Genomic DNA, 114,501 nt, shown 5'->3' on the forward strand with positions numbered 1-114,501 from the left:
CAGCCCCTGCATCACTGCGCCACATAGCCCGAGGATCCCCCCCACTGCGATGCAGAGCAGGGTACGCGGCAGGCGAATTTCCTGCACGATCAGCAGCTTGTGTGACTCAATCCCGCTCTCCTGCCCGGCAAACAGCGCCCGCAGACTCTCGCCCAGGGTGAGGGTCATGGGGCCGGTTGCCAGCGAACCGAGCAGCAACAGTGCCAGTGCGGCCGTGGTGAAGGCCAGCAGCCAGGAGAGGGGTAACCGCATCATGACCCCTGCTTGATCCACTGGGCGATCTGGTTCGCCTGTTGCAGGGAGTTGAGGCTCAGGCCCCCTTGCAGGGCGTGGCCGTCGATGGCGTGAATGGCGTTACGCTTGCCAGCCGGGGTGGCGGCCAGGGCGGGCACTTCTGCCAGCACCTTGGCCGGATCGGCATATTGCTGCCAGTCACGACCGCTGACCAGTACCAGATCGGGCTGCATCTCGATGAGGGATTCTGCGGATACCGGCTTGTAGTTGCGCAATTCGGCGACCGGATTGATGCCGCCCGCCAGCGAGATCAGCGCGCTGGCGGTGGTGTCCCCCCCGGCGATGCTGGTGGGTTGCCCCTTGTGCAGCAGCAGGAAGGCGACCTTGAGCGGTTTGTTCTGTTTGGCTTGCGCCGCCAGCTGATCGGTCTGAGCCTGGATCTCTGCCTTCAGGCGATCGCCAGCGGCTTTATCGCCCAGCAGGCTGGAGAGGGTGTCGATACGCTGGTTGAGGTTGGCGAGGGTCGGCGCGGTATCCAGCACCTCTACCTTGACTCCGGCACGGCGCAGCTGATCCAGGGTCGGGGCCGGGCCCATCTCGTCGCTGCCCACCAGTCGGGTGGGGGAGAGGCTCAGGATCCCTTCGGCGGCCAGTGCCCGGTGATAACCCACCTTGGGCAACCCTTTTGGCAAGGGGCTGCTGACATCGGTGGCGATCAGGCTCGATTCACCGCCAAGGGCCAGAATGAGTTCTGTGGTGGCTGGGCCGATACTGACGATACGCTCTTTCTGTCCGTCGGCGGCAACGGCAGAGAAGGGAGAGAGTGAACTGCAGAGCAGGGTGATGGCGAGGGCAAGACGACGGCCCATGCTAACCTCCGAAGGGGTGAATGAAACGGGTGTGCCGCCGAGAATATCAAGGCTTTGGAAAAAATGCACTGATAATGATAGCAATTATCAATTGCATTGGTTTCGGTGCTTTATTAGAGTAGCCGCCATGATAAACAGCGGGACAATATGGTCCCGCAGAGGGAGAAAATATGAGCATTGCACAACGCATTCACGCGCTGCTGGAGCAGGATCCCGGCGCTCATCCGTCCACCCTGGCGGCCCAGCTTGCCATCAGCGAATGGGAGGTGGTTCGCCATCTGCCCGCCGAGCTGGTGACCCTGCTACCCGCCGATCGTGCGCAAGGTCTGCTGGAAGATCTGGCCGACTGGGGCCCGGTGACCACCATCGTCGAATCAGAAGGTTCCATCTTCGAGGTAAAAGCCCCCTTCCCGAAAGGCAAGGACGCACGCGGCTACTACAACCTGATGGGCCGCGACGGTGAGCTGCATGGTCACCTCAAGCTCGACAACGTGGCGGGGATTGCGCTGGTCAGCAAGCTGTTCATGGGCAAGGAGGGGCACTCCTTCCAGTTCTTCGGTCACTCCGGCCGCTGCATTTTCAAGGTCTATCTGGGTCGCGACGAGAAACGCCAGCTGCTGGCCGATCAGGTCACCCGTTTCATGGCGCTGCGCCACAACTCTCAAGAGGAAGTCAAAGCATGAGTGAACGTCAGGAGCGTCTGCAGAACCGCCTGCAACCGGAGATCCGCGAGTTTCGCGACAGCTGCCGTACCCTGCAGCTCGCCACCGTCGATGGCGAAGGCAATCCCAACGCCAGCTATGCCCCGTTCGTGCTGCAGGAAGATGGCTACTATGTGCTGATCTCCGAGATCGCCCGCCACGCCCGCAACCTGCAACAGGTGCCGCGAGTATCCCTGATGCTGATCGAGGATGAGAGCGGTGCCCGCGAGCTGTTTGCCCGCAAGCGCTTGACCTTCGATGCGGTAGCCGAAGTGGTGGCCCGTGACGACGCTCGCTGGAGCAAGGCGGTCGCAGCGCTGGAGGGGCGTTTTGGCGAGATCATCAAGGGTCTCTCCAACCTCAAGGATTTCAAACTGTTCCGCCTCAAGCCGGAGCAGGGGCTGTTCGTCAAGGGCTTCGGCCAGGCGTTCGCGGTCTCCGGTGACGAGCTGGTGGATTTCGTCCATCTGGTGGAGGGGCACAAGCGCATCGACAACGGTGCCGAGCTCACCAGCCCGGCCGATGCGCCTGTCTGATAATCTCTGTCAACCACGACAGCCGTCATAACAAAACGGGCAGCCAATTGGCTGCCCGTTTTTATTGCGTTATCTCATCCGGCCTGATCAATCCTGCCAGCTGGCCTTGTTGGGAAAAGCGCGACGATCGGCGTCGGTGGCCGTTTCGTTGCACTCTCCCCGCACCTTCCAGGAGGTCTGGCTCAGTACGATGTAGCCCTGGCGGCAATACTGCTTGGTCGCCAGGGTCTCGGTCAGCAGGTTCTCCTGTAACGCCTCCCGCTGCTCCAGCAGCCGCTGGCTCTGGGCCGCCGAGAGGCCGCGCGGCAAGGTGTCGTTGGGCGCGGCTTCAAAGGTGAACCGCTTGCTCCCCTCTTCGTTGATGTGGGTTAGAAACAGGGGTTCCGGCCCGTCATACTTCTGTCCGGGCAAGCTGGAGCAGGCCGACAGCAGGGGAACAATCAACAACAGGGTGGCAGACAACAGGCGCACGACAGACTCCAGTGAGAAACGAGGCGAGGCTCGCAGATTAGCACGGCTGCAGGGCGGGTGTTACTGCCAGCAGCTCGTCGGTGGTGAGCAAGGTGACACTGCGCCCCTCCGGCAGGCTGAGGTGGCGCCACATCCAGTGATGGTGCTCGGTGATCTGGGCTGCGCTCAGATGGGGGCGATCGGCGGTGGTGTGACCATCGCTCAACACCAGCACCTCGTACCCATGGGAGGCGGCACTGCGCACCGTGGTATCGACGCAAAAATCGGTGGCGCAGCCACAGAGAATGAGTCGATCGACCGGCTGCTCGGCCAGCAGGAAGGCGAGCTCGGTATCGAGAAAGCTGTCACATGCTGTCTTGCGCACCCGGCTATCTCCTTTGGCCGGTTGCAGCGCACTGTGCAACTGCCAACCCGGGGTGCCCGGTTCCAGTTCGGTGCCGGGGGGCGAGTCATGCTGGATATAGATGACCCGTCCCTGTTGCTGCCTGACATGGGCCGCAGCCCGATTGATATTGGCCAGCACTTGCTCCTGGCGGTAACGGGGCTCGTTGAACAAGCCTTGCTGCACATCGATGATCAGTAACACATCCATTTTCTTACCCGCCGTTTCCTTGAAGATTAGGGTTGCAGCCACTGGCTGCAGTCACGACTGCGGGATTGATGCAGCGCGCCCATATCTTGCTTCATCTCGTCACTGTTTTGCCAGCGCTTAGGCAGCGGCATGATGGTTACCTGCACATCGGCTGCGGGATCTGCAACAGAGGTCTCATCTGTGCGGGGAACCACCAGCGCCACCTTGAGGGCAGGATTGCGGCTGGCGATGCGACTGGCGAGTCCAAGCCCCCCCTCGACGTGGAAATTGCCAGCGATATGCATGATCTGCTGGCCCGGGTGCTTGGCGAGATAATCCACCATGCTCTCGGCCATGGTGTCATCCCAACTGGTCTGGGCGGCGAAGCGGCGGGCGTTGCTGTCGGCATCGCCGTGGTGCATGGAGGCCATAAATTTCTGGCGATAGGGGTCATCCCCCAGCGTCAGCTGGCGGGCCAGCTGGCTGCGACGTGCGGCTGGCAGTTTGTCGAGCCACTCAGCCCCCTCCTGACCGACACAGCTCACCAGTGGCTTGGGGGCGTTGGCGGCGATCACCGGCATCCGGTGAGCCTTGGCAAACTCCACCAGCGGGCGGTAGTCGCTTGGATAGTTGGGCCAGGCGTTGCCTTCGCGGATCAAGGCCGCTTCACCAATCTGGTTCGCCAGATAGGCATCCAGCGTCTTCTGATCGGCGCGGCTGAACTGCTCCATGGAGAGGGCCAATGGCCGCCCGTGCTGCTGGCCAGCGGTGTAAAGTCCGCTCAGCAGGCGCGATTGCAACAGATGCACGGCGGGATGGCTGTGCAGCTCACCCACCAGAATGATGTCGGCGTTGGCAATGTACGCGATCGCCTGCTCCAGCGTCAGGTCTGCGTCTCCCTCGCTGCTTAGCCGGTAGTCATAGAGCGTTTGCAACTGTGATGACACGGTTGGCTGGGTGGGGGTGGCACAGGCTGCCAGTAGCAGCGGCAGGGCGAGCAGGGGAAGTCGTCTAATCATGGGATCTCACGGCTGATATGCCCGGATGCCGGTGCATCTCGGGGGGCTAATAGAGAATAAGGGCAACACAGGGCGACAGTGTAAAACCAATTTGGTTCAAAACAAATGAGAATGATTTCGTTTCTTGTTGATCTTTGTCGAGAGCCGGGTAATATGCGGCCTGTTTGATAACAGTTCTCAATAAGGATTCGCTGTGACCCATCATAACGCACTCTCTCTGGTTGCCCTCGCCGTGGCCGCCGGTCTCTCTTCCCAGGTCTTTGCTGCCACCCAGAAGGCGGATGAAGTCGTGGTCGTCAGCGGCTCACGGATGGAGCAAAAACTGGAAGATGTCTCTGGCCCCATCTCGGTGATCACCGCCAAGCAGATTGAAGAGCAGGTCGTCACCAACGTCGCCGACCTGTTCCGCTACGAACCCGGTGTGACCGTGCTCGGCGGTCAGGGTGATGCGCAGACCTTCATCATCCGCGGCATGGGGGAAAACCGGGTCAAGGTGGTGCGCGACGGTGTGCGCCAGAACGATGCCTACAGCAAGGGCGGTGTCGGTCAGAGCTACTTTGATACCGACATGATCAAGCAGATAGAAGTGGCCAAGGGGCCCGCTTCTGCCGCCTACGGCTCCGATGCGCTGGGTGGCGTGATTGCCATCACCACCAAGGATGCCAGCGACTTCCTCAAGGGCAAGGATAGTTATCTGGATGTGACCAGCGGTTACGCCTCCAGCAGCCACCAGAAGATGGCGGGCTTTACCGGCGCCCTGCGCACTGGTGAAGTGGAGAACCTGCTGCGCTACACCTGGCGCGATGGCGGTGTGACCCAGAATTTCGACTCCACCAAGAACGACTTCGATATCGGTACCCACGCCCTGCTGCTCAAGAGCAAGTGGAACCTCTCCGATGAGCAGTTCCTCAAGCTGACCGTTGACTACCTGACCGATGGCGAGGAGCCGGATGCGGTCAAGCTCAACAAGGTCGGTACCGGTACTGCCCGTGTCTTTGATCAGCCCATCACCGACAAGCAGACCGACAACCTCTCTGTGGTGCTGGATCACGGCATCGCGTTGAATCAAGGCTGGGCTGATCGGATGGATAGCAAGGTCTACTTCGCCCGCACCAAGCAGACACTGGATCAGTACGCCTCATCCAAGTATCCGGTCAGCCCCGGCAATCCCTATGTGACCAAAAACTCGCTTGATCACAACGTGTTCGATCAGAAGAACATCGGCGCCCAGCTGCAGTTCCACAAGGCGGTCGCCAACCACCGTCTGGCTTGGGGGGCTGAATACGAGCACACCGACAACGAACGTACTCGTTACAAGGGGCCGACGACTCCCGGTGATTTTGTCGGCTACAACGAGCTGAGCTTCCCGGCGACCACCAGCGAGCGCAGCGCCCTGTGGGCCTTTGACGAGATCAAGTTTGGCGAGCGCTGGGTACTGACCCCGGGTGCCCGTTATGACTACTACCGGATGACCCCGGACAACGATCCGGCCTACACAGGCGACAAGCTGCACAAGTTCTCCGAAGGGGAGTTGTCACCCAAGCTGGGTCTGGTGTTCAAGGCCCACGAGGCGGCCAACCTGTTCGCCCAGTACAGCCACGGTTTCAAGGCTCCCATGTATGACAGCGCCTTCTCCACCCTGAACCATCAGGCGTACGGCTATCGCATCGAGCCCAACCCGAACCTCAATCCGGAGAGCAGCGACGGCATCGATCTTGGCGTGCGTGGCAGCAGCAACGGCTTCAGCTATGAAGTAGCCAGCTTCTACAACAAGTTTGAAGACTTCATCGAGATGGTGGAAGTGGGCAAAGAGGGGCGCACCGCCGTCTACCAGTACCAGAACCTGAGCAAGGCGACCACCAAAGGGGTCGAAGCCAAGGCGGATTACTGGCTCAACGACATCGTCAATGTCTGGGGCAACCTCGCCTACATCGAAGGCAAGGATGGGGATGGCAACTATATCAACAGCCTGAGCCCGCTCAACGGCTCCATCGGTGTGCGTCTGGAACAGTCCCAATGGAACTTCAACACCGCGCTGCGCTTTGCTGACGACATGGACAAAGTCCGTAAAGACAGCAAAGGCAAGGATTACGTGAAGAGCGCCGGTTGGGGGGTGGTAGATATGTACGCCCAGTTCAACCCGATGACCGACCTGCAGCTCAACGTCGGGGTCTTCAACCTGTTTGACAAGGAGTACACCAGCTATGAGCGCATCGCCGGTCGTGCCGAGGGCTCCGATAACAGCATGATGACCGAACCGGGCCGCAACCTGAGTGCACGGGTCAAATACGTATTCTAAAGAGCAAACAACAGACGCAGATGATCAAAGGGGCTTCGGCCCCTTTTTTGTCGCCGCCATGTTGTGACGATGGAGCAGAGCAAATGTTTGCCTAAAAAAGAAATCCGCCATGGGCGGGTGGAAGGATTGCAACACTAACCAGGAGGAGGTGTTACCAAGTAGACCCCGCCTCTTCGGTAATAGTTCAATTTTATTGAATTTTTTTCGTTTTCTGCGCAGGGTTTCCATCGGGATCTGCGGGGGCGGATGGGTTATCATTCTGCTCCCGTCATCCGGTTGCAGAGGATCTATGCCCGCGTTCTCCTGGTTAGCGCTCTTTTTCGGCGCCTTCTATTTTGTCTACGGTGCTTACTTGCCGTTCTGGTCGCTCTGGCTGGAGGGGGTGGGCGTCAGCGCCGAGATGATTGGTCTCCTGCTGGGGGCGGGGATGGCGATCCGCTTTGCCGGCAACCTGATGGTGATGGGGCAGATCAAGGGGGCGGGCCATCTGCTGCCGATTACCCGGTTGCTCTCCCTGCTCAGTCTGCTGGCGTTTCTCGGCTTCTATCTCAGTCATAACCTCTGGTGGCTGGTGGGCTTGACCCTGCTGGCGAACTTTATCTATCCGACCCTGATGCCGGTGGGGGAGGCGCTGGCGACCCGCATGGTGGTGCAGGCGCACCTCGATTACGGCAAGGTGCGGCTGTGCGGTTCGTTTGCCTTTATTGTCGCCTCTACCCTGGTGGGGGCGCTGGTGGGCAACTTCGGTAGTGACTGGATTTTGCACACCATGGTGGCGGGGCTGGTGCTGATGCTGCTGCTCAGCTGGTTGCCGCTCTATCCCGCACCACAGGATAGTCAGGGCGAGCGGGCCAAAGCCTCCCTGCTGGCAACCCTGCGCAGCGCGCCGGTGCGCCGTTTCCTGCTGCTGACCGCTCTGCTGCAGGGGAGCCACGCCGCCTATTACGGTTTCAGCGCCATCTACTGGAAGGCGCAAGGATATAGCGGCACCATCATCGGCTATCTCTGGGCGCTCGGGGTGGTGGCCGAGATCTGCATGTTTGCCGCCGACAAGCGTTTCTTGCAGCGCTTTGGCGCCCAGAGTCTCTTTATCGCCGGTGCCATCGGTTGTGTGGTGCGCTGGGTATTGCTGGGGGCCTCGACCGAGTTGTGGGTGCTGGTGCTGGGGCAATTGCTCCACTCGGTGACGTTCGGCATGAGTCATCTCGGGGCGGTGCGTTTTATGACTCGCCAGCTGCCCGCCGAGCAGTTGATCCCGACTCAGGCGCTCTATGCGGCCCTTGGCCTCGGCATGACGGTGGCGGCCCTGATGGCGCTCTGCGGCGTGCTGTTCGAGCCTCTCGGCGGTGGCATCTTCTTCCTGATGGTGCTGGTGGTCTTGCCGGTGTTCTTCCTGCGGCTGCGCCCCTTTGCGCCGTCTGCGCAGGAGAGTGCTCCAGCCTGATATTTGTCTATTTCACCTAACAAAAGGGAGAGCCACGGCTCTCCCTTTTTCGTTGCTGCGGTTTGCGGCGTTACTGCTGCTCGCCAAGATAGAGGCGGCTGAGACGGCGCCAGGTATCCGAGCCGATGGTGCCGGCAAGCAGCTCATTGGATGCAGCATCAAAGCGGCCATCCGGCAGCCAGCCCAGTTGGGGCAGCAGTTGCGCCAGCGTCACGTCATTATGTTGCAGCTCCCGCTCCAGCGCTTCCCAGAAGGCGCTCCCCTTGACGTAAAAGAGCGGGTAGTAGGAACGATCGCCAGCCATCACCTCGCGAGCCGCCCGATAGAGGCCACTCTCGCTATGGGGCAGCTGTTTGCCCCGCTCGGCCAGCTCGTTGACCGCCGTGACCTGATGCAGCCGAAAGCGGCGCAACGCCTTGATGGCGAGGTACTCGGCGAGGCTCTCGTTGACCCAGGTGGGTTGTGGAGCCGAGTGGCGAGCGCTGAGGATATGCACCGCCTCGTGGGCCGAGGTGCGCAGCAGGCGCAAGGGGGCCTGTGGCTTCGGTTTGCCAGCCTCGGTGGGGTAGTTGGCGACAAACACCTGATCTCCGGTGGCACCGCCGAGGGAACGGGTCGCCACATCCCGCCCCAGCCACACCAGTTGCCATGGATGAGTGGGCGGATCCACATCAAGCTGGAAGGCCAGATAGTCGATGATCTCATTCAGTTGCTGCTGCAAGGCCGGCAGATCGAGCTGATTGGCGGTCTCGTCATGGCTCAGCACCAGCCGCGGATCCGGCTTGGTGACGGGCACTGTGTCCAGACCAAACGGCAGGATCAGCGGCGGCTGGTTGACATCCGGCAGTGGTTGGCAGCTGCCATCCGGCAGACAAACCTTTCCTTGGCGACTCCCCATCTGGCGCACAAAGTTACCCCACTCGGTCAATAGCCACTGATTGGGAGCAAACAGCAGCGACTGTTGGGCCGAGGCATCAGCACCCTCTGCCGGAGCCGGTGTGAGCGTTATCTGCCAGCCGATCTCCTTGCAGGAGAAGGGCTGGTTGAGGGCAACCGGCTCGTTGTTTGCAAGGCAGACCAGCGCGGGGGAAGCCGGTGTGGCACTGCCCGGCAACTGGCGGGCGGGGTGCAGGGTAAAAGGGGGCTTGCCCTGCATGGTGAGGCGCACTTGCAGCACATTGGCGCTGGCGCCCTGCTCGATAAGATAGCGGGGGCCGCTCGCGTCATTGCCAGCGCAGGCCCACAGCGGCAGCAGCCACAGGGCAAACAGGGTGATATGACGACTCATAAGAGGGTTAGCGCTCCTGCTCGTAGCCCAGCAGATCGCCGGGCTGGCAATTGAGTTCACGGCAGATGGCCTCCAGAGTGGAGAAGCGCACCGCCTTGGCGTGGCCATTCTTGAGGATCGAGAGGTTGGCCTCGGTGATGTCGATGCGCTGGGCCAGCTCGCGGGCGGTCATTTTGCGGTCGGCCAGCAGGGCATCGAGTCGGATGATAATGGGCATAGGATCCTCACACCGTCAGTTGCTGTTCATCGGCCAGCAGTTTTGCTTCGCGAATGACCAGTGCCAGCGCCAGCACGATCAGTCCCGCCAGCAGTACCCGAAAATCGGAGGTACTCAGTGCTATGGTACCGAGTACTTCCGGACCTCTCATGGTGAGCACCGTATCCAGCAAGGGGGTCAGGATCAATTCGACCAGGAAGGTTGCACAGAGCAGCACTCCGATCTGCCGGTAGCGGCGGATCTGCTCGAAGGTGAAGAGCAGACCGGCGCGGTAGCCGCGAAACAGCTGACGCAGTTGCCACAGCATCATCATAAAGACCAGATCCGGCAACAGCTGTACCAGGGTGCCGAGCAGCCGGGTGGAGAAGTGAAGGGGATAGTCGGCAGGATTGATGCCGGGGCGGCTCAAGATGGTGTTGAGCTTCTCCTGCAGAAAATCGGCACCACCGAAGGGGGTCCACACCTCCAGCAAGGTGATCAAAGGGGTCGCCAGCAGTGCCAGCAGCAGCAGCCATTCGATCAGCATGCTCGAGCGTTCGAGTTTGTTGGAGATCATCTCATTCCTCACTGTGATGGTTTTATCTGAAAGGTAAAGTTTATCGTTTATCAATATTCGCATCGGCAGTGTTTATTGTTTTACGATATACAGTCAAGATAAAACTTATTGAAAAACGATAATTTCAATCTGTCCGAAGGGGATGACTTTTGGCTGCAGCCTCTCTAGACTGGCGAGGTTGTATACAAAAACTCAACATGGACAAGGAGTTATCGATGCACCAGGGATGGCTGCTGATCGGATTGTCGCTCACCTATCTGGGGCTGCTGTTTCTGATCGCCTTCGTGGCAGACAAGCACAAACGGCACCGTCTCAAGGGACAACCGCTGCTCTACAGCCTGTCGCTGGCTGTCTACTGCACCTCCTGGACCTTCTTTGGCACAGTGGGGCAGGCGAGTGAATCCCCCTGGTCGCCGGTGCCCATCTACCTTGGCCCCATGCTGGTCTTTCTGTTTGGCTGGCGGCTGCTGGCCCGCCTTATTCTGGTGGCCAAGCGCGAGCACATCACCTCCATCGCCGACTTTATCGCCGCCCGTTACGGCAAATCCCAGCGGCTCGCCATGGTGATCTCCCTCATCGCCATCATGGGGATCCTCCCCTATCTGGTGTTGCAGCTCAAAGCCATCGTCACCGGGCTGGATCTGCTGATGGTCAACAGCGGCGGCATCAGCCCGACCAGCAACACCAGCGAGTTGGCGCTCGGGGTTACTCTGCTGCTGGCGCTGTTCAGCATCCTGTTCGGCACCCGCCATCTCGATGCCACCGAGCACCACAGGGGGATGGTGGTGGCCATTGCTTTCGAGTCGGTGGTCAAATTGCTGGCCTTTATCGCGGTGGGGGGCTTCGCCCTCTGGCTGATCCTGAGCAAACCCGGCGAGGCTCACGAGCAGGTGACCCGCGACTTCTTTGCACAGGTGGTGGCAGTGAGCCCCGGCAACCTGCTGGAGCTTACCATCTATACGGTGCTGGCGATGTGCGCCGTCATCTGCCTGCCGCGCCAGTTTCATGTGACTGTGGTGGAGAACAATCAGGGGCAGGATCTGCACTGGGCGCGCTGGATCTTCCCGCTCTACCTGTTCGTGATGGGGCTCTTTATCTGGCCGCTGGCACTGGCGGGCAAGCAGTGGGTCGGGGCCGACATGGCCTCCGACACCTATGTGATCAGTCTGCCGATGGCCCTCGGGTTCGATGGCATGGCGATGCTGGCGTTTCTCGGCGGCACCTCGGCGGCCACCGGCATGGTAATCGTCTGCACCATCGCACTGGCGATCATGGTGAGCAACGATCTGGTACTGCCGGTGCTGCTGCGCCGCTTCTGGCGGCAGGGGCGCGACGAGCGGCTGGTGCGGCTGCTGTTGCAGGTGCGCCGTGGCGCCATCCTGCTGATCTTGCTGGCGGCCTGGGGGCTCTATCTGTGGCTCGGGGATCTCACCAGCTTGTCGCGCATCGGCTATCTCTCCTTTGGCGCGGTGGCCCAGTTTGCGCCGGCCCTGCTGCTCGGCCTCTACTGGCGTCATGGCAATCGCAAGGGGGTTTATCTTGGGTTGAGCCTCGGAGTGAGCCTCTGGTTCGTTACCCTGCTGGTGGAGAGTGGCTTGCTGGCCGGTTCACCGCTGGCCGAACTGCTGGCGCCGCCGGACTGGCCTGCGTTTCGCGAGCTGAGTCTCGGAGCCTGGTGCATCTTCCTGAGCCTGCTCTTCAACTTGCTAGGTTATGTGGCCGGTTCCTTGTTGTCGCGCCCTGCGGTGAGCGAGCGGCTGCAGGCGGCCAACTTTGTCGGCAAGCCGAGCCGCGATACCGCTGCCCTCTATCAGGCGCGGGTCTCGGTCAAGGAGCTGGAGATGCTGGCGGCCCGCTTTGTCGGTTCAAGCCGGGTCAAACGCGCCTTTGGTCGTTTCGCCGGTGAGCGGGGCGGCACCCTGGCGCCCCAGATGCAGGCTTCGGCCGAGCTGATTGCCCACACCGAGCGGCTGCTGGCGGGGGTGTTTGGTACCTCGTCGGCACGGCTGGTGCTCGCCTCGGCCCTGCAGGGGCGCAACATGCAGCTCGAGGAGATCGCCACCATAGTCGATGAGGCCTCCGACGTGTTTCGCTTCAACCGCGGCCTGCTGCAGGGGGCGATTGAGCATATCGGGCAGGGGATCTCGGTGGTGGACAGGGAACTTCGGCTGGTGGCATGGAACCGCCGCTACATCGAGCTGTTCCACTATCCGCCGGGGCTTATTCAGGCAGGGCGCCCCATCGAGGAGATCATCCGTTACAACGCCCAGCAGGGACTCTGTGGCCCCGGTGATATCGAGGATCACGTGGCGCGGCGGGTTGCCTTTATGAAGCGCGGTAGCGCCCATATCTCGGCGCGGGAGCGCCCGGACGGGCGGGTGATCGAGATGCAGGGCAACCCCATGCCCGCCGGCGGTTTTGTCATGACCTTTACCGACATCACGCCGTTTCGCGATGCGGAGCGGGTGCTGCGCGAAGCGAACGAACATCTGGAGGCGCGGGTGGCCGAGCGCACCCGTGAGCTCTCCGAACTCAACCGCCAACTATTGCTGGTGAACCAGCAGGTGGAGCGGGCCAATCAATCCAAGAGCCGTTTTCTGGCGGCGGTCAGCCATGATCTGACCCAGCCCCTCAACGCAGCCAAGCTCTTTACCTCCTCCCTGCTGGAGATGTTGCCCGATGCTGGCGAGCAGGCCCGCATCGCCCGCCATATCGACGATGCGCTGGGGGCGACCGAGGATCTCATCACCGATCTGCTCGATATCTCGCGGCTCGAAGCGGGCAAGTTCAAGGCCAAGAAGCTCGACTTTGCCCTGCGCGATCTGCTCGACAACCTCAAGGCGGAGTTTGGCGTGCTGGCCCAGGCGGGGGGGATCCACTTCTCGGTGGTGGAGAGCAAGCACGCGGTGCACAGCGATGTGCGGCTACTGCGCCGGGTGCTGCAGAACTTCCTGACCAATGCGTTTCGCTACAACCCGGGGGGCAGGGTGCTGCTTGGTTGCCGCCGGATGGGGGAGAAGATCCGCATCGAGGTGTGGGATAACGGCCCCGGCATTCCGCAGGACAAGCAGGAGGCTATTTTTGACGAGTTCTCCCGTCTCGATCACTCCCGTACCGCCAAGGAGCAGGGGCTGGGTCTGGGGCTTGCCATCGCCCGCGGCATCTCGCAGGTGCTCGGTCATCAGCTCACATTGCAGAGCTGGCCGGGCAAGGGATCGGTCTTTGCGGTGACCCTCAATCTGGCGACCCGGCCGGTCACGGCCCATCAGCTGGCGGCGCCGGTGGTGCGTGACAGCCAGCTGGAGGGGGTAGCCGTGCTCTGTATCGACAACGAGCGGGACATTCTGACCGCCATGAGCACCCTGCTCGGCCGTTGGGGCTGCGAGGTGCGCTGCGCCGTCGATCTGGCCGAAGCCGAGGAGCTGGTGGCACAAGGGTTTGTGCCGAGACTGGTGCTCTCTGACTACCACCTCGACGACGGCAAGACCGGGTTGGAGGCGCTCGCTGCCCTGCAACGAGTGTGTGGCGACGAGCTGGGAGGGATCATCATCAGCGCCGATCGCAAGAGCGAGCTGCAGGCGCAGATCCGCGAGCGGGGGTATGGCTACATCAGCAAACCGGTCAAACCGCTCAAACTGCGAGCCCTGATGAACAGTCTGCTGCTGCGCTAGCCGCAGCCGGGGCGGCTAGCCGTGAACCGGCTCACAAAACCGCGCAATGATCCTGTGGCCCGTGGTCATGGATAAATGCCGAAAACAGAGATTTATTGGCGAAGATCTCTTCATCTTCCTGCGTAATGGCTGCCAGTTAGTGCATTGGCTTGCCACTGTCGGTGAACGCCGACAGTGGCAGACCGGATTGGCTCACTCTATAGTCGGGATGCGATTTTTTGCATCGCAAATGAAGTAACCGAAGGGCAAACCGGTCGAAAGGCCGGGACGCAAAGCTTCCGGTCCAGGGATGAGCCGTACTTGAGATAGCGGGGCCACCACAGGTTGTTGTGCACCTTTGCCAAGAGGCCGCACTGCCGTCTGCGTTACCTGTCAGGGCGTAGCCCTTTTCGTTGCCAACATAACGAAATAGGGAAATATAAAAATGCTAAGTCCAAAGCCTACCATGCTGGCCCTCGCGGTCGGTCTGTGCTGCGCCTCGTCCGCTTATGCTGCGGCGCCCGGCAAGCCCACCATCGGATGGGGCCCCACCAAGTTTTCCATCGTTGAAGTCGATCAGGCGGCCACTGCCTACAACAATCTGGTCAAGGTAAAGGATGCCGCCGATGTGGAGGTGAACTGGAACCTCTGGAGCGGCGATCTGGGGCAGAGTGCCAAGGTGCTGCTCAATGGTCAGGAGGTGTGGTCCGGCCCCTCGGCCGCGGCGGGCAGCGCCAAATTCAAGGTGAAGAAAGGGGGGCGCTACCAGATGCAGGTGGCGCTGTGCAACGCCGATGGCTGTACCCTCTCTGATGCCAAGGAGATCGTGGTTGCCGATACCGATGGCAGCCATCTGGCGCCACTCAAGGCGCCGCTGCAGGAGAACAACAAGCCCTACGCCAACAAGTCCGGCAAGGTGGTGGGGACTTACTATGTGGAGTGGGGGGTCTATGGTCGCAAGTTTACGGTGGACAAGATCCCGGCCCAGAACCTGACCCATATCCTCTATGGCTTCACCCCCATCTGCGGCGGGGATGGCCTCAATGACAGCCTCAAGGAGATCGAAGGGAGCTTCCAGGCGCTGCAGCGGGCGTGTGCCGGCCGGGCCGACTTCAAGGTGGCGATGCACGATCCCTGGGCCGCCATCCAGATGCCGCAAGGCAGCCTCACCGCCCATGACGAGCCCTACAAGGGCAACTTTGGCGCCCTGATGGCGCTCAAGCAGGCCTATCCGAACCTCAAGATCCTCCCCTCGGTCGGCGGCTGGACCCTCTCCGACCCCTTCTATTTCCTCGGTGACAAAACCAAGCGCGATGTGTTTGTCGGCTCGGTGAAAGAGTTCCTGCAGACCTGGAAGTTCTTCGACGGTGTGGATATCGACTGGGAGTACCCGGGCGGACAGGGGGCCAACCCGAAACTGGGCAGCCCGAGTGATGGTGCGACCTATGTGGTGCTGATGAAGGAGCTGCGCGCCATGCTCGACGAGCTGGAGGCAGAGACCGGTCGCCAGTATGAGCTCACCTCGGCCATCGGGGCGGGGGGCGACAAGATCCAGGATGTGGACTACAAGGCGGCCCAGCCCTACATGAACCACATCTTCATGATGACCTACGACTACAACGGCGCATGGAGCAACACCGAGCTGGGCCACCAGACCAACCTCTATGCGGCGAGTTGGGACCCCGCTACCAAGTACACCACCGATAAGGCGGTGAATCAGCTGCTGGCGCAGGGGGTTGAACCGGGCAAGCTGGTGGTCGGTGCCGCCATGTATGGCCGTGGCTGGACCGGGGTGAGCGGTTATCAGGGCAATAACCCCTTCACCGGCAAGGCGACCGGCAAGGTGAAAGGCACCTGGGAGGACGGAGTGGTGGATTACCGCGACATCGTCAACAACCGGATGGGGGCGGGCTGGGAGAAGGGCTATGACGAAGTGGCCGAGGCGCCCTATCTGTTCAAGGCGGCGACCGGCGACCTCATCACCTATGACAACGAGCGCTCGGTCAAGGCCAAGGGGCAGTATGTGCTGGCCAACAAGCTCGGTGGCCTCTTCTCCTGGGAGATCGACGCCGACAACGGCGACATCCTCAACGCCATGCACGAGGGGTTGGGCCACGGCGAGGGGACGACTCCACCAGCCAACAAGCCGCCGCTGGCCAACGCGGGCAGTGATCTGAGTGTCACCGGCCCGACCGAGGTGACGCTGGATGGGTCGGCCTCACACGATCCGGAAAACAGCGTGCTCAGCTACAGCTGGAAGCAGATCTCCGGCCCGCAGGCCGCTCTGCTTGATGCCACTCAGGCCAAGGCCCGGGTTGTACTCGATGCCGTGTCCGCCGACATCAATCTGGTGTTCGAGCTGACAGTGACCGATGACCAGCAGTTGAGTGCCAAGGATCAGGTTGTTGTCACCAACAAGGCGCCGCAGGCCAATCTGGCGCCGGTGGTGAGTGTACCTGCCACGGCCTCTGTGGAGGCGGGCAAGCAGGTGACCATCAAGGCGACCGCCTCTGATCCGAACGGTGATCCGTTGACCTATCAGTGGAGCGTACCGGCCGGCATCACCGCAACGGGTCAGAACAGCGCCACCCTGGTGGTGACTGGCCCGAGTGTCACCAGCGACACTGGCTATGACCTGAGCGTCACCGTCTCCGACGGCGGGCTGGATGCCAGTGCGGCAACCCGTCTGACGGTCAAACCGGCCAGCAGCGGCGGTGGTTGCACGGCGACCGATCCGGATGCGGTCAATTGGCCAGTCTGGAAAGCGGCCAGCACCTATAACAGCGGCGACAAGGTGAGCCACAACCAGCTGGTGTGGCAGGCCAAGTACTGGACCCAGGGCAACGAGCCGAGCCGCACCGCGGATCAGTGGTTGCTGGTGAGCAAGGTGCAACTGGGTTGGGATGCCAATGTGGCCTACAACGGTGGCGAGCTCACCACCCATAACGGCCGTCAGTGGAAGGCGCAGTACTGGACCAAGGGTAATGAGCCCGGCAAACACGACGTCTGGCAGGATGTGGGAGCCGCCAGCTGTAAATAAGCATTGAATGGTGGCGGGGCATGCCGGTCATGCCCCGTTTTTTCTCCCCGCACAGCCACATCCTGGCGGGTCTGCCAATCGGTTTCCCCACCCAGCTTCTCTTTTGTGCCTGCAAAGCAGCCCTTCCGGGCTAGTGATTAATGCTCTCCCCGATAGCTGGCATCTGTGCCGCACGCTGCTCTTTGTGGTGCCGCTTGTGTTGGTACATGTCGGTATCGGCCCTGGCAAACGCGGCGGCAAAGTCGCCGCGATAGGGGGCCATCCCCATGCTGCACGAGATAGTGGGGGAGGCGCTGGCCAGCATGGCCGTCAGCTTGGCCATCGTCTGTTGCAGCTCGGTCGGTGTCAGAGTGGTGAGCAGCACAAACTCATCCCCGCCGAAGCGGGCGGCAATCACCCCCTGACCGAAGTGCTGGCGTATGCCATCAGCGATAAGGCGCAGGGCCTGATCACCCGCCAAATGGCCACTGCTGTCATTGAGCTGCTTGAGATTATCCATGTCGATCAGCAGCAGGGTGCCTTCCGGCTGCCCCTGCAGAGCGAGTTCGAATTGCTGTCGATTGGCGAGCCCGGTCAGCTGGTCGGTATTGGCCAGCTGATAGATGCGGCGGGACTGCTGATAGATGGTGATGGCGTGGCGAATATCCCGCGCCAGGATCGCCATCAGGTGGCTGTCGTAGCGGGTAAAGGCATTACGTTTGCTGCTGTCCATATTGATCATGCCGTAGAGCTGACCATCGATATGGATCGGGGTCGCCAGCGTGGCCTGGATGGGCAGGTCGGTGCAGTTGACCAGCAGCTCTCTGTCCTGTTCGGATAGGGGCATGGTGGCATTTATCTTCGAAAGGTCGTTGATCAGCAGTGTTTTGTTGCAGCGCCCCTGAGTCAGCTTGTACTGAAAGGTGTGCTCCAGCGGCAGATTGATCCGCCGCAGTTTCACCAGATCCATGCCGATGGCTGCTTCATACCTCAACATGCCTGTGCCCGGCAGCAGCTTGATCAGGCAGCCCATCTCGGCCCCCGGGATCAACATCACGGCTCGTCTGAGCAGGTCCTCCAGAAAGGCCTCTTCGGTCTGGTATTGCGCCGAGTTGCGGGCCAGTTCGGCGGTGGTTTCGTTGATCTTGAGCGCCTCACTCAGATGCTGCCACTGGCGGTGCAGATGGTAGCGGTAGTGGCGATAGAGCCAGAAGGTGCAGATAAGGTAGCTCTGGACTAGCAAGGTGCTGGCAAGCGGCGCCCTTTGCCAGCCATTGAGGCTGTTGATAAGCCAGATCATCCCGGCCAGTGGCAAGGCATAAATCGTCAAACGAACAAATTTGTCGTATCTGGATAACCGGGTGCGTGAGGGCAATTCGCTGGGCATGAAGACACCTGCTGGCCATGCAAAGCGGCGATTATAAATTCATTAGTTGCGATACAGATGGGTCTTTTGTCGCATATTGTTCTTACTCATTGATTTTTCTCAATTTGGTGTGATGCAGATCAAAAAAATGGTGTGAGGTATCTGGTTGGAGGTGATTAGATTATGTCTGCATATCCGGCTGTTTTTTAAACATTAATTTCTTGAAAGTGGGTAATTGTCGGGGTTGGTAACCGGTGGGCGGACAATGGTCCGATTTGCTTACTTATCAGAATTACCCTACAGTCAATCGGCGATTATTTATCGCCAGAAATAACGTTGTGACAAGGGCAAACCGATTGAAAAGTCGGGACGCAAAGCTTCCGGTCTAAGGGTCAAGACGACCTAGGATAGCGGGGCCACCACAGTAGAATGCAGGCTGCCTTTGCCAAGGGGTGGCCGTTTTTGTGTCACCTGTCGTGTTGCGTTGCCCTTTCGTTTTTCCAATAACGAAAAGGAAAGCAATATGCTAAGTCCAAAACCCGCACTGCTGGCCATGATGGTCGGTACCCTGCTCGCCTCCTCCTCCTCCGCTTATGCGGCAGCTCCCGGCAAACCCGCCATCGGTTGGGGTCCCACCAAGTTTGCCATCGTCGAAGTCAGCCAGTCCGCGACCGCTTATAACGAGCTGGTCAAGGTGAAGGATGGCGCCGATGTGACCGTCACCTGGAATCTCTGGAACGGCGATATTGGCCAGAGTGCCAAGGTGCTGCTGGATGGCAAGGAGGTGTGGTCCGGACCCTCTTCCGCCGCGGGTACCGCCACCTTCAAGGTGCACAAGGGGGGCCGCTATCAGATGCAGGTCGCGCTGTGCAACGGCGATGGCTGTACCCTGTCTGATGCCAAGGAGATCGTGGTCGCCGATACCGATGGCAGTCACCTTGCGCCGCTCAAGCCTGCCCTGCAGGAGAATAACAAACCCTATGTCAACAAGTCCGGCAAGGTGGTCGGTACCTACTATGTGGAGTGGGGGGTCTATGATCGCAACTTCACCGTGGACAAGCTGCCGGCCCAGAACCTGACCCATATCCTCTATGGCTTCACCCCGATCTGTGGCGGTGATGGCCTCAACGACAGCCTCAAAGAGATTGCCGGCAGCTTCCAGGCGCTGCAACGTGCCTGTGCCGGGCGCAAGGATTTCCAGGTCGCCATTCACGATCCCTGGGCCGCGCTGCAAAAAGGGCAGGGGTCACTGGTCGCCTGGGATGAGCCCTACAAGGGCAACTTCGGCAATCTGATGGCCCTCAAACAGGCCTATCCGGACCTGAAGATCCTCCCCTCCGTCGGTGGCTGGACCCTCTCCGACCCCTTCTTCTTCATGCATGACAAGGCCAAGCGCGACGTGTTCGTCGCCTCGGTCAAGGAGTTCTTGCAGACCTGGAAGTTCTTCGACGGCGTCGATATCGACTATGAGTTCCCGGGTGGCGATGGCGCCAACCCCAATCTGGGGGACAAGACCAAAGATGGTGAAACCTATGTGCTGATCATGAAGGATCTGCGCGCCATGCTCGACGAGCTGGAGGCCGAGACCGGTCGCACCTATCAGCTCACCTCCGCCATCGGTGCCGGTTACGACAAGATTGAGGATGTGGATTACAAGGCTGCCCAGCAGTACATGGACCACCTCTTCGTGATGAGTTACGACTACAACGGTGCCTGGAGCAATACCTCCCTGGGTCATCAGGCCAACCTCTATCAGGCTACCAACGGCTCGGCCAACAAGCGCTACAACACTGATGCAGCGGTGCAGCAACTGCTGGCGCAGGGGGTCGACTCCGAGAAGCTGGTGATCGGTGCCGCCGCCTACGGTCGCGGCTGGAAAGGGGTGAGCGGTTATCAGGGCAATGACCCCTTCACCGGCACCGCCACCGGCAAGATCAAGGGCACCTGGGAAGATGGCGTGCTGGATTATCGCCACATCGTCAACAGCCATATGGGCGCAGGCTGGGAGTACAACTACGACGAGACTGCCGAAGCGGCCACCCTGTTCAATCCCTCCACCGGCGAGCTGATCACCTATGACGATGAGCGCTCGGTCAAGGCGAAAGGCCAATACGTGCTGGCCAACAAGCTGGGCGGGCTCTTCTCCTGGGAGATCGATGCCGACAACGGCGACATCCTTAACGCCATGCATGAAGGTCTCGGTCACGGTGAAGGGGTCACTCCGCCAGCCAACAAGCCGCCGGTAGCCAACGCGGGCAGCGATCTGAGTGTCACCGGCCCGACCGAGGTGACGCTGAACGGCTCCGCCTCCCATGACCCGGAAAATGGCACCCTCACCTATAGCTGGAAGCAGGTCTCCGGCCCGCAGGCCGCTCTGCTTGATGCCACTCAGGCCAAGGCCCGGGTTGTACTCGATGCAGTGTCCGCCGACATCAATCTGGTGTTCGAGCTGGCAGTGACCGACGACCACAACCTCACCGCCCGCGATCAGGTGGTGGTGACCAACAAGGCGCCGCAGCCCAACCTGCCTCCGGTGGTGACTTTGCCCGCCAGCGTCAAGGTGGAAGAGGGCAAGCAAGTGACCATCACCGCCAAGGCATCCGACCCCAACGACGACGAGCTGATCTACCAGTGGCAAGTGCCTGCCGGTATCACGGCGACCGGCCAGAACAGCGCCACTCTGGTGGTCACCGGCCCGGCGGTGGATGTCGAAACCGGTTATGACCTCTCAGTGACCGTCTCTGACGGTGCGCTCGACGCCAACGCGGCAACCCGCCTCACCGTTACCCCGATCAACGAAGGCGGTGAGGGTGGCTCTTGCAACACCACAGATCCGGAAGCAGCCAACGTTCCCGCATGGCAGGCCAGCAAGGTCTACAACGGCGGTGACAAGGTGAGCCATAACCAGCTGGTATGGCGTGCCAAGTACTGGACTCAGGGCAATGAACCGAGCCGCGCCGCCGATCAGTGGGCGCTGGTGAGTCAGGTTGATCTGGGTTGGAACGCAGCCGTTGCCTACAACGGCGGGGATCTCACCAACCACAACGGCCGTCAGTGGAAGGCCAAGTGGTGGACTCAAGGCAATGAGCCGGGCAAGCACGATGTCTGGCTGGATATCGGGGCAGCAAGCTGTAACTGAGGCCTCCTCACCGATGACGGGGCATGGCGACATGCCCCTCATTCCCGGTAGCAATATGAACGAGAACCCGACAATGACCACAAATGTGACCCGCATCGCAGCCCTCATCATGGCAACTCTGGCGGCTGGCCCCCTGTCTGCCGCCACCTCGCCCCTGATATTCAATGACACGACACCGCAAAGCGATCTGACCGGCAGTCTGGCTGCCAGCGTGCAGTTTGCCCAGAGCCAGATCCTGCCGTCCCATCCCCAAGAGGGGGATCGCCAACCCATCCTGACCAGCCTGCGCAAGAGCCTGCTGCTGGTGAAACCGCTCCAGGCCGATGGGGTGACCCCCATAACTGTGGAGGCCCGTGACGGCAGCGGCAAGCTGCTGGGCACCCTGACCTTGTCGCCGCCATCGGCGCTGCCAGAGACTGTCTACCACCTCGCGGGGGCTCCCGAAGGCGGAGTGAGTTTCATCCCGGAGAGCGGCACCACTGCCATCATCAGCAGCAGTGCTGATTTGGCCAAACTGAGCGACAAGAGCGGCGCCTTCCTCAAGGATCGGCTGACCGGGCGTGCGCTGGTGGAGATCCAGACCGCCGACGGCCGCTGGGTTCGGGATATTTACCTGCCCGTGAGCCCGGAGCTGGAGGGCAAGATGGTGCGGGTCCGCTCCAGCGCCGGTTATAACTCGACGGCCTTCTATGGCGAGCGACAGGTGACCGTCTCCCGTGGCCAGACCCTGCAGTTCAAGTTTGCCAATGGGCAGTGGTTCCGCGAGGGGGAGCTGGAGAACAACCGCATCACCTATGCAGCGGATACCTGGAGCGGCGAGCTGCCTGCCGAGTGGATCCAGCCCGGACTGAACCTCTCCGTTCGTCAGGGCAATCTCAGTGGTGAACTGCGTGACATCAAGGTCGGCGCCCCCGGCGAGCTGCTGCTGCACACCATCGACATCGGCATGCTCACCACACCACGGGATCGCTTTGCCTTTGCCAATGACATGGAGGCCCATCGTGAATACTTCCAGACCATCCCGGCCAGCCGGTTGATCGTCAGTCAGTATGCACCGCTCTCCCTGCCTGAGGTGATGTTGCCCAATGGCACCCTGCTGACCGATTTTGACCCGAGCGAGGGGGGTTGGCATGGCGGCACCATGCGCCAGCGCATCGGCAAGGAGCTTATCTCCCACGGCATCGACAATGCCAACTACGGCATCAACAGCAGCGCCGGTGAAGGGGAGGGAAGCCATCCCTTTGTGGTGGCCCAGCTGACGGCGCACAACAGCCGCGGCAAATATGCCAATGGGGTTCAGGTGCACGGTGGCTCCGGCGGCGGTGGTATCGTTACGCTGGATGATTCGCTGGGCAACGAGTTCAGCCACGAAGTAGGCCATAACCTTGGCCTTGGCCACTATGTGGATGGTTTCCGCGGCTCGGTTCATCGCAGTGCCGATCAGCTCAACTCCAGCTGGGGATGGGACAGTGACAAACACCGTTTCATCCCCAACTTCTCGCCGACCCGCACCAATGAGGATGCCTGTCTGGATGGCCAGTGCCAGCCACCGTTCGATGGCCGCAAGTTTGGGCACGATGCGATGGCGGGCGGCCGCCCTCTCTCCGGCGCCAACCGTTTCACCCTCTATACCCCCAATTCGGCCGCCATCATCCAGCGTTTTCTGGAGAGCAAGGCGGTGTTCGATGCCAACTCGGCCACCGGCTTTAGCAAGTGGAGCAGTGCGACGGCCATGATGGAGCCCTATCAGCACACAATCGAGGGGATCGAGAAGGTCGATGCCCCCATGGATGCCCTGAGCGAGGCCGGACTGAGTGCCCTGCTGGCGGATTACGGCTTGGTCAGGGTCGCCATGTGGGATGGTCGCTGGACCCGTGATATCCGGGTGCCGATTGCCTCTGCGGACAACCGTGGGCGCAGTCTGACCATCGATCACGGGGCCGGTTACAACAGTCGTCTCTTTATCAACGGCAAGGAAATTGTGGTGAACCGGGGCTTCAAGAAGAGCTTCACCTCGGATGGCCAGAGCTGGGTGGAGGTCTCCCCCATCGATACCAAGGTTGCGCGCAAGCCCGAGCAGTTCGGCGTGCCGGTGACCACCCTGGTGGGCTATTACGACCCGCAGGGGAGTCTGCCCAGTTACATCTATCCGGCGCTGCATGGCGCCTACGGTTTCACCTATCCGGATGACAGCAACACCCTGTCCGGCAATGACTGCCAGTTGCAGGTAGAGACCCGCGATGGTCTACAGCGCTTCAGGCTGGCCAATCACAGAGCGGCCAGCAGCGTCATGAACAAGTTCCACATCAACCTGCCCACCGCCAGCGAGCCCGGTCGCGCCGCTATCCAGTGCCGTGGCCAGACGCTGGTACAACAGAGCTTGTTGCCACCGCAGCAGACCCTCTCCTTTACCGTCAACGGGCGGCCGCTGGAGCAGGGCGTGGTTGAGAACCAGCCTCCGGTAGTGACCGTACCGGCGCAGCTCGGCGGCATCGGCGGTGAGCGGCTGACCATCACCGCCGAGGCGAGGGATCCCGAGGGCGACGCGCTCAGCTACCGCTGGCACTTTCCGGCGGGCTGGCAGGCGGAAGGCGAGACCAGCGCCAACCTGCGTCTGCTGCCGCCGGCAGTCACCACCAGCGAGCAGCATGAGCTGAGTGTGAGCGTCTCGGACGGGGTACACCAGAGCGAAGGGCGCGTCGTGCTGACGCTGGAGCCCGTGGTCGACGGCTCTTGCAACACCACAGATCCGGAAGCGGCCAGCTTTCCCGCATGGCAGGCCAGCAAGGTCTACAACGGCGGCGACAAGGTGAGCCACAACCAGCTGGTATGGCGTGCCAAATACTGGACTCAGGGCAATGAACCGAGCCGCGCCGCCGATCAGTGGGCGCTGGCGAGTCAGGTTGAGCTGGGCTGGAGCACGACCGTTGCCTACAACGGCGGTGAGCTGACCAACCACAACGGCCGTCGGTGGCAGGCCAAGTGGTGGACTCAAGGCAATGAGCCGGGCAAGCACGATGTCTGGCTGGATGTCGGGGCGGCAAGCTGCCCCTAGGTTGAGTCCATGATGAAGATGGCGGAGCCTGTTCAGGCGGGTTCTGCCTTTTGCCACAAAACCATAGAGAGCAACAATAATGAAAAAAAACCGCATCACCCTTCTGCTTGCCGGCATGATGCTGAGCGGCCACCTGTGGGCGGCCGAGGCATACGACATCAACAAATCCTATCCGGGCGGCAGCCAGGTCAATTACAACGGCCAGGTTTTCGAGGCCAAGTGGTGGGTCAACCCGGGTCAGACTCCCGGAATGGCGGCCGCCAATGAGTGGGATACCCCGTGGAAGCTTGTCGGCGAAGGGGAAGTGACCCCGCCGGACACTGGCGGCGATGACAAGCCCAATCCGCCGACGCCAACCCCGCCGGATGGCAGCACCACCCCCGTCTATATAAGCCAGGCCGAGCTGGATGCCAAAGAGAAGGCGCTGACCGACTTCCCGGCGATGGAAGCGGTCAAGGCCTCCATCGCTACCCGGGACAATCTGGTGGTCGAGGCGGTGCAGCCGGGTCGTGCCGACAACCCGGGCAACGTCAAGCGGGTCGAAAGCCTGCTGAGCGAGGGTCAGTTCAACTACCTGTTCCCGCTGCGCGCCCCCGAGTACACCTATCGCGGCCTGTTGCAGGCGGCGGCCAAGTTCCCGGCCCTGTGCAGCGACTACAGCGACGGCCGCGATGCTGACGCCATCTGCCGCAAGACTCTGGCGACCATGTTCGCTCACTTCGCTCAAGAGACCGGCGGCCATGAAAACTGGCGCCCGGAAGCCGAGTGGCGTCAGGCGCTGGTCTACGTGCGCGAGATGGGATGGAATGAGACCATGCGCGGCGGTTACAACGCCGAGTGCCGTCCCGATGTGTGGCAGGGTCAGCAGTGGCCGTGCGGTACGTTCGACAATGGCGAGTTCAAGAGCTACTTTGGCCGCGGTGCCAAGCAGCTCTCCTACAACTACAACTATGGCCCCTTCTCCGAGGCGATGTTCGGCACGGTGCGCACCCTGCTCGACCGCCCCGATCTGGTGGCCGACACCTGGCTGAACCTCGCCAGTGCGGTGTTCTTCTATACCTATCCGCAGCCGCCCAAGCCTTCCATGCTCCATGTCATCGATGGCACCTGGCAGCCGAATGACCATGACAAGCAGAACGGTCTGGTGCCGGGCTTCGGGGTCACTACCCAGATCATCAACGGCGGGGTGGAGTGCGGCGGTCCGGTCGAGCACGCCCAGTCCCAGAATCGCATCAACTACTACCGCGAGTTTGCCAACTACCTCGGGGTGGCGGTGCCATCCGACGAGGTGCTGGGTTGCAAGAACATGAAGGTGTTTGATGACAATGGCGCCGGTGCCTTGCCCATCTATTGGGAGCAGGACTGGAGCTATGTGGCAGAGAACCCCAACGGCGGCAAGAGTTACGCTTGCAAGCTGGTGGGCTACCAGACCCGCTTCAGCGCCTTCAAGGAGGGGGATTACAGCCGCTGCGTTCAGCACTTCTATCCGGAGGTGGTGATCGAGGATAACGGCGGTGGCACCAACCTGCCACCGGTGGCCAATATCACCGGCCCGGCACAGGCCGAAGGCGGCAGCAAGGTGACCCTCTCTGGCCAGCACTCTAGCGATCCGGAAGGCAAGCCGCTCTCCTATGCCTGGACTATCCCGGCTGGAGCCTCTGCCCCGGCACTGGATCAGGTCACTCTGGAGTTGACTCTGCCCACGCCGGCCAGCGATACCAAACTGGATATCAAACTGACGGTCACAGATGAAGGTAATCTGAGCCGCAGCACCACCCATAGCCTGCTGGTGAAAGGGGAGGAGGGGGGCGTAACGCCGCCTGACTATCCGGTCTATAAAGAGGGGACTCCCTACAAGGCGGGCGAGCGGGTCAGCAACGGCGGTGCCAGCTACGAGTGCAAACCGCACCCCTACACCGGCTGGTGTGCAGGTGCTGCCTGGGCTTATGAGCCAGGCAAGGGTACGGCCTGGGCCGATGCCTGGATCAAGCTCTGAGCCGTTTCAGGGTTACAAGGCTTACCGATTAGCCAGCGCACTATCCAGTGCAATGACAATCCGGAGCAATAAAAGATGGGGCCTGCGGGCCCCATTCTTGTTTGGTGGAGTTCAGGTTTGGCCGTGGAACATCTGGCCCGGACAGGACAGCGCCTCGAAAGGGCTGTGTGATGATGTGTGTTGTTTTTTTATTACATTTTCCATGAAAGGCTTTCAGCAATTACTTGCCGTAGCGGAAGTAGTATTCACGGGTGGAGGGGGCATAGGCATCTTTCTCTACAACGCCGTTCTTGGTGGTTGCACCGCGCAGGTGGAACAGGACTGCCAGATTCTCAAACATGGTTTACCTCATCGCTCTGTCATTTATGGTTATGGTGTGTGACCTGGGTCACGGTTTGATCCTATGGTCATTTGTGAGCTAGATCAACTTCCTGTGTTGTAAATTTACATAAATCATGGAAAGGGTTTTCAAATGCAATGCCCTTTATGGAAATGCTTTCCCGAGGTGACGGGGGAGAAGCTGATGATCAGCCAGCAAAAGAAGCTTGAGAGCGGGGGCGTTGCACGGGGAAAGAGGCTTGCTGCACGGCCTCTCCTGTATAGGTGCTTGAGCCGATTTGTGACATAAAACAGAGAGATAGCACGCGCCTTGCTGGTAAAAACAGCGAACTGCTGCAATTTTGACTAAACGAATCAGTCGCGGTTATTTTAGGGTTGACAGCAAAGCGGGTGATGCCTATCATGCGCCTCCGTTGCCGGAGATAACTTCGTCAGCGCCGAGGTGAGTTGGGGTTATAGCTCAGCTGGGAGAGCGCTTGCATGGCATGCAAGAGGTCCGCGGTTCGATCCCGCGTAGCTCCACCAAATTCTCCTCGAACAATCTGGAATCAAAGGGGTTATAGCTCAGCTGGGAGAGCGCTTGCATGGCATGCAAGAGGTCCGCGGTTCGATCCCGCGTAGCTCCACCAGATTCTTGATTGACATGAAGTACCCAGGGCAGTGTGGTGTGTATCACCCAGGCCGACCTTTGTGGGGTTATAGCTCAGCTGGGAGAGCGCTTGCATGGCATGCAAGAGGTCCGCGGTTCGATCCCGCGTAGCTCCACCATTATTTAGGATGAATGGCCGCCAGAACCATTCATTCAGTACCGAATTTGGGGTTATAGCTCAGCTGGGAGAGCGCTTGCATGGCATGCAAGAGGTCCGCGGTTCGATCCCGCGTAGCTCCACCAAATTCAGAGTGACTGCCGGTCATTCACACAAATTGGGGTTATAGCTCAGCTGGGAGAGCGCTTGCATGGCATGCAAGAGGTCCGCGGTTCGATCCCGCGTAGCTCCACCAAATTCTTGTTACAAGAAGCAAAAAGGCCACCGCATCGCGGTGGCCTTTTTGTTTTCTCCATCATTTATTTTCTCCATACGTCCGCGCCTTTCATTTGTACATCCAATGACCTGAATGAAAAAGCCCGCGAGACTCGCGGGCTTTGCTTGCACTATTCAGATGCGCTTGTGATTAACGGCGACGTCGCCAGGCCAGTGGCAACAGTGCCAGCAGGCCGAGTCCCAGTGCACCACCGCCTGAGGAGGTGTCCGGTTTGGTGGCATCGCTCTCCAGTCTCAGGTCGACGATGATGGGATCATGGTCGGAGGCACTGAAGGGGTTGTCAGACTTGAGCAGGGCGCCGGTGTACTGGCTGCCGTATTCGAACAGGGAGCTCTCGAAGGAGTTGATGTGCCAGTCGGCGACACCTGCCACCTTGCTGGCCAGCGCCGGGTTGGCGAGGGCATAGTCCAGGGTGCCCAGCTCCCCGTCGTAGCTGTAGGAGATGGCTTTCTCCTTGTTGAATTTGACGTTGAGATCGAGCAGGCCGTAGCTGCGAGTCACTTCGCGACCGAGCTGTTCATAGGACTGATCACCGATAAAGGTGTGAGAGGCCGATACGATCTTCCGCTCGCTAGTGGCAGGGTTGTAGTCGGTCAGCACCCGGATCGGATCTTCCTTGGCGTAGGAGTTGAAGTCGCCTACCAGCAACACCTGGCCCGGCAGTTTACTGACCGCCTCACCCAGCACCTTGGCGGCAGAGACCCGGAACTCGGTGCACTTGCCTTGCAGGTCGGCCGGTTCTGTCTTGCCATCGCCATTTTCGTAGCAGCCTGACCCCTTGGATTTGAGATGGTTGACAACCAGTGTCAGCGGCTCCTTGCTCTTGGCGAGGGTGAAGGTCTGAACCAGCGAGTCGCGCTGACCGGCTGTCTTGGCCACACCACCAGTGGTGTAGCGCTGCTCCGGCAGCTTGATGACGCTGGCATCTCCGCTGGGGGTGAGCAGGGCAGGACGGTAGAGCATCGCCACCATGATGGCGTCGCCGCCGAAGAACTTGCCATCGGTAAGGGCAGTGACCGGCAGACGCACATAGGCGTAGTGTTTGCTCGCATCCTTCTGCTGTTCGTTGAGGCGGGTCACCAGATTGTGGAGGGCCGAGTTATCCTCGAAGCCGTTGTTCTCCATCTCCATCAGGCCGAGCAGATCGGCATCCATTGCGGTAATGGCATTGACGATCTTGGTGCGCTGTTTCTCGAACTCGGGCTGGCTCTTGGCACCCCGGTTGCAACCTTTGGCGTTGTCGGCATCCGCCTGATCCTTGCACAGGATATTGAGTGCGCCGCCAATGCTGGAGTGGCTGGTGAAGTAGTTGAGCACGTTGAAGCTGCCGATCCGCAGATCGCTGCCAGCGAGGCGAGCCGGCGCGTCTTGACGATCCTCTTCAGGGCTGCGCAGCAGGGCGCCGGCAGTCAGGGTGACATCGCTCGGTACCACCAGACGGAAGGCATCCTTGTTGTAGACGATCACTCCCTCCAATCCATTTAGCTGATCACCAATGCGCAGATATCCCTGATCGGCATCCCAGCTTGGGAACCAGGGCAGTACGCCATCCGGTGCTTTGTAATCAGACTCAACTACCAGACGGTTGCTGCCATTTTTGGTGGCCAGCGCGACAGCGTCCGCACTGTTGGCAACATGAAGTTGGGTCGGTTTGATCAGCGGGGTTTTGTGGGCCAACTCTACGTTGTTGCGATAGACCTTGTAGTCGAAGCCGTAGTTGCGGGTCAGGTGCAGGTCACTGCTGCTGTCGAGACGTACCCGCATCCCTTCGTGGCGATTGAGCGCTTGCGCCAGTGTCTCCCCTTCATTGACCTGCAATACGCTGGTCGGCACATTCAGCCCTTGTGCGGTGACTTGCAGGCGGGCTTTGCTGGATTCGAAGGTGGGTTTGAGCTGGGTGCCGCCGTAATACTCCTCGACCTTGGCTTCGAGGCAGAGTTCAGCCCCCGGTTTGACGTCTTTATATTTGGTCGCGAAGTCCTTGTCGTTCAGATAGACAAAGATGCCATCAGAGGTGGCCGGATTGCCATCGCCCACCGGGTCAGTCAGATAGAAACCCTTGGTCAGACTTTGGCCAAGCGTCGTCACGATACCGCGAACGTTGAAGGTGCCCGGGCTGATTTTGCCGGTCACCTTGCCGTTATTGTCGGTCACGGTCTGGGTGGCCAGCGCGCTGGCGGAGCCTGTGCCCTGAATGGTCGGGATGGGGGTGAGTTGAGCCGGATCGGACGGGCAGACAAATGCCGCATGGGCGCCTGAGGATGCAAGTGCCAGCCCCACGGCCAGCGACAGCAGGGTACGAGTACCTTTCATAGGTGTTCCTTTTTTATTTTTGCCAGTGATTCCATAGCCTTGGCTCGTTGACCAAGGGCGCGCATTGTCACATTTCTGGCATGTCATACCAGTGAGCCAACGCACATTAAATGAATCTGGGAAGGTGCGGGAAAGCGTTTTTATGATCCCAATAACGATATGATTTTTTTGATAATTCAATCAATTTTAACCCTGTGATCATGACGCTTTCGTGGCAGGGGATAATTCTCTTTGAGAATAAAGATTGAGGGGATCTTGTCGCCTTCCTATACTGGGTTCGTTCCTCACGGAACCCAGGTAAAGGGCAAACCGGCAGTGATGCCGGGGCGCAATGCTTCCGGTCTCGATCGTGGATCCAGATAGCGGGGTTTCCCTGGGTGAGGGGTGGTTTTTGTGGCAGGTCCATTGCCAGTTGTCTGCGCCCATCATGCAGGTTGCGATTGTTCTTTGCCTTGGTGACCAATGCCAAGACAAAACAAGGAAGATAACAATATGCAACAGCTCTTCAGACCCAGCAGGCTTGCCATGCTGGTCGCCCTTGCGGCTGCGCCCGCCTGGGCTCAGGCCGCTTATCCCGCCTATAAATCCGGTACTGCCTACAAGGCTGGCGATATCGTCAGCAACGTCGGTGCCCTCTACGAGTGCAAAGAATTTCCCTATTCAGGCTGGTGCGGGGCATCCCCCTATCACTATGAGCCGGGGGTAGGTGTAGTCTGGGCCGATGCCTGGAAGCCCTATGGTGGCGAGGTGCCTCCTCCTGCACTCGGTGTGGCAGTCAGCTCACCGGCTGCCGGTTCCAGCTTCAACGAAGGAGCCAGCGTGGCGCTGGCAGTGACCCTGAGTGGCCCGGTAACGGCCTTGGCCAAGGTGGAATATCTTGTCGACGGCAAGCTGGTCGCCACGGCGAGCGCCTCGCCCTGGAGTGCCAGCTGGAGCGCCGCCGGAGTGGGAGGCCATACCCTCAAAGCTCGCGCGCTGGATAAAGATGGCAAAGTGCTGAGCGAGGCGGATTCGAGCTTCAACGTCGCCGCCGTGGTGGCGCCAGAGGCGCCCAAGGCGAGCATCAGCAGCCCGGCCAATGGAGCCAAGGTGACCCTGGGTCGCAGTGTGGCGGTGAGCGGCAACGTCACAGATGCCAACAACGATGTGGCCAAAGTCGAACTCTATGTCGACGGCAAGAAGGTGGGCGAAGATACCACTGCCCCCTGGCAGGTGAACTGGACGCCGGATGCCAAAGGGAGTGCCGCCCTCAAGCTGGTGGCCACTGACAAGACCAACCTGAGCGGCGAGTCGGCGGCGGTGACCGTCAATGTCGAGGAGGCCGCGCTGCCGCCCACCGGTGGCAACCTCTCTTGCGACATTCGCCAGATCTATCGTCCGGATGGTTACGAGTGCATGGGGGATGACCATGCCCGCCGGGTCATCGGCTACTTCACATCCTGGCGCACCGGCAAGAACGGCCTGCCCGCCTATCTGGTGAGCGATATTCCATGGAACAAGATCACCCACATCAACTACGCCTTCGCGGCGGTGGATGAGCAGAGCCACACCATCAAGGTGGATGACTCGGCGACCAAGATGACCTGGGATGGCGTGCCGGGTGCCGAGATGGATCCTGAATTCGCCTACAAGGGCCACTTCAACCTGCTGTCGAAGTACAAGAAGCAGTATCCGGACGTGAAGACCCTCATCTCGGTCGGCGGCTGGGCCGATACCCGCGGCTTCTACACCGCCACTACCAAGGGTGACTGCTCGGTCAATACTGCCGGTATCAACATCCTGGCTGACTCGGCGGTGAGTTTTATCCGCCAGTACGGTTTTGACGGGGTCGATATCGACTACGAATACCCCACCTCGATGAAGGATGCGGGCAATCCCAACGACTTCCCGCTCTCCAACCAGTGCCGGGCCAAGCTGTTTGCCAATTACGAGGTGCTGATGAAGACCTTGCGGGCGCGGCTCGACAACGCCGGTAACGAAGATGGCCGCAAGTATATGCTGACCATCGCCTCACCGGCTTCTGCTTATCTGCTGCGCGGGATGGAGAACTTCCAGGTCACCCAGTACCTCGATTACGTCAACCTGATGACCTATGACTTCCACGGTGCCTGGAACCACTTTGTCGGTCACAACGCTGCCCTGTTCGACAACAATGCCGACCCCGAGCTCTCCCATTGGGGCGTCTATACCCAGGCCCAGTTTGGCGGTATCGGTTACCTCAACGCCGCCTGGTCTGCCCACTACTTCCGCGGTGCGCTGGCGGCTGGCAAGATCAACGTCGGTGTGCCCTATTACACCCGCGGTTGGCAGGGGGTGAGCGGTGGCAGTCATGGGTTGGGTGGCAAGGCAGCCCTGCCGAGCCAGAACGAGTGCCAGCCGGGCACAGGTGGCAGCACCATTCCGTGCGGCAACGGGGCGGTCGGCATCGACAACATCTGGCATGATCTCGACAAGAACGGCAAAGAGATCGGCGGTGGCGCCGTGCCCATGTGGCATGCCAAGAACCTGGAGAATGCGGCCAGCCTCGGCATCACGACTCTGCCCAGCTACGGCACGGCCTGGGGTCTGGATCCCAACAATCCGGCTCACGTGATGCAAGGCAAGTATGTACGTTACTACGATGACAAGGCCCACGCGCCCTGGTTGTGGAATGAAGAGAAGAAGGTGTTCCTCTCAACCGAAGATGAAGAGTCCATGGGCCACAAGCTCGACTACATCATCAAGCGCGGTCTGGGTGGCGTGATGTTCTGGGAGATGGCGGGTGATTACGCCTTCGATCCGGCCAAGAACGAGTACGGCATGGGCAGTACCCTGACCACCCTGGCTTATGAGAAGTTTGCCAAGGCAACTCCGTACAACACCAAGCAAAACGATCTGGCCGCGCCGAGCGCCCAGCTCGATATCCAGGTCAGCCTCTCCGGCTTCAAGGAAGGGGACTCCAACTACCCGATCAACCCGAAACTCAAGCTGATCAACAAGTCGACCCAGACCATTCCGGGCGGCGCGCGCATCGAGTTTCTGGTGCCCACTTCCACCTCTGACACCATCACGGATCAGAGTGGCATGGGCCTGAAAGTGGTGGAGAGCGGTGGTAACGACAATTCGGAAGGCATTGCCAATGAGAAGGACTTCCACAAGGTCGCCATGAACCTGCCGGGCTGGCAGACCCTGGCACCGGGGGCCGAGATTGAAGTCGCCATGACCTACTACCTGCCCGCCGCTGGCGTGCCGAGCGGTATGCGCATCATCAGCGGCAGCCAGACCATTGGTCTCAAGGCCGAGTTCCCGACCCTGCCGGAGGCCATGCTGGGCTCGGGTGGCGGTGAGAATCCGGGCACCAGTTGCAGCAGCCAGAACGTCAATCCGGCAGCCTACAAGGCCTATCCGAGCTGGCCACAGGGGGATCATGCCAATGGCGGCGATCGCATCACCCATAACAAGGTAGTGTGGCAGGCGAACTGGTGGACCAGCAGCGAGCCCAAGGCAACCGATGGCAGCTGGAAGTCTGTCTGTAGCTATTGATTTTAAAATCAATGAGATAAGTGAGGCTTCGGCCTCACTTTTTTTGTCTGGTTGGTCGCTCTGGTTGAAAATGCGCCTGCCTTTCCTGGCGGGCAGCCTCTATAATAGAGTCGATTAATAATCAGATGGATATCAGCGTATGGCGAGTATATTGGATTCCGTTGATCAACGAACTCAACTGGTGGGTGAAAACCGCCTCGAGTTGTTGATGTTTCGTCTCGGCACCCGTCAGATGTTCGCCATCAACGTCTTCAAGGTACGGGAAGTGGTCAAGTTGCCCCATCTGAGCAAGATGCCGGGCTCCCATCACAATATCAGCGGGGTAGCCAATATCCGCGGTACCTCGATCCCGGTGATCAACCTGCGTAGCGCCATCGGCATGCGTCCCATGCCCATCGACAATGAATCCAACCTCATCATCACCGAGTACAACCGTACCATTCAGGGCTTTCTGGTGGGGCAGGTGGCCAATATCGTCAACATGACCTGGAAGGATATCCTGCCGCCGCCGCGCTCCGCCGGGCGCGCCAACTACCTCACTGCCATCACCCGCATTCCCGAAGATGGAGTGGAGCAGATCGTCGAGATCATCGATGTGGAGAAGGTGCTGGCGGAGATCATCACCTATGACATCCGCATCTCCGAAGAGGTGCTGGATCGGGAGATCCTGCCCGAGATGCATGGACGCAAGGTGCTGATCGTCGATGATTCCAGCACCGCCCGCAATCTGGTGCGCGAGACCCTGGGCCAGCTTGGGCTTGAGGTGATCGAGTGTCAGGATGGTTTGCAGGCGCTGACCCTGCTCAAGGGGTGGTGCGATGCAGGCAAGAAGGTGACCGACGAGATCCTGCTGATGATCACTGATGCCGAAATGCCGGAGATGGATGGCTACCGCCTGACCCACGAGGTGCGCAGCGATCCGCGTATGTCCGATCTCTTTATCACCCTCAACACCTCCCTGAGCGGCAACTTCAACGAAGCCATGGTCAAGAAGGTGGGGTGCGACCGCTTTATCTCCAAATTCCAGCCCGACTTGCTGGTCGGCGTGGCCCAGGAGCGGCTGCGTCAGGTGCTGGAAAGCTGAGAAGTTGCCTGCCGGTTATGCTAAATCAATAACAACACATCCCGCTTCGGCGGGATGTGTTGTTATTGGGTATTGGCGATGAATTGGTTGAATCAAGGTGCCACGCAGAGATCGTCGACCATTCAAAACATCCAAGTTCGGCGGGATATTTTGTTATGGAATATTGGTGATAGACGGCGGGCTTATTGGCTGAGCAGCGGCTCCATAAAGCGGGCGACTTTATCGCGGATTTGGGGCTGGGCCGCCGGGGTGGGATGAATGCCATCGTTCATCATAAGTTCAGGGCGCAGCGCAATATCATCCATAAAGAAGGGCAGCAGGGGCAGATCGTTAGCCTGGGCCAACTCGGGAAAGATCTGTTCGAACTGGCGCAGATAGCGGGCACCGTAGTTGCGGGGCAGCTGGATTTGGGTCAACACCACACGGGTCTGCTGCTCCTTGGCGAGCGCGATCATGCTGGCCAGATTTTGGCGGGTAATGGTCGGTGCGAAGCCACGCAGGCCATCGTTGCCCCCCAGTTCGATCAGCAGCCAGTCCGGCTTGTGCTCCTTCAGCAGAGCGGGCAGACGGGCCAGCGCCCCTTGTGTCGTTTCACCGCTGATGCTGGCATTGAGCAGGGTGTGTTTGCCCCCCTCCTCCTGCCATTTCTGGTTGAGCAGGGCAGGCCAGCTCTGCTCAACCTGCATTTGATAGCCGGCGCTCAGGCTGTCTCCCAGCACCAGCAGGGTCTGGGCCTGAGCCGACGAGAGCAGGCTGCCGAGGCCAACAAACAAGGCAAACAGAATACGCACCATCAATTCAACTCCCGCTATGGATTGTCATCAAGGGATTGGAACAAAGGATACAGAGCATGAGTTCAACCCCCATTATTGTCGTCAAGGGCCTCGGCAAATCGGTTCGCCTCGGCCAGGAAAGCCTCACCATCCTTGAAGGGATCGATCTGCAAGTCAATAGCGGCGAGACGGTGGCACTGGTCGGCGCCTCCGGCTCCGGCAAGTCCACCCTGCTGGGGCTGCTGGCCGGGCTCGATCTGCCGAGTCAGGGAGATATCGAGATCCTCGGCAAATCCCTTGGCGAGCTGGATGAGGAGGGGCGGGCCCGATTGCGCGCCGAGCAGATCGGCTTTGTGTTCCAGTCGTTCCTGCTGCTCCCGACCATGACGGCGCTGGAGAATGTGATGCTGCCCGCCGAGCTGCGCGGGGAGCGGGATTGCGAACCAAGAGCCCGCGAGCTGCTGGCCGCGGTCGGGCTTGGCGAGCGGTTGCATCATCTGCCGCCACGGCTCTCAGGCGGTGAGCAGCAGCGGGTGGCCATCGCTCGTGCCTTTATGACCCGCCCCAGTCTGCTGCTGGCGGACGAGCCGACCGGCAACCTCGACAGCAAGACCGGCGAGAAGGTGATCGAGCTGCTGTTTGAACTCAATCGCAAGCACGGCACCACGCTAGTGGTGGTAACCCATGATCATCAGCTGGCCGAACGCTGCCAGCGGCAAGTGGTCATGACGGCGGGCAGACTGGAGCGCGAGGTGGCCCATGATGTGGTGTAACGGGGTGAGCTGCGGGTCAGGCGGGAGATGCAAGGGATGATGCAGTGGCGATTGGGATGGCGACTGCTGCGCCGGGAAGGTTTCAGCGGCGAGCTGCGCTGGTTTGTGCTGGCGCTGGCCCTGAGCGTGGCGTGTGTCTTGAGTGTGGCATTGGTGGCGGATCGGCTCGATGCCGGACTCAAGGCGTCGGGCCGCGACTTTATCGGAGCGGATCGGGTGCTGCGTACTGCCGCTGCTCTGCCGGATGGTTGGCTGGAACGAGCGAAACAGGATGGCTTGGCGGTGCAGACCACCGTCAGCTTCAACAGCATGCTGTTTCACGGTGATGCGTTGCAGCTTGCCTCTATTCGGGCGGTGCCCGATGGTTTTCCCTTCTATGGCAAACTCACTCTGGAACCTGCCCGTGCCCCTGTTCCCGGCGAGATCTGGCTCTCCGCCCGGGTGATGCAGCTGCTTAAGGCCAAAACGGGGGATGAGCTGGAGGTGGGCAATACGGTGCTCAAGGTGGCAGGCCTGCTTGGCGAGGAGCCGGATCAGGGCTTCAGCCCCTTCCTGCTGGCGCCGCGGGCGCTGATCCACAGTGCCGATATCGAGGCGACCGGTGCCCTGCTCCCCGGCAGCCGCCAGCAGTGGCGCTATCTGTTCAAGGGGCAGCGGGAATCGCTGGCCCGTTACGAGCAATGGCTGCTGCCACAACTACAGGCCGGACAGAAGTGGATCAAACCGGATGACAGCGAATCCCAAGTGGGCCGCTCGCTGGCCAATGCCGAGCGTTTCTTCCGGCTTGCCTCGCTAAGCGGGGTGTTGCTGGGGGCGTTGGCGATGGGGATTGCGGTGCGCCACTTTGCCGAGCGCCAGACCAATATGGTGGCGCTGCTCAAGACCCTGGGGGCATCACGTCGCTCGCTCTGGCAACTGATGGGAACCTTGCTGCTGTCGCTGACGCTGATCGGTGCGCTGCTGGGGCTGGTGGCGGGCACAGCCATGCAGTGGATCACCTTGCAGCTGCTGGGGGACCTGCTGCCGCCGGATCTGCCGCCCCCCTCCTGGCGCCCCTTTGCCCTGGGGGTGGCTGTGGCGCTCTTTATCACTCTGCTGCTCGCTTTTGTGCCCTTCTTGCGGCTGCTGAAGGTGCCGCCGCTGCGGGTATTGCGCCGGGAGCTGGAGGCGGGGATTCCCCCCTGGCTGGCTCTGCCGGTCGGCCTGCTCGGGCTGTTTGCGCTGGTCTGGGGCTTTACTGCCGATGTGCGGTTGGCGCTGGGTCTGGTGGGTGGCATGGGCTTGCTGATGGGGCTGCTGGCCCTGCTGGCGGCACTGATGTTGCGGCTGGGGGCAAGAGTGAGCGGGCCTCATGCCTTGCGGCTGGCGCTGGCCCACCTGTCGCGCGAGCGCAGCAGCGGCCTGTTTCAGCTGGCGGGCTTTGCGCTGGCGCTGATGCTCTTTGGCTTGCTCTGGGCGGCCCGGGTCGATCTGCTGGATGAGTTTTCGGCTCGTCTTCCCGTCGATGCGCCCAACCGTTTTCTGGTCAATGTGGCCGAGAACGAGCGGGAGGGGATCCTGAGCGAACTGGCGGCGGCCGGGGCCACCACCTCCGACTTCTACCCCATGGTGCGCGGCCGGCTGACCCATATCGCCGGTGAGGCGGTGGGCGAGGGTGCCAGCAGTGGTCGTGAAGGGGTCGATCGGGAGCTCAACTTCACTACCACGGCAACCCTGCCAATAGACAACAAGCTGGTGGCCGGGAAATGGCTCGCTGGCCCCGGCGAGGTGTCGGTGGATAGTGAGCTGGCCAAGCGGCTCGATATCAAGCTGGGGGACATGCTCGCCTTTACCATCGAGGGGCGCAGCTTCGGCGCCAGGGTCACCAGTTTGCGCAGCATCAAGTGGGACAACATGCGCCCCAACTTCTACATGATCTTCTCCGAGGATCTGCTGGCACCCTTCTCCCGAACCTGGCTTGGCAGCTACCGGCTGCCCGAGGCGGGGCGCTCTGCCGAGGTGGAGTTGATCCGCCGTCACCCCACGGTGAGTCTTATCGATGTGGATGACCTGATTGCGCGGCTCACTCAGGTATCGGAGCAGGTGAGCCGGGCGCTGGCGCTGATGTTGGGGCTGGTGACAGTGGCCGCGCTGCTGGTGCTCCTGACCCAGACCCAGGCCAGCATGGCCCAGCGTCGGCGCGAGCTGTTGCTGATGCGTACCTTGGGCGCCAGCAGTGAACTACTGAAAAAGATGCTGCGCTGGGAGCTGGTGGCCAGTGGTGCGCTGGCGGGGCTCTGTGCCGCCATGGTGGTGGAGCTCTGCTCCTTTGGCCTGCAGTGGTGGTGGTTCGAGGGGCAGTGGCAGTTCCACTGGGCCATCTGGCTCGGCCTGCCGACGCTGGGGGCGCTGCTGGTGACGCTGGCGGGGCAGGGGATGCAGCGTCAGCTGCTGGCTGGCACCCTGAGCGATCGGCTGCGGGGGCTGGGTCAGGGACTGTTGTAATACCGCCAACGTGAGCCGATGCACACAAGGCGCAATAGCGCAGCCACAATAAACAAGCAGCCCGGCCATTGGCCGAGCTGCTTGCTATATGAGGTGCTGACGAGTGGACGCAGCGAGCGGGTGTGAGTTAGCGGGGCTCACGCAGCAGATTGGTGAGGGCGCTCGGCAGCTCGGGATAGCTGAAGTGAAAACCGGCCTGTTGCAGCCTTGTTGGTATCACCTTTTGTCCGGTCAGCAGCAGGTCTGCCGCCTCCCCCATCACCAGTTGCAGCAGCGGCGCCGGGACGAAGAAGAGGTGCGGACGGTGTAGCGTCGCAGCCAGGGTCTGGCTGAACTCCCGGTTACTGACCGGATGAGGGGCTGTTCCGTTGAAGATGCCGCTGCACTCCTCGTGCTCCAGCAAGAACAGCATGGCACGCACCAGATCCTGCACATGGATCCAGCTCATCATCTGGCTGCCTGATCCCATGGGGCCGCCGAGTCCGAGTCGGTAGGGGGGGAGCATTTTGGGCAGGGCGCCGCCATCCATGCCAAGCACCAGCCCGATCCGCACGATACAGACCCGGGTTTGGCGGCTCTGGGCCTCTTGCGCCAGGGTCTCCCACTGCTGGCAGAGCTGGTGGGTAAACTCGTCGTTGGGAGAGCGGCACTGCTCGTCGAGGGTTTCGGTGCCCTGTCTGCCATACCAGCCGATAGCGGAGGCATTGATCAGCACCTTGGGCGGCGTGCTGGATAGCTTGATGAGATCCACCAGCTGCTCGGTCAACAGCCAGCGGCTATCGCAGAGCAGCTGTTTGCGCGACTCGCTCCAGCGTCCGGCGGCGATGGGTTCACCGGCCAGATTGATCACTGCGCCCACGTCATTGAGGTCATCAAGCCGGTCGAGGTTATCCAATACCTTGATATCATGGCCGAGCAGGGAGTAAGCGCGGCTCCCCTGCCTGCTCAATACCAAGACCTCGTGATTGACCTTGAGATGGGCAACCAGCTTGCGGCCGATAAAGCCGGTCCCTCCGGTAATAAGAATCTTCATCGCTGCATGCTCCTGCTGCCGTTTGCTCAACTTTAATGGTGTGGCTTCCCTTCAACAAGTGAGACGTGCTTCGGGAGTTTTCTGTTTTACGTTTGTTAACTCTATCCTCTTCTTACGACATATTGTTGAACAATAGTTTGAATTGATTGATTTTTGTTGGGTGGACATTTGTTGAACAATCGCTATTATGGCGACCCTTTTCGCCTGTCCAACGAGGCTGTCACCCATCATCCGAGCATCAAAGAGGCCGCTATGCCATTTCGTCGTTTGAAACTTCGCCAGCTTTACTCGAGGATTCTGTTGGCGCTGCTGATGGGGGGCGGGATCCTGCTGCTGGGGGTTGTTGCCGTTATCTGGCAGACGGTGACGGAGATAGAGCGTGATGCCGATTCACGGTTGCAGCATGCCCGTATGATGTTTGATCGCTCCATCGGCCATGCCCGGCAGGCGGCCATCAATGTGGAGGGGATGCTTGGTCACTCCTGCAAGGAGGCGGCACAACTGCTGCGCGAACAGGTTGCCACGGTGCCTGATGTCCGTTCCGCCAATCTGGCTGTCGGCAGCCACATCTACTGCACCTCGCTCTATGGTGACTACGATGGCCCCTTCAATCCTGACAGTTATGTGGATGGCAGGCTGCAATTGCTGCCTGGCAATGAGGTCACACCGGATCGCCCCTTGATCGTGCTGCGTCATGAAACGGACAAGGGGAGTGTGCTGATCGGTGTAGATGGCTACTACCTGCGCAATACCCTGGAGATCTCCAGCAAGAACTCCCCGATGGCTCTGGTGGTGGGGCAGAGGGCTCTGTTTGGTTCAGGCCAGGTCGGGGCGGCGCCCTCTCCGACAGAAGAGGGTTATATTGCCCTCGCTTCGGCCGGTTTCCCCTATCAGGTCGTCACCCGGGTCACGGTACATGACTACTGGAGCCACGCATGGCGCTACTCCAGATATACCTTGTTCCTCTCTCCGCTGCTGGCGCTGCTGATTGGATTCGGCACCTTCAGGCTGATGGGGCGTAGCAGCTCACCAGCGGAAGAGCTCAAGCGGGCGTTGATCGAAGAGGAGTTTATCCCCTATCTGCAGCCGGTGGTCTCCGGTGAGGATGAGCAGTGGCGTGGCTGTGAGGTGCTGATGCGCTGGCAGCATCCCAAGCAGGGGATGATCTCGCCGGATCGCTTTATTCCGCTGGCGGAAGATAGCGGGCTGATCGTGCCCATGACCAGCCTGTTGATGGCGCAGGTGCGCGATCACTTCTCCCCTTATGCCCGCAAGTTGCCGGCAAAGTTCCATTTTTGCTTCAATATCAGCGCCAAGCACTTTCAGGACCTTGACCTGTTGGCTGACTGCAAGGCGTTTCTTGACGCATTTAAAGACAATCCCGTTGATTTGGGGCTGGAGCTGACTGAGCGTGAACTGCTGGTAGCTGATGAGACAACCGCTCAGATGTTTGCCGAATTGCGTAAACTGGGCGTGTTGATCTCTATCGATGATTTTGGCACCGGTCACTCCAGTCTCACCTATCTGCAACAGTTTCAGGTCGATGCACTCAAGATTGACCGGAGCTTTGTGGAGATGATCGGCACAGATGCACTCTCCAGCCATATCGTTGAAAACGTGATTGATCTGGCGAAGCGACTTGAATTGATCCTGATCGCGGAGGGGGTCGAGAAGCAGTCGCAGGCGGACTACCTGCGGGCGCGCCACGTTGACTATCTGCAAGGGTATCGTTACAGCCGCCCCATCCCGATGAAGCAGTTTTGCAAGACCTTGTTTGGCTGAACGGTTGAATGGGGAGCATAAAAAAACCAGCGATCACTCGCTGGTTTTTTGTTGGTACGGTTTGGCTTGGGCGATCAGAGCATGCGCTGGAGGGCGCGGGCCAAGCGTTTGACCCCCTCCTCGATGGTCGCTTCATCGACGCAGGAGAAGCTCAGGCGCAGGGTGTTCTTGATCTCGGGGCGCACGTAGAAGGGGGCGCCGGGCACGAAAGCCACCTTCTCCTTGATCGCCTCGTCAAACAGCGCCATGGCACTGATGTGGGCTGGCAGGGTCAGCCAGAGGAACATGCCCCCTTCCGGTCGGGTGTAGCTGACGCCGGGCGGGCAGTGACGGGCCAGCGCGGCCTCCATGGCGGCACGCTGGCGACCATAGACCTCCTTGATCTTCTCCAAGTGAGCGTCGAGGGAGTTGTCGGTCAGGAAGCGGTGCAGCACCTGCTGGCTGAAGGCGTTGCTGTGCAGATCGGTCGCCTGCTTGGCGATGGTCACCTTCTTGCGCAGCCAGTCCGGCATTACCATCCAGCCCAGCCGGAAGGCGGGCACCACGGTTTTCGAGAATGAGCCGAGCAGCACGGTATTGTTTGGCGCCAGCTTGGCAATGGGGGGCAGATGCTCGCCCTCGAAGCGCAGCTCGCCGTAGGGATCATCTTCCACCATCAACAGCTCGTGGCTGATCAGCCGCTCCGCCAGTGCCTCGCGGTTGGCACGACTGTAGGAGACACCGCTCGGGTTCTGGAAGTTGGGCACGCCGTAGAGCAGCTTGGCATTGGAGCCGCTTGCCAGCAGCGCATCCAGCGCCGCCAGGTCCAGCCCCTCTTCTTCAAGGGTGATCGGCTTGAAGGTGGGCTGGTAGACAGAAAAGGCCTGAATGGCGCCAAGGTAACCCGGCTCTTCGATGATGAGATCCTGACCCTCGTCGATCAGCACCTTGCCCAGCAGATCCAGCGCCTGCTGGGAGCCGCTGGTGATGAGGATGTTGTCCGGATTGATCTGCATGCCGTGGCGGGCCAGATAGCGGTCGGCAATACATTGGCGCAGCGGGGCGAAGCCCTCGGTCGCCGCATATTGCAGGGCGGCAGCCCCTTGCTCGCGCAGCACATCCTGACAGGCCTGATCGATCGCCTTGACCGGAAACAGGTGGGGATTGGGCAGGCCACCGGCGAAGGAGATGATCTCCGGATTGGCGGCAACTTTGAGGATTTCACGGATAAAGGAAGGTTCAACCTTCTCGAAGCGCTGGGCAAAAAACGGCTGCATAGACAATTCTCTCGGCATGTGGGCGGTCGCTCCATTCGACCGCCAGGTTATCCGTTTGTATCAGATTTCAGAAATGAGGCAATGATTGTCACAAAAATCGCCAAAAAAGGGCTGGAACGACTCTACTGCGGATTATATTGGACGGTTAGTCGGTGTGGTGATGCCAGTGAGGGAGCAGGGAAGTGGATGGCCGGAATATTTGTTGCGCGAAACACTTGCGCCTTGGGCCTATCTTGGGATAATTCGCTCCCCTGTTTTCGCGGGTTGATGAAATGCCGAGCCGCGAGCGGTCCCGCTCGGGATCGGACACAAGATGTATTACCCGGATTGATGAAATAACGAGACCATTATGCCTGTGACCCAAGATGTATTTAACGAAGACGGCAAGTTCATGCGCAAGATCCGCAGCTTTGTCCGTCGCGAAGGCCGCCTGACCAAAGGGCAGGAGAAGGCCCTGGAAGAGCTCTGGCCGGTCATGGGCATCGATTTCGAGCCAAAGCAGCTCGATCTGGTCGCACTGTTTGGTCGCGAGGCTCCTGTGGTGCTGGAGATCGGCTTTGGCATGGGCGCCTCTCTGGTGGAGATGGCCAAGAATGCCCCCGAGAAGAACTTCATCGGCATTGAAGTGCACTCCCCGGGCGTGGGCGCCTGTCTGGGTACCGCTCAGGAAGCGGGCGTCACCAATCTGAAAGTGATCTGCCACGATGCGGTCGAGGTGCTGGAGCACATGATCCCGAACGGTTCACTCTCCTGCCTGCAGCTCTTCTTCCCGGATCCCTGGCACAAGAGCCGTCACCACAAGCGCCGCATCGTACAGCCTGCATTTGCCCAGGATATTCGCCAGAAGCTGGCCATCGGTGGCGTGTTCCACATGGCGACCGACTGGGAAAACTATGCCGAGCATATGCTGGAAGTGATGAGCGCCGCCGAGGGTTACGAGAATACCTCTGCCACCGGTAACTGGGTGCCGCGTCCTGACTGGCGTCCGCTGACCAAATTTGAACAACGTGGCCACCGTCTCGGCCACGGGGTTTGGGATCTGATTTTCAAGCGTGTCAGCTAAGCTGGCACGTCAACACACCTAGCGTATCAACTAACTTGAGGAGCTATCATGGCCAATCGTAGCCGCCGCCTGCGCAAGAAACTGCGCGTCGATGAATTCCAGGAAATGGGTTTCGACATCAGTTTCAACTTCCCGGTCGGCACTGCCGAAGAGACCATCGATGCGGTAGTCGATGCGATGATCGATGAGGTTGTTGAACCCCGTAAACTGGCGTTTGCCGGCTCCGGTCACCTGGCCTGGGAAGGGATGATCTGCACCCAGCAACTGGGCAAGTGTACCGAAGAAGACCGCGCTGCCGTCAAATCCTGGCTGGAAGGCAAGGGGATGGAAGCCGTGGTCGTTACCGAGCTGTTCGACCTCTGGTACGGTGAACCGGCCTGATACAAGGCTGCCGCATCTGGCGCCTTGTTGTGGGTAACTGAAAAATCCCGCCGCTGGCGGGATTTTTGTCAGTGGGGATGGGATCTCCACCGCTGTTTTAGTCATGGAATCGCTTATTGCTTATGGTGTTGTCATCCGAATTACTGGCCAGCATCCTTGAAGAGGTGCGCCCGTTGCTGGGACAAGGCAAGGTGGCCGACTACATTCCGGCACTGGCTCAGGTACCGGCCGATCGGCTTGGTATCGCAGTCTGTACCGTCGAGGGTGAGCTGTTCACCGCCGGTGACGCTTTTGAACCCTTCTCCATCCAGAGTATCTCCAAGGCCCTGAGCCTGACCCTGGCACTCACTCTCTATCAGGAGGAGGAGATCTGGGCCCGGGTGGGCAAGGAGCCCTCCGGCCAGCCCTTCAACTCGCTGGTACAGCTCGAGTTCGAGCAGGGGATCCCCCGCAACCCCTTTATCAATGCCGGAGCGCTGGTAGTGAGCGATCTGCTGGAGACCCGCCTCACTGCGCCCCGTCAGCGTACCCTCGAGCTGGTGCGCCGCCTTTCCGGCAATCCGGCCATCATGGCGGATCAGGTGGTCGCCCGCTCCGAATATCAGCACTCTGCCCGCAACGCCGCCATCGCCTATCTGATGAAGGCCTATGGCAACTTCGAAAACGAAGTGGACAAGGTGCTGCAAAGCTACTTCAATGCCTGTGCCATTCGCATGAGCTGCGTCGATCTGGCGCGGGCATTCATCTATCTGGCCAACCGTGGTGTGCCACTGGGCGAGAGCGTGCCGCTGCTGCCCGCCCGCACCACCAAACAGGTCAACGCCCTGCTCGCCACCTGCGGTCTCTATGATGAGGCGGGCGATTTTGCCTATCGTGTCGGCATGCCGGGCAAATCGGGCGTCGGCGGCGGTATCATCGCCCTGATCCCGGGCGAGCTCTGCGTCTGTGTCTGGTCGCCCGAGCTCAACAAAGCCGGCAACTCGCTGGCGGGCACGGCGGCGCTGGAGCTGCTGGCCGAGCGGCTGGGTCGCTCCATTTTTTAACCTTGTTCACTATGAATCGAGAAATCACCATGAAACGACATCTTCGCTTCCTGCAGGCCGCGCTGGCGACCTTACTGCTCTGGTGTGCCCTGCCCGCCGTGGCAGGGGAGTTGCCACCGCTCTCGCTGGCCGATGCCAAGGCCAAACAGGCTGTCATCCTGGATACCCGCGCCAGCTACTTCTATCAGGGGTGGCCGATGGAAGGGGAGAAGCAGGGCGGTCATGTGGCGGGCGCCGAGAACCTCTCTGCCGAGTGGAAATACAGCGATGAAGAGTGGCCAAAGGCGCTCGAGATCAAGGGGCTGAAGGCCGATCGTCCGGTTGCCCTCTACGGCGCGTCCCGCGAAGTGGCTGAGGTGGCCCGTCTGCTGCGCAAGCAGGGGATCAAGCAGCTGTTCGAGCTGCAAGGGTGGCAAGCTGCACCGCGCGAGTCGCTGGCACGCTGGCAGCAGCTGGTCTATCCGCGCTGGTTGGCGGATCTGCAAGAGGGCAAGCCGGTCGCCGCAGCGCCCAAGGGTGACTGGAAGCTGTTTGAAGTGGATTGGGGTTCACCCAAGGCCTACCTCATCAGCCACATCCCGGGGGCCGGTTATATCGATACCAACAGCCTCGAAGAGGAGCCGCTGTGGAACAAGGTCTCTGACGAAGCGCTCAAGAAGCTGCTGCTGGATAACGGCATCCGTCACGACACCACCGTTATCCTCTATGGTCGCAACACCATGGCGGCTGCCCGTGCCGCGCACCTGATGATGTATGCGGGGGTGGAAGATGTGCGCCTGCTGGACGGTGGTCTGGATGCTTGGTTTATCCAGCACCTGCGTACCGAAACCGGTCTGCCCAACAAGTATGAGCCGGTGAAGGAGTTTGGCGTGGCCATTCCCGCTCACCCCGAGTACTACACCACGCTAAGTCAGGCGAAAGAGCTGCTCAAGAAGCCCGATAGCGCACTGGTCAGCGTGCGTACCTGGGACGAGTTTGTCGGCAACACCTCAGGTTACAGCTACATCAAGCCGAAGGGCGATATCCCGGGGGCCAAGTGGGGTCATGGTGGCGTTGATGCCAACAGCATGAGCGATTTCCACAACCCGGACGGCACCATGAAGCCGGCCCGCGAGATCCTCGCCATGTGGGAGCAGTGGAACATCGAGCCAACTCAGCAGGCTGCGTTCTACTGCGGTACCGGCTGGCGGGCCTCCGAGGCTTTCTTCTACGCCTGGCTGATGGACTGGAAACAGATCAGCGTCTACGACGGCGGTTGGTACGAGTGGAGTTCCGATCCCAAGAACCCGACCGTGACCGGTGAGCGTCAGCCTGCCAAGTCATGATTGCGCTCTTGCGCTGAAAAGAAGAGGCCGGACAGATGTCCGGCCTTTTTCATTGCGCTCGCCACCCGGCCAGATAGCGAGGCTAAGTCGCTGATTATTGACGGCGATCCCGCTTTGCTCATCGCGCCATCCCGTGCCGTGCGATTGAACTAGGCTTCAAGAAACATCCTCGTGGTGAGGATGATCGCAGAAGAGGCCGCAATGAAAAAACTGATGATGATCCTGGTGTGCGCCCTGGGGCTGGTGGCATGCAGCTCCCAATACATCATGAGCACCAAGGATGGCAAGATGATCACCACAGAGAGCAAGCCCAAGCTGGACGAGAGCACCGGCATGTATCGCTATTACGATCATGAAGGGCGCGAGGTCATGATCAAGAAAGATGACGTGACCCAAATCATGGAGCGCTAAGCGCTCTCTTGCTGCAAGGGCCGCTATCTGCGGCTCTTCTCTTTTTGCCGAAAAGTCGCGCTGTTTTCTCTGTTGATCCCCGCACATTCGCAGCAAATTCAGCTTTGATACAGCTTCCGTTATGGTTTAACCCTTATCATCACACTCCATTTTTTATTGGAGGTGTTATGTCCTTGATGTCTATCTGGAATTCCCGTTTTTCTGCACGCAGCTTGCTGGGTGGTGCCTTGCTGGTGGTGGCGTCAGCCAGCCATGCCGGTGACGATCAGTTCACGCTGGGGCGGACTATATTGCTGGGAGCCGGTGATCATGGTGCGACAATTCCTTTGGTGATTTGCCGTCAGACCAAATATATCAAGGTGAAGGCGGAGCGTGATTTGACCCTGGATCGGGTGGTGGTGACCTATGGTGGTGATCGTACCAAGACCATTCGTTTCGATCGGGAAATGAGCAGTGATAAAGAGACCGAGTGGAAATCACTGGGCTCGCGCCGTTGTGTGAAAAAAATCGAAGTTTACGGTAATTCAGAGCGCAGCAAAGCGGGCGTAAAAGTATTCGGCCGCAAATAAGTGATGCGGTTTGTCTGCGCAAACAGATGAATTGAAAATAATGGCGAGCCGTGGCTCGCCATTATTTTTTATGGTCGGGTTCGCTATTTTTTCGGCCGAAATGGCTTGATGACGGTTTCATCGCACTCGAGATACGGCCCTTCCATCAAATCGATACAGTAGGGGATGGCGGGGAAGACGGCATCCAGACATTCGCGGATTGATTTGGGTTTGCCCGGCAGATTGACGATCAGGGTATCGTCGCGCAGTCCGGCAGTCTGGCGCGACAGAATGGCAGTCGGCACAAATTTGAGGGATTCGGCCCGCATCAGCTCGCCAAAGCCCGGCATCATGCGATCACATACCGCCTCGGTCGCTTCCGGCGTGACATCCCGCTTGGCCGGACCGGTGCCGCCTGTGGTGACGATGAGACAACACTGCTTCTCATCCGCCAGCCGGATCAGGGTCGCTTCAATCTGCTCCTGCTCATCGGGGATCACCTGATAGACAGGTTCCCACTCCGAGGTCAGATAGGCGTTCAGGGTGTCGATGATGGCCTTGCCGGAGAGGTCTTCATAGATGCCCGCGCTGGCGCGATCGCTGACGGTGACGATACCGATTTTTGCCTTGCTCATGGTCTGCTCTTGAATGTCCGATAAAAGTGGCAATTAAAATAACATAATCAGTGAGATATGTTAAACCGTCAGGAGATGACGCGGGTCGGTGAGGGAAGAATAAAGTGTCGAATGAAGCAAAAATAAGGCCACCCGGATTTTTATTTGCAATAAAAAACAGAAAATCACAACCTAAAATGTATAAGTGTTTTATCTCGCCTGAATTAAAAACAATCGCTTGTTTCCAAACACAATTAAAATAGATAGACACCCTCGTAGTGACCATTGTTCGGTTTAGTCGCCAGTGGATGGATTGAACCCTTTTTAGTCGCGTCGTATATACAGATTTATATGGCTGGGACGTGATGGTGTGGTACCGCAGTGTGTTGCCAGCAATAGTCGCCAAGGAGGGCATATGGAGTTGCCTGATTTTGACACCCTGAAGGAGTTGGCTGCGAGTGAGCCCTCCCAGCTGGATGCGATTCTGGAGCAGCAGATCGACCAGTTGATGGCCCGAGCGAGCCCCGATCAGCAGCGCCGTCTGCGCGGGTTGCAGTTCAAGATTGATGGTCAGCGCCGTCTGGCGAAAAACAATCTTGATAGCTGTATCCGGATTACCAACATGATGCGGGAATCTTTTTATTTGATGCGCAGCGAAATGAGCCAGTTCAGGGAAGAGGGGGACCCTCCGCCTGAAAGCGATGGCAGTGGTAAAATAATCCGTCTGGCGGACTATCGACGTCGTAAATAATCTGCAATAACCCCCTTGGTTGATATTTCAGCCAAATCGGTGAGGCCATAATAAAGGGAATTGCTGGCGACCTGATTGTTATGGTTTTTAATGTTAGTCGTAATGTATTTGTGATGTAATCTCTTTTCTCTTTCTTGTAATAACTAATTAGTCAGGTTGTGATAGGGGTGGATGAATAACAGTAAAAGTTAGGCTAATATGGCCGAAATTTTTATTGCTACGACTCGAAGGGATTATGAGAAGTATCACACCAAGACGGGTGTTGTCGCGGGAGCAACAGACAGAGATCACCCGCATTATCGTCAAGGTGGGTCAGATGTTGGCCCAGTTCGGGGCGGAGAGCCGGATCATCGAGCAGACCACGGTGCGGTTGGGGATGGCGCTGGGGCTGGAGAGTGTCGAAATGGCCATCTCTTCCAGTGCCATCGTGCTCACCAGTCTCTATCAGGGGGGTTGCGTCACCACTACCCGGCGGGTGCGCGAACATGGCATCAATATGCAGGTGGTGTGCGAGATCCAGCGGATCTGCATCATGGCGGAAAAAGAGCTGATCGGTGCCCGTGAAGTGCGCCAGCGCCTCGAGGCCATCGTCCCCTTTCACTATCACCCCTGGTTGGTGGTCCCCATGGTGGGGCTCTCCTGTGGTGCCTTTAGCCTGCTGTTTGGCGGTGACTGGCCCATCTTCCTGGTGACCTGCTTCTCATCTGCCGTGGCGATGCGGGTGCGCCAGCTGATGGCCCGCCATCACCACAGCCCGCTCATCAACTTTGCCGCCACCGGCTTTATTGCCACCTTGCTCTCCTCCAGCGCCACCTTCTTTAACTGGGGTGACCAGCCTTATCTCGCCATGGCGGCCAGCGTGCTGCTGCTGGTGCCGGGCTTTCCGCTGATCAATGCGGTCTCCGACATGGTGAAGGGCTACTTCAACATGGGCTTGGCCCGCTGGGGGACTGCGACCCTGCTGACCATCAGCGCCGCCATAGGTATCATTTTGGCCATGTCGGTCACCGGGATCTGGGGGTGGAAGGTATGAAGGCTGTCGACTCTGTATCGGCCAGCGGGAACGGGGTTGCCCTGCTCACCATCAGCGCACGGATCAATACCGGCATCATTCTCGCCATGTCGGTCACGGGGATCTGGGGGTGGAAAGTATGATGGATTTGCTCTGGCTACTGGCCAAGGATGCCTTCTGGTCCTCCATTCCGGCGGTGGGGTTTGCCATGCTGTTCAACGTGCCGCCACGGATGCTGAAGTATTGCGCCATGGGGGGCGCGCTGGCCCACAGCCTGCGTACCTTGCTGATCCACTATGGTATGCCCATCGAGTGGGCGACGCTGGCGGCGGCGACCACGGTCGGCTTTGTCTGCGTCTACTGGTCTCGCCGTCTGCTGGCGCCGCGTCCGGTGTTCAGCGTTGCTTCCATCATTCCGATGATCCCGGGCAGTTATGCGTTCAAGACCATGATTGCGGTGGTAGAGCTCAACATCAACGGCGTGACCATGGAGTTGATCCAGAGTGCGGTGGAGAACGGCCTCAAGGCGCTCTTTATCGTCGGTGCCCTCAGTTTCGGTTTGGCGATCCCCTCTCTGGTCGTGTACCGTAACCGCCCCATAATCTGACAGATGGTGAGAGGCCCCATGAAGATTTCCATGATTGCCGCCATGGCCCACGACAGGGTGATCGGCAAGGACAACCAGATGCCCTGGCATCTGCCTGCCGATCTGGCTCACTTCAAGCGTGTCACCCTCGGTAAACCGGTATTGATGGGGCGCAAGACCTTCGAATCCATCGGTCGACCGCTGCCCGGACGGCGCAATCTGGTGATCAGCCGCAATCCCAATTATCAGGCCGAGGGCATTGAGGTGGTGGGCTCCGTCGAGGCGGCGCTGGCGCTGTTGGCAGGCAGCTCGGTGGAGGAGTTGATGGTGATCGGTGGTGGTCATCTCTATGCCGAGATGTTGCCGAGCGCGGATTGTCTCTACCTGACCCGCATCGATCTGGCGGTGGAGGGGGATACCCGCTTCCCTGCTTTTGACGATGGTCAGTGGCAACGCGTTGATTGCGAGAGCCACCCTGCCGATGAGAAGAACCCGCACCCCTATAGCTTCGAGACCTGGCAGCGCCGCTGACGGACGAATGCTAATGGGCAAATAACAACAAGGGCATCTTCGGATGCCCTTGTTGTTCGGTTGCGTTTTCAAGACGGGATTAGATGCCTGAGCCGTCGTTCTCGCCATTTTCCTCGTGCAAACCGCACTCGCGCTTGAGGCCGAAGAAGCGGGTCTGCTCCTCGCTCATGCCCGGTTCCCACTTGGCGGTGGTGTGGACATCGCCCACCGAGAGATAACCTTGCTCCCACAGCGGGTGGTAGGGGAGGTCGAACTCTTTGAAGTAGTAGTAGACGTCCTTGTTGCTCCAGTCGATCACCGGCAGGAACTTGAAGCGGCCGCGCTGGATGCCCAGCACCGGCAGCTTGCCACGGCTGCCGGACTGCTCCCGGCGCAGGCCGGAGAACCAGGTCTGGGCCCCCAGCTCGCGCAGGGCGCGGTCCATCGGCTCCACCTTATTGAGCTGGTTGTAGCGGGTAATCCCCTCCACCCCCTGCTCCCACAGGAGGCCAAATCGCGCCTCCTGCCAGGCCGGGCTGAGCTCGGCCCGGTGGATCTTCAGGTTGAGCGCGAGGCGCTCGGTCAGCTCGTCGATAAAGCGGTAGGTCTCCGGGAAGAGATAACCGGTATCGGTCAGCACTACCGGCACGTCGGCCCGCTCGCGGCTTACCAGATGGAGCATCAGCGCCGCCTGAATGCCGAAACTGGATGAGAGCACATGCTCCCCCGGCAGATTGGCCAGGGCCCAGCGCACCCGCTCGGAGGCACTCATGGTATCCAGCTCGCGGTTGAGGGGCGCGAGTGCCTCGACTTGCTCCTCACGGCCGAGGGCCAGCAGTGCCTGCAGGTCAAGGCGGCCATCTTCAGTGACATTAAGCGGCAGATTAAGCGGCATAGAAGTCCCTCGCAGAATCGATAACGGGGGCAATCACCCCAACCCGGATCACGAAGTCGCCGAAGCACTCACCCTGATTGCGCTCGGTGGCCCAGCGGCCGATCAGCGCGTCCAGTTCGGCCAAAATCTGCTGCTCGGTGATGTTCTCCTGATAGAGGCGCGGAATGCGGGTGCCTTCCAGGTTGCCCCCCAGATGGAGGTTGTAGCGGCCAGGCGCCTTGCCCACCAGACCCACTTCCGCCAGCATGGCGCGGCCGCAGCCGTTGGGGCAGCCGGTGACCCGGAAGACGATGGCATCGTTCGCCAGCTCGTGTTTGGCCAGCAGCTCTTCAAGTTCGGTGACGAAAGCAGGCAGCATGCGCTCCGCCTCGGCCATCGCCAGCGGGCAGGTAGGCAGGGCGACGCAGGCCATCGACTGCTTGCGCTGCTCGCTGACGCCGTCATCCAGCAGGCCGTACTGGCGTGCCAGCCCTTCGATACGGGCCTTCTCGCCAGTCGGGACGCCCGCGATGATCAGGTTCTGGTTGGCGGTCAGGCGAAAATCCCCCTGATGTACCTTGGCGATCTCCAGCATGCCGGTTTTGAGCGGCTTGCCCGGGAAGTCCAGCAGGCGCCCATTCTCGATAAACAGGGTGAGGTGGTGCTTGCCGTCAATCCCTTCGACCCAGCCGAAGCGATCGCCACGGCTGGTGAACTCATAGGGACGCACTTCGCCAAACTGGATACCGGCACGGCTCTCCACCTCGGCCTTGAACGCTTCGACGCCAACACGTTCGAGGGTGTACTTGGTCTTGGCGTTCTTGCGATTGACCCGGTTGCCCCAGTCGCGCTGGGTGCTGACGACGGCGGCCGCCACCTCCAGCACGTGGGAGAGCGGAATAAAGCCAAAGTCGCTGGCCTTGCGTGGATAGGTGCTGGTGTCGCCGTGGGTCATGGCCAGGCCACCGCCCACCAGCACGTTGAAGCCCACCAGCTTGCCGTGTTCGGCAATCGCCACGAAGTTGAGATCGTTGGCGTGGATATCCACGTCGTTGTGAGGCGGGATCACCACAGTGGTCTTGAATTTGCGCGGCAGGTAGTTGGAACCCAGGATCGGCTCCTCGTCCTGCCCCAGTTTTTCACCGTCCAGCCAGATCTCCACGTAGGCGCGGGTCTTGGGCAGCAGATGCTCGGAGATCTTCTTGGCCCACTCGTAGGCCTCCTGATGCAGCTCGGACTCCACTGGGTTGCTGGTGCAGAGCACGTTGCGGTTCACGTCGCCCGCGGTGGCAATACTGTCGATACCGGTGCTGTTGAGGGTCTGGTGCATCAGCTTGATGTCGCGCTTCAATACCCCGTGGAACTGGAAGGTCTGACGGGTGGTCAGGCGGATGCTGCCGTAGAGGCTGTGCTCTTCGGCGAACTTGTCGATGATCTGCCACTGGGCCGGGGTGATGATCCCACCCGGCAGGCGGGCACGCAGCATGACGTTGTGCAGCGGCTCCAGCTTCTGGGCGGCGCGCTCCGGGCGGATGTCGCGGTCATCCTGCTGGTACATGCCGTGAAAGCGGATCAGCTGGAAGTTGTCGCCGTTGAAGCCGCCGGTGAGCGGGTCCTGCAGATCCTGCTCAATGGTGCCGCGCAGGAAGTTGCTCTCGCGCTTGAGGCGCTCGTTGTCGGCCAGCGGCCCTTCGACCGGTCCCGCTTTTGGGTGAGAAAGAGGTTGTTTGCTCATCAATAGACATCCCTTTGATAACGTTTGGCACGACGCAATTCGCTCAAATACTCTTCTGCTTCCTCACGGCTCTTGTGGCCGTGTTCGGCAATCACATCCAGCAGGGCCTCCTGCACATCCTTGGCCATCTTGTTGGCGTCGCCACACACATAGAAGTGAGCGCCTGCTTCCAGCCACTGGTAGAGCTCAAGCCCTGCCTCGCGCAGGCGGTCCTGCACATAGATCTTGTTGGCCTGATCCCGGCTGAAGGCCAGGGAGATCTTCGACAGCAGCCCCGATTTCACATAACGCTGCCACTCCACCTGATAGAGGAAATCCTGGGTAAAGTGGGGGTTGCCGAAGAAGAGCCAGTTCTTGCCTTTCGCGCCCTGAGCTTCCCGCTCCTGCATAAAGGCGCGGAACGGGGCGATGCCGGTGCCCGGGCCCACCATGATGACGGGGGTGTCGGGGTTTTGCGGCAGGCGGAAGTTGTCGTTGTGCTCCACGAATACCCGCACCTCGCCATCCTCAATCAGCCGATCTGCCAGATAGGAGGAGGCGGCGCCGCTGCGCACTGTGCCATCTTCCTGTGGATAGCGCACCACGCCGACGGTCAGGTGCACCTCCTCTTCCACCTCGCTCTGGGCGGAGGCGATGGAGTAGAGGCGCGGGGTGAGGGGTCGCAGCAGGCCAACCAGCTGCTCGGCCGTGAGGGCGGTCGGGAAGCGTTTCAGTACATCCACCACTTGGGCAGAGGCGACCAGTGCATTGACCTGGGCCTTGTCGCCAGCCAGATCTTTCAGCGCCGCATTATCCGATATGTCAGCGAGCCCTGTGATAAAGCCGCCGTGCAGCCGGGTCAGTTCGAAGTGACCGGTCAGGGCAGCGCGCAAGGTGCCGTGGGCCGTGGCTTCATCGCCAGAGAGGCCGGTCAGGGCCAGCACTTCGCCCACCAGTTCGGCGTCATTGTCGAACCAGACACCGAGGGCATCCCCCGGCTGATAGGTGAGGCCGGAGTCGGCCAGATTGATCTCGATATGGCGGATATCCTTGGTGGAATCCCGGCCGGTGATCTTCTGATTGACCGAGAGGCGGGCAGGGAAGGGGTTCTCCTTGCTGTATTGGCTGTGGCCAACCGCCTGCTGCACCGCGCTGGCTACGCTGCTGCCGGCAGCACCGATAGAGAGGGTCGCGGCAATGGCATTGAGTGCCTGCTCGCCCCAACTCTTGGCCGCATCCTGATAATCAACATCGAGGCTCGCGAGCTCATAAATGCGTTCGGCCCCTGCTTTGGTGAGAAAGTCGTCAAAATCTTTGCCGGTCTGGCAGAAAAATTCGTAGGAGCTGTCACCCAGCCCCAGCACTGCGAACTTGAGCCCGTCCAGCTTGCCAATCTTGCCTTTTTTAAGCTGATCGAACAGATCGACGGCGCTCTCCGGCGGTTCACCCTCCCCGTAAGTGCTCACTACCACCAGAAGGTGGCTCTCTTTCTTGAGCTGCTTGGGTTTGTAGTCGGCCATCGACGCTAGGGTGACCGGTAGACCGCGGGCCTCGGCCTGCGCCTTGATGGCATTGGCGACGCCTTTGGCGTTGCCTGTCTGGGAGCCGTAGAGAATGGTCAGGCTGCCGCTGGGCGCAGCCACGGCGGCGCTGGCTGCAACGTTCTGGTGACCGCTCTGGGAGAGGCCGTAGAGATATCCGCTCACCCAGGCCAGTTGCTGGGTATTGAGGGTCGAGAGTACCTGACCCAACTGACGTTGCTGCTCGTCAGAGAGGGGGAGAGGTTGAATGGGGAATCCTTCAATTGCATCACACGCGTCTTCCATGGTCTGATTTTTGGCCAGATTAAAGGGCGTGTTGGCTAACAACAAAGAATAAAAATATCTTCTTTATTCCATTATTGAATTTATAAAGTGATTTGGCGGTAAAGGAGATAGAAAAACGCCCCGCAGTCGCGGGGCGTTTTTATGGGCTATCACGCTCGGGATTGACCCAAGGGATTTAGCTGGCTTCTGTGGGCCTTACTTCTGCGGACGCAGGGCAGGGAACAGAATAACGTCACGGATGGTGTGGCTGTTGGTGAACAGCATGACCAGACGGTCGATACCGATACCCTGACCGGCAGTCGGCGGCAGGCCGTGTTCCAGTGCGGTGACGAAGTCTGCGTCGTAGAACATGGCTTCGTCGTCGCCAGCTTCTTTCTGATCAACCTGATCCTGGAAGCGCTTGGCCTGATCTTCTGCATCGTTCAGCTCGGAGAAGCCGTTGGCCAGCTCGCGGCCACCGATGAAGAATTCGAAGCGGTCGGTTACGTCCGGGTTCACGTCGTTGCGGCGAGCCAGCGGAGAAACGGCAGCCGGGTACTCGGTGATGAAGGTCGGTTGCAGCAGCATGTGCTCCACGGTCTCTTCGAAGATCGCGGTGATCACGTGGCCCAGCTCCCAACCCTTCATCAGCTCGATGTGCAGACGCTTGGCAACGGCCTTGGCGCTCTCGAGGGTAGCCAGATCATCCAGGGTCACATCCGGATTGAACTTCAGGATGGACTCGACCATGGTGAGGCGCTGGAACGGCTGACCGAAATCGATGGTCAGGCCCTCTTCGCCCTCTTTGGCGTAACGGATCTTGGTGTCGCCCAGGATGTCCTGCGCCAGGGTGCGCAGCAGCTCTTCGGTCAGGTCCATCAGATCGATGTAGTCGGCGTAGGCCATGTAGAACTCGATCATGGTGAACTCGGGGTTGTGACGCACCGAGATACCTTCGTTACGGAAGTTGCGGTTGATCTCGTAGACACGCTCGAAACCACCAACCACCAGACGCTTCAGGTAGAGCTCCGGAGCGATACGCAGGTACATGTCGATGTCCAGCGCATTGTGGTGAGTGACGAACGGACGCGCGGAGGCACCACCCGGGATGACTTGCATCATCGGGGTTTCCACTTCCATGAAGCGCTTTTCGTTGAAGAACTTGCGGATACCGGCAACCACCTGGGTGCGGATCATGAAGGTCTTGCGAGACTCTTCGTTGGCGATCAGATCCAGGTAGCGCTGGCGGCAGCGAGCTTCCTGGTCGGTCAGGCCTTTGTGCTTCTCGGGCAGCGGACGCAGCGCCTTGGTCAGCAGGCGGATATCGGAAACGTGAACGGAGAGCTCACCGGTCTGGGTCTTGAACAGGGTACCTTCGACACCCACGATGTCGCCCAGATCCCACTTCTTGAACTGCTCGTTGTAGAAACCTTCCGGCAGGTCGTCACGGGTGACGTAGACCTGGATCTTGCCGGCCATGTCCTGCAGGGTGGCGAAAGAAGCCTTGCCCATGATCCGGCGGGTCATGATGCGACCGGCAATCTTCACCCGTTTACCCAGGCTCGTCAGCTCCTCGGCGCTTTTGTCGTCGAACTCTGCGTGCAGATCGCCAGAGAGGCTGTCGCGACGGAAGTCGTTGGGGAAAGGATTACCCTGGGCGCGCAGGGCGGCCAGCTTGGAACGACGCTCGGTCATCTCGTTGTTAAGTTCGAGAGTTTGGTCGACTTCCGGAGTGATGGTTTGTTCAGACATGGTGATTCCTGCTTGTTTACAGACCTGATTTCAGGCTGGCTTCGATAAACTTGTCCAAGTCACCGTCGAGCACCGATTGGGTATTACGGGTTTCGACGCCGGTGCGCAGATCCTTGATACGGGAGTCATCCAGCACATAGGAACGGATCTGGCTGCCCCAACCGATATCAGACTTGGTCTCTTCCAGGGCTTGTTTCTCAGCGTTCTGCTTCTGAATTTCCAGCTCGTAGAGCTTGGCTTTCAGCTGCTTCATACACTGGTCTTTGTTTTTGTGCTGGGAACGGTCGTTCTGGCACTGTACCACGACACCGGTCGGAACGTGGGTAATACGCACCGCGGATTCGGTTCGGTTAACGTGCTGACCACCGGCACCGGAGGCACGGTAGACGTCGATCCGCAGATCCGCCGGGTTGATCTCGATATCGATATCGTCGTCGATCTCGGGGTAGACGAACACAGAACAGAAGGAGGTGTGACGACGGCCACCGGAATCGAACGGGGACTTGCGAACCAGACGGTGTACGCCGGTTTCGGTACGCAGCCAGCCGAACGCATATTCGCCGGTGAACTTGATGGTGGCGGATTTGATACCAGCCACGTCGCCTTCGGAGCATTCAATCAGCTCGGGCTTGTAGCCGTGGGCATCGCCCCAGCGCAGGTACATGCGCAGTACCATGTTGGCCCAATCCTGTGCTTCGGTACCACCGGAGCCGGATTGAATATCGATATAGCAGTCGGAGCCGTCGTGCTGACCGGAGAACATGCGGCGGAACTCGAGATCCACCAGCTTGGCTTCCAGCTGTTCGGATTCGGCGATGGCTTCGTTGAAGGTCTCTTCGTCTTCCCCTTCCACGGCCAGGCTCACCAGCATCTCGACGTCATCCACGCCCTGGGTCAGGGTGTCGATGGTACCGACCACGTTTTCCAGCGCAACGCGCTCTTTGCCCAGCGCCTGTGCGCGCTCGGGTTCATTCCATACGTCCGGCTGTTCCAGCTCGGCGTTGACCTCTTCTAGACGCTCTTTCTTGGCGTCATAGTCAAAGGTACCCCCTAAGAAGCTCGGTCCGCTCAGACAGCTCCTTAAGTTTATTTAATACGGGATTAACTTCGAACATCGTGAAAACTCTCAGGGTCGATGTGATTTAAAAACGGGATATTCTAGCCAATTGTGGAAGGAATAAACAGGGTTGCCTTGGCTTGTGCGGCTCATGCCGTCAATTTCTGGTGCACTTTTCTCCACCTCGGTAGAAAATATCGCCCGCCGACCCATTTTCAGGTTCAGTTTTGGCCATTCGGGTCGCTAATGACTACGTGTAGTGTTGTGCAATTTAGGGAAAAACCCGCTCCTCACCTCAATAAGAAGAACACATGATGAAAAACCTGTCACTCAAGCAGAAGATACTGTTGTCAGTGGTGATCGCCCTTTCGTTGGTGATTTTGTTGCTCTCCTGGCAGAGCTATAGCAGCCAGAAGTCCCTGTTGCTGCAAGGCAGCCAGGAGCAGTTGCAACGGCTGGGTACCCAGCAGGCCGAGCGTGTCAGCGACTGGCTCGCAGCCCGTCGCGACGTGATCCAGGCGCTCGGCAGCAAGGCCGGTGCCGACCCCCTCAATGCCTTGCAACAGGCACAAGTCTCCGGCCGTTTCCAGCTCACCTATTTCGGTGAGAGCAGCGGCAAGATGAATGACTCCGATCCCTCCATCAACCGCGATGGTTACGACCCGCGCTCTCGTGGTTGGTATCAGGAGGCGATGAGCAAAGGTGGCCTGATTGTCACCAAACCCTATCTCGATGTTGCTTACAACATCATGGTGGTGACCCTGGCCCAGCCGGTTTCTGGCGGGGTAGTCGGTGGTGACCTCTCCATCGCCTCGCTGGTGGAAGACGTGACCAAGATGCAACTGCCTGCCGATGGTTTCGCCATCATGATGCACAAGGATGGCACCATCATCGCCTACAAGGATGCCGCCAAGGCGATGAAACCGGCCAGCGAGATCGACAACGATTTGACCAATGCGCTGATCGAGCAGAGCAAGTCGAGCAAGGATCTGGTGCCGGCCTACTTCGACAACGAAGGTCGTGACAAGCTGCTGTGGGCGGCTGATATCCCCGACACGGATTGGGATCTGGTGCTGGTGCTGGACAAGGCCGCGCTGGAAGCGCCGCTCTCCTCCCTGCTGATGACCCAGCTGGGGATGGCGCTGCTGGTGCTGGTGGGCAGCATCCTCGCTATCTCCTGGCTGGTCAGTATGCTGCTTGGCCCGCTCACCAAGGTCTCCCAGGCACTGGCCCGCATTGCCGATGGTAACGGCGATCTGACCCAGCGCATCAAGATCGACGCCAACGACGAAGTGGGCCAACTGGCCAACAGCTTCAACCGTTTCGTCGGCAGTCAGCATCAGCTGATCGGCAATATCCGTCAGCTGGCCAACGAGTTGAACGCCGATGCCGAGCGCAGTCTGGTGACCAACCAGGCCGCGGTGGACGAGTTGCAGCGTCAGCAGCAGGAGGTGACCATGGTCGCCACTGCGGTCACCGAGATGGCGAGCGCCACCATGGAGATCGCCGGTAACGCCGAGAACACCGCTGCCGCTGCCCAGCAATCTGCCCAGAGCAGTGAGCAGGGCAAGATGCTGGTCAACAAGACCCGCCAGTCCATCAATGGTCTGGCCGAAGAGGTAGGGCAGGCGACCGAGGTGATCGGTGAGCTGAGCCGCCACGCGCAGGCCATCACCAGCATCCTCTCCACCATTCAGGGGATTGCCGAGCAGACCAACCTGCTGGCGCTGAACGCGGCCATCGAAGCGGCCCGTGCCGGTGAGCAGGGGCGTGGTTTTGCGGTGGTAGCTGACGAGGTGCGGGTGCTGTCGCGCCGTACTCAGGACTCCACCCAGCAGATCCAGTCCACCATCGAGACCCTTCAACAGACCACTGCCCGCGCGGTGAGCCTGATGCAGACCAGTCAGGGGCTGGCGGACAACAGCGTGCAGGATGCGGATCAGGCGGTACGCGCACTGGAAGAGATCACCAGCGCCATCTCCCTCATCTCCGACATGGCGGGTCAGATCGCCACCGCCGCCGAGGAGCAGACTCAGGTGACCGGCGAGATCACCCAGAACACCACCGCCATCAAGGATGTGAGTGACGAGATCACCGCATCCGCCATGCGCGACCTGGATCAGGCCCACAGCCTCAAAGGGCGTGCTGCTGACCTGAACCAGCAGGTGTCGACCTTTATCCTGTAACGTGCAACTCTCGGCCTGTTCCGGCTGACATAATCAAGCCCCGCCCTCTGTCGAGTGCGGGGCTTTTTGTTGTTCGGGGGGAGTGTGGGCTTGGTGATTTCGGGCTGTCTAGGTTGCTCGCGGGTCACCTTGGTGCCGGATACGTGCCACGGCTCTGCCTGCATCAGCTGGCGAGTAGAGAACAAACAAAGAGCCCACCGAAAGGTGGGCTCTGATCATATACGTCTGACGGAAAGGGAATTACAGGAATGGCATCGCCATAAACAGCTTGATCACCATGGCGTTGATGATGTCGATAAAGAAGGCGCCCACCATGGGCACTACCAGAAACGCCAGGTGGGAGGGACCGAAGCGCTGGGTGATGGCCTGCATGTTGGCAATCGCGGTCGGGGTGGCCCCCAGGCCAAAGCCGCAGTGACCTGCCGCCAGTACGGCCGCATCGTAATTTTTGCCCATCACCCGGAAGGTGACGAAGATGGCGTAGAGCGCCATCGCCACGGTCTGGGCGGCCAGCAGGATGAAGATGGGCAGAGCAAGGCTGGCCAGATCCCACAGTTTCAGGCTCATCAGTGCCATGGCGAGGAACAGCGACAGGCTGACGTTGCCCAGCAGGGAGACTTCTCGATCGCTCACCTCATGCCAGTTCAGCAGGGTCAGCACGTTGCGCAGCAGCACGCCGACAAACAGCACGCAGACAAAGATCGGCAGTTCGAAGGCGCCCCCTTTGAGGGAAGCAGAGAGCAGCTCGCCGCCCTTGAGGCTGATGGCGATCAATGCCAGCGTTTCGATGACGCTGAAAGTGGTGAGGGGGCGCTCCATATCCGGCATTTCGAAGCCCTGGGGGGCCTCATCCTGATTGTGCTCCTCACCGGGCACCTGCACTTTCTTCACCAGATAGCGAGCCACCGGGCCGCCAATCAGGCCGCCCAGCACCAGACCGAATGTGGCACAGGCGATGGCGAGCTCAGCGGCGGATTGCACGCCGTACTTCTCGGAGAAGGTGGCACTCCAGGCCGCTCCGGTGCCGTGGCCGCCGGAGAGAGTGATGGAGCCGGCCAGCAGCCCCATGTGGGGATCCAGACCGAGCAGGGTCGCCAGACCGACACCCAGACTGTTTTGCACCAGCAGCAGGCCGGTGACCACCATCAGGAAGGTAACCACCGCCTTGCCGCCGCGTTTCAGGCTGGCGAGATCGGCGGAGAGACCGATGGAGGCGAAGAAGGCCAGCATCAGCGGGGTTTGCAGGCTGGTATCAAATTGCAGATCCATCTGCAGGGTGGAGCGCAGCAGTAGCAGTACCAGCGCGACCACCAGGCCGCCGGCTACCGGTTTGGGGATGTTGAAGGTACGCAGCAGCCCGACTCGGGTAACCAACACCCGGCCAAGCAGCAATACCAGAGTGGCAGCGACCAGCGTTGCGTAGGAATCAAGTTGTAACATTCAGTACTCCCATGTTGATTGGCTGTGTCTTTCATAGCAAAAGACTTACAGATTCAGCCGGGATGAAAACAGTGTGGCTTATGTGCCAGCAAAGAAGGGGAAACATCTCCCCGCCCCAGGAAAGATGGGGCTTGTGCGGGCCTGAAATGCTCAGGCATCCAGATGAGATTTTAGTAAAATCCGGCGGATTGTAGCAAAAAGCATCGTTTAATTCCATCTTTGTCGTATTAATGCTCGTTTTAGTGGTTTATTGTGACATTTGACACTATGTAGGTAGAGGGCAGAAAAGCCGAAAAGGGTGCATGGAACGGCTGTCATTTAGGGCGCCAGTCTCTATAATTCGCCGGTTTCCGCTGCACGCAGAGGCGCTGGCGGGCGTTGACATTGTGGTTCACCCCGACATGGTTCATGTTCCGGCGGTGTTCACTTCATCAAGAGGAGAGGGTGTGAAGAAGTCTATCTACATTGCCTACACAGGCGGCACCATTGGGATGCAGCGTTCCGATCACGGCTACGTGCCGATGGCGGGCTTTATGGAAGACTGTCTGGCGCGGATGCCCGAGTTTCACCGCCCCGAGATGCCGGATTACCATATCCACGAATATGCGCCCCTCATCGACTCCTCCGACATGACCCCGGCGGATTGGCAGCGTATCGCCGAGGATATTCGCGACAACTACGAGAAATACGATGGTTTCGTGATCCTGCATGGCACCGACACCATGTCGTTTACCGCCTCGGCGCTCTCTTTCATGCTGGAAGATCTGCACAAGCCGGTCATCATCACCGGCTCCCAGATCCCGCTCGCCGAGCTGCGCTCCGACGGTCAGCAGAATCTGCTCAACGCCCTCTATATCGCGGCCAACTACCCGATCCACGAGGTGACGCTGTTCTTCAACAACCAGCTTTATCGCGGCAACCGTAGCAAGAAGGTGCACGCCGACGGCTTCCACGCCTTCGACTCCCCCAACTATCCGCCGTTGCTCAACGCCGGGATCGCCATCTCGCTGGAAGCGGGTGAGCTGGGTGTGCCCTCCGCACGGCCGCTGGTGCTGCACGACATTACCCCCCAGCCGATCGGCGTGGTGACCCTCTATCCGGGGATCTCCAGTGAGGTGATCGCCAATATCCTGCAACAGCCGGTGAAGGCGCTGATCCTGTTGTCATTCGGGGTCGGCAATGCGCCGCAAAACCCGGCCATGCTGGCGCTGCTTTCCGAGGCATCGGCCCGCGGCGTCATCATCGTCAACTTGAGCCAGTGTCTGCACGGCAAGGTCAATATGGGGGGTTATGCTACCGGCAACGCCCTGTCGCGGGCCGGGGTGATCTCGGGCTTTGACATGACCGCCGAGGCTGCACTCACCAAGCTGCACTTCCTGTTGAGCCAAGACTTGCCCTCCCACCGCATTCGCGAGCTGATGCAGCAGTCGCTGCGAGGGGAGCTGACTCCCTGACTGGTTTCCCCCTCACCCTAACCCTCTCCCGGCGGGAGAGGGGATAGCTCGAGGTGCGGTTGGCCGCGAGGCTTGCCATGAAGAGCGTTGGCAGGTGGCCCGTTCACTGTTCGCAGGTGCGAGCCTGCTCCCTTCTCCCCTTGGCGGGAGAAGGGTTGGGGATGAGGGGGATGAGTCACCCGGCATCGATAGGAAAGAGGGGAGCCATCATGGCTCCCCTCTCTGCTGTGGCCGCTGCGAGCGGCCTGCCGGATCAGGTTCAGTGGTTGAGGTCGACCCGCACTATCTCTTCCTCGTCGCGATACTGACGCTTGAGCTCGCTCTTGCTCTTCATCACAATCTCGCCGTCACGACCTATGTTCATGTGCTCGGGGTTGTCGAGATGCATCGCCTGCCAGGCCATCACGGCTTGCAGGGAGGTGGCCTTCTGCTCGTCGGTCAGGGGCTTGCCATCGGGCCACTTGCCCAGCTCGACTGCGGTCTTGAGCCGCTCGTACACCTCTTGTGGCATCTGCCTGATTGCTTGTAAAAATTCACCCTGTTGAAACGACATCCGGCCTTCTCCTTGAACTATTGAGCCATAAACTTCGGGGTCAGCCCGGCAGATCCTGGCGGGCTATGCCGGTAGATCTTGGCGGACTACGCCAGCCATCTGCTCCATCACCCGCACTACCTGACAACTGTACCCGAACTCGTTGTCATACCATACGTAGAGCACGCAGTGATCTCCCTCGGCGATGGTCGCCTGGGAGTCTACGATGCCCGCATAACGGGAGCCTACCATGTCGGAGGAGACCAGCTCGGTGCTGGCGCTGAAATCGATCTGGCGATGGAGGGCCGAGCTTAACGCCATCTGTTGCAGATAGGCGTTGAGGCTCTCCCGATCGGTGGCCTGCTCCAGCGACAGATTGATAATCGCCAGCGACACGTTGGGGGTCGGCACCCGGATGGCGTTGCCGGTCAGCTTGCCCTTGAGTTCGGGCAGCGCCTTGGCCACCGCCTTGGCGGCGCCGGTGCTGGTCATCACCATATTGAGGGCTGCGCTGCGACCGCGGCGCTCGCCTTTGTGATAGTTATCGATGAGGTTCTGATCGTTGGTGTAGGAGTGGACCGTCTCCACGTGGCCGTGGCGGATGCCGAACCGCTCCTGCATTACCTTGAGCACCGGGGTGATGGCGTTGGTGGTACAGGAGGCAGCGGAGATGATCCTGTCATCCGGGCCTATCACCTCATGGTTGACCCCGAACACCACGTTTTTCATCTCCCCTTTGCCGGGGGCAGTCAGCAGCACCTTGCCGGCACCGCGCGCCTTCAAGTGCTCGGAGAGGCCTGCCTCGTCACGCCAGACGCCGGTGTTGTCGACGATCAGCGCATCGTGAATACCGTAAGCGGTGTAGTCGATGTCGGCCGGGCTATTGGCGTAGATCACCTGAATGAAGGTGCCGTTGGCGATGATGGCGCTGCGCTCCACATCCACCTCGATGGAGCCGTTGAAGGGACCGTGCACCGAGTCGCGGCGCAGCAGGCTGGCGCGTTTTTCCAGATCCCCGTCGCGACCACCGCGTACCACGATGGCGCGCAGGCGCAGCGGATTGGCAGCGCCGGTACGCTCGATCAGCAGGCGGGCCAGCAGGCGGCCGATACGGCCAAAGCCGTAGAGCACCACGTCGGTCGGCTGCGGCATCTGGCTGCGGCCAAGGGCTGGTGCCAGTCGCGCTTGCAGATAGTCCTCGATCCCCGCCTCATCCTGATGATCCTGCCAGTAGCCGACTGCCAGCTTGCCAAGGTCTACCTCGGCGGCGGTGGGTTTGAGGGCAACGATGGCCTGAAGCAGGGGGAAGCTTTGCTGGATGGGGAGGGGAGCGCCCTGGTGGCGGCGGACGACCCGGTGGGCCTTGAGGATATCGATGGTGGAGGCGTTTTGCAGCGGGCGGCCGTAGAGGGTGATCTCGACCCCTTGTTGTCGGTAGAGGCGACCAATCAAGGGCTGCATGGCTTCGGCGAGCTCCTGGCTCTCCTGCCACGCTTGCAAGTAGTGCTCGTGGGTCATTGACCAGATCCTTTATTTCACGTTGTTGGTGTAAATAGAAAAATCGTCGAATGCAGATCAGTGTAGGGGTGTATATTTCGTTATATTATTCTGCAATCGCGGCCTTATATGGCGCGCGCATTGTAATGGATATGTAACCGGTTTGCTAGCCGGAGGTGGCCCGTAAAGGCGCCAGTTGTTACCAATCCGCGTTACCAACAAGATGTGAACCATGGCCAATTTCCCCCTGCGACAGACCTTCATCATGCTTTCAGTCGGCCTTGCCGTGGCTGGCTGCAATGACGATCGGATCCACAACATCTGTGGCAATCATCCCGAGCTCTGCCAGGATCTGGTGGACGATGGCTGGTGTCGCTACGAGCGTACCGATGTGATCCGCAGTCGCTTCTATCTCAAGGAGGAGGGGACGGATCGGCGCAAGTACGAGCTGATGCGTAACCTTGAGCGCTATCTCAAATGTGCCGAGCGCTCCACCAGCATTGAATACAAGAATGCCCGCGAGCAGAAGAGTCCACGGGTCGAGGGCATGCTGGCGGCCGGGGATCAGTTGGCCCAGCTCGATGCCGCGACCCGCAATTCGCAAGATCCCTACCTGCTGCTCTGGCACTGGACCAACAACACCAACGAGCTGGCTCGTCAGCAGTTTATGGCGCTGGAAGGCACCAAGGCGCTGGATGAACCCGAGTTGCAACTGGCACTTGGCGGTATCTACGCCAAGAGTGACCCCGAAAAGGCCATTGCCACCCTGCAGCACGGGCTCTCCCTCTATCAGGAGGGGGACAAGGTCAACAGCCGCATGTTCACCTCCCTCAGCACCCTCTATATGGGCCAGAAACAGTATGGGCTGGCCTATCTGTGGGGCAAGGTGAGCGAATCGTTTCAGGATAGCCCCGAGGTCTCAGCCAAGCGTTTTGGCATTTACCACACCCTGAGCAAGACAGAGCAGGATGGTTACGATGTGCGGGCTGCCGAAATTGTCGAGCAGCTCAAGCATGGCAACTACCGGCCCTGAGGCAGTGATGACGACGTTCTCTCCGGCCAGCTGCTGGCCCAATCCGTTCGATCTCTCTTTCGTTCATGGCGAGGTGCGTACCGATGGCCGCACGCTTGAGCGCCTCACGGTGCGTGCCGTGGTGCCCCGTGGCGATGAGCTGCTGCTCGTTCACTCCCGGGTCAACGGCGATCTGATGTTCCCCGGGGGCGGCATTGAAGCGGGGGAGAGCCACCATGTGGCGCTCGCTCGCGAGCTGCTGGAGGAGTGCGGTGCCGAGCTGCGGGAAGTGGGGGGCCTGCTTGGCGAGACCCGTGAATATCGCGCCGCCCGCGAGCCGGGGTTCGATGCCTACTGCATCCGCTCGCTCTACTACTTGTGCCGGATTGGCGATCAGCTGGTGGCCCCGCAGCCGCAGCCCTACGAGATCCGCCTTGGCTTCGTGCCCGGCTGGTTTGCCCTCGACGAGGCGCTGCAGACCAACAAGACCCAGCTGGCGGGGCCCTGTCCCCAGTGGACGGCGCGAGAGACCCAGGTGCTGGCCCAGCTGCAACGCTGGCATCAACAGGGGATCTTCGACCACGGCTGATGAGTACATCAAGCTGCAACTGTCAGTGATACCAATAAAAAGAGCGCCAATAGGCGCTCTTTTTCATTGCGAGGGTGGCGGTTATTTGGCCTCCCTGTCGTACGAGATCATTTGACCTCTTCGCCCTTGGCTTGCAGATCAGCATGGTAGGAAGAGCGAACGAAAGGACCACAGGCGGCGTGGGTAAAGCCCAGCTCCATGGCGACATCTTTAAGCTCGTCAAACTCTGCTGGCGGCACGTAGCGCTTGACCGGCAGGTGGTGGCGGCTCGGCTGCAGATATTGACCCAGGGTCAGCATGTTGACGCCGTGGGCGCGCAGATCCTTGAGCACCTCGACGATCTCTTCGTTGGTCTCGCCAAGGCCCATCATCAGACCGGATTTGGTCGGCACGTGGGGGTGCATCTCCTTGATGCGGCGCAGCAGCTCCAGCGACCACTTGTAGTCGGCACCTGGGCGGGCGACGCGATACATGCGCGGCGCAGTTTCCAGGTTGTGGTTGAAGACGTCCGGCGGGGTCTCTCGGAACACCTCCAGCGCCTGCTCCATCCGGCCACGGAAATCCGGAGTCAGGATCTCGATGCGGGTCTGCGGACTGTGCTCGCGGATCTCGCGGATGCAGTCGGCGAAGTGCTGGGCACCGCCGTCGCGCAGATCGTCGCGGTCCACCGAGGTGATCACCACATACTTGAGGTTCATCTCCTTGATGGTCATCGCCAGCTTCTTCGGCTCTTCCGGATCGAGTGCCAGCGGGCGGCCGTGGGCCACGTCGCAGAAAGGGCAGCGACGGGTGCAGATGGCGCCCATGATCATGAAGGTGGCGGTGCCGTGGTTGAAGCACTCCGCCAGATTGGGGCAGGAGGCCTCTTCACAGACCGAGTGCAGCTTGTTCTTGCGCAAGGTGCTCTTGATGTGTTCGATCTTCTGGCTGGAGGGGGGCAGCTTGATCCGCATCCAGTCCGGCTTGCGAAGGAGTTCTTCGTTGGGATCCGGCATGAATTTCACCGGGATCAGGGCCATCTTGTCGCCATCGCGCAGCTTGACGCCCGGCTCCATACGAACGGGTTTGCTCATGATTCACTCTCGGTGTTTGTTATTGTTTGATAGCCAATCAGGCGGGCCAGCTCGGCCACCAGAATGGATTGCGCCTCGGCCACGCTCTGCGGGCCGCCCAGGGCGCTGGTCTGGGTCATGGCCATGCCCGCATAGCCGCACGGATTGATGTGCAGGAAGGGGGTCATGTCCATGTTGATGTTGAGGGCCAGCCCGTGGAACGAGCACCCCTTGCGGATGCGCAGACCCAGCGAGGCCAGTTTTGCCTCCATGCCAAGGTCATTTTTCACATAGACCCCGGGGGCATCGGCCTTGGCATAAGCCTGGATATCGCTTTTGGCGAGGGTATTGATGATGGCTGTCTCCAGCGCGGTCACCAGCTCGCGAACCGAGAATTTGCAGCGGCGGACATCCACCAGTACGTAGAGCACCAGCTGGCCCGGGCCGTGATAGGTCACCTGACCGCCGCGATCGCTCTGCACCACCGGGATATTGCCCGGATTGAGCAGGTGTTCGGCCTTGCCGGCCTGGCCCTGGGTGTAGACGGGGTCGTGTTCGACCACCCAGAACTCGTCCGGGGTGTCGCCGGTGCGGTTGTCGGTGAAGGCTTTCATGGCGTCCCATACCGGCTGGTAGGGGCGGCGACCCAGATGTCTGACGATAAGCGTGTTCTGGGCGGGGATCCCGGATGACATGGCTTCCTCACGGCGGCTCAATGGCCAAAAACAGTCGCCCCGCAGAACGGGGCGAGAGAGAAATTACAGTACGTATTTCACCAGCTCGATCTTGCCAAGGGCGTGATACATCGCTTCGATGTGCTCTTTGCTCTGGGCAGTCACGGTCACGCGGACCGAGTGGTAGTTGCCCTTGGAGCTGGGCTGGACTGTCGGGCTGTAGGTGCCGGGGGCGTGCTGCTGCAGCACTTCAACCACCATTTCCGGCAGTGCCGGGTCGGCAACGCCGAGTACCTTGAACGGGAATTTGCAGGGAAACTCCAGCAGTTCATCAAACTTGGTATTCATTTACTCACCTTTTGCGTCATCACCGGGATGACTTCATCTTGGATGGCTAGTGGCCGATGGCCCGTGGAGGCCGCCATTTCAAGTCTATATGGGCACGGCTCATAACTATATGGGCGCTGCCCGGACCGGGATCAAGGCCAGGATCGGTCAGACAAGGATGGAAGTGCTGCTTTTTACCACAAATCAGGGTGAGGCGGAACCTGCAGTTTACAGGGTTATTCACTGCCTTTGTCCGTCACAGACAGCAGCGGCGCCTGTTGGCGCCGCTGTTTGGTGAGGATTGTGCGTTGGATTACTTGAACCAGCTGGTGACCAGCAGTACCAGGTAGTCCCACAGACGGCTCATCAAGCCACCTTCCTGCACCTCTTCCAGGGCGACCAGCGGCACCTGCTTGATCTCTTTGTCACCCTGCTTCAGGAACACGGTACCGACGCGCTGCCCCTTGGCCAGCGGCGCTTTGAGTTCGCTGTCGAGCTGGAAGTCAGCCTTCAGGTTGTTGCCCTGACCGCGGGTGACCAGCACGGAGACATCTTTGTCGACGCCCAGTTTCACTTCCGGTTTGTCGCCCATCCAGATCTTCTGGGTGACCAGCTCGGTGCCTGCCTTGTACGGGGTCAGGCTCTGGAAGAAGCGGAAGCCATAGGTGAGCAGTTTTTTGCTCTCGGCGGCGCGGGAGGCTTCGCTGCTGGCGCCCAGTACCACGGCGATCAGGCGCATGCCTTCGTTGTTGGTGGCAGAGGAGACCAGGTTATAGCCGACCTGGCTGACGTGGCCGGTCTTGATGCCATCCACCTGCAGGGATTGATCCCACAGCAGGCGGTTGCGGTTGTGCTGGGTGATGCCGTTGAAGACGAAGGATTTCTGGGAGTAGATCTTGTACTCCTCCGGCAGGTCGCGGATCAGCGCCTGACCCAGACGGGCCATGTCGTGAGCGGTACTGTAGTGACCTTCCGCATCCAGACCGTGCGGGTTCATGAAGTGGCTGTCATTCATGCCGAGCTTGGCGGCCCAGCTGTTCATCAGGCTGGCGAAGGAGTCGGTGCTGCCTGCCAGGAACTCAGCCATGGCGACACAGGCGTCGTTGCCGGACTGGATGATGATGCCCTTGTTGAGATCATCGACGGAGACCTGCTTGCCCACCTCGATAAACATCTTGGAGGAGTCGGAGTAGTTCTTGGACCAGGCGTTCTGGCTGATGGTCACCATGTCGGTGCGCTTGATGTTCCCCTTCAGCAGCTCCTGGCCGATGATGTAGGAGGTCATCATCTTGGTCAGACTGGCAGGCGGCAGACGCTCTTCGGCGTTCTGCTCGGCCAGCACCTGACCTGAGTAGTAGTCGATCAGAATATGGGCCTTGGCGGAGATCTCCGGCGCGGCGGGAACCACCATGGGCATGGCATTCGGGGTCGGTGTCGGCACCGGCGTATTGGCCTGGGCGGTTACGCTGATCAGTGAGGCCAGAAGAACTGAACGGGCAAATTTGGACATCTTGAAATTCCTGCGAGCCAGATGGGGATAAAATGCGGGCCTAACTATACCAGATGCGCCCGCAGGTTATAGCCCGAGATGGCGATCAGAACTGGTTTTTTATCCATCACTCCCTGTCATCACGCCATAAAACGACGTGATGACAGTGAGTAAGCGGTTAGTCACATCCGCGGCAAAAGGGGGCGATCAGGGCACGATAAAGGCCTGTTCCAGCCCGCCCTGACGTACTTTTTCCAGCACACTTGCCTGCTGGTCGGCGGCGACCGGGCCAATCAGCACCCGGAAAATGGCGCCATGGGCATCGATCCGGTAGGGCACGCCGTAACGCTGGGTCATCACCTTGCCCATCGCCTCGGCCCGATCCCGGGAGCCGCTGGCCAGTACCTGGATCATCTTGCCATCCCCACTGCTGGCGGGTGCTGCAGCCTTGGCTGGTGCTGGCTTGACAGGTGCCGCTTTGGCGGCGGGTGCCTTGACAGGAGCCGGATCGGCGGCGGGAGTGGCCATCGCCAGTGCGGTCGGTTCACCCAGGAAGCCATCTTGCGACAGCGTGTTGGAGGCCGCAGCCGGAGTGGTCGGGGTCATCTCGATGGGCTTCATCGGCTCCATGATCACCATCTGATCCGGGGTGTCGCTGATCAGCTCCAGCCGTACTCGGGCCTCACCGCTATCGACCATCTCCAGCTGCTTGGCCGCTGCGTAGGAGAGGTCGATGAGGCGGCTGCTGTCAAACGGGCCGCGGTCATTGACCCGCACTATGGTCTCCAGCCCGTTGTCCAGATTGGTGACCCTCACATAGCTCGGGATGGGCAGGTTGCGGTGGGCGGCACTGAACAGCTTGCTGTCCAGCACATCGCCGTTGGCGGTCTTCTGGCCGTCCAGATCCGGCGACAACCAGCTGGCGGTGCCCTCTTCGCTGTAGTGTTTGATGTCGCGCCACACCTCGTGCTTCTGCTTGCCGATCCAGTAGTCCCGGTTGCCGCTGGCACTCAGGGGCTCGGGGCGCGGAATGGCGCCGGTGGCTTGCGGGATCTCGATAACGGGTGGCTTGCTGACCGGTGCTTGTGGCTCTACGGGGGCGCTCTGTTCCGGCTGGCTGCTACAGGCGGCCAGCAACAAGCTCAGGCTGAGCGGGAGGAGTTTGTGACGAAGATGCATACGCTTCCTGAATGGCTTGGCTAAGTTGATACACCGCCATCGCATAGAGTGGGCTGCGATTGTAACGGGTGATCACATAAAAGTTATGCCGTGCGACCCAGTATTCCGGTCCATCGGCTCGGGCAAACGCCAGCAACTTGACCGGCGTCTGTGGGGCCAGCGGCGTGGCGAGCTCAATCCCTGCCGCCGCCAATTCTGACCACTGTTGTGTTAACTCGGGCTCAGGCCTGAGTAGAGGTTCGACTGCCATCAACCCGATCTGTGCCGGTTCCACCACGGATTCGCCCCAGCGCCACTGGTGGCTGGCAAAATAGTTGGCCACGCTGCCGATGGCATCGACCGGGTTGGCAAACAGATCCCGCTTGCCATCCCCGTCAAAATCGACGGCGTAGTGGCGGTAGCTGGAGGGCATGAACTGCCCCATCCCCATGGCGCCGGCATAGGAGCCCTTGAGGGCATCGAGTTGCCACCCTTCCTCTTTGGCCAGCACCACCAGCTGGGCAAACTCCTTGGCAAAGAAGTCGGCCCGCTCGGGGTAGTGAAATCCCAGGGTGTAGAGGCTATCGAGCACCGGATGACGGCCCATCTGGCGACCATAGAAGGTTTCTACCCCTATGATGGCCACGATGAGCGAGGCGGGCACCCGATAGGTCTGCTCAGCGCGGGCCAGTGTCTCGGCATGTTGCTGCCAGAACTGCTGGCCATCACGGATGCGATCCGTGGTAACGAACAGCGGCCGGTAGCGATGCCAGGGTTTGGCCTCCCACGGCTTGCTGATGGTGTCGAGCACCTCCTGCCGTAACTGGGCGCGGGCGACGGCGGCCTGCAACTCCGCCAGCGGCACCTGCTGCTGGTCGGCGAGCAGGGCCAACCGATCCGGCGCCACAGCGGCGGTCGCCATCGTGGTGGCGAGAAAGAGCAGCAATCCGACCCGTCTCATCAGGCGAGCAGTCTTCTATGAGTCTGGATGGACATCAGGATACCGAATCCGGCCATCAGGGTCACCATGGAGGTGCCGCCATAGCTCACCAGCGGCAGGGGTACCCCCACCACCGGCAAGATGCCGCTCACCATGCCCATGTTGACGAACACATAGACGAAGAAGGTGAGGGTGATGGCGCCGCCCAGCAGTCGCTCGAAGCTGTTCTGGGCCTGCATCGAGATAAACAGACAGCGGCTGATGACGTAGAGGTAGAGCACCAGCAGCAGGGCAACCCCCACCAGACCGAACTCCTCGCTGAATACCGCGAAGATGAAGTCAGTATGGCGCTCGGGTAGGAACTCCAGCTGGGACTGGGTCCCTTGCAGCCACCCCTTGCCGAAGACGCCGCCGGAGCCGATGGCAATCTTGGACTGGATGATGTGATAGCCGCGGCCGAGCGGGTCTTTCTCCGGGTCGAGCAGCATCAGCACCCGCTGGCGCTGGTAGTCGTGCATCAGGAAGAACCAGAGCACCGGCATAAAGGCCAGCATCAGCAGGACCGCCAAGCCGATCAGCCACCAGCTGAGCCCCGCCAGGAAGATGACGAAGAAGCCGGAGGCGGCCACCAGAATGGAGGTGCCAAGGTCAGGCTGGGCGGCGATCAGCAGGGTGGGCAGCAGCACCATGATGAGGGCGATCACCACATGGCTGAACTTGGGGGGCAGCGAGTGGCGACTGAGCCAGGCGGCCACCATGATCGGCATGGAGAGCTTCATCACCTCGGAGGGCTGGAACTTCATAAAGCCCAGATCGAGCCAGCGCTGGGCCCCCTTGCCGATGTGGCCGAACACGTCCACAGCAATCAGCATCAGCACCACCACGGCGAACAGCGGCACCGACCAGCGGGCGTAGAGGGAGGGGGGCAGCTGGGCCAGGCCGATCATCAGGGCAAAGGCGAGGCCGCCGCGCACCAGCTGGCGCATGATAGAGTCCATATCCTGACCGGAGGCGGAGTAGAGCACCACCATGGAGAGGGTCATCACGGCCAGCAGACCGAGCAGCAGGGGCAAGTCGATATGCAGCTTGTACCAGATGCTCTGCTGGCGGGCAGAATTACTCATTGGGAGCGACCTCACTCGGTTGGGACGGCTTTTCCGGTGCCGGTGGCAGTTGCGGATCAGGGGGCAGCAGATAGGCATCCAGCATCTGGCGAGCAACGGGGGCCGCATTGGTACTGCCACCACCGGCGTTCTCCAGCACCAGCGCCACGACTGCCTTGGGTGTTTCATAGGGGGCAAAGGCGACAAACAGGGCATTGTCGCGATGCTCCACTTTCATGGTTTTGGCGTTGTAGACCTGATTCTCTTTCATGTTGACCACCTGGGCGGTGCCGGACTTGCCTGCCGCCACATAGGGGGTGTTGGCAAAAGCGCGACGGCCGGTACCTTCGTGGCCGTTGATCACTCGCCACATCCCCTCCCGCGCCACCTGCCAGTAGCTGTCGCTCTTGGTTTTGAGCGCCATGTTCGGGTTGATCGGTGCATCGACCACTCCCGCTTGGGAGGCGGTACTCTTGAGCAGGTGTGGGGTCACATCGTGACCATTCTGGGTCAGGATGCTGATCGCTTTGGCCAGCTGGATTGGCGTGGCGCTCCAGTAACCCTGACCGATACCGATGGAGATGGTGTCCCCCTGATACCAGGGCTGGCGCCAGCGGGCCATTTTCCAGTCACGGGACGGCATGACCCCCTTGGTCTCTTCATAGAGGTCGACGCCACTGTACTGACCGAAGCCGAACTTGGTCATGTAGCTGTGGATCTTGTCGATGCCGACCCGATAGGCGAGATCGTAGAAATAGGTATCTGCCGAGACCTCGATGGCGCGATAGACATCGAGCCAGCCGTGACCCCAGCGGCGCCAGTCGCGAAACTTCTTGGTGGTACCGGGAATAGAGAAGCTCGGGCCGCCGAAATAGCGGTAGCCCGGGGTAATGGCCCCCTCGTTGAGCCCCATCACCGACATCATGGGTTTGACGGTGGAGGCTGGGGCATAAATGCCCTGAGTGGTGCGGTTCACCAGCGGCCGCGCCGGATCGTTGAGCAGCGCCGAGTAGTTGGCGCTGGAGATGCCGGTCACGAACAGGTTGGGGTCATAGCTCGGACTCGACTCCATGGCGATGATGGCGCCGGTTCTCGGGTCCATCATCACGATGGCACCGCGCTGGCCAGCCAGCAGTTGCTGAGCCTTGAGCTGCATCCGGACGTCGATATTGAGGTAGATATCCTTGCCGGGAATAGGCGGCTGGAACTTGAGGGTGCGGACAATCCGACCGCGGTTGTTCACCTCGACCTCCTGATAGCCCGCCACACCGTGCAGCTCATCTTCGTAATACTTCTCCACCCCCTGCTTGCCGATATCCTTGGTGGCCGCATAGTTGGCGAGTTTTTCTTCCTTCTCGAGGCGCTCCACGTCACGGGTGTTGATCTTGGCCACATAGCCCAAAGCGTGGGTGAGGGTGTCACCAAACGGGTAGTAGCGCTTGAGGTAGGCCTCGATGCTGGCGCCCGGGTAGTTATGCTGATTGACCGAGAAGAGGGCTACCTGATATTCGGTCAGCTTCTCGTAGAGGGGGACCGGCTTGAAGCGGCGCTGGCGCTTCACTTCGGCGAGGAACTTCTCCTTGGTGCCCTCCGGCAGACCCAGCAGGGTGATCAGCTGGTCGGCGGTTTTATCGAGATCTTTGGTCTCTTCCGGCACGATTTCCAGACTGTAGACCGGGCGGTTTTCCGCCAGCAGCACGCCGTTGGCGTCATAGATGAGGCCCCGTGGCGGCGCCACCGGCACCACGCGGATGCGGTTGGAGTTGGAGCGAGTCTGGTAGGTGTCGTAGGACTCGACCTGCAGATAATAGAGATTGCCCAGCAGCACCAGCATCAGCACGACGATGCCGATGTAGGCTACCAGGGTGCGCCGGAAGAACAGATTGCCCTCGGCACTGTGATCGCGCATTTCGATGCGTTGTTTCAGCATGCCTTTACCTCAAGACCCTTGGGGGCAATAAGAGCAGGAACTGCATTGTTCACTCTCTGTGATAGGGGTGAATATGAGAGGTGAGACTCCAGAGACGCATGGCTCACTCTCTATGATACGGATGATTGGTGGTGATGCTCCAGGCCCGATAGAGGCTCTCGGCCACCAGCACCCGTACCAGCGGATGGGGCAGGGTGAGCGGTGACAGTGACCAGCTCTGTTCGGCGGCAGCCTTGCACTCGGGGGACAAGCCTTCCGGCCCGCCTACCAGCAGGGCCACATCGCGGCCATCGAGTTTCCACGCCTCCAGCTGGGTCGCCAACTGCTCCGTGGTCCAGGGCTTGCCCGGAATGTCGAGGGTGACGATGCGCGAGCGCCCCGCAGCCGCCAGCATGGCTTCCCCTTCCTTCTGCAGGATGCGCGGAATGTCGGCATTTTTGCCCCGTTTGCCTGCGCCGATCTCGACGAGTTCAAACGGCATGTCTTTGGGGAAGCGGCGACGATACTCTTCGAAGCCATGCTCTACCCAGGCGGGCATCTTGGTGCCCACCGCAATCAACTGGATCTTCATGGTCGTTACACTTGTGCTCTTATTGCGTATTCATTTGAGCGGCACCGCTCCACAGCTTTTCCAGTTGGTAGAAGTCACGGTGTTCATCCTGCATCACATGCACGATCACCGAGCCCATATCTACCAGCACCCATTCACCGCTCAGTTGCCCTTCCACGCTCAGTAGATCCAGACCCGCGTTGCGGGCCTCGCTGGCCAGATGGTGGGCAATGGCGCTGACGTGACGACTGGAGTTGCCGGAACAGATGATCATGGTGTCAGTAATGCTGGATTTGCCGCGTACATCGAGGGTGATGATGTCGCGGCCTTTCATGTCATCGATCTTGTCGATGATAAAGGCATGCAATTCTTGGCCTTGCAATGAGTCTCTCCTGTATTCCGGCGCGCAGCGTTTGCGTCAGGGCGGCGGATTATATCATGGTCACTCCCGTTTCCCATCGGGTGGGGCGGGATTACGACAGGGGCTAGCGGTGGTTGGCGCGGTAGAGCCCCTGTTGATCAATATAGTGCGCAACCGACTCGGGCAAGAGGTAGCGGGTGTCTTGCCCCCCATCCAGCAAGGCCCGCAGTCGGGTGGCTGACAGCTCGATGGGCTGGTTGTCCGCCAGCCAGATATGACCGGCCAGACGCTGATGCAGCGCGTTGGCATCCGTGGTGTGATGGCGCGCCAGCAGCTGCGCCACCTCGGCCGGATAATCCGGTTGCCAGCCCGGCCGAACGCTCACCACCAGGTGGGCATGGTCGAGCAGCTCCTGCCAGCGGTGCCAGCTTGGCAAGCTCAGCAGGGAATCCATACCCATCAGAAAACAGAGCGGCGTATCGGGCAGTTCATGACGCAGCTCGATCAGAGTATCGATGGTGTAAGAGGGCTTGTCCCGTCTCAGCTCCCGCTCATCCACCACAAAGTGGTGGTTCTCCGCTGCCGCCAGTTTGACCATGGCGAGACGCTGTTCGCTGGAGCAGAACGGATTGGCACGGTGGGGCGGGATATGGTTCGGGATCAGCCGCATCTCGGCCAGCCCGAGGGCATCGCGCGCCTCGATGGCCGGGCGCAGATGACCGATATGGATGGGGTCGAAGGTGCCGCCAAGCAAACCGACAGGCGCCTTCAGCATGGCGCACTCTCCATCACCAGCGGCAGCGGGGTGCCATCACGAAAGCCGAGGGCAATGGTCTGCAACATCAGCCAGGCCTGTTCGGTATCGAAGCTGCGCTGGGCGTCGTCCAGCTGGGCCATCAGTTGCCACAGTTGCTGCAACTTGGCAAACGGCAGGCGGGTCAGTGCTTGCTGAATGAGCTGCTGGCGGCTCTGCCAGATGCGCAGGCGGCTGAAGTGCTCACCCAGCGGCTGGCCGTTGCGCATCGCCAACGACAGCTCGGTCAGCTGCTCCAGCTCGCGGCAAAGGGTCCAGGCCAGCATCCCCGGCTCGGTGCCTTCGGCCCGCAGGGCGGCCAGAATGCGCTGGGCCCGGTTCACCTTGCCCTCCAACAGGGTATCGACCAGCTGGAACGGGGTGAAGTGGGCGTGGCGGATAATGGTCTCTTGCAGATAGGTGACGCTGATGGGCTGGGGCGGCGAGAGCAGGGTCAGCTTCTCGATCTCCTGGCTGGCGGCCAGCAGGTTGCCCTCGTAGGAGTGGCACATGAAGTTGATGGCATCCGGCAGCGCCTTGAGGCCGAAACGCGCAAAGCGGGCACTCATCCAGCGGGGGAAGAACTTGGGCTCCGGATGGTTGACCGGCACATAGGTGCCAATCTGGTAAAGCTTGTCGAACCAGGCCGCCTTCATCTGGGTCTGGTTGAGGCGACTGCCACTCAGCACCAGCAGCAGGTCGGGATGAAGCTGTTTGCCGATTTCGCTGATGCGGGCGGCAAGATCCTTGTCCACCTTGGCGGGCAGCTCCAGCTCGATGATCTGGCGGGCGGAGAAGAGGCTCATGGCCTGACAGGCATCGTAGACCTGATTCCAGTCCAGCCCCTGTTCCACTACGAAGGTGTGGCGCTCATCGAAACCCTGCTTGCGGGCGACCTGACGGATGGCATCGATGGCCTCCAGTCGCAACAGGGGCTCGTCGCCAAAAACGAGATAGCAGGGCCGAAGCCCTGCTTTGAGGTGGTCACCAAATTGTTCCGGGTAGATCCGCATCAGAAGCTGACCTGACTCAACTGCCGGATCACCTGATTGGCCGCCTGCTCCTGCATCTCGCGGTTGAGCTGCTCCTGCTCACGGGAGGAGGCGAGCGCTGCATCCGGCTTGTTGAGGAAGCTGCGGTTGAAGTTGATGGGGAAGACCTGAGTCGGCTTGCCCGGCACCGAGATGGTGAACTGGGTACCAAAGCCCAGCACATATTCGGTGTCCGTCCCCAGCGCGTTGACCGAGGCGACCTGACTGGTGCTGCCTACGCCGCCCAGAGTGAGCACCGGAATGCCCTCCTTGTCGGCCAGGGTCACGCCAGAGGCCTTCAGACGGGTGGTAACCATCCGGTAGAAGTCGCTCTTGTTGTCGCCCACGACCTTCATGGTCATCAGCTCGCTCGGAATGCCGTTGCCGCGCATGTGAAAGCCGCAGCCTTGCAGCAGCAGACCAGCCAGCACGATGGCCATCCAGCGGGTGAAGATGGTGCCCATAGAAAATCCTCTTTGCATTAAGGGAAAGCGGCGGGCGCAGGGCCCGCCGTTATCATCCGTTTGCTGTCACAGATTGGCAATGATCAGTTGGCAGCCAATTAGTTAGCGACAATGTTGAGCTGTCATGGGCCGGTACGTCGTTACCCATGAGTGGCCACACAGTCAGCCAAGGTCGCCAAATGGTATGACATCAGTTGGCAGCCAATTAGTTAGCGACAATATTGAGCAGCTTGCCAGGTACATAGATCACTTTGCGCACGGTCAGACCGTCGGTGAACTTCTGCACGGAAGCATCGGCCATCGCCAGCTTCTCGACGTCGGCTTGGCTGATCTCGGCCGGCACGGTCAGTTTGCCGCGCATCTTGCCGTTGATCTGTACCACCACCAGCTTCTCGGTCTCGACCATGGCCGCTTCATCGGCCACCGGCCAGGCTGCGTGATCGATGTCGTCGCCCTTGCCCAGCATCTTCCACAGCTCGAAGCCGATGTGCGGGGTGATGGGGTAGAGCATGACTACCACGGCTTCCAGCGCTTCCTGCATCAGGGCGCGGTCCTGCTCGTCGCTGCCTAGCTTGGCCAGATTGTTCATCAGCTCCATGATGGCGGCGATAGCGGTGTTGAAGGTCTGACGGCGACCCACGTCGTCGCTTACCTTGGCGATGGTCTTGTGCAGTTCGCGGCGAATGGCCTTCTGCTCGCTGGTAAGGGCGGCCACATCCAGCGCGGCAACGGCGCCACCGGAAACGTGTTCGAAGGTGACGCGCCACAGGCGACGAAGGAAGCGCTGGGCACCCTCTACGCCGGAGTCGGACCACTCCAGGGTCATCTCGGCCGGAGAGGCGAACATCATGAACAGACGGACGGTATCGGCGCCGTAACGCTCGACCATCAGCTGCGGGTCGATGCCGTTGTTCTTGGACTTGGACATCTTGGTCATGCCGGAGTGCATTACCTCACGGCCTTCGTTGTCGATGGCCTTGGTGATGCGACCCTTCTCGTCACGCTCTACCTTGACGTCGGTCGGGCTGACCCAGACGTTGCCGCCCTTCTCGTCTTTGTAGTAGAAGGCGTCGGCCAGCACCATGCCCTGGCAGAGCAGGCGCTTGAACGGCTCGTCGCTGTTGACCAGACCCGCGTCACGCAGCAGCTTGTGGAAGAAGCGGGCATAGAGCAGGTGCATACAGGCGTGTTCGATACCGCCGATGTACTGATCCACCGGCAGCCAGTGGTTGGCAGCCGCCGGATCCAGCATGCCCTTGTCGTAGTCCGGGGAGCAGTAGCGCGCGTAGTACCAGGAGGACTCCATAAAGGTGTCGAAGGTATCGGTCTCGCGGAACGCTTCCTGACCGTTGTAGGTGGTCTTGGCCCACTCGGCATCAGCTTTGATCGGGCTCTGGATACCATCCATCACCACATCTTCCGGCAGCAGCACCGGCAGTTGGTCTTCCGGCGTCGGCACCACTGTGCCGTCAGCCAGGGTCAGCATCGGGATGGGGGCACCCCAGTAACGCTGACGAGAGACACCCCAGTCACGCAGACGGTAGTTGACGGTGCGCTTGCCCTTGCCGAGCCCTTCCAGCTTGTTGGCGATGGCATCAAAGGCGCCCTGGAAGTCGAGACCGTCAAACTCGCCGGAGTTGAACAGTACGCCCTTCTCGGTGTAAGCGGCTTCGCTCACGTCGACGTCGCCATCAACCGGCTTGATGACCGCCTTGATGTCGAGGCCATATTTGGTGGCGAATTCGAAGTCACGCTGATCGTGGGCCGGAACCGCCATCACGGCGCCGGTGCCGTAGTTCATCAGCACAAAGTTGGCGACCCAGACCGGTACCTTGCGGCCATCCAGCGGGTGAATGGCGTAGAGGCCGGTGGCCATGCCCTTCTTCTCCATGGTGGCCAGTTCAGCTTCGGCTACCTTGGTGTTCTTGCACTCTTCGATAAAGGCGGCCAGTTCCGGATTGTTTTCGGCGGCCTGCAGGGCCAGCGGGTGGCCAGCGGCGATACCGACATAGGTGACGCCCATGAAGGTGTCCGGACGGGTGGTGTAGACCTCCAGCTGCTCAGTCTGACCCTCGATGGCGAAGCTGATGTTGACCCCTTCGGAGCGGCCAATCCAGTTGCGCTGCATGGTCTTGACCATCTCCGGCCAGCCTTCCAGATTGTCGATGTCGTTGAGCAGCTCTTCAGCGTAGTCGGTGATCTTGATGAACCACTGGGGGATCTCTTTCTGCTCCACCGGGGTGTCACAGCGCCAGCAGCAGTTGTCGACAACCTGCTCGTTGGCCAGCACGGTCATGTCGTTCGGGCACCAGTTGACGGAGGAGGTCTTCTTGTAGACCAGACCCTTCTCGTAGAGCTTGGTGAAGAACCACTGCTCCCAGCGGTAGTAGTCCGGCTTGCAGGTGGCGACTTCACGATCCCAGTCATAACCCAGACCCAGCATCTTCAGCTGGTTCTTCATGTATTCGATGTTTTCGTAGGTCCAGGGGGCCGGCGCCGTGTTGTTCTTGATGGCGGCGTTTTCCGCCGGCAGACCGAACGCATCCCAACCGATGGGTTGCAGCACGTTCTTGCCATTGAGGCGTTGATAACGGGAGATCACATCACCTATGGTGTAGTTGCGAACGTGCCCCATGTGTAGACGACCAGACGGATAGGGGAACATGGAGAGGCAGTAGAACTTCTCTTTGTCTACTTTCTCCACGGCCTTGAAGGTTTTCTTGGCATCCCAGTGCTTCTGCACTGCTGGTTCGATAGATTGGGGAACGTATTGCTCTTGCATTGGTGACATCCGGATCTGTGAAATGAATAGATAAATCAGCTGGGAAATCGCAATAGAATACCCATATCCTGCGGCGGCAACAACCGCCAGCGTCCCTTGGGCCTTAAGCCGGGCCAGATCAGGGTTTAGTAGAGGAGTTAGAGCCATGGACAAACGTCAAAAAGGGTACGAAGCCTTCATTGCCGAGCTGCAAAAACAGTGGCAAGAGACTGAAGAGTTCCAGGGGGAGCGCCTCAACCGGATGATTGCCAAGGTGCAGGCCTATCTGGAGGCTGCCAGCGACCTGACCCAAGACGAACTCGCGCTCATCGCCGAGTACGTGAAGCGGGATCTGGGCAACTATGACGAGGGGCGCCATGACGATAGTGCGCAGTTGGAAGAGTCTGCCTTTATGTTGGCCCTCAAAGACACCGCCTGGTCCTGGCTGGCGGATGTGACCGACCGCGCCCAGGTGGAGTGGCGGGAGCTGGCCGACGAGCTGGAGCACAAGGGGGTTTACGAAGCGGGTGACTGGGTGGGGCTCGGGGTCATGGTGTGCGACCAGTGTGGCTGGCGCCATACCGTGCTACACCCACAACAGCTCGATACCTGCCCCGAATGCGGCTGCGCCGAGTATCACCGCGAGCCGCTCTCGCCCTGAGTCATGCCATCAATGTGGACGAGATAACGAGCAAAAAGGCGCCATCAGGCGCCTTTTTCTTACTTGCAGGTTTCGTCGGGGCATTTACTTGCCGGCGACGGAGAGACCGCCAAAACGGATAAGCGGGGCGTAGAAGCCCTTGCCATCGTTGTGGTGCAGGGTATCACCGACCGCTTCCAGCTCGCCCAGCAGGCGGTAGAAGTTGCCTGCTACCGTGATGCCGCGCACCGGCTGCAGTCGCACCCCATCGCGGCAGAGGAACCCTGACGCGCCAAAGGAGAAGTCGCCGCTCACCGCATCGGCACCCGAATGCAGGCCATCCAGCTTGACCAGCTCCAGATAGTCGCCGCTTTGCACCTCCGCTTCGCTATGGGGGCCCGCGCCAAACACCAGATGGCGAGCGGTCACATCGAGGGCGCTGCGGGCACCGCGAGCGGCCGAGCCGTTGCTGGCGACGCCAAAGTGGCGGGCGGTGGCGCTGTTGTGGAGCAGGGTTTTCAGCTCCCCTTCGCCAATCAGCAGCAGATCCGAGCTGGCCGCCCCCTCGCCATCAAACGCCTTGATGTTCATGCCGCCCGGCATATAGACCCGGCTTTCCAGAGTGAGCCAGCGCGAGGCGACGCTCTGCCCCACCTTTTCCCGCCAGGGGTTGATCCCCTGTTGGGCCCACTTGCCTGATAGCACGCCCTGAAAGCAGCCAAACAGGCTGGCGAAGCAGTTGGTGCTGAAGATGACGCTGTAGCGGCCGCTCGGCACCGCTTCACCGGGCAGCAGGCCATCGGCGATGGCGTAGATCTGCTCGATCAGGGCCTGGCTATCCAGCTCGTCGAAGCGACGGCCATACTGCCCCTGCGAGTGCATCGACTGGCGGCCATCCCGTTCCACCAGCGCCGAGGTGTAGCAGCCGACGCTGAACTCGCCGTGCTGGCAGAGGGTGCCCTGACTGTTGGCGAGCCAGAGCTGGCTCTCCCCTTCGAAGAAGCTGTTGTAGGGGGCGCCGCTCACATCGGGCATGGCCAGCATGTCAGATTCCAGGCGCAGGGCCAGGGCGATCTTCTCCTCAACCGGCGTGGTATCTGGCTGGTTGATCTCGGCGCAATCTGTGGTGATCCGGCTATTGGCCACCGAGATGCGCTGATCCAGATCCACCTTGGCAAAGCGGCTGGCGTCACAGGCATCCTGCAGCATGGCATCCAGCGCCAGCTCATCGAGGGATTCCGAGTAGGCGATGCCGACTCGGCCCTCTTTGATCAGGCGAATGCCGAGCTGCTGGCTGCTGGTGACCTTGTATTCACCCAGCTCGCCCTTGTCTGCCTTGAGGGAGAAGGCCTTCTCCTGATTAGCGATGATGTCTGCTTCGGCGTTGAGGTCGGCCACCTTGTCGAGCAGGCGAGTGAGCAGTTGGTTCATGTCGAGCTGGCTCATCAGGTGTTCCCTCCCACCAGGATATTGTCTACTTTCAGCGCCGGCTGGCCCACCGAGGTGGGGACCGAGCCCGAGACCGAGCCGCACATACCGGCGGCCAGTGCCAGGTTGCGGCCCACCATGGAGATCTCTTTCAGCACCTGCGGGCCGGTGCCGATCAGAGTGGCCGACTTGAGCGGCTTGGTGATTTTGCCGTGCTCGATGAGGTAGGCCTCCTGCACATTGAAGTTGAATTCACCGGTGCCGGGCTGTACCGAGCCGCCCCCCATCTTCTTGGCGTAGATGCCGTGTTCCACCGTGGCCAGCATATCGTTGAGGCTATGGTTGCCCGGTTCGATATAGGTGTTGCGCATGCGCGAGGTGGGGGCGTACTTGTAGGATTCGCGCCGACCCGAGCCGGTGCGGGCGTAACCGGTCTTGAGGGCGCCCATTCTGTCCACCAGAAAACCGGTCAGGACGCCGTCCTTGATGAGCTGGGTATGCTGGGTCGCCATCCCCTCGTCATCGACGTTGATGGAGCCCCAGGCGTTGCCTTGCAGTCCCTCGTCCACCGCATTGACCACCGGATTGGCGATGAGCTGGCCCATCTTGTCGTGGAATACCGACGCCTTCTTGGCCACCGAGGTGGTCTCCAGCAGGTGGCCGCACGCCTCGTGGAAGATGACGCCGCCAAAGCCGTTCTCCATGATGACCGGCAGGGTGCCGCTCGGGCAGGGAGCCGCGCCCAGTTTCACCAGTGCCTGACGGGTGGCGGTGAGGGCCAGCTCGCGCGGATCGATGCGATCGGCATGCTCCCAGCCCATCAGGGCGCCGGGGGCCTCGTAACCGACGCTCTGCTCGCTCCCTTCCATGGCGATGGTCTGGGCCATGATGCGGTTGTAGTGGCGGCGATCGGCCACTTGCACCCCTTCGCTGTTGAAGATCTCCACCTCCTGCTCCCAGCCCAGCACATTGCCGGAGAACTGGCTCACCTTGCTGCTCTCGGCGCGGGCCACCGCATCCATGGCGTGCAGATAGGCGATCTTCTGCTCCAGCAGCTTGTCTGCCGACAAGGGCAGGGCCACCGGGTTGCGATCGCTCAGGCGGGTGAAATCGAAGGCGGTGGCGGTCACCACGGGGTTGCGGCGGTCTTTGGCCGCCAGCAGGGTGACGATGCGCAGCAGCTCGTCGCGGCTGGCCAGATTGGTGTAGCCGTAGAGCACCTTGTGGCCGTAACAGAGGCGCACGCCGATGCCGAAATCGAGGCCGCCGCTGATGTTCTCTATCTGGCTGGAGAGCAGGCTGAGCTGGCTGCGGCGCTTGCGCTCCACAAACAGCTCGGCGAAATCGGCACCCAGCGCCAGTGCGTGATCGAGCACGTCACGGGCAATGGCGGGGGCCAACAGGGAGAATGGGGTCATAGAATATCCTTTTCTGGTCTGTCCGTTTGCTTCCGACATCCGGCTCTGATTGTTATGGGATGTCGAGTCCATTGTTGCAGACCAGCACAAAAAAGTCGCTATAGCGTCATGCGATGATACCGATTGAGAAAATCGGTGCGATAACTGCGCCCGGCGGCCAGGGCCAGGCGCTCAGGGTCGTTTTGCCAAAACGTGGGAAAGATCAGAGCAGGGCGTGGATTTCGCTCAGGATCTGCTCGACCCACTGCTCGATGCGCGGATCGGTCTGGTCATATTGGTTGGCATCATCGAGGGCCAGCCCGACGAAGTGACGGCCATCGTCGATCAGTGCCTTGGAGGCATCGAATTCGTACCCTTCGTTGGGCCAGTAGCCCACCAGCTTGACCCCTTTTGGCACCAGCTGATCGTGCAGCATGCCGAGGGCGTCCTGGAACCATTCGCCATAACCGAGCTGATCGCCGAGGCCAAACAGGGCCACGATGCGCCCCTCCAGATGGAGGTCGGCGATATCTTCCCAGCGGGACTCCCAGTCCTCCTGCAGTTCGCCAAAATCCCAGGTGGAGATGCCGAGGATCAGGATCTCGTAATCCTCCATCCGGCGCAGGGAGACATCCTTGATATTGTGAATATCCACCAGCTCGGGGCCGATGAGGGCGCGGATCTTCTCGGCTGCCATCTCGGTGTAGCAGGTGGTGGAACCGTAAAACAGACCAATCTTCATCGCTCTTCTCTCTGTTGGCGCTTTCTCGCTTGCTTTTGGCGCGTTCTCGCATGCTCGTGTGGGCAGCGCCATGTTGGCAACACGATGGGTAACGTAAGGGGAGGGCGCCAGTCTAGCAGATTGCCATTCGACCTTCACCGCTCGGTAAGGGGCGTGGCAAACGTGCCTTATCTTTCCAATGAAAGTGCCTTGTCTTTCCAAGGAGTTGGCGCGTTACAATGGGCCATCTTTCCCCTGATTGCAGCGCACCATGAGCAAACCCGACCCCCATCCCCTGATTGAACCCTTTCTCGACGCCCTCTGGCTGGAGCGGGGATTGTCTGACAACACGGTCAGCTCCTATCGCAGCGATCTGGAGAAGTTCTCCCTCTGGCTCGACGAGCAGGGGGCTCGCTGCTGCTGGCGGGGATGGACGAGATCCAGCACTACCTCGCCTGGCGGGTCGATCACCAGTTTGCGGCGAGCAGCACCGCCCGTTTTCTCTCGGCCCTGCGTCGTTTTTACCAGTATCTCAACCGCGAGAAGCTGCGCAGCGACGATCCGACCGTGCTGCTGGAGGGGCCCAAGCTGCCGAAAAAACTCCCCTCCGATTTAAGCGAAGCGGAAGTGGAGGCACTCTTGAGTGCGCCGCTGGTGGATGACCCGCTGGAGCTGCGGGACAAGGCGATGCTGGAGCTGCTCTACGCTACCGGGCTGCGGGTCTCCGAGCTGGTGGGGCTCACCGCCGAGCATGTCAGTTTGCGGCAGGGCTTGGTGCGGGTTATTGGCAAGGGTAACAAGGAGCGGTTGGTGCCGATGGGCGAGGAGGCGATGCACTGGCTGGAGCGTTACTACCGCGAGGCCCGCACCCTGCTGCTGGGGGGCACCAGCTCGGATGTGGTATTTCCCTCCAAGCAGGCCCGTATGATGACCCGCCAGACCTTCTGGCACCGCATCAAGCTTTACGCGCAGCGGGCCGGGATTAACGGCGAGCTATCCCCCCATACCTTGCGCCACGCCTTTGCCACCCATCTGCTCAACCACGGCGCCGACCTGCGGGTTGTGCAGATGCTGCTGGGTCACGCGGATCTTTCCACCACCCAGATCTACACCCATGTGGCCAACGAGCGACTCAAGGCGCTGCACGGGGAGCATCACCCCAGAGCTTGAGTGGCTGGCCTCCCAAAAACAAAAAAACCGCCAGCAGGCGGTTTTTTTATCTCTACACGACAGGAGATGGCGCTTATTTCCCTTGCTGGGATTTCAGCAGATCACGGATCTCGGTCAGCAGCTCCTGATCCTTGGTTGGGCCTGCCGGGGCGGCGGCTTCCTCTTCCTGCTTCTTCTTGAGGGTGTTGATGGCCTTCAGTCCCATGAAGATGGCAAAAGAGATGATCAGAAAGTCGATGATGGTCTGGATGAACTTGCCATAGGCGATGACCACGGCGGGTGTTGTCCCTTCTGCGGCCTTCAGGGTGACCGCCAGGTCGCTGAAGTCCACGCCGCCCAGGATCAGGCCGATGGGCGGCATGATCACGTCACCGACAAAAGAGGAGACAATTTTGCCGAAGGCGGCACCAATGATGATACCGACCGCCATATCGATGACGTTGCCGCGGGCGGCAAAGGCTTTGAACTCTTGAATCAGACTCATTATTTCCTCCGAAATTAAACAAGATAGCGCGTTGATTACCCTTGCCAAAGGGCGAACTCTTGTCAGGAAAAACAGAGGCTAAGCCGCGTTGTTCCTGTCGTCCTGACTAGCTTGCGGGCGTTATGAGTCCTTGGCAATCGGGGGGAGCCATTTTTTTGGTACAAAGTGATATTAATTTTTTGGTAAGTAGCTGGTTGAATGATGAGCTGTGCTGCTGTAGTTTGCTGGGTCGATTCATTCATACCACGTGAGTAAACAAGTGAAGTATTTACTACTGGGAATGATGCTTTTGTGCACATTTGCTGCCAGAGCGGGGATGGATACCCAAGCCTTGAAACAGACCATCACAGCCCGGCTGGGGGTCCCCGTCTATCTGGTTGAACCGACCCCGATCGCGGGGTTGTATATGCTGGGCACCTCACAGGGGGTGCTCTACAGCGATGCCAAAGGGGATTATGTGGTGCAGGGGGTCATGCTGGATATGACCCGTGACATGAAGAACCTGACCATCTCGGGTATGCGCGAGCAGCGCCGACTTGGTCTGGCGCAGGTGGCTCATGCCCCCGTCGTGCTCAAGGCTCGGGATGAGCGTCACCGGGTCGCACTGTTTCTCGGCGAGCAGGACGCCAAACGTCGTCAGCTCTCCGGCACCTTGCAACACCTGCAGGCATCCGGGGTGAGCGTGGCTCTCTATCCGGTGATTGATCACGCCGAACGGGCCGCCGACTGGTGCAGCGATCCCCTACTGCAAAATGATCCGTTAAAAGCCTATTTGCCTCAAACGGCATGTAGTGAGACCCTTATCCAAAATATTGGCCTGAGCCAATGGTTGGGGGTCAAGGTACTGCCGGCCTGGGTCTCCTCCGACGGGGATCTGGTGCGCGGGTATCAGAGCCCCGAACAGCTGCTCAAGATACTGGATCATATTGATGTCCCTGCAAATCCGTCGTCGTCCGCGAGTTGATGATTCCCATCTGCCTGCCACTTTGCATCCCCTGCTTCGTCAAATCTTCGCCAGCCGTGGCGTAGATGATCCCGCCCTGCTGGAGCGCAGCGCCAGCCAGCTGTTGCCGCCCCAGCGCCTCTATGGGATGGAGCAGGCGGTGCCGCTGCTGGCGGATGCCCTGATTGCCCAGAAACGGATCCTGATTGTCGGCGACTTCGACTGCGATGGTGCCACCAGTTCGGCGCTGTGTGTGCTGGCCCTGCGCGCCATGGGCGGTCGCCACATCGATTTTCTGGTGCCCAACCGCTTCGAGTTTGGCTACGGCCTCACCCCCGAAATTGTCGAGCTGGCGGTGGCGCGCGGCGCCGAGTTTCTGATCACGGTGGATAACGGCATCTCCAGCATCGCCGGAGTGGCGGCGGCCAAGGCGGCCGGCATGCAGGTACTGGTTACCGATCACCATTTACCGGGTCAGGAGCTGCCTGACGCCGATGCCATCGTCAACCCGAACCAGCATGGTTGCGACTTCCCCTCCAAGTCGCTGGCCGGGGTGGGGGTGGCCTTCTACCTGATGGCGGCCCTCAACACCCATCTGCGTCAGCTCGGCTGGTACGAACGGCAAGGGTTGCGAGCGCCCAATGTGGCGGATTACCTCGATCTGGTGGCCCTCGGCACGGTCGCCGATGTGGTGGCGCTCGATGGCAACAACCGCATTCTGGTCCATCAGGGGTTGCAGCGGATCCGGGCTGGCCGTTGTCGCCCCGGCATTCAGGCGCTGGTGGATGTGTCGGGCCGCGATGGTCGCCGCCTCACCGCCGCCGACCTCGGTTTTGCACTGGGGCCACGCCTCAATGCGGTGGGCCGTCTCGATGACATGTCCCTCGGGGTTGCCTGTCTGCTCTGTGATGACCTCAATCTGGCGCGCCAGCTTGCGGCCGAGATGGACAGCCTCAATCAGGAGCGCAAGGAGATTGAGCAGGGGATGCAGCAGGAGGCGCTTGCCACTCTGGAGCAGATCCGGTTTCGCGATGGCGAGGTGCCGTCGGGCATAGTGCTGCACCGCAACGAGTGGCATCAGGGGGTGGTGGGGCTGGTGGCCTCCAAGGTGAAGGAGAAGTACTACCGCCCGGTCATCGCGTTTGCCGAGAGCAGCGAGACCGAGCTCAAGGGCTCCGGCCGCTCCATCCCTGGCGTGCACTTGCGCGATGCGCTGGAACTGCTCGATACCCGCCATCCTGGGCTTATGGGCAAGTTTGGCGGCCATGCCATGGCGGCAGGGCTGACCCTGCCCAAGGCCAATATCGAGGCCTTCGGTCGGGCGTTTGAGGCGGTCATCAGCGAGCTGGTGACGCCGGAGCTCTTGACCGGGGTGCTGCTCACCGATGGCGAGTTGTTGCCGGACGAACTCAATATCGAGCTGGCGGAGCTAATTCGCGCCTCCGGCCCCTGGGGTCAGGCCTTCCCCGAGCCGCTGTTTGACGGCGAATTCGTGCTGGTGCAGCAGCGGCTGGTGGGGGAGAAGCACCTCAAGATGATGCTGACAACCGATTCCGGTCATGCTGTGGATGCCATCGCCTTTGGCGTCGATCTCAAGCGCTGGCCCGATGCCTCGGTCAAGCGGGTGCGGCTTGTCTACCGGCTTGACGTCAACGAGTGGCGCGGCAACCGCAGTGTGCAGCTGCTGGTGGAGCATCTGGAGGCAGCCGGTCTCTGAGTCAAGAGCATCGCAGCCCTATCGCTGACAACGGCCACCCTCGGGTGGCCGTTTTTGTTGGCAGATCTCTGGAAAAGGGCGTTGACCTGTCTATAGCTTTACAGTTTAAGCTCGTCTCTATCGGGTCACCTGAGGGCCCGCACCGTGAGTGATTGCCATGAATATATCCGAACTGGCCCGCCGCTGCGGTCTCGCCCGCTCCACCCTGCTCTATTACGAGAAGCTGGGGGTGATTGTCGGCACCCGGGCCGCCAACGGTTATCGCCACTATGACGAGGGGGATCTGCAGCGACTGCAGATGGTGCAGGCCCTGCAGGCGGGTGGTCTCAGCCTCAAGCAGTGCCTCGCCTGTCTGGCTGGCGAGATAGATCAAGCGGCATTGCAGGCCCGGGTCAGGGAGCTGGATGAGGAGCTGGCGCGGATGCAGCGCGCCCGGGATCTGCTGGCGGACTTGGCAGGGCTGCGCCCGCGCTCCGGTGAGGAATTCAAGGCCTGGCAGCTGCAACTGCAGCGCGAGGCACCGGAGGCCTACTTCGCGTGGGTGATGAAACAGGGTTTTAGCGAGAAAGATCGCTACCACTTGCAATGGTTGAGCAAAGACATGAATGAACATGAGCGTTACATCAAGGACTTTATCCAGTTGCTGGATGGCATGAGTTACTGGGGGCCGGGGGATCGCGCCTTCACTCAGCTGCAGTTTGCCGCCTTGCCCATCCGGCCGCGCCGGATCCTCGACATGGGCTGCGGGCGCGGTGCCTCGACCATGGCGCTGGCTCAGGTGACCGATGCCGCCATCGTAGCCATCGATCTGGAAGAGGAGGCACTGGCCGCCGTGGCGCACTCCGCCCGTGCAGCAGGCTTTGAGCATGTCTCCACCCTCTGCGCCAACATGGCGGCACTGCCGGACGATCTGGCCCCGGCCGACCTCATCTGGGCAGAGGGGAGCGCTTACGTGATGGGGGTTGCCAATGCGCTGAAGGCGTGGCGTCCGCTGCTCGCGAGCCCGCAGGCTTGCATCGTGCTGAGTGATGCGGTCTGGCTGACCGATAACCCGCCCGAGGAGGCGTTGGCATTCTGGCAGCAGGATTATCCCGCCATGCAGACGCTGGCGGGCCTGCTTGAGACGGTACAAGCGGCAGGCTACCGCTGCCTGTCACACACTCCCTTGCCGATGAGCGCCTGGAACAACTATCTGGACCCTATCGAGGTCAATCTGGTGCGCTATCGAGACGAGCTAGGGGAGAGTGCTGCCTGGCAGGACTTGAGCCGGGAAGTAGCTATCCACCGCCAATATCTTGGCAGTTACGGCTATGTGATCTGCTGCCTGCAAAAAGATGCGTGATAAGTTGTCGTAAAAAACGAGGCGCCTGCGGGCGCCTCGTTTTTTATCAGGGATTGCGGATGGCCATTACAGCTCGCGGGCCCAGGGGTGAGCCTTGGGGCGCAGCGCCAGCGCCAGACCCAGCAGCAGCACGGTCAGACCGTAGAGGGGCCAGCTGCCAAAGCGCATGTAGGGGGTCTCGCCGTGGGCGGGACGCACCTCGCTGCGCAGCACACCCGCTTCAAACTGCGGGATCTGGCCGATGATGCTGCCATCGATCTCGGTCACGATGGTGATGCCGGTGTTGGTGTCCCGCAGCAGCGGACGAGCCAGCTCCAGCGCGCGAATCCGGGCGATCTCCATATGCTGCCACGGACCGATGCTGGTGCCGAACCAGGCATCGTTGGAGACGGTCAGCAGGAAGTCGGTATCGGCATTGACGTTGCGGCGCACCTCCTCCGGGAAGATGATCTCGTAGCAGATGGCGGCGGCAAACTTGAGCCCCTTGGCGATCAGGTTGGGCTGCACCTCGTCACCCCGGCTGAAGGAGGACATCGGCAGGTTGAAGAAGGGGGCGATGGGGCGCAGCAGATCTTCAAACGGCACGAATTCGCCGATGGGCAGCAGGTGGTACTTGTTGTAGCGGTTGGAGTGGTTGTAGAAGTAGGACTCCTTGCCATCCGCATCCTGCACCCCCATGCCGAGCACGGTATTGTAGAAACGCTGTTGCTGCTCGTCGTAGTGGATGATCCCCGCCAGCAGGCCGGTATCGTTCACCTTCATCGCCTTGTCCAGATTCTCCAGATAGGGGCCCATCGCCTTCTCGATGGCCGGGATCGCCGACTCCGGCCAGATGATGATGTCGGCATCCTGATTCTCGCGGCTCAAGTCCTGATAGGTGCGCACCGTGGGGGCCAGCGCCTCCGGATCCCACTTGAGGGACTGGGCAATATTACCCTGCACCAGTGCCACCTTGACCGGCTCGCCACGGGTCACCCAGTTGAGCTGCATCAGACCGTGGGCACCGGCCACCAGCAGGGCAGGCACCGCCAGCCAGAGCGGGGAGCGGGACTTCCACACCAGCCAGATAGCGGAGGCGGACAGCAACAGGGCGAGGGTGATGCCCTGCACCCCGAGAATGGGGGCAAAGCCCTTGAGCGGGCCGTCGATCTGGCTGTAGCCAAACCAGAGCCAGGGGAAGCCGGTCATCACCCAGCCGCGCAGCCAGTCAGCCACCAACCAGAGGGCCGGGAAGGCGAGCAGCCAGCGGCTCCAGTGACGGCCGCCAAAGAAGCGGGCAAAGACCCAGCAGGCGAGCGTCGGGTAGAGTGCCAGATAGGCGGAGAGCCCGGCCAGCAGGACGAAGGCGACCGGCAGCGGGATGCCGCCAAACTCGGTCATGCTGACATGGATCCACCACAGGCCAGGCAAAAAGAGTCCCATGGCGTAGCCAAAACCGCGCCAGGCAGCCTGTTTTGGCGTGGCTTTGTCCAGCAGGGCGTAGAGGCCAAGCAGGGAGGGGATCACCAGCGGCCAGTAGCCGAAGGGGGAGAAGGCCAGCACGGCGATGGCACCAGAGGCCAATGCACTGAGGCTTAACAGAATTTTGGAAGTAACAGGGGATAATCTCACGGGCGATGGTGCTCGTCTTGGTGTGCAACTGGGGTCGAATGGCCGGTATCTTAACCTGTAAGCGGGGCAACGGCGAGCCTCGATGCCGGTGGCAGAGAGCACAACGCCCCGAGGTCGGGGCGTTGTTTCACACATCGAGCGGATCTGCCTATTGCGGCTCGGATTGCGCCGCCGCGTGGTGCTCGGGGATCTTCACCTGCAGCTGCTGCAGACGGCGCCGGTCGGCATGCATCACCTTGAACAGGTAGCCATCCAGCTCGATCTCCTCGCCCTTCTTTGGCAGGTGGCTGAAGGCGTGCATCACCAGACCGCCTACCGTATCCACCTCTTCATCGCTGAATTTGGTGCCGAAGAAGTCGTTGAAATCCTCGATCTCGGTCAGGGCGCTGATGGAGAAGACCCGCTTGCTGAGGCGGCGGATTTCGTCCGGCTCATCCTCGATGTCGTCAAACTCGTCGTCGATCTCGCCAACGATCAGTTCCAGTATGTCTTCGATGGTCACCAGACCGGAGACGCCACCAAATTCGTCGACCACGATGGCCATGTGGTAGCGCTCTTCACGGAACTCCTTGAGCAGACGGTCAACCCGTTTGCTTTCCGGCACGATCACCGTGGGGCGCAAGATTTTCTCGAGCTGCAGCGGCTCGCTGGCGTGATGGCCGCCAAACCCGAAGGGGAGCAGATCCTTGGCGAGCAGAATGCCCTCCACATGGTCCTTGTCCTCGTTGATCACCGGGAAGCGGGAGTGGCCGGACTCGATGATCACCGGCAGGATTGCATCCACCGGTTGGGACTTCTCGATGGTCACCATCTGGGAGCGGGGGATCATGATATCGCGCACGCGAAGATCGGCGATCTCCAGCACCCCCTCGATCATGTCCTTGGTGTCCTGATCGATGAGGTCGCGCTCTTCGGCATCGGCTATCACGTCTACCAAATCATTGCGGTCTTTTGGCTCGCCCTGGAAGAGTTGGCTGAGTTTGTCGAGCCAGGTTTTCTTCGGCGAGCCGGTACTAGGGTGATCGTCGGTCATTTTTTCTCTTGGTTACTCGCTTAAACACACTTGAAATTGTTCGGGTTATATAAGGATGGCCATCTGCTGTTTCAAGACGATGACCATCCGGTTCTTTACTCTTCGTCGTTCAGATAAGGATCGGCAAAACCGAGCTCCTGCATGATGTCGCGCTCAAGCGCTTCCATCTCTTCGGCTTCCTCATCCTCGATATGGTCATAACCTAGCAGATGCAGACTGCCATGCACAACCATGTGGGCCCAGTGGGCCATGAGGGGCTTGCCCTGCTCCTCGGCCTCGCGCTCTACCACCTGACGGCAGATCACCAGATCGCCGAGCAGCGGCAGCTCCAGACCGGGTGGCGCCTCGAACGGGAAGGAGAGCACGTTGGTGGGCTTGTCCTTGCCGCGATAGGTGAGGTTGAGCTCGTTGCTCTCCGCCTCGTCGACGATACGCACCGTCACTTCAGCCTCCTGCTGGAAGCCGAGAATGGTGCCGTCGAGCCAGCCTTGCAGCTGGGCTTCGGTGGGCAGGCCGTCAGTTCTGGCACTGGCCAGTTGCAGATCCAGGGTTACGCTCATTGCTCACTCTCTTTGCTGGCGTTTGTTTGGCCGGCCACCTTCTCGGCGGCCTGTTTGGCGTCGAACGCCTCATAGGCCTGCACGATACGGGCCACCACCGGGTGGCGCACCACGTCTTTGGACTCGAAGAAGTTGAACGACAGACCATCGACCCCTGGCAGCACTTCCAGCGCGTGGCGCAGGCCGGATTTGGCGTTGCGCGGCAGGTCTACCTGGGTGATGTCGCCGGTGACCACGGCCTTGGAGTTGAAGCCGATCCGGGTCAGGAACATCTTCATCTGCTCGGTGGTGGTGTTCTGGGCCTCATCGAGAATGATAAAGGCGTCATTGAGGGTTCTTCCGCGCATATAGGCGAGCGGCGCCACCTCGATGATGTTGCGCTCCATCAGCTTCTCGACCCGCTCAAAGCCCAGCATCTCGAACAGGGCGTCGTAGAGCGGGCGCAGGTAAGGATCCACCTTCTGGGAGAGATCGCCAGGCAGGAAGCCCAGCTTCTCGCCCGCTTCCACCGCCGGACGGGTCAGCAGAATGCGGCGGATCTCCTGACGCTCCAGCGCATCCACCGCCGCTGCGACCGCCAGATAGGTCTTGCCGGTACCGGCCGGGCCTATGCCGAAGCAGATATCGTGGCGCACGATATTGGCAATGTACTGGGCCTGATTTGGGCTGCGTGGCTTGATGAGACCGCGCTTGGTCTTGACCGTCACCTCCTTGCCATAGGGGATGCTCGGCGCCGGTTCATCATCCTGCTCCAGCACCCGCGACTCCTGAATGGCCAGATGGACCATGTCGGGGGTGATGTCGGTCACCTTGCCACCCTTGAGGGGCTGGGTTTCCACATAGAGGTGTTTGAGGATGACGGCGGCGGCATCCAGCTGGGCCGGTTTGCCCACCAACTGGAAGTGGCTGTCACGGTAGCTGATCTCGACGCCGAGGCGGCGCTCCAGCTGCTTGATGTTGTCATCGAAGGGGCCGCACAGGCTGGCAAGGCGCTGGTTGTCGGCGGGCTCCAGATGCAGATTCAGGGTCGAGATGTGTCGGCTCAAAATATCCTCGTCTCAAGGCGCTCCCCATCCGCCGGGCGAATGGGGAGGAGGGGATTAATGGGGAGTGAAGGCGGCAACGCCCAGTTCGTCCGGTACGTTATCCGGGCGACGGGCCAGGATTTCGCTCGGTGCGGTGGCGATCCGCAGGTTCATCTCGCTCTCGCCGCGGATGAACTTGCCGCGCAGGGAGTTGGGACGCACCTCGGTGATCTCCACGTCGGCAAAGCCGCCGATCAGGGTGTGCAGGCCTTCGAAGTTGACCACCCGGTTGTTCTCGGTGCGGCCACACAGCTGCATCGGGTCGAGCTTGGAGGGCCCTTCCACCAGGATGCGCTGGGTGGTGCCCAGCATGGCGCGGCCAATCTGCATTGCCTGGTTGTTGATGACGTGCTGCAGGCGGGCCAGACGGGCTTTCTTCACTTCCATGTCGACATCGTCGGGCATGTCGGCGGCCGGGGTGCCCGGGCGCGGACTGAAGATGAAGCTGAAGCTCATGTCGAAACCCACATCCTCGATCAGCTTCATGGTCGCTTCAAAGTCTTCGTCCGTCTCGTTCGGGAAGCCAACGATGAAGTCGGAGCTGATGGTGATGTCGGGACGGGCGGCACGCAGGCGACGGATCTTGGATTTGTACTCCAGGATGGTGTGCGGGCGCTTCATCATGGTCAGAATACGGTCGGAGCCGCTCTGCACCGGCAGGTGCAGGAAGCTGACCACTTCCGGGGTGTCTTTGTAGACTTCGATGATGTCGTCGGTGAACTCGATCGGGTGGCTGGTGGTGTAGCGAATGCGATCGATACCGTCGATGGCGGCCACCAGACGCAGCAGCTCGGCGAAGGTGCAGATGCCGCCATCAAAGGTCGGGCCGCGGTAGGCATTGACGTTCTGGCCGAGCAGGTTCACTTCGCGCACGCCCTGCTGGGCGAGCTGGGCGATTTCGTAGAGCACGTCGTCCAGCGGACGGCTCACCTCTTCACCGCGGGTGTAGGGCACCACGCAGTAAGTACAGTATTTGGAGCAGCCTTCCATGATGGAGACGAACGCGGTGGCCCCTTCGGCGCGCGGTTCGGGCAGGCTGTCGAATTTTTCGATCTCGGGGAAGGCAATATCAACCTGGGCACCACGGCCCTCTTGCACTTCCTTGATCATGGCGGGCAGGCGATGCAGGGTCTGCGGGCCGAACACGATATCCACATAGGGAGCGCGCTGGCGGATGGCATCGCCCTCCTGAGAGGCAACGCAGCCACCCACGCCGATCACCAGACCGGGCTTGTTGGCCTTGAGCTTTTTCCAGCGTCCCAGCTGGTGGAACACCTTCTCCTGCGCCTTTTCGCGGATGGAGCAGGTATTCAGCAGCAAGACATCTGCCTCTTCGGGCTCTTCGGTAAGGGTGTAGCCATTGCTGGCATCCAACAGGTCGGCCATTTTGGACGAGTCATACTCGTTCATCTGGCAACCCCAGGTTTTAATGTGAAGTTTCTTGCTCATTGCTTCTCTTGACTTGTTTTGAAATCGGCATGGTCAAAGGACCGCGCATTTTACTCCGCAATCTGGATACTGCCTAGCTAATATCCAGCTGGCAATGGTGCTCACCCGATACCTGTTGCCAGCAAGCTCAATAAGCTTTCTCCTTGATTTGACGCAGCAATTCCCCGTTTGTCTCACTGTTTATCAGCCGTCCTTGCGCTATCATGCAGCCATCCGGTTCACGTCCGGGCGCTGTCGCCGGACGCACCCTTTCAGGAATAAATGTATGGAACAGTGTGATATCGCCATCGTCGGCGCCGGCATGGTAGGCGCCGCCACCGCCTGCCTGCTGGCAGCTCAGGGCCTCTCGGTGCGGGTCATCGAGACCCAACTGCCGGAGCATTACGCGCCGGAGCAGCCGCTGGATCTGCGGGTCTCCGCCATCAGTCAGGCCTCGGTGGCGCTGCTGGAGCAGGCCGGTGCCTGGCACCATCTGCAGCAGATGCGGCTCTGTCCCTACCGCCGGCTGGAGACCTGGGAGCTGGACGGTTTTGCCACCCGCTTCAATTCCGCCGACCTCGGTCTGCCCCAGCTTGGCTACATCATCGAAAACCGGGTGGTGCAGCTCGCCCTGCTCAAGCGGATGGAAGATTTTCCCACCATCCAGACCCACACCCCGGCGGCTGTGACCAGCCTGCGCCAGAGTGCGGATGAAGCTGTGCTGACTCTGGATGATGGCACCGAGCTGGCGGCCCGCTGGGTGCTGGCTTGTGACGGAGCCGAATCCCACACCCGCAAGCTGGCGGGTATCGGCGTATCGCGCTTCGAGTACCGCCAGCACTGCATGCTGATCAATATCGACACCGACTTTGCGCAGGAAGATATCACTTGGCAGCAGTTCACCCCGAGCGGCCCGCGCGCCTTCCTGCCGCTGCCCGGTCAGCACGGCTCTCTGGTGTGGTATGACAGCCCGACCCGAATCCGCGCGCTGGCTGCCATGAGCAACGAGGCGCTCGCCGCCGAAGTGCGTCGCCACTTCCCAAGCCGGCTCGGCGGATTTACCGTCACCGGCAAGGGGAGCTTCCCGCTGGTGCGCCGCCACGCCAACGACTATCACGCCGGTAGGGTGGTGCTGCTTGGCGATGCTGCCCACACCATCAACCCGCTGGCGGGGCAGGGGGTCAACCTCGGCTTCAAGGATGTGGCCTGCTGGGCTGATCTGCTGCAAGGAGCTGGCGCCGACTGGCATCAGCTGGCATTGGCAGAGCGTTACGAGCGGCGCCGTCGTCCCGACAACCTGCTGATGCAGTCGGGGATGGATCTCTTCTACGGGGTGTTCAGCAACGAGATTGGCCCCCTCAAGCTGGCCCGTAATCTGGCACTCAATCTGGCGGATAAAGCTGGCACCTTAAAGGAAATGGCGCTGCGCTATGCACTGGGGCTGGTTTGACAGGTAGAAACCAGATAGCACGGGCTGAATGCGCGAAGGAGCAAAGGTGATGAACAAGGCACTGCTGGTGATCGATTTTATCAACGATATTGCCCATCCCGACGGGCGCATTGCCGCCTCGGCAGCCCACGTGGTGGAGCAGGATGCCATTGCGCATGCCAATCAGGCGCTGGCCCATGCCCGCGCCCACGGTTGGCTGGTAGTGCTGATCAAGGTGGGCTTTGACGGCGGCTATCAGCTGCAACCCAAAGGCTCCCCCATGTTTGGTCGGGCTCACCAGTTGGGGGCGCTCTCCTTGGCTGACAGCGGCACCGACTTTCATCCGGATCTGGATGTGCAACCCGGTGATCTGGTGCTGGCCAAGCCCAGGGTCAGCCCCTTCTATGGCACGGCGCTGGAGCCTGCGCTGCGGGCCAACCACATCGACCACCTCTATCTGTGCGGAGTGAGTACCAGCTGGGCCATTCAGGCTGCGACGCGGGATGGTCACGATCGCGACTACTCCATCACCATTCTGGAGGATGCCTGCGCCGCCGCAGATGCCACCGAGCATCACACCTCGCTGCGGATGCTGAGCCGCATCGCCGAGATCATCAAGGTGTCCCTGCTGGCTTGATCCTTAACGCAGGCTGCACCCGAGCACCGTGTTGAGATTGACTCTGCGGCCCCTTGTCGGGCCGCAGCGCTTTTGGGCAACATGATTGTCGGGCAAGATAGTGCTCACATGGATAACAACAAGGATGGACAGATGCGTTATCAGGGACGGATCGCGAGCTGGAACGAGGCGCGCGGCTTTGGGTTTATTACGCCGGAGCAAAATGGCGCCGAGCAGACAATCAATGGATCACGCGGTGCAGGGCTGTTTGTGCATGTTACGGCGTTGCAATCAGATGGTCGGGTGCCAGAGCCGGGGGAGCGTGTCACCTATCTGATCGGCAGTGGCCAGGATGGCAAACCGAGGGCGTTACAGGTCTTTTTCCCCGATCGCCCGCTCACGTTGGCGGATGCCGTGCCCTCGGCCGAATCATCAGCAGCAAGATCGGCCGCATCATCAGCGGCGCCATCGTTTCGGGCGGCAAGTCAGCCGCCACGACCTACCTTGACCAGAGAGAGAAGTAACCCCTATCGACGTCGCAAGAGCAGCTGGAGTGGCAAACTGATCCCCCTGCTGGTGCTCGTCGGCCTCTTTTCCATCTATTCCCGTTTCTCGGCCGAGTCGATGGCGCCATTGCCGGTCTCCTCTTTCAATCAGGAGGAGGTCAGTACGCCACAGGCAACGACCTTTATTCGCCAGTGTGATGGTCGGCAGCATTGCTCCCAGATGACCTCCTGCGAGGAGGCAACCTGGTTTTTACAAAACTGCCCTGGTACCAAGATGGATGGGGAAGGAGATGGCATCCCCTGTGAAAATCAGTGGTGTGGTCATTAAATGTGACTTATCAGATACATATGCTCATGATGTGCTCTTGTTATCCGGAACAGGGAAACTGTCCTGAAACCTTGCCGGATGGTGTTCGATGGTGAAATTTGGTCTCAGTTGGCTAAGTGGGAATGGGGTGCTTTACTCTATCTGCTGACTTAATTGTTAATAGATGGCGGTATGCCACTTTTGCCACAGGATGGCCACCATGGCGGATGAGATACAGACGCGGCAGAGTCACTTCGCCGAGCGAGCCCATCATCTGGCTGCACTGCTGGATTCGCTGGAAGACCAGATATCGGTGATAGATCGGGATGGCGTGATCCATTACACCAATCTCGCCTGGGATCTGTTTGCCGAGCAAAACGGTATGCCCAAGGGATATAACTGGATTGGGGTCAATTACATGGGGGCTTGTGACGCTGAATCCGAGCCCTCTGGATTGGCTGCCGTGGAGGGGATCCTCCGGGTTATCCGTCATCAGCAGGAGAAGTTCTATCTGGAATACCCCTGCCACAGCCCCGACACCCAGCGCTGGTTTATGATGCGAGTCGCGCCGGTACCCGGGCTTGATGCCGAGTATTTTTCCATCGCCCATATCAATATCACCGAGCGCAAGCTGCTGGAGCTGGAAGTTGCCAGCCTCTCCCAACATGATCCCCTGACCGGACTGGCCAATCGGCGGCTGTTCAACAGCTTTTTGCATAACGAGTGGCGGCGCAGCATGCGTGAACATACCCCGCTCTCCCTCATCATGCTGGATCTGGATAACTTCAAGGCGTGTAATGACCATCTTGGTCATCAGATGGGGGATGGCTCCCTCCAACTGGTGGGCCATCTTCTGCAATCCTTCTGCCAGCGTCCGGCGGATCTGCCCTGCCGTTTTGGTGGTGACGAGTTTGCCCTGATCCTCGGCAATACAGATCGAGATGCGGCTCAGCGGATTGGAGAGGAGATCCGCCAGGCCATCAACGATCTCGACATCGTGGTGGCAAATAATATTCAGCTTAGCGCCAGCATTGGCATTGCCACCTACACGGCAGAGCAACTGCTGGAGGGGGAAGGGGCGTTGCTGGCTGCGGCCGATGCGGCGCTTTATTGCGCCAAGGGGGCGGGTAAAAACCGTAGTCACTGCGCCAGCTGTTGAGCCGCATTACCGCTTTTGTCCTGCATGCGCCCCCTTGATGGGGTCGCACTGTTTTGACGTGGCACGATGTTAGCTACCAGCGAGCGTTGGTTTCAGCGCTCGGGTGTGGCTGACACCGGCAGGGGATGGCTGGCGATCACCTGCCTGACGAAGTGATCCCGGATGGGGTCGGCAAAGTCCGGATTCCATACCATGCTGACCTCCCACTCGGAGCTGGGACCAGAGAGAGGATAGAGGGTGACATCGGGCCCTGCGATAAAGCTGACGCTGCGCGGCAGGATGGCGTTGCCTATGCCTGCTGCGACCAATGCCACCAGCGTCTGGATATCTTCGGCCTCCTGAACCATGCCGGTCAGCCGATTGGCGCCGAGAAAACCGGCGATCTGCTGGCTGAGACCGGGGCAGCGGTGGCCCACCATCTGCAACAGGGGTTGACTGGTCAGTGCCTGCTGGACGTTGAATGCGGCCGGGTCTGGCTCGGTCATCCGTGTCGGCACCGCCAGCACCAGCCGGTCGATCAGCAGTCTGTGCTCCTGCAACTGCGGCACGTGAGGTCTGCGCATAAAGCCCAGCTGCAACTGGCCGGAGAGCAGCTGCTCCTGCTGGATCGCGGAGGGCATATCCTGCAGATGGACCATCACGTCCGGAACCTGCTGCTTGAAGCGGGCCACCAGCGCAGGGGCCAGTGCGAAACTCGACAGACCGAAGCCAATTTTGAGTCGACCGGCTACCCCGCTCGCCACCGCCAGCGCATGGCTTTCGAACTCCCTGCCGTGTTTGACCAGTGCACTCGCCTGAGTGAGCAGCTGGGCGCCGAGCGCCGTCAGCTCGGCACCATGGCGGCCCCGCTTGAACAGGGTGCAGCCCAGCGTCTGCTCCAGCCCCTGGATCTGCTTGGTGAGGGCCGGCTGGGTGATAAAGAGGCGGCTGGCTGCTTCCCGGTAGTTGGCGGTGTCGGCCAGCGTCACAAACGCCTGTAGTTGCCTCAAGTCGAATTTCATTCCAATTGGTTATCCAAGGTGGCGATTTATTGATTATAAATTATCTAATCGCCTTGTTCTAATGGCTCGGCAAGGGGGGAATCGCCCTCCTCTGAACCGGAACAAGGAGCCATATCATGTCTACCCAACGCTATCTCTTTTTGATCAAGGGCACGCTGGTGCTGGCCCAACCGCTGGCCGCGCCTGAAACGGGGGAGCTGCTTGCCAGCCTGCTGCAACAGGGGTTTGTGGTCGGCCCGCTGCAGGTGTGGGCAGGCAGCGCTGAACAGGCGCTCGCCTGTTATGAACGTGCCGCCCAGCAGCAGGCCTTTGCCGATGCGCTACAGGGGGCTGAGCCTGAGCTTACGGGAGTATCGGCATGATTACCGGCATGAGTCGCGAACCGGCCGTTTGTACAGGCGGCACCAAAACCGTAGCGGTCGCCGCCCTGCTGCTCGATATGGATGGCACCCTGGTCTGCTCGACCGGCGATGTGGAGAAGGTGTGGCGGCTCTGGTGCCAGCATCATCAGCTTGCCCCAGAGCCGGTACTGGCTATGTGCCACGGTATGCGCTCGCGTGAGGTGATCCGGGCGCTGGCCCCGCAGCTGGATGTGGAGCGGGAAGCGGCCCGGCTCGACGAGCTGGAGATGCAGCATACCGGTGGCGACGCCATCTTTGGGGCTGGCGAGTTGCTGCGCCGCTTACCGCCAGAGCATTGGGCCATTGTGACCTCCGCCAGTGAGCGGGTTGCCCGCCATCGCCTGAGTTGTGCCGGTTTGCCGCTGCCCCACGTACTGGTGGGGGCCGAAGCTGTGATCAATGGCAAACCCGATCCCGAGTCCTATCTGCTGGGGGCTGAACGGCTTGGCGTCTCGCCTGATTGCTGTCTGGTATTTGAGGATGCCCCGGCCGGTATCGAGAGTGCCCTGCGTGCAGGTTGCACCGTGGTGCAGGTAGGAGGCGATGCGCCGTTCAATCCGGCGGTGGTGGCGGTGATCCGCGACTGGCGCGAGGTTAAGGTTGCGTTGGGGAAAGGCGAGTCCCTGCTGGTGACGCTGCTCGCCTGAGCGGTGGATAGAGCGTATTACGACCGCAGATTGCGGTATGAACCATCGCCATCAACACTGTATGCCGCAATAAAAACGCCCCCGAGATGCGGGGGCGTTTTGCCATCTGACCGTTATTTGAAAACGCGGAAACGGGTAGCGTCGTCGATAAAGGTCTTGTCGCCGGCCGGTTGCTTGATACTGCCAAAGGGCATCTGGGCACGCAGCAGCCAGCTGGCGGGCAGGTTCCACTCCTTGCGTACCGCCTCGTCGATGAGGGGGTTGTAGTGCTGCAGGGAGGCACCGACTTTTTCCTGCGCCAGCGTCGTCCAGACCGCAAACTGGGCGATGCCGGTGGCATGTTCCGACCAGATGGGGAAGTTGTCGGCGTAGAGGGCGAATTTTTGCTGCAGATCCTTGATGACGTCGGTGTCTTCGAAGAACAGCACGGTACCAAAGCCTGCGCGGAAGCTGCCATCTACCTTGGCCTCACTCTGGGCGTAGGCTTCCGGCGGCACAATCTTTTTCAGCTCGGCTTTGACGATATCCCACAGCTTGTGATGCTGGGCGCCAAACAGGATGACTGCACGGGAGCTCTGGGAGTTGAAGGAGGAGGGGCTGTGCCTGATGGCATCCTGGATCAGGGCTGTCAGCTGCTCCGGTGTATGGGACACCTGGTCGCCCAGGGCATAGATGGTACGACGTGCTTTGATCTGTTCGATAAACGGACTGCTCATAACATCTCCTTGTTCTGCTTGGCGTTGCAGCCGGTGATGGACGGTGTGTCCAGCGCCGGCCGCGTCAGGTATAGACTATAACACCCGCAATGCAGAGCGGGGTTAACCCGGGGTAACTAGCGTTTTTCCTGTCAGTTGATATTCGTTTGCGAACCTTGATGTTTTGTTAGTATTGGAAATGTCATTAAAGGGGCGTTGAAGTGATATTAATCAATGATTCACTCTCCTTTCTCTCGCACAATCCCGCTATGTTTTCCCCTGTTCGGATGTCATGTGAGCCGCTCGTATCTCAACAAGCGTTACTATGTGCTGGCCCCCCTCTCCGCACTGCTTGGCTTGTTGATCCTGATCGTGACGATCATCATGGCCATTGCCAGCTATCTGCGGGATATCGACATGACGGTATCCGGCTTCGGTCACATGGCTTCCTCCGTTGAGGCGTCCTTGATCCACGAGATGGTGAAGGTCAATGAGCGGCAACTGGCAGTGCTGGAGGGCTCCCTAGACAAGGAGAAGATAGCCCGCGGCGAGCCGGCCGACTCTCCCATCTGGGCTATTGCCCATCAGATCAAGCCCGGCAACCACTATATCTACTTTTACAACCTGAAAGCGGATCGCATCGACAGTTACCCGGAGTGGCTCGCGCCCCCAGGTTATAAGGCAGCGCTGCGCCCCTGGTATCAGGTGACCGCCATGCCGGGCGACGAGCCCGTCTGGTTTGGCCCCTACCCTGAATACAATACTCAGGAGCTGATTCTCAGCCTGATCAAACGGGTGAGGGACGAGCAGGGGCAGTTGCTGGGTCTGCTGATGGTTGACATGTCATTCGACTCGCTGCAGCAGGCGCTGCAGCGCACGGTCGGTAGTAATCAGGCGGCACTCTATCTGACCTTACGTGACACTGAGCAGCTGGTAGTGGGCAGCAATATGGATCTGCTGGCGACCAACACCATCAAGCAGCATCAGAGTCAGCAGTGGCTCGGCCTGGATGTGCTGTGGCATGGGACTTATATCAAGCGTGAGCTGGCGGATATTGGTTGGGATCTCAACATCTATCTGCCGCCAGTACTGTTTCGTGACAGCCTCTACGATGCGTTGCAGATGGTGGTTTTTCCACTGCTCTCTCTGTTTGCCATCTGGTGTTGCAGCCTGAGTCTGCTGGTGCGGATCTTCCGCCAGGAGCAGGAGCTGGTGTCGGGCTCATTGACCGGCATCGTGCGCGATCTGGAGCGTTCAGCGCCTGTCAGTGAGCCCAAGACCTGGTTCGTGCGGCGCAGCCTGAACGAGATCGATCAGGTCAGGGTCAGTTTTCTCAAGGTGCAGGATGCGCTGTTGCGGGATCCCCTGACCGGTATCATGAACCGACGAGCCTTCGAGCAGCACAAGGCGGCACTGGAGCAGAGGGGGGCGTGCTTCTGGCTGCTGCTGTTTGATGTCGATCACTTCAAGGGGGTCAACGACAGCCAGGGCCATGCCTTCGGCGATCAGGTGCTGTGTCGGGTGGCCAACTGTCTTGCTGATGTGCTGGGGGTGAGTACGGTTTACCGGATAGGTGGGGATGAATTTGCCGCTCTGCTGCAACAGCCACAGGATGAGTTGGCGGAGAAACTCGGTTGTCTGCTTGAACTGGTGCGTCAGCAACAGTGGCGTGAACACCATGGGCCGATCACCCTGAGTGCCGGCGGCGCCTGCCATTCTCCTGCCGCCGGCCCTATCTTCGAGCGGGCTGATGCTGCCCTCTACCGCAGCAAGGAGGCTGGCCGGAACTGCTGGCATTTGGCGGATGAGGCTGCTGACTGACAGCTTTTGTCCCAGCGCGGCGGGCCTGTGCCGGGACACGACAACCAGATTGTGGGTCACCCAGCCGTAATAGTTTGGCTTTTTGGTGATTTTAATCTTTAAATTCAATCGCTTGATTTTACTCTTCCATTTTTGGCAGTAGCCGTGCGGCCATTGACTGTCGCATCCCTCATTTCTGCTGGCTGGCGAACCCCGTGGCGCTTTGTATAGTGCCGCTGAATATTAATCAGGTTTGACAGGAGTACCCATGGAGATGAATTCGCGCGCGCTTCGCGCACTGGCCCTGTTGGGCGCCTTGCTCGCTGGCAGTACGACCGTGCACGCCTCCGAGACCCTCAATACCATTCTCGGTGGCGGCGCAGGCGGGGTGGCGGGCACCATGATCGGCAAGGAGTTGGGGGGCGATACCGGTGCGCTGGTTGGTGCGGCCATTGGCGGCGCAGCTGGTGGTGCGGCAACGGCCAACAAGGGCAACAAGAATGAAGCGGCCCTTGGCGGCGCGGTGGGGGCGCTGGGCGGTGCAGCCATCGGCAAGAGTGTCGGTGGCGATACCGGTCAGCTGATCGGCGCCGGGGTCGGCGGGGCGAGCGGTTCAGCCATCGGTGCCAAGACCGGCGATGGCCACAAGAGCCAGGATCGTTATTACGATGATGACGATGATCATCACCATCACAAGCACCACAAGAAGTACAAAAAGCATAAGAAGCACAGATGGCATGACGACGATTGATGCGTGTGCAGTGAGTGAGTGCGGAAGATGCAAAACGGGGCCTGTTGGCCCCGTTGTGCATTGTGTGGTGACTCGATCGTGCAGTCACACCAGCCGGTGCTGGCGGCGACCGGCGGCAAAGGCGTTGATGTTGTCGATCAGCTGGTCGGCCAGTCGCTGCATCGACTCTTCGCTGGCCCAGGCCACATGGGGGGTCAGAATGAAGTGAGGGTATTGCAGCGCCTTCATCAAGGGATGGTCGGGAGGCGGCGGTTCGACGCTCGCCACATCGAAACCGGCACCACCGAGGCGGCCGTTGGCCAGCGCTTGCAGCAGCGCCTCCTCATCCACCAGCCCGCCACGGCCGACGTTGATCAGCAGAGCGCCCGGTTTCATCAGATCCAGCTCCCGCTCGCCAATCAGGTTGCGGGTGTAGGGGGTGAGCGGGCAGTGCAGGCTGATCACATCCGAACTTTGCAGCAACTCGTCGAGGGGTAGGCGATCCTCGTCGTGACTGGCGCCGACCTGGCTCTGGGCGTAACGCACTGTCATCCCCATTCCCTTGGCCCGCTCGCCAAGCGCCTGACCGAGTGTCCCTTTGCCGATGATGCCAAGCTGCTTGCCGTGCAGATCCATGATGTTGTGGTCGAAAAAGCAGAACTGGCCGCTCTGTTGCCAGCGCCCCTCCAGCAGCGACTGGCGCCAGCAGAAGAGGTTGCGTGACAGGGCCAGCATCAGCGCCATGGCGTGCTCCGGCACCGAGGGGCCCGAGTAGTTGCGAATGTTGCACACCCCGACGTTGGCGGCGCGGCACGCTTCCAGATCCACGTTGTCGCTGCCGGTTGCGGCGAGCGCGATGAGTTTGAGCTCAGGCAACTGGGCCAGTTCGGCGGCGCCGATCCGTACCTTGTTGATGATAGCGATGCTGGCATCTTTGAGCCGTTCCACCACCTGTTCCGGGGTAGTACTTGGATAGCTCTGCCAGTGGTGGGGGAAGTCGGGGTGATGCAGGGTGATGCCCGCATCCAGGGTATCGCTGTCGAGAAACACAATCTGCTGCATGAGCCTTCCTGCCATTGTTCAGGTTCGAGAGGCCATGATGCCAAAGAGGATGCGGTCAGGGCCAGATCGTCGCCGTGGCAGGGTTGGGCTTTATCCGGCAGATGTGAGCTGGCGCGCGCTTTATTGCGCCACGGTGGCGGCTGGTTTAGAGCCAGCCCAGATGGTTGAGCCAGCCCTGAATGCGGGTGGGGGTCTCCTCCAGCTCCATCAGGGCGTAGGGGCGATAGTTGAGCTTGTTGCTGCGCCGGCTCTCGCTTTTGCGGGCCTCGGCGGCCAGCAGTGGCCAGCGACCGCCATCCTCCTGATAGAGATCGAGTGTGGGGATGGCCGCCTGAGCCACCTGTTTGGCCAGGGTCTGATTGCTCTGCTGATTGGGGAAGAAGCCATCGAGCAGCACCAGCGCGTCGGGGGCGGGTAACTGTTCGCTGGCGATGAGGTTGGTAGTCCAGGCGGCGCCGGTACCTTGCGCCAGGATCAGCTTGAAGCCCCCCTCCTGCAGCTTGGCATCAGCTAGCTTGCTGATCCGCTCAGCCAGTTGCTTGCGAAAGGCATCGCTCTCCTTGGCTTTCTTCTCGGCGGCAGGGTCGAGCTCGGTTTGCTGGGGAGAGGGGAGCAGCAGCAGGGTATCAAAGCCCAGTTGGCTGAGGGCGCGAGTCAGTTGCCACAGCTGGCCGCTGCGCTGCCAGTCGGGCAGTAAAATGGCGAGCCCCAGATAGTTTTCACTGTCGTGTTTGGCGAACAGCACCGTCTGCTTGTCGATCCGGGTTACATCGGGCAGCCCTTTCCAGTCGCTCGCTTGCCAGTGATCGAGGGGGAGTGGCTCCGCGATGGGCGGTGCAACGTCGCTCGCCTGCGCGACATGGCCAGCCAGCATGGTCAATAACAGCAGTGATAAGGATAATCTGGCCATAGTGTGCTCCCCCGGTTATCTGGGTTAGCGGCGGCGGCGGAATTTTCTGAAGGCGGGCGGTGTGATGGCAACTCGGAGGCAATAAAAAAGCGAGCCGGTGGCTCGCTTTTTTGCAATCAATTCAAAGCGGTCAATTAGTTGACGCGACGCTTGAATTCGCCGGTGCGGGTATCGATTTCGATCTTGTCACCGATCTCTACGAAAGCGGCAACAGCCAGCTCGTAGGTAGTGCCTTTCAGACGGGCAGGCTTGGTCACTTTACCGGAGGTGTCGCCACGGGCAGCCGGTTCGGTGTACTCAACTTCGCGCACGATGGTGGTCGGCAGTTCTACGGAGATGGCTTTCTCGTTGTAGAAAGTCACTTCACACAGATCTTCCATGCCGTCTACCAGGTAGTTCAGCACGTCACCCAGGTTGTCTTTCTCTACGTCGTACTGGTTGTACTCGGTGTCCATAAAGACATACAGGGGATCGGAGAAGTAGGAGTAGGTGCACTCTTTACGTTCCAGCTGAACTACGTCCAGCTTGTCGTCGGCCTTGAAGACGGTCTCGGTAGCGCTGCCGTTCAGCAGGCCCTTCAGCTTCATTTTGACCACGGCGGAGTTACGGCCGGATTTGTTGAATTCAGCCTTCTGAACCACCATCGGCTCGGTGCCGATCATGACTACGTTACCAGCGCGGATTTCCTGTGCGGTTTTCATGTAAAAAATTCCTGTTCGTGAAACGGACGGATAAAAACTGCCAGATTATATACGGCTTTCTAAAAATTTCACCAACCGTGTGACGAGATCCCCATCCCGGAGCAACTTCTGTGACCAGCTTCGCCCATGTTGCTGCCAAATGGCGCTATATCGGGGCCATTGGGCCCAAAGTTCGCCGCAATCTTCACCACGGTTGAGGGCAAGATTGAACCGGCGCAGCCATTGAGCGCAATCGACAGGCAGATCAGCAAGATAGTGGTCGAGGAACTGCTCCAGCTTGACCAGATGGGCCTCCTCCTCCTGTTGGTAGATATGCCAGAGGAAAGGGCGAGCGGCCCACTGGGCCCGCACGAAGGAGTCCTCCCCGCGCACCAGATTGAGATCGCAGCTCCACAGCAGTCGATCGTAACCGGCCTGATCGGTCATCGGCAGCAGCTTGATGGTGAGGTTGCCCGAGTGGAGCAGATCCCCCGCTTTGGCTGCAGGGATGGCATCAGTCAGACCGGCACCGGTGAGCACATCGTTGAGAGAGCGCCCCAGCGGCAGCAGCAGGGTGACGGGCGTGGCACTCTGGCACCAGCTCTCGATCAGGCTTTGCAGCGCATCGCTCTCGTAGGTAAAGAGGCTGACCCGCAGCTCGTTCTCTTGTTTTGGCGGCAAACCGAGGCTGGCCCAGTAGGCGGTAAGTCCCGCATCATCTTGCTGCCACCGCTCCTGTTCGGCGATGAGGTCGTGCTCGCACAAAAGGCCGCCGGTTTTAGCGGTAAAGCCCGGGAAGAAGAAGTATTTGTTGAGGCTTTTATTGCCAACCCGCTGGGGCGAGGCGAGGCCGTGGCAATCCTCTACCCAGCTCTCCGCCGAGAGGTACTCCAGATTGATCCAGCATGGGGGGCTGGGTTGGCTCGCCATCAGCTCTATGAAGAGGTTGGGCAGCTCGCAGGCAAAGGCCTCGATCACCACTCTGGCCGGGGTCATGTCGGTCGGCAGGGTCTCATGCCAGTGCTGGATATAGATGCCATCGACCCACTGGCCATCCTGCGCCGGGTCGAGCTTGGGGCAGATGCGGGCGAAACTTTCCAGATCGTCCACCCAGAGCCGCACCTGAACCTCATTGCCATGTGCCGCAATATTCCCCTCCCGTTTTAGCTGGCGGGCAAGTCGCCAGGTGACGCCGATGTCGCCGAAGTTGTCGACGACACAGCAGAAGATGTCCCAGTCAAACGGGGGCAGGGGAGTTGTCATGGCTCGGGATCCCAGATGCAAAAAAACCGGTGCGCAGGGTAGCACACCGGTTGACTGGCTTCTAACCGTCAGCGCGTGACGGCGGTCTGTGGCAGGTTACTCTTTGCCGTAGACGTTGTTCTCTTGCTCACGCACCCGGATGAAGGTGGTGCGTGCTTTGTTCAGCTCTTTCAGCTGGCGGTGAAGCAGATAAACCAGATAAACCAGGTTTACTCCTTACCGTAGACGTTGTTCTCTTGCTCGCGAACCCGGATGAAGGTAGTCCGTTTTGTCAGCTCTTTCAGCTGGCTGGCACCCACGTAGGTACAGGTGGAGCGCACGCCGCCCAGAATGTCGCGCACGGCGTTCTCGACCGGGCCGCGGTAGGGCAGCAGCACGGTTTTACCCTCGGAGGCGCGGTATTCGGCGACGCCACCAGCGTGCTTGTCCATGGCGCTGGAGGAGCTCATGCCGTAGAACTTCATGAAGGGTTCGCCGTCTACATCGACGATCTCGCCACCGCACTCTTCGTGGGCTGCCAGCATGCCGCCCAGCATGACGAAGTCGGCACCGCCGCCGAAGGCTTTGGCGACGTCGCCCGGGCAGGTACAGCCGCCGTCACCGACGATCTGGCCGCCGAGACCGTGGGCCGCATCGGCACACTCGATGATGGCGGAGAGTTGCGGATAGCCGACGCCGGTCTTGACGCGAGTGGTGCAGACCGAGCCCGGGCCGATGCCGACCTTGACGATGTCGGCGCCGGAGAGGATCAGCTCTTCGACCATCTCGCCGGTCACCACGTTGCCCGCCAGAATGACGTGGTTGGGGCAGGCTTCACGAATTTTGCGCACGAACTCGACGAAGTGTTCGGAGTAGCCGTTGGCCACGTCGACACAGATGAAGCGCAGCGCTTCGGACATGGCGAGGATCTGGCGGGTCTTGGCGAAATCTTCAGCCGAGGTGCCGGTGGAGACCATCACATGGCCCAGCAGCGCCGGGTCGGTCTCGTTGACGAAAGCTTGCCACTGCTCAAGGCTGTAGTGCTTGTGTACCGCGGTCATCATCTCGAAACCGGCCAGCGTGCGGGCCATGGCGAAGCTGCCGACGGTATCCATGTTGGCGGCGATAACGGGTACGCCTTGCCATTGGGTCTGAGTGTGTTTGAAGGTGAACTGACGGGTCAGGCTGACTTGGGAACGGCTCTTGAGAGTAGAGCGCTTGGGGCGGAACAGGACATCCTTGAAACCGAGCTTCAAGTCTTCTTCGATACGCATTACAAATTCCTTATTGAGCCTTGTTGAAAGTCACTTTTGCAGTGGCAAATTTTCGGCAGGCGCAAAAAAACCGGTGGTTTTCAGGCCCTCCGGTTTACAACAGTGTAGGCAAAAATCCCTTCAGAACAAGACTGATAATTTGTCAATCCTTGTGGTAGCCTTTGGCGTCACAACCTGAGGTTAACCACCAGTTTCATCTAGCACCGTTCGGTGCCTTGCTCTCCTGCGATATTCCCGCCCGCTTGGGCCGCCGTTCGGCCACTCTTTGTCGTCTCTCTCCTGACCCGCCAGATATTATCCAAGTAGCTGAAATAAATCGGATTGACCCACAATGAGACTGTGGTAGATCTGGGCGCAGGATTGACAAAGCAGGGCCGTAACATGGGCAAGATGATGGTGGGGATCACCCTGATGCTGGCACTGTGTGGCAGTGCGCTGGCTGAGACCCCGACCAGCTATGGCTGGATCGAGAAGGGGCTTATTTTGCCTACCTGCGTGGCGGTGAAGATGAAGCTCGACACTGGGGCGCTCACCTCTTCCCTTGATGCACGCTCCATCACCAGATTCAAACGGGATGGCAAGCCCTGGGTGCGCTTCATGCTGGTGGTGACCGATGCCGACAGCGGCAAGCTGGTCAAGCAGCAGTTCGAGCGGCGGGTCGAGCGCAGCGTGACGGTGCGCGGAGCGGGCGGCATGGAGCAGCGGCCAACGGTGACCATGTCCATCTGTCTGGGGGACAAGGTGTATGAGGAGTGGTTTACCCTGCGGGATCGCAGCAAGATGATCTATCCGGTGCTGCTTGGCCGCCGCCTGCTGGCGGAGCTGGGCCCAGTGGACTCCAGTCGAACCGTTACCGTGCAGCCAGATTGTCATTGAAAGTAAAGAGCCCGCATCGCGGGCTCTTTACTTATCGCTTATCTTGCCGGCGGGAGCGGGAGTAACACGCTCACCTCCAGCCCCCCTTCCGGCCGGTTGTGGACATCGAGGTCGGCGCCGTGCAACTGGGCGATGCGCGAGACGATGGCCATGCCGAGCCCCACGCCATCCCCCTGCTGGGGATTGACCCGAAAGAAGCGTTCATACAGCCGGGGCAAGGCGTTGGCGGGAATGCCGGGGCCGTTGTCGCTCACATCCACCCTCACCCGGTTGCCCTCTCGCAGTACCCGCACCCTGATCTCGCCCTCTGGCTGGGTGTAGCGCAGTGCATTGTCGATAAGGTTGCTGAACAGCAGCTCGAGCAGGGTGGCCTGCCCCATCACCAGCTGCGGCACTTCACACTCCAGCGACAGCTGCTGATCCTTCTTGAGCGCGATGGGTGCCAGGGTCGCGAGGGTTCCTTGCAGCAGATGACCCACCTCCAGTTCGGTCAATACCAGACCCTGCTGGTTGTCGATACGGGCCTGGGTCAGCAGTTGGCGGATCAGCCGATCGCTGCGGTCTAGGGCTTGCAGCATCTTGTGCAGGGATTGCTGGCGGCTTACTTCATCTTCGGCAGCCAGGGCATTTTCACTATGAATGCGCAGCACCGCCAGCGGGGTGCGCAGCTCGTGGGCCGCCTCGTTGGTGAACTGTTTCTCCCGCTCTATGGTCTCCGCCAGCGCCTGCATCAGCCGGTTGATCTCGTTGGTGAGGGGGGTCAGCTCCTGAGCGCTTATCTTGAGGCTGAGCGGGCTCAGGTTGGCGGGGTGACGCTCGCTGATGGCCTGGGCCAGCTGACGCAAGGGGGCCAGCCCGCGAGTGATGAGCCACCAGAGCAGGGCCAGCAGAAAGGGCAGGGTGATCAGCAGCGGCAGCATGGTGAGGGTGGCCATCTTGCTGGCCAGTTCGCTGCGCTCGTCGTCCCGCTCGGCTACCACCAGCCAGGTCTGCTCCTGCTGGTTGTAGAGAGTGAAGGTGCGCCACTGGTGATTATCTTTTTCGACCGTGTCGAAGCCGATAGCCAGGGTGACCAGCGGCTGCTCCGGGGCGCTGGGGGCGCGCAGCAGCAGGCCGCCCTTTTCATCGAGCAGCTGGAAGTAGAGATTGCGTTCGAACTCGTGACCGTAAGGGGTGATTTCCCGATCCTCGCCGGTCAGGTTGAGGCTGGGGTCTTTTTGCCACTCATCGGGGTTCTGCGCCTCCCACTCCTGATAGACGGTGCCGTTGGCGGGCAGTTGCCCCTGCTGGGCCATATAGCGGGCCAGCAGCTGATTGGTGATGCGCGCCGACTGGGCGAGGCGGGCATCAAACAGCTCCTCCATTTCGTGGCTCGCCTCCATGTAGCCGATAAAGGCGCTGATGGTGAGACTCAGGCTCACCATCGTCAGGATACCGGTGAGCAGAAAGCGGCGAATGGAGCGCGGACGTTTCATCGTGCGGGTGTCCGGCTTGGCTGTTCGAGCTGGGGAATGATGTAGCCGACCCCGCGAATATTGCGGATGAGGTCGCTGTAGAACTTCTTGCGCAGATGGTGGATATGCACCTCCACCGCGTTGCTCTCGGCCCCTTCATCCCAGCCGTAGAGGCTATGTTGCAGCTGATCCTTGCTCAGCACTCGGCCGCTCTGGCTGATCAGCTCCTGCAGCAACTTGTATTCGTGGGGGGTGAGTTTGACCGCCTCCCCCTGATAGGTGACCTGCTGGGATTCGGGATAGATAAGGATATCGCCATACTCCAGTACCGCCTGAGCCTGCCCCTTGCTGCGACGAACCAGGGCGCGCAGGCGGGCGTTGAGCTCCTGCAGGGCGAAGGGCTTGACCATGTAGTCGTCGGAGCCGGCATCAAGGCCGACCACCCGATCGTCCAGCGCATCGCGGGCGGTGAGGATCAGCACCGGCAGCTGGTATCCTTCACGCCGCAACTTGCGCAGCAGGCTGAGGCCA

96 protein-coding genes, 5 tRNA genes, 2 pseudogenes and 3 riboswitches (2 of these 106 cut by a window edge) are annotated in these 114,501 nt (G+C 60.2%); of the genes and pseudogenes, 48 read left to right on the plus strand and 55 right to left on the minus strand.

What is annotated here, in order from left to right; translation table 11 throughout:
• Both ACTG20_RS06405 and ACTG20_RS06410 read right to left on the minus strand, forming a co-directional pair.
• Nucleotides 1-255: the 5' end (the start) of a FecCD family ABC transporter permease gene (locus ACTG20_RS06405; protein ID WP_005335261.1), read on the minus strand. The gene continues 777 nt to the left of window position 1, outside the view; 255 of the gene's 1,032 nt are visible here — the first part of the coding sequence; it begins with the start codon at nt 253-255; its stop codon lies beyond the left edge, outside the window.
• Complete coding sequence (locus ACTG20_RS06410) at nt 252-1,103, minus strand: heme/hemin ABC transporter substrate-binding protein (protein ID WP_042080088.1); 852 nt, start codon at nt 1,101-1,103, stop codon at nt 252-254. Before ACTG20_RS06410 ends, ACTG20_RS06405 begins: the two co-directional genes overlap by 4 nt.
• 170 nt (nt 1,104-1,273) lie before the next feature.
• Here ACTG20_RS06410 and hutX point away from each other — a divergent pair, with 170 nt between their 5' ends.
• A complete protein-coding gene (gene hutX, locus ACTG20_RS06415) occupies nt 1,274-1,786 on the plus strand; it encodes a heme utilization cystosolic carrier protein HutX (RefSeq protein ID WP_005362516.1) in 513 nt (170 codons plus the stop codon).
• Complete coding sequence (hutZ, locus tag ACTG20_RS06420; RefSeq protein ID WP_005335257.1) at nt 1,783-2,340, plus strand: heme utilization protein HutZ; 558 nt, start codon at nt 1,783-1,785, stop codon at nt 2,338-2,340. The genes hutX and hutZ overlap by 4 nt, the downstream gene beginning before the upstream one ends.
• A gap of 87 nt (nt 2,341-2,427) precedes the next feature.
• On the opposite strand, the gene ACTG20_RS06425 is transcribed toward hutZ, so the two are convergent.
• From ACTG20_RS06425 to ACTG20_RS06435, 3 genes are read right to left on the minus strand one after another with little or no spacing between them, the layout of a single operon-like run.
• Entirely contained in the window at nt 2,428-2,811 is a 384-nt protein-coding gene (locus ACTG20_RS06425; RefSeq protein ID WP_005335256.1) for a hypothetical protein, read from the minus strand.
• 37 nt (nt 2,812-2,848) lie between these two features.
• Entirely contained in the window at nt 2,849-3,403 is a 555-nt protein-coding gene (locus tag ACTG20_RS06430; protein WP_005335255.1) for a cysteine hydrolase family protein, read from the minus strand.
• Nucleotides 3,404-3,429: 26 nt separating this feature from the next.
• Entirely contained in the window at nt 3,430-4,401 is a 972-nt protein-coding gene (locus tag ACTG20_RS06435; protein WP_194495524.1) for a ChaN family lipoprotein, read from the minus strand.
• Nucleotides 4,402-4,594: 193 nt separating this feature from the next.
• Here ACTG20_RS06435 and ACTG20_RS06440 point away from each other — a divergent pair, with 193 nt between their 5' ends.
• Both ACTG20_RS06440 and ACTG20_RS06445 read left to right on the plus strand, forming a co-directional pair.
• Entirely contained in the window at nt 4,595-6,700 is a 2,106-nt protein-coding gene (locus tag ACTG20_RS06440) for a TonB-dependent hemoglobin/transferrin/lactoferrin family receptor (protein WP_194495523.1), read from the plus strand.
• A gap of 289 nt (nt 6,701-6,989) precedes the next feature.
• Nucleotides 6,990-8,144 (plus strand): 3-phenylpropionate MFS transporter, encoded by a 1,155-nt coding sequence (locus tag ACTG20_RS06445; protein ID WP_194495522.1) that lies wholly within the window; start codon nt 6,990-6,992, stop codon nt 8,142-8,144.
• Between the two features lie 70 nt (nt 8,145-8,214).
• On the opposite strand, the gene ACTG20_RS06450 is transcribed toward ACTG20_RS06445, so the two are convergent.
• The 3 genes from ACTG20_RS06450 to ACTG20_RS06460 are packed head-to-tail and all read right to left on the minus strand — an operon-like array spanning nt 8,215 to nt 10,205.
• Nucleotides 8,215-9,432, minus strand: coding sequence for a hypothetical protein (locus ACTG20_RS06450; protein ID WP_194495521.1), 1,218 nt, complete (start codon nt 9,430-9,432; stop codon nt 8,215-8,217).
• Between the two features lie 7 nt (nt 9,433-9,439).
• Complete coding sequence (locus ACTG20_RS06455; protein ID WP_194495520.1) at nt 9,440-9,649, minus strand: helix-turn-helix domain-containing protein; 210 nt, start codon at nt 9,647-9,649, stop codon at nt 9,440-9,442.
• Nucleotides 9,650-9,656: 7 nt separating this feature from the next.
• Entirely contained in the window at nt 9,657-10,205 is a 549-nt protein-coding gene (locus ACTG20_RS06460; RefSeq protein WP_194495519.1) for a DUF2975 domain-containing protein, read from the minus strand.
• Nucleotides 10,206-10,420: 215 nt separating this feature from the next.
• On the opposite strand from ACTG20_RS06460, the gene ACTG20_RS06465 reads away from it, so the two are divergent.
• Both ACTG20_RS06465 and ACTG20_RS06470 read left to right on the plus strand, forming a co-directional pair.
• Nucleotides 10,421-13,876: a hybrid sensor histidine kinase/response regulator gene (locus ACTG20_RS06465; RefSeq protein WP_194495518.1), complete on the plus strand. Its 3,456-nt coding sequence runs from the start codon at nt 10,421-10,423 to the stop codon at nt 13,874-13,876.
• 234 nt (nt 13,877-14,110) lie between these two features.
• A riboswitch (cyclic di-GMP riboswitch) is annotated at nt 14,111-14,198 on the plus strand.
• Nucleotides 14,199-14,300: 102 nt separating this feature from the next.
• Entirely contained in the window at nt 14,301-16,895 is a 2,595-nt protein-coding gene (locus ACTG20_RS06470) for a glycosyl hydrolase family 18 protein (protein WP_194495517.1), read from the plus strand.
• Between the two features lie 130 nt (nt 16,896-17,025).
• Here ACTG20_RS06470 and ACTG20_RS06475 read toward each other — a convergent pair whose 3' ends face one another.
• Nucleotides 17,026-18,261 (minus strand): sensor domain-containing diguanylate cyclase, encoded by a 1,236-nt coding sequence (locus ACTG20_RS06475; RefSeq protein ID WP_194495516.1) that lies wholly within the window; start codon nt 18,259-18,261, stop codon nt 17,026-17,028.
• Nucleotides 18,262-18,576: 315 nt separating this feature from the next.
• A riboswitch (cyclic di-GMP riboswitch) is annotated at nt 18,577-18,664 on the plus strand.
• 99 nt (nt 18,665-18,763) lie between these two features.
• Between ACTG20_RS06475 and ACTG20_RS06480 the strand changes: the two genes are divergently transcribed.
• The 3 genes from ACTG20_RS06480 (at nt 18,764) to ACTG20_RS06490 (ending at nt 26,430) form a co-directional block, all read left to right on the plus strand.
• Nucleotides 18,764-21,379, plus strand: a complete 2,616-nt coding sequence (locus tag ACTG20_RS06480; RefSeq protein WP_194495515.1) for a glycosyl hydrolase family 18 protein — start codon at nt 18,764-18,766, stop codon at nt 21,377-21,379.
• Between the two features lie 73 nt (nt 21,380-21,452).
• Nucleotides 21,453-24,434 (plus strand): M66 family metalloprotease, encoded by a 2,982-nt coding sequence (locus ACTG20_RS06485; RefSeq protein ID WP_234915301.1) that lies wholly within the window; start codon nt 21,453-21,455, stop codon nt 24,432-24,434.
• Between the two features lie 79 nt (nt 24,435-24,513).
• The gene (locus ACTG20_RS06490; protein ID WP_194495514.1) at nt 24,514-26,430 is read left to right on the plus strand and encodes a glycoside hydrolase family 19 protein; all 1,917 of its coding nucleotides are present in this window, start codon (nt 24,514-24,516) and stop codon (nt 26,428-26,430) included.
• A 527-nt stretch (nt 26,431-26,957) separates the two neighbouring features.
• Here the strand turns inward: ACTG20_RS06490 and ACTG20_RS06495 are convergent.
• A complete protein-coding gene (locus ACTG20_RS06495; RefSeq protein ID WP_194495513.1) occupies nt 26,958-27,173 on the minus strand; it encodes a hypothetical protein in 216 nt (71 codons plus the stop codon).
• A 45-nt stretch (nt 27,174-27,218) separates the two neighbouring features.
• Between ACTG20_RS06495 and ACTG20_RS06500 the strand changes: the two genes are divergently transcribed.
• The 5 genes from ACTG20_RS06500 to ACTG20_RS06520 all read left to right on the plus strand — a co-directional run bounded on the left by ACTG20_RS06500 (nt 27,219) and on the right by ACTG20_RS06520 (nt 27,771).
• Nucleotides 27,219-27,294, plus strand: a tRNA-Ala gene (locus ACTG20_RS06500).
• Between the two features lie 28 nt (nt 27,295-27,322).
• Nucleotides 27,323-27,398, plus strand: a tRNA-Ala gene (locus tag ACTG20_RS06505).
• A 63-nt stretch (nt 27,399-27,461) separates the two neighbouring features.
• Nucleotides 27,462-27,537, plus strand: a tRNA-Ala gene (locus ACTG20_RS06510).
• A gap of 48 nt (nt 27,538-27,585) precedes the next feature.
• Nucleotides 27,586-27,661 (plus strand) — tRNA-Ala (locus ACTG20_RS06515).
• A gap of 34 nt (nt 27,662-27,695) precedes the next feature.
• Nucleotides 27,696-27,771: transfer RNA gene (locus ACTG20_RS06520), tRNA-Ala, on the plus strand.
• Nucleotides 27,772-27,942: 171 nt separating this feature from the next.
• Here ACTG20_RS06520 and ACTG20_RS06525 read toward each other — a convergent pair.
• Nucleotides 27,943-30,126 (minus strand): ExeM/NucH family extracellular endonuclease, encoded by a 2,184-nt coding sequence (locus ACTG20_RS06525; protein WP_194495512.1) that lies wholly within the window; start codon nt 30,124-30,126, stop codon nt 27,943-27,945.
• A 293-nt stretch (nt 30,127-30,419) separates the two neighbouring features.
• A riboswitch (cyclic di-GMP riboswitch) is annotated at nt 30,420-30,502 on the plus strand.
• Nucleotides 30,503-30,618: 116 nt separating this feature from the next.
• Here ACTG20_RS06525 and ACTG20_RS06530 point away from each other — a divergent pair.
• Nucleotides 30,619-33,648 carry a glycosyl hydrolase family 18 protein gene (locus ACTG20_RS06530; RefSeq protein WP_439987518.1) on the plus strand — a complete coding sequence of 1,010 codons (3,030 nt, stop codon included), beginning with the start codon at nt 30,619-30,621 and terminating at the stop codon, nt 33,646-33,648.
• Between the two features lie 139 nt (nt 33,649-33,787).
• Entirely contained in the window at nt 33,788-34,732 is a 945-nt protein-coding gene (locus ACTG20_RS06535; protein ID WP_194495511.1) for a chemotaxis protein CheV, read from the plus strand.
• A 182-nt stretch (nt 34,733-34,914) separates the two neighbouring features.
• Here ACTG20_RS06535 and ACTG20_RS06540 read toward each other — a convergent pair whose 3' ends face one another.
• Nucleotides 34,915-35,526 (minus strand): arylesterase, encoded by a 612-nt coding sequence (locus ACTG20_RS06540; protein WP_005335237.1) that lies wholly within the window; start codon nt 35,524-35,526, stop codon nt 34,915-34,917.
• A 56-nt stretch (nt 35,527-35,582) separates the two neighbouring features.
• On the opposite strand from ACTG20_RS06540, the gene ACTG20_RS06545 reads away from it, so the two are divergent.
• Both ACTG20_RS06545 and ACTG20_RS06550 read left to right on the plus strand, forming a co-directional pair.
• The gene (locus ACTG20_RS06545) at nt 35,583-36,278 is read left to right on the plus strand and encodes an ABC transporter ATP-binding protein (protein ID WP_005354178.1); all 696 of its coding nucleotides are present in this window, start codon (nt 35,583-35,585) and stop codon (nt 36,276-36,278) included.
• Nucleotides 36,279-36,314: 36 nt separating this feature from the next.
• A complete protein-coding gene (locus ACTG20_RS06550) occupies nt 36,315-38,762 on the plus strand; it encodes an ABC transporter permease (RefSeq protein WP_194495510.1) in 2,448 nt (815 codons plus the stop codon).
• 127 nt (nt 38,763-38,889) lie between these two features.
• Here ACTG20_RS06550 and ACTG20_RS06555 read toward each other — a convergent pair whose 3' ends face one another.
• The gene (locus tag ACTG20_RS06555; RefSeq protein ID WP_139409014.1) at nt 38,890-39,795 is read right to left on the minus strand and encodes a TIGR01777 family oxidoreductase; all 906 of its coding nucleotides are present in this window, start codon (nt 39,793-39,795) and stop codon (nt 38,890-38,892) included.
• A gap of 252 nt (nt 39,796-40,047) precedes the next feature.
• Between ACTG20_RS06555 and ACTG20_RS06560 the strand changes: the two genes are divergently transcribed.
• Complete coding sequence (locus tag ACTG20_RS06560; protein ID WP_194495509.1) at nt 40,048-41,577, plus strand: EAL domain-containing protein; 1,530 nt, start codon at nt 40,048-40,050, stop codon at nt 41,575-41,577.
• 74 nt (nt 41,578-41,651) lie between these two features.
• Here ACTG20_RS06560 and ACTG20_RS06565 read toward each other — a convergent pair whose 3' ends face one another.
• The gene (locus ACTG20_RS06565; RefSeq protein ID WP_194495508.1) at nt 41,652-42,833 is read right to left on the minus strand and encodes an aminotransferase-like domain-containing protein; all 1,182 of its coding nucleotides are present in this window, start codon (nt 42,831-42,833) and stop codon (nt 41,652-41,654) included.
• A gap of 349 nt (nt 42,834-43,182) precedes the next feature.
• On the opposite strand from ACTG20_RS06565, the gene trmB reads away from it, so the two are divergent.
• From trmB to ACTG20_RS06595, 6 genes are all read left to right on the plus strand, one after another.
• Nucleotides 43,183-43,896, plus strand: a complete 714-nt coding sequence (gene trmB, locus ACTG20_RS06570; RefSeq protein ID WP_005335228.1) for a tRNA (guanosine(46)-N7)-methyltransferase TrmB — start codon at nt 43,183-43,185, stop codon at nt 43,894-43,896.
• A gap of 48 nt (nt 43,897-43,944) precedes the next feature.
• On the plus strand, nt 43,945-44,277 hold the full coding sequence (locus ACTG20_RS06575; RefSeq protein WP_005348158.1) for a YggL family protein: 333 nt from the start codon (nt 43,945-43,947) through the stop codon (nt 44,275-44,277).
• Nucleotides 44,278-44,399: 122 nt separating this feature from the next.
• The gene (glsB, locus tag ACTG20_RS06580) at nt 44,400-45,320 is read left to right on the plus strand and encodes a glutaminase B (RefSeq protein WP_005348151.1); all 921 of its coding nucleotides are present in this window, start codon (nt 44,400-44,402) and stop codon (nt 45,318-45,320) included.
• Nucleotides 45,321-45,349: 29 nt separating this feature from the next.
• Nucleotides 45,350-46,645 (plus strand): sulfurtransferase, encoded by a 1,296-nt coding sequence (locus ACTG20_RS06585; RefSeq protein ID WP_058057126.1) that lies wholly within the window; start codon nt 45,350-45,352, stop codon nt 46,643-46,645.
• A 201-nt stretch (nt 46,646-46,846) separates the two neighbouring features.
• Entirely contained in the window at nt 46,847-47,056 is a 210-nt protein-coding gene (locus tag ACTG20_RS06590) for a YgdI/YgdR family lipoprotein (protein WP_005335219.1), read from the plus strand.
• 167 nt (nt 47,057-47,223) lie between these two features.
• Nucleotides 47,224-47,625: a DUF2541 family protein gene (locus ACTG20_RS06595; RefSeq protein ID WP_184233382.1), complete on the plus strand. Its 402-nt coding sequence runs from the start codon at nt 47,224-47,226 to the stop codon at nt 47,623-47,625.
• 83 nt (nt 47,626-47,708) lie between these two features.
• Here ACTG20_RS06595 and mog read toward each other — a convergent pair whose 3' ends face one another.
• Nucleotides 47,709-48,239, minus strand: coding sequence for a molybdopterin adenylyltransferase (mog, locus tag ACTG20_RS06600; protein WP_194495507.1), 531 nt, complete (start codon nt 48,237-48,239; stop codon nt 47,709-47,711).
• Between the two features lie 394 nt (nt 48,240-48,633).
• Between mog and ACTG20_RS06605 the strand changes: the two genes are divergently transcribed.
• The 5 genes from ACTG20_RS06605 (at nt 48,634) to folA (ending at nt 51,098) form a co-directional block, all read left to right on the plus strand.
• Nucleotides 48,634-48,969, plus strand: coding sequence for a DUF3135 domain-containing protein (locus ACTG20_RS06605; RefSeq protein ID WP_194495506.1), 336 nt, complete (start codon nt 48,634-48,636; stop codon nt 48,967-48,969).
• Between the two features lie 235 nt (nt 48,970-49,204).
• Nucleotides 49,205-50,002 carry a threonine/serine exporter family protein gene (locus ACTG20_RS06610; protein WP_005348133.1) on the plus strand — a complete coding sequence of 266 codons (798 nt, stop codon included), beginning with the start codon at nt 49,205-49,207 and terminating at the stop codon, nt 50,000-50,002.
• Complete coding sequence (locus tag ACTG20_RS06615; protein ID WP_005335209.1) at nt 49,999-50,124, plus strand: hypothetical protein; 126 nt, start codon at nt 49,999-50,001, stop codon at nt 50,122-50,124. The genes ACTG20_RS06610 and ACTG20_RS06615 overlap by 4 nt, the downstream gene beginning before the upstream one ends.
• Complete coding sequence (locus ACTG20_RS06620; protein ID WP_026035076.1) at nt 50,121-50,588, plus strand: threonine/serine exporter family protein; 468 nt, start codon at nt 50,121-50,123, stop codon at nt 50,586-50,588. The genes ACTG20_RS06615 and ACTG20_RS06620 overlap by 4 nt, the downstream gene beginning before the upstream one ends.
• 18 nt (nt 50,589-50,606) lie before the next feature.
• On the plus strand, nt 50,607-51,098 hold the full coding sequence (folA, locus tag ACTG20_RS06625; protein ID WP_194495505.1) for a type 3 dihydrofolate reductase: 492 nt from the start codon (nt 50,607-50,609) through the stop codon (nt 51,096-51,098).
• A gap of 79 nt (nt 51,099-51,177) precedes the next feature.
• On the opposite strand, the gene ACTG20_RS06630 is transcribed toward folA, so the two are convergent.
• The 5 genes and pseudogenes from ACTG20_RS06630 to prfB all read right to left on the minus strand — a co-directional run bounded on the left by ACTG20_RS06630 (nt 51,178) and on the right by prfB (nt 58,337).
• Nucleotides 51,178-51,972: a phosphoadenylyl-sulfate reductase gene (locus ACTG20_RS06630; RefSeq protein WP_194495504.1), complete on the minus strand. Its 795-nt coding sequence runs from the start codon at nt 51,970-51,972 to the stop codon at nt 51,178-51,180.
• Nucleotides 51,962-53,686: an assimilatory sulfite reductase (NADPH) hemoprotein subunit gene (gene cysI / locus ACTG20_RS06635; protein ID WP_194495503.1), complete on the minus strand. Its 1,725-nt coding sequence runs from the start codon at nt 53,684-53,686 to the stop codon at nt 51,962-51,964. The genes ACTG20_RS06630 and cysI overlap by 11 nt, the downstream gene beginning before the upstream one ends.
• Nucleotides 53,686-55,475: pseudogene (locus ACTG20_RS06640) on the minus strand (assimilatory sulfite reductase (NADPH) flavoprotein subunit). Before ACTG20_RS06640 ends, cysI begins: the two are co-directional and overlap by 1 nt.
• A 211-nt stretch (nt 55,476-55,686) precedes the next feature.
• Nucleotides 55,687-57,222, minus strand: coding sequence for a lysine--tRNA ligase (lysS, locus tag ACTG20_RS06645; RefSeq protein WP_005335201.1), 1,536 nt, complete (start codon nt 57,220-57,222; stop codon nt 55,687-55,689).
• Between the two features lie 16 nt (nt 57,223-57,238).
• Nucleotides 57,239-58,337 (minus strand): peptide chain release factor 2 gene (prfB, locus tag ACTG20_RS06650; protein ID WP_100645262.1). Its coding sequence is split into 2 segments (ribosomal slippage): nt 57,239-58,261 and nt 58,263-58,337, totalling 1,098 coding nucleotides; the frame shifts between segments, so codons are not numbered across the junction.
• A gap of 256 nt (nt 58,338-58,593) precedes the next feature.
• Here prfB and ACTG20_RS06655 point away from each other — a divergent pair.
• Nucleotides 58,594-60,465 carry a methyl-accepting chemotaxis protein gene (locus ACTG20_RS06655; protein WP_194495541.1) on the plus strand — a complete coding sequence of 624 codons (1,872 nt, stop codon included), beginning with the start codon at nt 58,594-58,596 and terminating at the stop codon, nt 60,463-60,465.
• A gap of 240 nt (nt 60,466-60,705) precedes the next feature.
• Here the strand turns inward: ACTG20_RS06655 and gltS are convergent, their stop codons facing one another.
• Complete coding sequence (gltS, locus tag ACTG20_RS06660; protein ID WP_194495501.1) at nt 60,706-61,905, minus strand: sodium/glutamate symporter; 1,200 nt, start codon at nt 61,903-61,905, stop codon at nt 60,706-60,708.
• Between the two features lie 446 nt (nt 61,906-62,351).
• On the opposite strand from gltS, the gene ansA reads away from it, so the two are divergent.
• Nucleotides 62,352-63,359: an asparaginase gene (gene ansA / locus ACTG20_RS06665; RefSeq protein ID WP_042054747.1), complete on the plus strand. Its 1,008-nt coding sequence runs from the start codon at nt 62,352-62,354 to the stop codon at nt 63,357-63,359.
• A 259-nt stretch (nt 63,360-63,618) separates the two neighbouring features.
• Here ansA and ACTG20_RS06670 read toward each other — a convergent pair whose 3' ends face one another.
• The gene (locus ACTG20_RS06670; RefSeq protein WP_042061025.1) at nt 63,619-63,912 is read right to left on the minus strand and encodes a YeaC family protein; all 294 of its coding nucleotides are present in this window, start codon (nt 63,910-63,912) and stop codon (nt 63,619-63,621) included.
• Nucleotides 63,913-63,975: 63 nt separating this feature from the next.
• Entirely contained in the window at nt 63,976-65,409 is a 1,434-nt protein-coding gene (locus tag ACTG20_RS06675) for a glyceraldehyde-3-phosphate dehydrogenase (RefSeq protein ID WP_021229728.1), read from the minus strand.
• Between the two features lie 211 nt (nt 65,410-65,620).
• On the opposite strand from ACTG20_RS06675, the gene ACTG20_RS06680 reads away from it, so the two are divergent.
• Both ACTG20_RS06680 and ACTG20_RS06685 read left to right on the plus strand, forming a co-directional pair.
• Complete coding sequence (locus ACTG20_RS06680) at nt 65,621-66,421, plus strand: DUF2989 domain-containing protein (protein WP_042082765.1); 801 nt, start codon at nt 65,621-65,623, stop codon at nt 66,419-66,421.
• A 7-nt stretch (nt 66,422-66,428) separates the two neighbouring features.
• On the plus strand, nt 66,429-66,989 hold the full coding sequence (locus ACTG20_RS06685) for an NUDIX domain-containing protein (protein ID WP_139742395.1): 561 nt from the start codon (nt 66,429-66,431) through the stop codon (nt 66,987-66,989).
• Nucleotides 66,990-67,096: 107 nt separating this feature from the next.
• Here the strand turns inward: ACTG20_RS06685 and lipA are convergent, their stop codons facing one another.
• From lipA to leuS, 14 genes are all read right to left on the minus strand, one after another.
• The gene (gene lipA / locus ACTG20_RS06690; protein WP_193860147.1) at nt 67,097-68,062 is read right to left on the minus strand and encodes a lipoyl synthase; all 966 of its coding nucleotides are present in this window, start codon (nt 68,060-68,062) and stop codon (nt 67,097-67,099) included.
• On the minus strand, nt 68,059-68,736 hold the full coding sequence (gene lipB / locus ACTG20_RS06695) for a lipoyl(octanoyl) transferase LipB (RefSeq protein ID WP_194495500.1): 678 nt from the start codon (nt 68,734-68,736) through the stop codon (nt 68,059-68,061). Before lipB ends, lipA begins: the two co-directional genes overlap by 4 nt.
• Before the next feature lie 63 nt (nt 68,737-68,799).
• Nucleotides 68,800-69,063, minus strand: a complete 264-nt coding sequence (ybeD, locus tag ACTG20_RS06700; RefSeq protein ID WP_005335178.1) for a DUF493 family protein YbeD — start codon at nt 69,061-69,063, stop codon at nt 68,800-68,802.
• 292 nt (nt 69,064-69,355) lie between these two features.
• The gene (locus tag ACTG20_RS06705; RefSeq protein ID WP_005335176.1) at nt 69,356-70,552 is read right to left on the minus strand and encodes a D-alanyl-D-alanine carboxypeptidase family protein; all 1,197 of its coding nucleotides are present in this window, start codon (nt 70,550-70,552) and stop codon (nt 69,356-69,358) included.
• Between the two features lie 186 nt (nt 70,553-70,738).
• On the minus strand, nt 70,739-71,710 hold the full coding sequence (locus ACTG20_RS06710; protein ID WP_194495499.1) for a septal ring lytic transglycosylase RlpA family protein: 972 nt from the start codon (nt 71,708-71,710) through the stop codon (nt 70,739-70,741).
• Nucleotides 71,652-72,650 (minus strand): lytic murein transglycosylase B, encoded by a 999-nt coding sequence (gene mltB, locus ACTG20_RS06715; RefSeq protein WP_194495498.1) that lies wholly within the window; start codon nt 72,648-72,650, stop codon nt 71,652-71,654. The genes ACTG20_RS06710 and mltB overlap by 59 nt, the downstream gene beginning before the upstream one ends.
• Nucleotides 72,650-73,753 (minus strand): rod shape-determining protein RodA, encoded by a 1,104-nt coding sequence (gene rodA / locus ACTG20_RS06720; RefSeq protein ID WP_194495497.1) that lies wholly within the window; start codon nt 73,751-73,753, stop codon nt 72,650-72,652. The genes mltB and rodA overlap by 1 nt, the downstream gene beginning before the upstream one ends.
• Nucleotides 73,746-75,662: a penicillin-binding protein 2 gene (mrdA, locus tag ACTG20_RS06725; protein ID WP_139409045.1), complete on the minus strand. Its 1,917-nt coding sequence runs from the start codon at nt 75,660-75,662 to the stop codon at nt 73,746-73,748. Before mrdA ends, rodA begins: the two co-directional genes overlap by 8 nt.
• 103 nt (nt 75,663-75,765) lie before the next feature.
• Nucleotides 75,766-76,233, minus strand: a complete 468-nt coding sequence (rlmH, locus tag ACTG20_RS06730; RefSeq protein WP_005335166.1) for a 23S rRNA (pseudouridine(1915)-N(3))-methyltransferase RlmH — start codon at nt 76,231-76,233, stop codon at nt 75,766-75,768.
• Nucleotides 76,234-76,252: 19 nt separating this feature from the next.
• A complete protein-coding gene (gene rsfS / locus ACTG20_RS06735; protein WP_194495496.1) occupies nt 76,253-76,594 on the minus strand; it encodes a ribosome silencing factor in 342 nt (113 codons plus the stop codon).
• A gap of 103 nt (nt 76,595-76,697) precedes the next feature.
• Nucleotides 76,698-77,348: a nicotinate-nucleotide adenylyltransferase gene (gene nadD / locus ACTG20_RS06740; RefSeq protein WP_194495495.1), complete on the minus strand. Its 651-nt coding sequence runs from the start codon at nt 77,346-77,348 to the stop codon at nt 76,698-76,700.
• Nucleotides 77,342-78,379 (minus strand): DNA polymerase III subunit delta, encoded by a 1,038-nt coding sequence (gene holA, locus ACTG20_RS06745; RefSeq protein ID WP_194495494.1) that lies wholly within the window; start codon nt 78,377-78,379, stop codon nt 77,342-77,344. The genes nadD and holA overlap by 7 nt, the downstream gene beginning before the upstream one ends.
• Complete coding sequence (locus ACTG20_RS06750; RefSeq protein WP_005335160.1) at nt 78,379-78,861, minus strand: LPS-assembly lipoprotein LptE; 483 nt, start codon at nt 78,859-78,861, stop codon at nt 78,379-78,381. The genes holA and ACTG20_RS06750 overlap by 1 nt, the downstream gene beginning before the upstream one ends.
• A 205-nt stretch (nt 78,862-79,066) precedes the next feature.
• Nucleotides 79,067-81,643, minus strand: a complete 2,577-nt coding sequence (gene leuS, locus ACTG20_RS06755; protein ID WP_439987520.1) for a leucine--tRNA ligase — start codon at nt 81,641-81,643, stop codon at nt 79,067-79,069.
• A 145-nt stretch (nt 81,644-81,788) separates the two neighbouring features.
• Here leuS and ACTG20_RS06760 point away from each other — a divergent pair, with 145 nt between their 5' ends.
• Nucleotides 81,789-82,283: a zinc ribbon-containing protein gene (locus ACTG20_RS06760; RefSeq protein WP_159144252.1), complete on the plus strand. Its 495-nt coding sequence runs from the start codon at nt 81,789-81,791 to the stop codon at nt 82,281-82,283.
• An 84-nt stretch (nt 82,284-82,367) separates the two neighbouring features.
• Here ACTG20_RS06760 and ACTG20_RS06765 read toward each other — a convergent pair whose 3' ends face one another.
• From ACTG20_RS06765 to fldB, 3 genes are all read right to left on the minus strand, one after another.
• Nucleotides 82,368-83,708 (minus strand): TldD/PmbA family protein, encoded by a 1,341-nt coding sequence (locus ACTG20_RS06765; RefSeq protein WP_194495492.1) that lies wholly within the window; start codon nt 83,706-83,708, stop codon nt 82,368-82,370.
• Entirely contained in the window at nt 83,708-85,108 is a 1,401-nt protein-coding gene (locus ACTG20_RS06770) for a TldD/PmbA family protein (RefSeq protein ID WP_194495491.1), read from the minus strand. Before ACTG20_RS06770 ends, ACTG20_RS06765 begins: the two co-directional genes overlap by 1 nt.
• Nucleotides 85,109-85,310: 202 nt before the next feature.
• Nucleotides 85,311-85,829, minus strand: coding sequence for a flavodoxin FldB (fldB, locus tag ACTG20_RS06775; protein ID WP_005335151.1), 519 nt, complete (start codon nt 85,827-85,829; stop codon nt 85,311-85,313).
• Nucleotides 85,830-86,079: 250 nt separating this feature from the next.
• Between fldB and xerD the strand changes: the two are divergent.
• Nucleotides 86,080-86,978, plus strand: a pseudogene (xerD, locus tag ACTG20_RS06780) (site-specific tyrosine recombinase XerD).
• Between the two features lie 73 nt (nt 86,979-87,051).
• On the opposite strand, the gene mscL reads toward xerD, so the two are convergent.
• A complete protein-coding gene (gene mscL / locus ACTG20_RS06785) occupies nt 87,052-87,462 on the minus strand; it encodes a large-conductance mechanosensitive channel protein MscL (protein ID WP_042054731.1) in 411 nt (136 codons plus the stop codon).
• Between the two features lie 316 nt (nt 87,463-87,778).
• Here mscL and ACTG20_RS06790 point away from each other — a divergent pair, with 316 nt between their 5' ends.
• The 3 genes from ACTG20_RS06790 to ACTG20_RS06800 all read left to right on the plus strand — a co-directional run bounded on the left by ACTG20_RS06790 (nt 87,779) and on the right by ACTG20_RS06800 (nt 91,464).
• The gene (locus tag ACTG20_RS06790) at nt 87,779-88,426 is read left to right on the plus strand and encodes a disulfide isomerase DsbC N-terminal domain-containing protein (RefSeq protein ID WP_139731219.1); all 648 of its coding nucleotides are present in this window, start codon (nt 87,779-87,781) and stop codon (nt 88,424-88,426) included.
• On the plus strand, nt 88,392-90,122 hold the full coding sequence (recJ, locus tag ACTG20_RS06795) for a single-stranded-DNA-specific exonuclease RecJ (RefSeq protein WP_194495489.1): 1,731 nt from the start codon (nt 88,392-88,394) through the stop codon (nt 90,120-90,122). Before ACTG20_RS06790 ends, recJ begins: the two co-directional genes overlap by 35 nt.
• A 157-nt stretch (nt 90,123-90,279) precedes the next feature.
• A complete protein-coding gene (locus ACTG20_RS06800; RefSeq protein ID WP_194495488.1) occupies nt 90,280-91,464 on the plus strand; it encodes a MerR family transcriptional regulator in 1,185 nt (394 codons plus the stop codon).
• Between the two features lie 66 nt (nt 91,465-91,530).
• On the opposite strand, the gene lnt is transcribed toward ACTG20_RS06800, so the two are convergent.
• From lnt to miaB, 5 genes are all read right to left on the minus strand, one after another.
• Complete coding sequence (lnt, locus tag ACTG20_RS06805; protein ID WP_439987521.1) at nt 91,531-93,075, minus strand: apolipoprotein N-acyltransferase; 1,545 nt, start codon at nt 93,073-93,075, stop codon at nt 91,531-91,533.
• A gap of 148 nt (nt 93,076-93,223) precedes the next feature.
• Nucleotides 93,224-94,108: a CNNM family magnesium/cobalt transport protein CorC gene (gene corC, locus ACTG20_RS06810; protein WP_005354092.1), complete on the minus strand. Its 885-nt coding sequence runs from the start codon at nt 94,106-94,108 to the stop codon at nt 93,224-93,226.
• 95 nt (nt 94,109-94,203) lie between these two features.
• Nucleotides 94,204-94,668: an rRNA maturation RNase YbeY gene (gene ybeY / locus ACTG20_RS06815; protein WP_194495487.1), complete on the minus strand. Its 465-nt coding sequence runs from the start codon at nt 94,666-94,668 to the stop codon at nt 94,204-94,206.
• Nucleotides 94,665-95,714 (minus strand): PhoH family protein, encoded by a 1,050-nt coding sequence (locus tag ACTG20_RS06820; RefSeq protein WP_005362369.1) that lies wholly within the window; start codon nt 95,712-95,714, stop codon nt 94,665-94,667. The genes ybeY and ACTG20_RS06820 overlap by 4 nt, the downstream gene beginning before the upstream one ends.
• A gap of 54 nt (nt 95,715-95,768) precedes the next feature.
• The gene (gene miaB, locus ACTG20_RS06825) at nt 95,769-97,202 is read right to left on the minus strand and encodes a tRNA (N6-isopentenyl adenosine(37)-C2)-methylthiotransferase MiaB (RefSeq protein ID WP_042054725.1); all 1,434 of its coding nucleotides are present in this window, start codon (nt 97,200-97,202) and stop codon (nt 95,769-95,771) included.
• A 265-nt stretch (nt 97,203-97,467) separates the two neighbouring features.
• Between miaB and ACTG20_RS06830 the strand changes: the two genes are divergently transcribed.
• The 4 genes from ACTG20_RS06830 to ACTG20_RS06845 all read left to right on the plus strand — a co-directional run bounded on the left by ACTG20_RS06830 (nt 97,468) and on the right by ACTG20_RS06845 (nt 101,198).
• A complete protein-coding gene (locus ACTG20_RS06830) occupies nt 97,468-98,631 on the plus strand; it encodes an FAD-dependent oxidoreductase (protein WP_194495486.1) in 1,164 nt (387 codons plus the stop codon).
• A 49-nt stretch (nt 98,632-98,680) separates the two neighbouring features.
• Complete coding sequence (locus ACTG20_RS06835) at nt 98,681-99,247, plus strand: cysteine hydrolase family protein (protein ID WP_194495485.1); 567 nt, start codon at nt 98,681-98,683, stop codon at nt 99,245-99,247.
• A gap of 132 nt (nt 99,248-99,379) precedes the next feature.
• On the plus strand, nt 99,380-100,060 hold the full coding sequence (locus tag ACTG20_RS06840) for a cold shock domain-containing protein (protein ID WP_194495540.1): 681 nt from the start codon (nt 99,380-99,382) through the stop codon (nt 100,058-100,060).
• 199 nt (nt 100,061-100,259) lie between these two features.
• On the plus strand, nt 100,260-101,198 hold the full coding sequence (locus tag ACTG20_RS06845; RefSeq protein ID WP_129503445.1) for a sensor domain-containing diguanylate cyclase: 939 nt from the start codon (nt 100,260-100,262) through the stop codon (nt 101,196-101,198).
• A gap of 92 nt (nt 101,199-101,290) precedes the next feature.
• Here ACTG20_RS06845 and ACTG20_RS06850 read toward each other — a convergent pair whose 3' ends face one another.
• Nucleotides 101,291-102,199 (minus strand): LysR substrate-binding domain-containing protein, encoded by a 909-nt coding sequence (locus ACTG20_RS06850; protein ID WP_439987522.1) that lies wholly within the window; start codon nt 102,197-102,199, stop codon nt 101,291-101,293.
• Between the two features lie 116 nt (nt 102,200-102,315).
• On the opposite strand from ACTG20_RS06850, the gene ACTG20_RS06855 reads away from it, so the two are divergent.
• Both ACTG20_RS06855 and ACTG20_RS06860 read left to right on the plus strand, forming a co-directional pair.
• Nucleotides 102,316-102,561 carry a hypothetical protein gene (locus tag ACTG20_RS06855; RefSeq protein WP_100653106.1) on the plus strand — a complete coding sequence of 82 codons (246 nt, stop codon included), beginning with the start codon at nt 102,316-102,318 and terminating at the stop codon, nt 102,559-102,561.
• Nucleotides 102,558-103,247 (plus strand): HAD-IA family hydrolase, encoded by a 690-nt coding sequence (locus tag ACTG20_RS06860; RefSeq protein WP_100653108.1) that lies wholly within the window; start codon nt 102,558-102,560, stop codon nt 103,245-103,247. The genes ACTG20_RS06855 and ACTG20_RS06860 overlap by 4 nt, the downstream gene beginning before the upstream one ends.
• 113 nt (nt 103,248-103,360) lie before the next feature.
• Here ACTG20_RS06860 and ACTG20_RS06865 read toward each other — a convergent pair whose 3' ends face one another.
• Nucleotides 103,361-103,963 carry a nitroreductase family protein gene (locus ACTG20_RS06865; protein WP_005348028.1) on the minus strand — a complete coding sequence of 201 codons (603 nt, stop codon included), beginning with the start codon at nt 103,961-103,963 and terminating at the stop codon, nt 103,361-103,363.
• Nucleotides 103,964-104,236: 273 nt separating this feature from the next.
• Between ACTG20_RS06865 and ACTG20_RS06870 the strand changes: the two genes are divergently transcribed.
• Both ACTG20_RS06870 and ACTG20_RS06875 read left to right on the plus strand, forming a co-directional pair.
• Nucleotides 104,237-105,763 carry a diguanylate cyclase domain-containing protein gene (locus ACTG20_RS06870; protein WP_439987523.1) on the plus strand — a complete coding sequence of 509 codons (1,527 nt, stop codon included), beginning with the start codon at nt 104,237-104,239 and terminating at the stop codon, nt 105,761-105,763.
• Between the two features lie 247 nt (nt 105,764-106,010).
• The gene (locus ACTG20_RS06875) at nt 106,011-106,493 is read left to right on the plus strand and encodes a YMGG-like glycine zipper-containing protein (protein ID WP_100645283.1); all 483 of its coding nucleotides are present in this window, start codon (nt 106,011-106,013) and stop codon (nt 106,491-106,493) included.
• A gap of 84 nt (nt 106,494-106,577) precedes the next feature.
• Here ACTG20_RS06875 and ACTG20_RS06880 read toward each other — a convergent pair whose 3' ends face one another.
• The 5 genes from ACTG20_RS06880 to ACTG20_RS06900 form a co-directional block, all read right to left on the minus strand.
• On the minus strand, nt 106,578-107,534 hold the full coding sequence (locus ACTG20_RS06880; protein WP_005362328.1) for a D-2-hydroxyacid dehydrogenase: 957 nt from the start codon (nt 107,532-107,534) through the stop codon (nt 106,578-106,580).
• Nucleotides 107,535-107,679: 145 nt separating this feature from the next.
• Nucleotides 107,680-108,444, minus strand: a complete 765-nt coding sequence (locus tag ACTG20_RS06885; protein ID WP_194495482.1) for a DUF3530 family protein — start codon at nt 108,442-108,444, stop codon at nt 107,680-107,682.
• Nucleotides 108,445-108,578: 134 nt separating this feature from the next.
• A complete protein-coding gene (gene efp, locus ACTG20_RS06890) occupies nt 108,579-109,145 on the minus strand; it encodes an elongation factor P (protein WP_005335100.1) in 567 nt (188 codons plus the stop codon).
• Between the two features lie 45 nt (nt 109,146-109,190).
• Nucleotides 109,191-110,387 carry an elongation factor P maturation arginine rhamnosyltransferase EarP gene (gene earP / locus ACTG20_RS06895; protein WP_194495481.1) on the minus strand — a complete coding sequence of 399 codons (1,197 nt, stop codon included), beginning with the start codon at nt 110,385-110,387 and terminating at the stop codon, nt 109,191-109,193.
• 209 nt (nt 110,388-110,596) lie between these two features.
• Entirely contained in the window at nt 110,597-111,640 is a 1,044-nt protein-coding gene (locus tag ACTG20_RS06900; protein ID WP_005348017.1) for a GMP reductase, read from the minus strand.
• 381 nt (nt 111,641-112,021) lie between these two features.
• Between ACTG20_RS06900 and rloA3 the strand changes: the two genes are divergently transcribed.
• Nucleotides 112,022-112,516 carry a retropepsin-like aspartic peptidase RloA3 gene (gene rloA3, locus ACTG20_RS06905; protein WP_439987524.1) on the plus strand — a complete coding sequence of 165 codons (495 nt, stop codon included), beginning with the start codon at nt 112,022-112,024 and terminating at the stop codon, nt 112,514-112,516.
• A 38-nt stretch (nt 112,517-112,554) separates the two neighbouring features.
• Here rloA3 and ACTG20_RS06910 read toward each other — a convergent pair whose 3' ends face one another.
• The gene (locus ACTG20_RS06910; RefSeq protein ID WP_194495479.1) at nt 112,555-113,991 is read right to left on the minus strand and encodes an ATP-binding protein; all 1,437 of its coding nucleotides are present in this window, start codon (nt 113,989-113,991) and stop codon (nt 112,555-112,557) included.
• A protein-coding gene (locus tag ACTG20_RS06915) for a response regulator (protein WP_194495478.1) crosses the window boundary here: on the minus strand, nt 113,988-114,501 show its 3' portion. 173 nt of this gene lie beyond the right edge of the window; only the last 514 of its 687 coding nucleotides appear in the window; its start codon lies off the right edge, out of view; it ends in the stop codon at nt 113,988-113,990. Before ACTG20_RS06915 ends, ACTG20_RS06910 begins: the two co-directional genes overlap by 4 nt.

The organism is Aeromonas sp. 84A (assembly GCF_051919345.1).
GTDB classification, from domain to species: Bacteria; Pseudomonadota; Gammaproteobacteria; order Enterobacterales; family Aeromonadaceae; genus Aeromonas; species Aeromonas veronii.

Coding starts and splice junctions, on each gene's coding strand:
- lipB (WP_194495500.1), bottom strand. CDS start 68,736: ATGTCATCCGGGATCCCCGCCCAGAACACGCTTATCGTCAGACATCTG.
- ACTG20_RS06865 (WP_005348028.1), bottom strand. CDS start 103,963: ATGAGCAGTCCGTTTATCGAACAGATCAAAGCACGTCGTACCATCTAT.
- ACTG20_RS06770 (WP_194495491.1), bottom strand. CDS start 85,108: ATGACCCCATTCTCCCTGTTGGCCCCCGCCATTGCCCGTGACGTGCTC.
- ACTG20_RS06855 (WP_100653106.1), top strand. CDS start 102,316: ATGTCTACCCAACGCTATCTCTTTTTGATCAAGGGCACGCTGGTGCTG.
- ACTG20_RS06880 (WP_005362328.1), bottom strand. CDS start 107,534: ATGCAGCAGATTGTGTTTCTCGACAGCGATACCCTGGATGCGGGCATC.
- ACTG20_RS06900 (WP_005348017.1), bottom strand. CDS start 111,640: ATGCGTATCGAAGAAGACTTGAAGCTCGGTTTCAAGGATGTCCTGTTC.
- ACTG20_RS06480 (WP_194495515.1), top strand. CDS start 18,764: ATGCTAAGTCCAAAACCCGCACTGCTGGCCATGATGGTCGGTACCCTG.
- ACTG20_RS06565 (WP_194495508.1), bottom strand. CDS start 42,833: ATGCAGCCGTTTTTTGCCCAGCGCTTCGAGAAGGTTGAACCTTCCTTT.
- ACTG20_RS06610 (WP_005348133.1), top strand. CDS start 49,205: ATGAGAAGTATCACACCAAGACGGGTGTTGTCGCGGGAGCAACAGACA.
- lipA (WP_193860147.1), bottom strand. CDS start 68,062: ATGAGCAAACCCGTTCGTATGGAGCCGGGCGTCAAGCTGCGCGATGGC.
- ACTG20_RS06475 (WP_194495516.1), bottom strand. CDS start 18,261: ATGCCCAGCGAATTGCCCTCACGCACCCGGTTATCCAGATACGACAAA.
- ACTG20_RS06685 (WP_139742395.1), top strand. CDS start 66,429: ATGACGACGTTCTCTCCGGCCAGCTGCTGGCCCAATCCGTTCGATCTC.
- ACTG20_RS06575 (WP_005348158.1), top strand. CDS start 43,945: ATGGCCAATCGTAGCCGCCGCCTGCGCAAGAAACTGCGCGTCGATGAA.
- ACTG20_RS06840 (WP_194495540.1), top strand. CDS start 99,380: ATGCGTTATCAGGGACGGATCGCGAGCTGGAACGAGGCGCGCGGCTTT.
- ACTG20_RS06555 (WP_139409014.1), bottom strand. CDS start 39,795: ATGAAGATTCTTATTACCGGAGGGACCGGCTTTATCGGCCGCAAGCTG.
- ACTG20_RS06620 (WP_026035076.1), top strand. CDS start 50,121: ATGATGGATTTGCTCTGGCTACTGGCCAAGGATGCCTTCTGGTCCTCC.
- ACTG20_RS06410 (WP_042080088.1), bottom strand. CDS start 1,103: ATGGGCCGTCGTCTTGCCCTCGCCATCACCCTGCTCTGCAGTTCACTC.
- glsB (WP_005348151.1), top strand. CDS start 44,400: ATGGTGTTGTCATCCGAATTACTGGCCAGCATCCTTGAAGAGGTGCGC.
- ACTG20_RS06760 (WP_159144252.1), top strand. CDS start 81,789: ATGGACAAACGTCAAAAAGGGTACGAAGCCTTCATTGCCGAGCTGCAA.
- ACTG20_RS06675 (WP_021229728.1), bottom strand. CDS start 65,409: ATGACCCACGAGCACTACTTGCAAGCGTGGCAGGAGAGCCAGGAGCTC.
- trmB (WP_005335228.1), top strand. CDS start 43,183: ATGCCTGTGACCCAAGATGTATTTAACGAAGACGGCAAGTTCATGCGC.
- rloA3 (WP_439987524.1), top strand. CDS start 112,022: ATGGGCAAGATGATGGTGGGGATCACCCTGATGCTGGCACTGTGTGGC.
- ACTG20_RS06860 (WP_100653108.1), top strand. CDS start 102,558: ATGATTACCGGCATGAGTCGCGAACCGGCCGTTTGTACAGGCGGCACC.
- ACTG20_RS06595 (WP_184233382.1), top strand. CDS start 47,224: ATGTCCTTGATGTCTATCTGGAATTCCCGTTTTTCTGCACGCAGCTTG.
- ACTG20_RS06910 (WP_194495479.1), bottom strand. CDS start 113,991: ATGAAACGTCCGCGCTCCATTCGCCGCTTTCTGCTCACCGGTATCCTG.
- ACTG20_RS06495 (WP_194495513.1), bottom strand. CDS start 27,173: ATGATAGGCATCACCCGCTTTGCTGTCAACCCTAAAATAACCGCGACT.
- miaB (WP_042054725.1), bottom strand. CDS start 97,202: ATGAGCAAGAAACTTCACATTAAAACCTGGGGTTGCCAGATGAACGAG.
- ACTG20_RS06540 (WP_005335237.1), bottom strand. CDS start 35,526: ATGGTGCGTATTCTGTTTGCCTTGTTTGTTGGCCTCGGCAGCCTGCTC.
- ACTG20_RS06705 (WP_005335176.1), bottom strand. CDS start 70,552: ATGTCCAAATTTGCCCGTTCAGTTCTTCTGGCCTCACTGATCAGCGTA.
- ACTG20_RS06455 (WP_194495520.1), bottom strand. CDS start 9,649: ATGCCCATTATCATCCGACTCGATGCCCTGCTGGCCGACCGCAAAATG.
- ACTG20_RS06790 (WP_139731219.1), top strand. CDS start 87,779: ATGGATACCCAAGCCTTGAAACAGACCATCACAGCCCGGCTGGGGGTC.
- ACTG20_RS06670 (WP_042061025.1), bottom strand. CDS start 63,912: ATGTCGTTTCAACAGGGTGAATTTTTACAAGCAATCAGGCAGATGCCA.
- lysS (WP_005335201.1), bottom strand. CDS start 57,222: ATGTCTGAACAAACCATCACTCCGGAAGTCGACCAAACTCTCGAACTT.
- ACTG20_RS06485 (WP_234915301.1), top strand. CDS start 21,453: ATGACCACAAATGTGACCCGCATCGCAGCCCTCATCATGGCAACTCTG.
- rodA (WP_194495497.1), bottom strand. CDS start 73,753: ATGAGTAATTCTGCCCGCCAGCAGAGCATCTGGTACAAGCTGCATATC.
- ACTG20_RS06605 (WP_194495506.1), top strand. CDS start 48,634: ATGGAGTTGCCTGATTTTGACACCCTGAAGGAGTTGGCTGCGAGTGAG.
- ACTG20_RS06850 (WP_439987522.1), bottom strand. CDS start 102,199: ATGAAATTCGACTTGAGGCAACTACAGGCGTTTGTGACGCTGGCCGAC.
- ACTG20_RS06835 (WP_194495485.1), top strand. CDS start 98,681: ATGAACAAGGCACTGCTGGTGATCGATTTTATCAACGATATTGCCCAT.
- ACTG20_RS06545 (WP_005354178.1), top strand. CDS start 35,583: ATGAGTTCAACCCCCATTATTGTCGTCAAGGGCCTCGGCAAATCGGTT.
- hutZ (WP_005335257.1), top strand. CDS start 1,783: ATGAGTGAACGTCAGGAGCGTCTGCAGAACCGCCTGCAACCGGAGATC.
- mltB (WP_194495498.1), bottom strand. CDS start 72,650: ATGAGACGGGTCGGATTGCTGCTCTTTCTCGCCACCACGATGGCGACC.
- ACTG20_RS06460 (WP_194495519.1), bottom strand. CDS start 10,205: ATGATCTCCAACAAACTCGAACGCTCGAGCATGCTGATCGAATGGCTG.
- leuS (WP_439987520.1), bottom strand. CDS start 81,643: ATGCAAGAGCAATACGTTCCCCAATCTATCGAACCAGCAGTGCAGAAG.
- rlmH (WP_005335166.1), bottom strand. CDS start 76,233: ATGAAGATCCAGTTGATTGCGGTGGGCACCAAGATGCCCGCCTGGGTA.
- mog (WP_194495507.1), bottom strand. CDS start 48,239: ATGAGCAAGGCAAAAATCGGTATCGTCACCGTCAGCGATCGCGCCAGC.
- recJ (WP_194495489.1), top strand. CDS start 88,392: ATGTCCCTGCAAATCCGTCGTCGTCCGCGAGTTGATGATTCCCATCTG.
- ACTG20_RS06615 (WP_005335209.1), top strand. CDS start 49,999: ATGAAGGCTGTCGACTCTGTATCGGCCAGCGGGAACGGGGTTGCCCTG.
- ACTG20_RS06885 (WP_194495482.1), bottom strand. CDS start 108,444: ATGGCCAGATTATCCTTATCACTGCTGTTATTGACCATGCTGGCTGGC.
- ACTG20_RS06435 (WP_194495524.1), bottom strand. CDS start 4,401: ATGATTAGACGACTTCCCCTGCTCGCCCTGCCGCTGCTACTGGCAGCC.
- ACTG20_RS06590 (WP_005335219.1), top strand. CDS start 46,847: ATGAAAAAACTGATGATGATCCTGGTGTGCGCCCTGGGGCTGGTGGCA.
- ACTG20_RS06830 (WP_194495486.1), top strand. CDS start 97,468: ATGGAACAGTGTGATATCGCCATCGTCGGCGCCGGCATGGTAGGCGCC.
- ACTG20_RS06550 (WP_194495510.1), top strand. CDS start 36,315: ATGATGCAGTGGCGATTGGGATGGCGACTGCTGCGCCGGGAAGGTTTC.
- corC (WP_005354092.1), bottom strand. CDS start 94,108: ATGACCGACGATCACCCTAGTACCGGCTCGCCGAAGAAAACCTGGCTC.
- mrdA (WP_139409045.1), bottom strand. CDS start 75,662: ATGCTGAAACAACGCATCGAAATGCGCGATCACAGTGCCGAGGGCAAT.
- ACTG20_RS06530 (WP_439987518.1), top strand. CDS start 30,619: ATGCAACAGCTCTTCAGACCCAGCAGGCTTGCCATGCTGGTCGCCCTT.
- ACTG20_RS06845 (WP_129503445.1), top strand. CDS start 100,260: ATGGCGGATGAGATACAGACGCGGCAGAGTCACTTCGCCGAGCGAGCC.
- cysI (WP_194495503.1), bottom strand. CDS start 53,686: ATGAGCAAACAACCTCTTTCTCACCCAAAAGCGGGACCGGTCGAAGGG.
- efp (WP_005335100.1), bottom strand. CDS start 109,145: ATGAAAACCGCACAGGAAATCCGCGCTGGTAACGTAGTCATGATCGGC.
- ACTG20_RS06430 (WP_005335255.1), bottom strand. CDS start 3,403: ATGGATGTGTTACTGATCATCGATGTGCAGCAAGGCTTGTTCAACGAG.
- ACTG20_RS06585 (WP_058057126.1), top strand. CDS start 45,350: ATGAAACGACATCTTCGCTTCCTGCAGGCCGCGCTGGCGACCTTACTG.
- ACTG20_RS06450 (WP_194495521.1), bottom strand. CDS start 9,432: ATGAGTCGTCATATCACCCTGTTTGCCCTGTGGCTGCTGCCGCTGTGG.
- holA (WP_194495494.1), bottom strand. CDS start 78,379: ATGCGGATCTACCCGGAACAATTTGGTGACCACCTCAAAGCAGGGCTT.
- ACTG20_RS06445 (WP_194495522.1), top strand. CDS start 6,990: ATGCCCGCGTTCTCCTGGTTAGCGCTCTTTTTCGGCGCCTTCTATTTT.
- ACTG20_RS06465 (WP_194495518.1), top strand. CDS start 10,421: ATGCACCAGGGATGGCTGCTGATCGGATTGTCGCTCACCTATCTGGGG.
- ybeY (WP_194495487.1), bottom strand. CDS start 94,668: ATGAGCGTAACCCTGGATCTGCAACTGGCCAGTGCCAGAACTGACGGC.
- ACTG20_RS06560 (WP_194495509.1), top strand. CDS start 40,048: ATGCCATTTCGTCGTTTGAAACTTCGCCAGCTTTACTCGAGGATTCTG.
- ACTG20_RS06875 (WP_100645283.1), top strand. CDS start 106,011: ATGGAGATGAATTCGCGCGCGCTTCGCGCACTGGCCCTGTTGGGCGCC.
- ACTG20_RS06655 (WP_194495541.1), top strand. CDS start 58,594: ATGAAAAACCTGTCACTCAAGCAGAAGATACTGTTGTCAGTGGTGATC.
- ACTG20_RS06710 (WP_194495499.1), bottom strand. CDS start 71,710: ATGCATCTTCGTCACAAACTCCTCCCGCTCAGCCTGAGCTTGTTGCTG.
- ACTG20_RS06525 (WP_194495512.1), bottom strand. CDS start 30,126: ATGAAAGGTACTCGTACCCTGCTGTCGCTGGCCGTGGGGCTGGCACTT.
- ACTG20_RS06680 (WP_042082765.1), top strand. CDS start 65,621: ATGGCCAATTTCCCCCTGCGACAGACCTTCATCATGCTTTCAGTCGGC.
- gltS (WP_194495501.1), bottom strand. CDS start 61,905: ATGTTACAACTTGATTCCTACGCAACGCTGGTCGCTGCCACTCTGGTA.
- earP (WP_194495481.1), bottom strand. CDS start 110,387: ATGACAACTCCCCTGCCCCCGTTTGACTGGGACATCTTCTGCTGTGTC.
- ACTG20_RS06470 (WP_194495517.1), top strand. CDS start 14,301: ATGCTAAGTCCAAAGCCTACCATGCTGGCCCTCGCGGTCGGTCTGTGC.
- hutX (WP_005362516.1), top strand. CDS start 1,274: ATGAGCATTGCACAACGCATTCACGCGCTGCTGGAGCAGGATCCCGGC.
- nadD (WP_194495495.1), bottom strand. CDS start 77,348: ATGCTGAAGGCGCCTGTCGGTTTGCTTGGCGGCACCTTCGACCCCATC.
- ACTG20_RS06535 (WP_194495511.1), top strand. CDS start 33,788: ATGGCGAGTATATTGGATTCCGTTGATCAACGAACTCAACTGGTGGGT.
- ACTG20_RS06750 (WP_005335160.1), bottom strand. CDS start 78,861: ATGGGCACCATCTTCACCCGCTGGATGGCCATCGTGCTGGCTGGTCTG.
- ACTG20_RS06800 (WP_194495488.1), top strand. CDS start 90,280: ATGAATATATCCGAACTGGCCCGCCGCTGCGGTCTCGCCCGCTCCACC.
- ACTG20_RS06630 (WP_194495504.1), bottom strand. CDS start 51,972: ATGCCGCTTAATCTGCCGCTTAATGTCACTGAAGATGGCCGCCTTGAC.
- fldB (WP_005335151.1), bottom strand. CDS start 85,829: ATGAAGATTGGTCTGTTTTACGGTTCCACCACCTGCTACACCGAGATG.
- folA (WP_194495505.1), top strand. CDS start 50,607: ATGAAGATTTCCATGATTGCCGCCATGGCCCACGACAGGGTGATCGGC.
- ybeD (WP_005335178.1), bottom strand. CDS start 69,063: ATGAATACCAAGTTTGATGAACTGCTGGAGTTTCCCTGCAAATTCCCG.
- ACTG20_RS06765 (WP_194495492.1), bottom strand. CDS start 83,708: ATGAGCCAGCTCGACATGAACCAACTGCTCACTCGCCTGCTCGACAAG.
- ACTG20_RS06490 (WP_194495514.1), top strand. CDS start 24,514: ATGAAAAAAAACCGCATCACCCTTCTGCTTGCCGGCATGATGCTGAGC.
- mscL (WP_042054731.1), bottom strand. CDS start 87,462: ATGAGTCTGATTCAAGAGTTCAAAGCCTTTGCCGCCCGCGGCAACGTC.